The sequence below is a fragment of the Agrobacterium sp. lyk4-40-TYG-31 genome, from assembly GCF_030209855.1.
Taxonomy (GTDB): domain Bacteria; phylum Pseudomonadota; class Alphaproteobacteria; order Rhizobiales; family Rhizobiaceae; genus Agrobacterium; species Agrobacterium vaccinii.
Genome location: NZ_JARVRE010000003.1, coordinates 345,625 through 460,967, shown reverse-complemented (window position 1 = coordinate 460,967; position 115,343 = coordinate 345,625). Strand labels below are relative to the sequence as shown.

Here is a 115,343-nt window from a genome sequence, read left to right as displayed (position 1 = left end):
AGCCCGACGGAACCCGTGTTCATTATACGTATGACAAGTCCGGCCTAGTCCGGCGGATCGAGGGAGTTGATCGTGAAGACACCTCCTGTGATCTCACCCGATTCTGGTATGATGCTCGTGGCCTGCTTGTTCGAGCCGAGAATGCAGCTGCGCTCGTGGAATTGCAGCGTGACCGCAACGGGCGTGTCATTGGTGAAACGCTGAACGGAAAGCGGATCAAGTCTACTCGCGACGTCATGGGTAATCGTGTGATGCGCGAGATTTTAGGAATCGGCGGCAGTCTCGTAACCTATATACGCGATCCACTCGGTGCCGTAAGAAAAATCCTTGTCGACGATACGGAGATTACCTTCCACCGCGATGCACTCGGACGTGAAACGCGCCGTGAGATTGGTGGATTCCGGCTCGCTCAGGGATATGACGATGCGGACCAGATGGTCAGCCAATCGGCCGGCCCCCAACAATCCGTTGACGTTGGCGTTTCTCGCCTTGGTTGGAATGTGCCATCGACGGACGGTCTGCGAGCCGGTCGCGCGACCATGGCGCGCATCTACGAATATGACAGGGCCTTCTCACCAACGCGTATCGATGACGGAAACTGGGGTGAAGTTCGTTACACATATGACGACAATGGCCAGCTTGTTTCTGCCGAAGGGAAAAGAGGAGCAGAACGGTTTGATTACGACGAAGCGCGTAATCTCTCCGGTGCATCATCGTCGGCCCCTTTTTCCAGCGGCAGCGCTGGCTACGGATCTGCTTTCGATGAGGCTTTCGGCTCCATCACGCCTGCAGGTCGACCATCTGGATGGCAGCGGAGCGCCGGCGGGATTGTTCAGATCGCACGCGGGCCTAAAGGTGAGGTTATCCGGCTTCTCCACGACGATTGTGGCCGGTTGATTGAGCGGCGAGTAGAGCGCGACGGTTTTCGGCCACAGTTCTGGCGCTACCGCTGGGACGTTCATGATCGCTTAGCCGCGGTCATCCAGCAAGATGGCGAGGAAACCTTTTTTCGCTATGATCCGTTTGGCCGTCGCGTTTCCAAGGTGAATCGTTTTTCGCAAGCTGAACGGGCACGAAACGCACGGCGATGGCCGACGCTTATCAGCGATGATGGCACCCCAAAGGTGTCCCGATCAACTCCGGTCGAACGGGCGGATGCAGAAAACGATCTTTCCTTGCCCGTGGTTGGCACGGCCTATCTCTGGGACGGCGTTCATATGATCGAGGAGGCACCTCTCAGACTTGATGGCCATGTCGCTTGGGATCAGGCGGTTCGTTGGCATTTCGAGGACGCCGATAGCGACGACGAAAACGCCTCCATGCGGCTCATGGCAAAACAACTGCCAGTTGGAACGGAACTGCCGGATGGAACGGTGCTCAAGGAAACCACCTTGTTTCCGATGGTCTGTGATACCGTCGGCACTCCGAAAGAGATGTTTGACGGCAAGGGAAACCTCGTTTGGGCGGCGGACCATTACGTCTGGGGTGAGGTCCGCGCAGTTAGGACGCGGGGCGTGCTCGTGGCTAAGCTCGCCTATGACCGACAACCGGACGCATTCTTCTGCCCCTGGCGTTTTCCTGGCCAATACGAGGATTCCGAAACGGGGTTGTTCTACAATCGACACCGCTATTATGACCCGTTGATCGGTTACTATGCTTGCCCTGATCCTATCGGGCTTATGGGCGGGGATCGGCCGATGGGCTATGTCGAGAACCCCCTAATATGGAGCGATCCGTTCGGCCTTAGCGCGCGCGCCAACTACCAGCGGCCACCGCCCACGGCGTCGGCAAACTGGGATACCGGCCGTAAGCAGTATTGGCGAACAAGCTACCGAAACGAAATCGCCAATCCAAGCGGCAAATATTCCAACGATAACCTTGCCCGCATGAGAACCGGTGGAGCGCCGATGATGACAATTGTCGTCAAGAACAGAAAGACCGGTGCCATCGAGCAAATGGACGTTCCCGTGGAATTGCATCACCGCCAGTTGCCTCAACGCCAAGGTTCGAAACGAGCCAATGAAGCATGGAACTTGACACCGGCAGCACCTTGGGCACACGAAGGTATGGACCCTTACAGGCACACGGGTTACGATCTAGTCCGGATCCAAAAAGGTCCTAATTCATGGACGAAGGCGCCCTAGAGGAGATTTGCAATATGAGTCGTGGTGACGAGTTGAGGAAAAAGTTTGCAGCGAAGGCGGCGGCGAATCCGTTTGACGAAGTAAAGGCGGATTTTAACGACAGGCTTGACAAAATTTTGCTTGCAGAAAAGAACGCAAGCTCTGCGTCGACCCTGTTCGTCGATAGGCTATATGAGGCTTTTAACAACGAAAAACCTACGGATCTCGATACATGGATTCGTCAGAAGCTGGCAGCTTTGTTCTTGAGCGTCGACAAGAAGCCGGAATGGGCATTCGAACCAAGCTGGTGTTTCGAAGACGGGGTTCCGCTCGAATTTCTGCATCAGTTCGAAGATGATAACGAAGCAACCTTCTATGTGTTCCGTGGCTACAGGGAAGGGATGATTGGAGGAGTGAAGGGCAAGGTGCGGTTTATCAAGCTCTTGGCTCAGACGCGCAGGGGGATTATCCGGCTCGACGGAGAAATCGTCGGTTAGCTATGTAGCCTGTGTTCAGGGCTACCAACATCCCTCTCTTAGGGTAATTGCGATTATGTGACGCGCTTGCCATTGGAGGTGGGTTCAAGCTTGAAGTGCAACTTACGAATGATATTAATGGGTTATCACTCACAAGGGAGGGGTCGGTTCCGGCTGGGGGCGGAATGACACTCTAAGAAATCAAGCGACTATATCCGCATGTCGGATAGCATGAAGGCTCGCCCCTCAGGTGCGAAGAAGCCGCGAACCATGTATCCATTGTCGACAGGGTTTTGTTCCTCAGGTGCCCAAGAAAGACATGAACGCTAGGTAGAGGGCATCGCGTTGATTTCCCGCCAAACAACGCTACCTCGTTGGTGATGCAACGGCCTGTCAAATTGCGGCAGGTGCGAATCTTACGGATGGGGGATCAGAGGCTCGCCACCACAATCATCCGCCTGCTCGCCTGCGCCTGATTTGAAGAACGGTTGCGAATGCGCACGCGTTTCGATCATCAGGTATGACACGACGGGACAGTTTTTGGGGTTATGGCCAGCCAAACGAATACCGAGGTTGGTAGAGAATATTGGATCGGGATCCCAGCTTTTGTGGTGACCTGTATTGAAGAGACTTGTGGGTTCGGCCATAAATGCCGCTCTCAACGCTTCTTCTTCAGCCGGAGAGATTGGTCGGGCTTGTCGGTCCAGTTCCACATCGCATAAACGCCTTACTTTGCCTCCATTCGGTGGAAATTCGGCCTCCGTGACGATGAAACGCGTTTCATGTTTCTTCCAGCGTCGTTCTGTCATCTGGTATTCAGGGATGAGCGGATTGGGCAGCCCTGGTACGGTCACCGGTTGCGTGGCTCTGACATTGCGCCCCAGGTCTCGTAATCCCGTGGCATCGAAAACTTTGCCAGTCTCGATAGTAACTCGACACCGTGTAAACAGGTCACGCCAAACGCTGGAAATGTCTTCGCTGGCGCTGGCATAGCTTACAAGCAGTAGATCCAAAACAACTGACAAAACGATACGGCGCAAACGGAATTCCTTTTTGAGAGAAGGCGAGAACCACTCACCGGGCACGACTGCGTCAAGCGGGGCGACTGATGCCTAACCGACGCATTTCACGATAGATCGTGGAACGGCCGAGGCCTAACTGCGTCGCGGCTTCTGTCGGTGAAACATTTGCTGTGACAAGCTTGATCGCAGCATCGACTTTTTTCATGTCGAGCGGCTGGCGACCGGGTTTCTTTCCCTTCGCTCGGGCCGCGGCGATACCAACCTTTGTCCGCTCCGAGATCAGCCGGCGCTCGAAATGAGCGATGGCGCCGAACACATGAAAGATCAACTCGCCGGCGGCTGAAGAGGTGTCGATCTTTTCCTCCAGGCTCAACAGGTCGATCTGCCGTTCGCGAAGCATCTTCACGGTTTCGAGCAATTCCGCCAGCGAGCGGCCGAGCCGATCCAGGCGGACGATCGCAAGTGTGTCGCCTGCACGAGCATAGGCGAGCAGTTCCGCCAGCCCTGGCCGATCCATGGTTTTACCCGACTTGGTGTTGGTGAACACCCTGATAGCACCGGCCGCCTTCAGGCGCATCGTTTGGCCGGCGACATCCTGATCGCCGGTCGAAACACGCGCATAGCCTAGAATGCCAGCCATCTTCTGTCCCCGAAACGGTCGTTCTGTGGACGGTGACAACCGGCCTCATTCCGCCACTGAAAAATCGTCCATAGAATACGTCTCTTTATTCCCCACTGTCCATAGATTATCAGGCTCTTTTGTGGACGAGTTGGCGGGGGTAGAAATGCGCAAACATGAACTTCTGAACGAACATGAACGGCGACAGCTCTTATCTCTTCCTGACAACCGGGATGACTTGGCCCGCCTCTACACCTTCGAGCCAAATGACCTCGACTTGATCCGGAACCGGCGCGAGGATCATAACAAGCTCGGCGTGGCGCTGCAGCTTTGCACCCTTCGTCATCCGGGTGTCCCTCTGGCTCGAATCCTGGATACGCTCCCGGCTTCGATGATTTCATTCGTGGCAGAGCAGATTGACGTTCGACCTGATGATCTTGCCAGTTATGGTCTTCGAAGCCAGACGATGACGGACCATGCGCGTGAAATAGCCCAGATGATGGGCATGCGGGCGGCCGAACGTGGCGATATCCCTATGATGATCGAAGCAGGAGGGGTTGCCGCAGCCTCGACTGATAAGGGAATGCCGATCGCAACTCACATTGTCACGACATTGCGGCAGGCGGGGATAGTGCTTCCCACGATTTCGACAATCGAGAGAGCGGGAATTGCTGGAAGGGCACGAGCTCGCAAACACGCGAGCCAGGCGCTTACTGGCGGTCTAACCACCCGCCAATTCGGCGTTCTCGATTCTATTGTTCAGATTGATCCGAAGACCGGCTTGTCGTCTCTGGCATGGCTGAAGGCTATGCCCGTCGCAGCGAAAGCCGACAACGTTCGCGATATTTTGGAACGTTTGGCCTTTGTCCGCGTGATCGGCATTCCGGTTGCCAACCGTACCGCACTGCATCCCGACCGTTATCGCCAGTTTGTCCGTGAAGGGCGTATGTCGCCATCCTACATGATCGAGCGCTATACCCCTTCACGGCGGCGCGCGACATTGGTCGCATTCCTTATCGACGCCGAAGAGCGCCTGACAGATGCCGCAATCGAGATGGCGGACAAGCTAATCGGTTCGATGTTCACCCGCGCCAAGAACGCCAAGTCCCGGAAATATGAGGCGACCGCCAAGGATGTGTCGCGGTTGATGCGCTTGTTTCGAGGCACAATCGATGCGTTGGCAAACGCCATCCAGACCGACAGCGATCCGATCGACACCATCAATGCTTCGGTCGGCTGGGCAAATCTGCTGCGAGTGCGCAAAGAAGTAGCAGAGATAGCGGACACCGCGGACCAGGATCCCCTGATTGTCGCCGCCGACCGATACGCAACACTGCGAAAGTTTTCGCGGGCGCTGATCGAGGCGCTTGAGTTTAAGTCCAGTAGAGGCAGCGCACGTACGGTTTCGGCTGTCAGGGTGCTTAGAGAGGCTCATCGAACCGGAAAGCGCGAATTACCTGCCGACGCGCCTATGCCGTTCAAAAAGGTTTGGCAGAAGATCGTGGTCGGTGCCGACGGCAAGATTAATCGCAGGCTCTACGAGGTCGCGACACTCGCGCATCTACGCGATAAGCTGCGGTCGGGTAGAGCGCTCATCGTCATATCGCCGCTTCGACAGCTATCTCCTGTCTCCGAAAATGGCGGCGCCAGTCGTCAAAGATTTAGCGCTGCCCGCATCTGGTGACGATTGGCTGGAGCAGCGGGGTCGGGAACTGGACTGGCGGCTGAAGCGGTTCTCAAAACGTCTCCAGAAAAACCAGGTCGAAGGCGTCAACTTCGATGGAAACCGTCTGAGCCTCACACCCTTGAAATCCGTGGTTTCCGCCGGCGCGGAAACTCTCGTCAGCCGGATTGAGGGATTGATGCCGCGCATACGGATCACCGATTTGCTCCACGAGGTCGCCGACCAGACCGGCTTCCTTGGAGCGTTCACGAACCTGAGGACGGGTCAGACATGCCCGAACGACAGTGCAATGCTGGCCGCAATCCTCGCCGACGCCACCAATCTCGGCCTCTCCCGCATGGCCCGCGCCAGCGAAGGCATCACCCGAGATCAATTGATATGGACCAAGGACGCCTACATTCGGGATGATACCTATGCCGCCGCCCTTGCAACGATCATCGATGCGCACCACCGTCTGCCAATCGCGTCGGTCTGGGGTGACGGCACGACGTCAAGCTCAGACGGTCAATTCTTCCGAGGCGGAAAGCGGGCAAAGACCGGCGGTGATGTGAATGCTCGCTACGGCGTCGATCCGGGGTTCGGGTTCTATACACACGTGTCCGACCAACATGGCCCCTACCATGTGAAGGTCATCTCGGCTGCTACCCATGAAGCGCCCTATGTTCTCGACGGCTTGCTGCATCATGGCACGGGTCTCAATATCTCGGAGCACTATACCGACACTGGTGGGGCAACCGATCACGTCTTCGCGCTCTGCGCCGCTCTTGGATTCCGGTTTTGCCCGCGGTTGCGCGACTTCCCGGATAGGCGCCTGATCCCGATCGAACCGCCCGGCAGCTATCCAGACCTAATACACCTTCTCGGAAAAAGGGTCCGCACGGATATCATCCGTGAGCATTGGGATGATGTGCTGCGGCTCATTGCCTCCTTGAAATTGGCCCATGTCGCTCCCTCAACCATGCTGCGGAAGCTGGCCGCTTACGAGCGTCAGAACCAACTCAATGTGGCCCTTCAGGAAATCGGTAAAGTCGAGCGAACCCTGTTCATGCTGGACTGGCTGGAGAATCCGGCACTGCGCCAGCGTTGCCAGGCTGGACTGAACAAAAGTGAGCAGCGTCACGCCCTGACGCAGGCAATCTGCACGTTTCGGCAAGGCCGTATCATCGATCGCAGCCATGAGGCCCAACAGTACCGCGCGTCCGGCCTTAACCTCGTCATCGCCGCGATCGTGTACTGGAATTCGACCTATATGGCCGACGCCCTTGCGCATTTACGTTCGACCGGCGTGGATGACGCGATGATGCCGCAGACCTCACCTGTTGGATGGGAGCATATCGCATTCTCGGGCGATTTCCTCTGGGAGCAAGCCGCCAAAAATAGTTCGCGGAAAACACTTGTCATCTCCGACGAAGCGCGGGCAGCCTGAGTGTACCCATGTTCACGCCAACCGTTGTTCAGCGGGAAACCAACGCGATGGCCTCAGCTACTGACCGACCAGGACATCGAAACGCTACGGCACCTCGTCAATGCCGGTATGGGTGCCAACACGCTGCGAGCGCTGACATCGGATCTGGCCTATCTCGAAGCCTGGGGCCTGGCAGCAACCGGCAAATCTTTGCCGTGGCCGGCGCCTGAAGCGCTGCTGCTGAAATTCGTTGCACATCACCTCTGGGACCCCGAGAAAAAGGAGACCGATCCAGATCACGGCATGCCAGCCGGCGTCACCAACAATTTGCGAGCCCAAAAGTTTCTGAAATCCACCGGCCCACATGCACCCGACACAGTGCGTCGCCGACTAGCCAGTTGGTCGACCCTCACAAAATGGCGCGGTCTTGACGGCGCTTTTGCTTCCCCTGCCCTAAAATCCGCTATTCGCCTCGCTGTGCGGGCCGTCCCGAGACAGCGTCGTCACAAGAGCGCGAAAGCAGTGACCGGTGATGTCCTGGCGAAACTGCTGGCAACCTGCGCCAACGACAGCCTGCGAGATGTCCGAGACAGGGCCATCCTGATGGTCGCCTTTGCCTCCGGCGGCCGCCGGCGTAGCGAGATCGCGGGCCTTCGCCTGGAGCAGCTAACCGTGGAAGCTCCGATCGAGATGCCGGACGGCCCTCCCCTCCCCTCTCTTGCCATTCATCTCGGTCGGACCAAAATCACGACCGGCGAAGAGGACGACGTCGTTTATCTGACCGGCCGACCGGTCGATGCCCTGAACGCATGGATGACAGCCGCAAAGATCGACAAGGGCTGCGTGTTTCGCCCGATCGGACGATGGGGGACAGTTGCGCGGCGCGCGCTGGACCCTCAGTCGGTTAACGTGATCATCAAACAGCGGGTCGCGGCGGCGGGCCTCGAACCTGAGGCTTTTTCAGCACACGGTCTTCGGTCGGGATACCTGACCGAGGCGGCCAATCTTGGTATTCCTCTTCTCGAAGCGATGGAGCAATCGCGACATCGCTCGATCCAGCAGGCTTCCGGCTACTACAACAGTGCATCGCGACAAAGTGGACGAGCTGCAAGGATCATTTGATGCGTTTATCCATCATTTGCGATATGCCCAGATTGCCTTGCAGCTTGATCTCAGGGCAACTACCGAAGCCCGTCGAACTCAACGAAATGCAAGTCATCAGGTGGGACATCGGCTGAAGCCAATCTTCCAAAGGACCACTGATCGCCAGGTGAATTGTACGAACTATCGGAAACTAGAGTCACCGATATCCGCTCTACCAAGAGCGCTGGTCCATTGAACGCTCGGAACTCCCCATTGAGCCAATGGGGTTTGTTTTTCGGAAAATCTTTGAATTGAATGTTGTACTTCGGCTGAAAATAACCAATCAACGACGCCTCTATCGCCTCGTAGATGCTTTTCATTTTTCCGGACATCAATCTTTCCAGCATCGCAGGCATGGTCACGATATCTTGCCCAACAACACGGTATGCGGGGTCGTAGGCCATTATAAAGAGATCGCGATTGCGATGGCGCTGTTGCAGATCGCCTTGAAGTTCGACAATGCGTTCGTGCGCTTTCGCCCGGTCAAAAACGCTGACGTCACCGTTCTCTCCGCAAGCAATGCCGACATACTCGACGCGAAAATCTGTCAGCGGCTGATCAGCCTTTCTGAACTTCAGATAATGAAAGAGATCCGGTGACAGCCAGAAGCCGATTTGGCTGCCATCCTTATGGACGAAAACAAGTCCAGTGAGATCCCCGCCTTCGGCACCCGGAGCCGAGTAAACTGCGCTGATGTTCTCGACGTCCAATCCCCTCGGTATCGGATAAGGCGAGCTTCCATCAAGCGCCACAATCGCCGGAACTATAGCACTCGTCGGCCGCGTCTCGAACTTGACGAACAGGGATACAACACGCTTTTCGGCGTCCCAAGTCACGGCGCCGTCCAAAACCGCAGCCCATCGCGATACCAGAATATAGAGGTGATAGTCTCTCGTCAGGTTGTGAACTTGAACCCGATTGCCTCGGCGATCGAGGTAGACATCGATCGGACGGCCGTCGAGCTGCGCGTTGCGCAGGCGTTCTGGGCCATTCGGAGCCAAAATCAGGGGATATCCAGAAAAATACTCAAGAGTCTGATTAAACATATTCCATCTCCAAAAAACCAAGCATAAATCTGCGGTTGTTGAGACGAGATTAATCGTGGCCCCGATTGGAGATTGCGTTTGCCTCGCCCACCCCAGATTTCAGACGATAACAGCGATTGGCAGGTGTAATTGTGCCGGACGAAAAGACTTTTAAGATCCATGTCGACGGCCAGGTGGATGACCTCTACGCGCTGAGCCTCCTGTTTCCGGAAGGGGCGTTCCCCGACTTTTATGTGGTAACGTCGATCATCGGTCAGAAGGATAAATTGTTCGACAAGGTCACCGACGCGGAGCGCCGAGAAACGTATGTCTCTGGACCTGGCTGCGCACCGCTCTTCGAATTCTTTGGTCAGACGACCCAATATGAGCAGGATTTAGTCGCGAGAGAAATCATCGCACCCCTCAACGGATATGCCTCACTCACCGACAGCAACTTCAGGCCCGTGGTCCCGATCAGCGCATCGTACCAATCGCAGGGCGGTTCAGGTCAAATGAGTTTGGGAATCGGAAGCTCCAATCGCCCCACGCGATTTATCACGACGAACAGGCATCCCTCCCTGCAGGCGCTTATGCCTGTGCGCGTCCGTCTCATGATCGACGAGCCGCTCGCCGCGCGAGCGACTGCCGTGATGGCCGGCCCGCCATCTTGGGCCGACTATTATCGAATTCTTGAGGACATTGCGGGCCACCGCAAGACGTCTCTTGAGCGATTGTCGGAGAAGGGTCTCGCGGCGCGCCTACCGCTGGTCGAGTTCAAGAAAGCCGCCAACAATCACATCGCTGGGCGCCATGGCGCGTCAAAGCGCGATCCGAAGCTTGTGGCCGACGACATGATGAATCTTCTCGAAGCGCGAGAGTTTGTGAGATCGGTCATCACCAAATGGATCGACGAACAATGCGGCGACACGCTCCCTACGGACCGCGTCGATGGCGGCGCTCTGCGTTTCGGCCTAGATGACGACGAATAGGAGCTTCCCGCAAATGCCATTCAATGCTTATGGGTTCGGAGATGTGGACTTCGAATCTTATCACAGGCAATTCGCCGCCCCATTTCTGATCAAGGGGAACGAGCAGAACAACGACTACTTTCTAAAGGAAGCGCAGCAGAATCATATCTACGGTGTCAACACCGCGCTGGACGAGCTGATCATGGATGCAGCGCTCCTGGCATCGACAGAGCTAAAACATGACGCCGAGAACCATCTCCGTTACGGAGTATTGCGCCGACTGCGAATGATTTCGACAGCGTTCCGCCGCTTCCAGGCACTGGTCCCACCGGACCGGACCGTGCCTTTGACGTTACCACAGTCCGATGATGTGGCTCGATACTTGAACTCGATCTATATCGATATTCTAGGCCTCATGGATAACTACGCATGGACTCTCGCGCATCAACTCGGCAACTCTGATACGCTGATGGCAGCCAAGATGCAGATCGGCCTTTTCAAGAGGATCTTGGCACGGGACCCAGCTATCGGCGCTGTAATCAAGGAGATCAGATCCTTCAGGGATTGGGAAAAAGAGATGAAGGAGAGACGGAATCCCGCCGCCCACCGTATGCCCCTATATGTGCCGTCCGCGGCATTCACTCCGGAAGATGCTACGACGTACAGCCGTTTAGGGGGCGAGGCTTCCGCCGCTCTCCACGAGCAAAATTACGAGCGGTACAAAGTTCTTCAAGAGGCTCAGCAACGCGTTGGAACTTTTATCGCCAGATTCCTTCATGACCCGTCAGGTCCGGTACATGATATTTACCCTACCGTTTCGAGCGACATTGGAAATGCCGTCCTCATCGGCCGACTTGTCCAAATGTTCTTGCGACAACCCGCGAACACGGGGTCGGAACAAGATCTGTTCCTGACGACACGCTAAGACCGAACGGACCGTGAACCTTCGTCGCGAAATCGCATAACCAGTCTGTCGACTGGTCGTAAATTGTCGCGCAATAGCCGAAAAGCTCATTCCCTTTGATGAGATCATCGCGTACATTCTTCTTCTGCTCATCACTGAGCGTGGATGGTCGACCGAGCGCCTTGCCTTACGACTTTGCACGCTTCAGGCCGGATTCTGTTCGTCCGATCATCAATCTCCCTGCCCTCAGAGCGGCGACCCTCTGCAGACAAGTGGATCGGGCGCCCCGGTGCAGGCCGATCCTGCCGCTGGCGCCTTTTCTTCACTGCTGCGATTTCAAACAGGCGCACTTCGTCGAAAGTGAAGAAAGCGATCTTCCCACTTACCCGCTTATCCGAAGGTTCGGGTCCGGTGGTTTCGCTTTCGTCTGCCAAGTCAGTCTCTCTTTATAGGGGGTTGAGTAGCAGCGGAGCAGAAAACCTACACAAGCCGCCCGCGGCAAGACGGGCGGGGCCGCCGAGACGGGCGACAGCATTGGGGTGATGGAAAGCGGAATGGCGGCTTTCATGGCGCATGCGAGCTAAACAGACGTCCGGTTTCAGCTGACGGCCATTCGAAAACAAGAGTCGGCGTGCTGATCGAGGCACGCCGACCACTGCATTTACTCTGTTAAGGGCGTAGTCGCTTGGGTGTGCGGCTCAACAGCGTAACCTCCCTGATACTCGCAGCGTTGAGCAGGCGCATCAGGATGCGGCCAAGTCCTACGCCCATGCCACCATGCGGGGGGCAGCCGAAGCGGAAGAAATCGAGGTAGTCGGACAGGCTGTCTAGCCGCATTCCGCGTTCCTGCGCCTGAGCCATTAGACGATTATGGCGGTGCTCGCGTTGCGCCCCAGTCGTGATCTCCAGCCCGCGCCAGAGCAGGTCGAAACCTTTGGTAAGGTCGGGACGATCCTCGTGGCGCATATGGTAGAAGGCGCGACCACTGGCGGGATAGTCAGTAATGAAGACGAACTCATGGTCTGTTTCGGCAGCTATGTGTTCGCATAGCAGGCGCTCGCCTTCGGCATCGAGATCATCGTGGCGGGCTGGGACATGGCCGAGCCGAGCAAGAATGGCGAGTGCTTCGGAAAAGGTAACCTTGGGAAACGGCAACGACGGCGGAGCGATGCTGACGCCGTAAAGTGCCTCGATCTGGGGGCCATGAACCTCGACCACGGTGCCGATGGCATGGGCAAGCCAGCGTTCTTCAAACGCCATCAATTCGTGATGGTCTTCGATCCAGCCCATCTCCATGTCGATCGAGGTGAACTCGGTTTCGTGCCGCGAGGTGAACGACGGCTCAGCGCGAAACACCGGGCCGATCTCGAACACCCTTTCCATGCCGCCGGCGATTGCCATCTGCTTGTAAAATTGTGGCGACTGAGCCAGGAAAGCTTTGGTGTCAAAATATTTGACAGCAAACACTTCAGCGCCGGATTCGCTGGCTGTTCCCATAAGTTTGGGCGAATGAATTTCGCAAAAGCCGTTCTGCTGCCAAAAGGCCCGCATTGCCGCTTCCAAGGTCGTCTGCACGGCAAAGACCAATTGTTGTCCAGGATAGCGCAGGCTGACCTGGCGGTGGTCCATCCATTTGTCCGGGCCGGAATCATACGCGATGGGTAGTTGGGGATCGGCCAATCCGCAGATCTCGACGCTTTCGATCAAGATTTCGAGACCGCCTAGCTTGACGGAGGGAGCAGCCACGACAGTGCCGATGACGATCACCGCGCTTTCAGGCGTCAGTGCGTCGAGATCGCCGGTGAGGGCTGTATTGTCTTTGCTTTGAGTGAGCTGAACCTTGCCGGTCGGGTCACGCAGGACGATGAAGCGCATACGCTTCTGATCGCGAATGGCTTCGACAAAGCCCTGCAGCTTTACGCGATGCCCGACGCACTGGGACAGCTCCGCAACAAGAGATCGGCTCAAGGATGAAAAAGGTGACATGACTTTCTCCGGGGATGAAAGCCGGATCGGAGAAGCCAACACCTTCAGCCCCTCCGAAACCGGCAGGGCTGTGGTGATCAACAAGCTACGCTATAACGCGCGCACGCCATCCACGACCCCGAAGGGGCCATTATTATTGACGGCGATGTTACGTTGCATGCTCATGGCTGAAGTTTATACACAAGGATGGAGCAGTGTAAACAGTCAACGCTGTTGAGGTCTGCTTTCGAGCGCATCCTCGGGGGCCCGAACGGCCGAAATGGGGGTCGGTTCCTGTCGTCCCGGCCTCTCCAACAAACCCCGGTTTGATGTGACGCAGCACGACCGCTCGCAAAATCCCGAAGCTGCTGCCAATTCCCGTAAATACCCGTGCAGAAACCTATAGCCTATAAACTCCCTCCCGTCTAAGTTAATAAGGAATCTGCGAGCGACCATGCTGATTGGTTATATGCGCGTTTCAACCGGCGAGCAGAATCTCGATCTTCAGCGCGACGGCCTGGAGAAAGCTGGGTGCGAGAAGATCTATGATGACGTATGCTCAGGTCGGGCTACCGACCGTCCCGGCCTTGCAAAGGCACTAGAGATTGCGCGGGCGGGCGATGCGCTCGTCGTATGGAAACTCGATCGCATCGGAAGTTCGCTTCCCCATGTCGTCGGCCTGATGAACGACCTGCAACAGCATGGGGTCGGCCTCAAAGTACTGACCGGAGACATGGATACGACCACGACGACCGGCCGTCTTGTCTTCGGCATCTTCGCGACATTGGCCGAATTCGAGCGCGATCTCATTCACGAGCGCACCATGGCAGGTCTAGCGGCCGCCCGCGCCCGTGGCAGGGCCGGCGGCCGGCCGCGTGTGATGACCCGGAAGAAACTGAAGGTCGCCATGGCGATGATGGCCGACAGGGACAATGCCGCCCGCGATGTCGCCGCCGAACACGGCATCTCCTTGTCGACCCTCTATGCCTATGTCGATGCGAGGGGAAAGCCGCGTGCACGGGCCAACGAATTGCTCGCCCGTCGCTCTACGAAGCGCGATACCGCTTGCTACTCAGACCCCAATATCCCTGAGTGTCCTTCGGCACGCAGGAGCCGTTTTCGGTCCTTCATATAAAATCACTCAGACCGAAAGGCAGGCAGACCATTGTGAGTGACATTCCGGGCGACTTGAGGTTTCAGCTTTTACCAAGATGATCGAGATGGACAAGGCAACAGAAACTTTGCCAATCAAAGATGGCGATCGTTATTTGCGGTGCGCTACGGAAGGGTCAGTGCGCGGCGTGTGAACATAGTCCAGGCGGCGAAGCGCAGCATGGCTCTCAGTGCTGCGACAACCAACTGATGGAGGCTTCAAACGAAAAGACCGTCCGGTCACCCAAAAAATCTACAACGACAGCTGCCGGTGCGACAAAAAGGGCGGTCTGATTGTGCCTTCCAGCTAGTAAACGAATTTGGAGTCCTCAATGCCTGATTTCATTCTCTATGAAGGCGATCCGATTGCCGTGCCAGCTTTTCGCATCATCGCAATCATCGATGGTGATATACACGGCGAGCGTAATCGACAGATCTTGACTTCGATCTATGCCAAGTTCGAGGCGCTTTTTGGTGAAAGCGCCAATGTCACTTCCTACAATTTCCCGGGATATACAGGCAAGATTCGCTGGATAAACCCTAAGATCATTGAAGACGGACGTTCGTTTTTCCAAAATGAAAGCACGAAATACGGTCAGGGCATCAGACGCTACGGCTACGCTCTCGATAGTTTCAAGGAGCCAGCACTTCCTTTTTTTGGCATCGAGCAGCGCAGCTACTTCAACTTTCTTGAGATCGCTATCCCTGAAGACAATAGCTCGGCGATGGATTTTGCAAATTTCGTGACAGAGCAACTTATAAAGGCGCCGGTGATCAGCGGCGTCATGGGAATGGGCTTTTTCCTGCCTCCTTATAAAAGCACCTTACAGTTCATGATGGGCGGCACGACAGTCCGGTATAGGGCTGTGATCGACGTCAAGCCAGATATGCTCATGGAAGGCATTCGTAAGGAAGGCTCGGCCTATCGCTGGCAGCCAGGCGAGCAACCGGGCATTGGCGATATCGGCTGGCGGACGTTTGTGGGTGCCGAGTTCTGGGAGCGTCTCCCCGATCAAACGGAATTAAATGAAACGCTGAATGTAGAAATAGAAAAATCCGACAGCGTTCTTTGCATAACCGCCGGCGAGCGCCCGATCTGGGGTGACGTCAACGAGGGTGAAGATATCCGCGCCTACAAGGCAGTTGCACATTATCTTGCTCCTGTTCGCATGCCCCATGGCGCTTTGGAAGCCTTCGGCTTCGGTGGCAACGGCACGCCGGAACACAAGGATAAGATCGAAGCCTATCTGACACGTTTTGATTGATGTGGGGTCAGTTCCGGTTGGGGGCGAAATGACACATTAAGCGAGGATTGCGGCTTGGTCGACCTTCGAGCGGCTTGTGGATGAGCATGGTACCGATAAGCATATCCGGCGATTGTCCACCAAGAGCCAGTTGATCGCCCTGCTGTATGGGCAACTCGCCGGTGCTGTCAGCTTGCGCGAGATCGAAGGCGGTCTGGAAAGCCATTCGACACGCCTTTATCATCTCGGCGCACGCCCGGCCTCACGTTCGACGCTGGCTGATGCCAATGCCAAACGCTCAAGTGCGGTCTTTGCCGGTCTGTTTGCCGAGCTGGTCGCACGAGCCGGGCGCGGGTTGCGACGGTCCGTCGGCGAGGCGACCTATCTGATCGATGCCACCAGCCTTCGCCTTTCCGGTGCAGGATCGCAATGGGCGCGGTTCTCCCATCAGGCTTGCGGAGCCAAGGTCCACATCGTCTATGATGCGGGCGCAGAGCGACCGATCTATGCCGCCGTTACACCCGCCAATGTCAATGACATCACCGCCGCCAAGGCCATGCCGATCGAACCGGGCGCGACCTACGTCTTTGATCTGGGCTATTATGATTTCTCATGGTGGGCCAGAATGGATCAGGCCGGATGCCGCATCGTCACCCGCTTCAAGTCCCATACACCCTGACGGTGTTGCATGAGCAGCCGCTGGAGGACGCGGATGCAAACGGTGGTCGCATCCTGTCGGATCGCATTGGTCTGCTGCCTGCCCGTCAGGCCGGCAACCGCAAGAACCCGTTCAGCGACCCGGTTCGCGAGATCACGGTGCAAAACGATAACAGCAAGGTGCTGCGGATCCTGTCGAACGATCTCGATGCCACTGCGCAAGAGATCGCCGATCTCTACAAGCGCCGCTGGGCTATCGAACTGTTCTTCAAATGGGTCAAGCAGACCTTGAAGATCAAGCACTTCCCGGGTGTCTCAGAAAACGCCGTGCGCATTCAGATCACTGTGGCCCTCATCGCTTTCCTGCTTCTGCGCATGGCGCAGGCAGACCAGAAGACCATCGAAAGCCCCTGGGCCTTCGCCCGCCTCCTGCGCGCCAACCTCATGCATCGAAAAAGAACAGACAGTCTTCTAAAACCACCCAACAGCAGCAGATGCCACAATGACCAGCTGATGCTCCAATGGACGGAGGTTTAAACCGGACAGCAGTGGGTTGGAGCCGGGGGATTTTTCCGCCCATGAGCTGAGATCTGGTTATCTGACGAAAGCCGCGAACCAGGGCATTCCCCTGCTGGACAGAGCAATGGAGCAATCACGTCATCGCTTTGTTCAGCAGGCATAGAGCTATTACAGCAATGCCAAGCGGCGCAGCGGTCGAGCGGCTAGAATGCTTTGACATAGAACTGAAGCCGTCGGATCGATCGCTCAAGCAGTGCTATCAGTTAGACGGCAGTTGTTTTGCTGCTTGGACCATCACGAGTACGTTGAATCCTTCTCGAACATGAAACGCGTCTTCAGCTAGCAGGGCGTTGCCATGCGCGTCCATGAACCACTTCGCGGTGTCGTGATCGTAGAACTCCGCAATCGCGGCTTCGATTTTTGCTTTTGCCTCGGTCAGAACCTCGGTGAGATTTCCTAGCAACCCGGAAGGGGCGATCCAAGCTAGAAACCTTCATGCAGTTTCTGCATGCGGGCGATGAGCTGGTGATGCTGCAGCTTGATCGGCTTGGCCGCTCCACCCGCGACGTTTCTCAATCTTGTTCATGAGCTTGACGAAAAGGGCACGTCCCTGCGCGTCCTCGAACTCGAAGTAACGACGGCGGGCAGCATGGTCCGGGTGGTCATCACCATCGTCGGTATGGTCGCGGACATGGAACTCAAGTTCATCAAAGACAGACAACGCGCGGGTGTCGAAGATAAGCTTCGCATTCAAGGTTTTCTCCGGTCATCTGGTCGCCATGCGCCAGATACCGCGCGCCGACGACTGGCCACTTGGTCGACGCTGACGAAATGGCGCGGGCTGCAGGGTTAATTCACCTCCCCTGCCCTAAAGTCGGCCATCCGGCTGGCGGTGCGCGCAACGCCGCGACCGAAGAAGCGGAAAAGCGATTGAAAACAAAGGTTCGGCACCAAGCTGGACGATTTGGGTAAATGACCGTACCGCGGGCCGTAGGGGAAGTGGGGGAGCCGATTTTGTCGCACAGCGTTAAAATTGGGGGGACCGCTTATCATTGAGGCAAGTCGGCCAGTTGTGTATTCTCGATAAACGTTGAGAGAGACAATACCTCGCCGTATCGCACTGACTGCTTGCAAGAATCCCGATCCTGATCGGGATGCGAGCTGTTCAACCGGACATTCGTCGGAACTCTTTGTGGCTGGGTGCCAAAGATGCTTGATGAAGCGGATCAGATCAGAAGCGTGTTTGAGGCTCGGCTAAACCAGTATTGGCGGAAGTGGTGACAGGAGCTTTGCCGTCAGCACTTCGGTGTTTGCGGTTCGGATGATATGAACTACGAACGCGGTACAACAATGCATGAAAGAACGTGACGACCTCGTAGACAAATTCAGGGTCGTTTTCATTCATAAACTCCGCATGCTTCTCAGCAATGCGCAAAGGCATAATATCGAAGACTACAACCGTCGCATAATAAATTGCTATTAGCATTATCGCGACGAACATTAAGCGTATGACGAAGCCATCGGCTGTAACAAAAACTGAACCATCCCAATTAGAAGCCACAATGGCACACAATATTGCAATGCATGCTTAATAGCTGGATTCCATATTTGATGCATTCTTGAAGTTCTTCCAATCATCAATAATCTTAGGTAGTCCCCGTAAGTGTGAGGGAGATTATAATATCTTAGGACAGCTGGCACGTCCTCGCCAACACTGAAAGCCGGTGCAAAAGATGTAAGGAAACCGGTCGCAACGTGGAGATCGTCACGACCGGAGACGGCTGCGTTAAGCAGCTGTCGTTATACATTTAATCGTGAGATTCCAGTGCTAACAGTTTCAATAAGATAGCCCGGCACTTAATTTGACACTTGGCATTTAATTTGAGATTATAGATTTGACTTTTTGCGCTTAATGTAATATGCGCGCTAGGAAAAGATAGCTTTTTACCGCCACGCCTTCACTAGAAAATGACCTATATTACAGATGGTTATCGCCGCACAGGAAGGTGTTTGTACGGAAAATCACACCGACTAATCTCAAAGTAGGTGCCATCACCAGTCTGAATGAGCGCAATCTTACAGTTAAATGCCAAACGACAGCGCGCCTTTCGATCATGGAAGAGCCTGAGAGCCCTGTTGATTCCAAACGCGGATTGATGGGGCGCGCCTTCGCGAGCTGTTATGGAACCCTCCTCGAAGGCGGCTTTCTCCGGACCGCTTTATTGTTGATTTGAATGGTGATCGTGTCCGCGCCGTGGAATTCGGATACGCGATCACAACCAATGCTGCGAAAATGGCCAACCTGTCTTACAGAGCGGAAATCCCGACGCTTCAGCTGGGTGACCTTGTATCCGCAAGCGGGCTTGTAATGACCGCGCTTGCGCTTGGGTCCGCGCCAAGATTGCCCGTAGAAAAGGCAGAGCTGGGCGGCAAGGAATTTCTCTACACCCTTCTGTCCGCCAGTTCCTGTAACAGGTTGAGAGCGGCGACAATCGTGGAAAGCGTCCAGCACGACATTGAAATCGGCAGGATATACGCATGAAGGAAACAATCCGCATCAACGGGATTACACTCTGCCACAAAAACTCGAATGGCTATGTTCGCTCGACTCTGCCGGATGTATGCCTCACCCCGCCCAAGCCTGTGCCTGTGCCGTATACGAATACCGCATTCGCCCGCGACCTCGCCGACAGTACCACCACGGTGTTTTCGCACGATGGGGTGATGAATGGCGTGCGCGGCTCTCGGTTCGCCAAATCGATAGGTGACGGACCCGGTTCGTCCGGAGGGGTTAAATCCGGTACGCATCTGCACGAGGCCACCTTCCTGTCCTGGTCTCCCAACGTGTTCATGCAAGGCCGCGCAGTGACGCTGCCTTACTGACAAAATGCTCCTCAACAAGGGAAACACCGTATCGGTCGGTGGCTACAAGACCGTCCTGCCCGAAGGCCATCCCGACGTTACCTCTGCGAGGTGGGCTGCTGCTGTTATGCGCTGCATCGTCCGAGAAACAGCGTTACCGAGGGGCTTGAATGGATGGATCAGGTTCTGCCGCGCGACGACGAGGCGAGCCCCGGTCGCTACCAGCGCTGCGTCGACGCGACGATCCAGGCACAATATCCGAACACGGTCCTTGGCGGCAGCATGCCGGTCGGCGATCCGCGCACCAATTATGGCTATATCTCCGAGCTTGGATTCTGGGACCCGAACAATCCAAGCAACACATTCCTCGACAAACCACCCGGAAATGTCATCCTGCAAGGAGAGGAATACGACATTCCCAAGGTTCCCCGCAGGGCGCCCTGGGGCGGTACGCGATGGTTCAATGTGCGTGGCTCCCGCTGGCTCGATGTGGTGAAAGTCGAGAACGGCCAGATGACCCATATGTACGACATGAAGTTTCCGGGTGACAAGTTTCCAAATGATGCGGCGAAGGCCAGGGCATATGAAGATATCGCTGACCGGCACGGCGCTGAATATAGTGAGTTCGTGGTGCTGGACGAGTGTGGCAACTGTGAGGAATCTGTAAGGCAGCGCGAACAGGAACGGCAATGGGAAGCTGAGAGCCGGTGGCGCGAACTCCAGAAAGGTCTCGAGAATCCGATCTGGTTGCCCTTGCCCCGGCGTCGGTTCCCCGGCCGCCCGATACCGATCAAGTAGGATAATATCATGAATTTAAACGAACTCATCACCACGATGGCGATCCTTGAGGAGCGGGGTGAACTCGAAAAACTGGATGAAATCGGTTTGCCCCCTGGCAATACCATCCAATGGCTGTTTGGGCTGACCTCCGGATTCTATTTTGCGGATGGGGAAACGCGTCAAATACGCCAATCCATGCTAGGTTTGGCATTGCGTTATTACGATCAGGTAGAGGGTAACACCAATTTATTGTCATTCAATGACCGGACACGTCGCATTTCAGCAGGAAAACAGATCGAGGAATATCTATTGCAGGGCGGCTATTATGACGAGAAGGAGACGACGAGTTTCTATGTAAGGCATATGCCAAAACAGGCGTTGCGTTCGACGGATCCGGTCCACGACTACTTCACTGCCCTTCTTCCCGGCGTCGGCTATCGCGGTGGCAATGGACACCTTATGTGCCAGACGAGGCTATCGGCGCTGTCGCGCGATCGGGATGGCTTGGTCCGTTTTTTCGTTGACGCCTGCCGCGATCTGCGGGTTTTCTACGCCGTATCGGGTTTGTCGCTCTTTTTTTATTCCTACGCGTCGGGTGCAACGGCAAAAGCCTACCCTCTTTTTCGCAGGTTTCCCGGGCTGCTTTACGAGGATGGCGCGCGTTTTGGATTGGCGATACGAGACAGGACGGACATAATCCGCGATGTGAACTGGCTGACGGCCGTCAACGATGAGCTGCTCGCGCGGGTTGGCGGCATTGATAAGGCACAAACCGTACTTGGCGAGGAAGTCGTCTTTCACCCTTACGAGGGCGGTGTCGTTATCCAGGCTGGAGAGCAGCCTGTGCTCGGTGACTTGAACAAGGGGTGGGTGCCCGCAGCCTACCGCGCAATCAACGATTTTCTCAAGCCCCTGCGTTATGAGAATTGGGAGAGCGCCTATCTTAGAGCGCCACATGATGTCGATAAGATGGAGTACACCGAATGGTGGACACGCCGGTTTGATGGTGGTGAGTGCTAGGGTGGTTGGGGGCAGAACAAGAGCAGTTCAAAATCGTACGCTAAGATAGGCGTCAGTTCCGACTAAGGGCAGAATGACACGTTTAGCTATCCAATTGAACCTATTTGGGTTTCCACCCGTAAGCCATTGAATTTACTTTGACCTGTCACTGAAGTTTCATCCGGATGCGATTAGAGCCTCGGCGGTTTTTGATAAGCCAAATGGCGTGGTGGGAGCAACCGGCGGAAACGCGTAGCTCACACATCGCTGGCCCGCGAAGGTGCGACGATCGACACCTCGACGGCCAACGGTCGGCTGGTGTTCGACATATTCGCCGCACTTGCCGAGTTCGAGCGCGCATTGATCGTCGAGCGGACCAAAGCAGGCCTCGCCGCCGCTCGCGCCCGTGGCCGGAATGGCGGGGCGCCGTTCAAGATGACGCCGGCGAAACTGCGCCTCGCTCAAGCAGCAATGGGAAAGCCGGAAACCAAGGTGGCCGACCTTTGTGCCGAACTCGGTATCACTCGCCAGACCCTCTATCGTTTTGTCAGTCCTGCGGGGGATGTGCGCGCTGATGGATTGAGGCTGTTGGACCGGCGGAAGCGCGGAAAGTGAGTCAATCACTCCGAAAAAAAGAATAGACGCCTGAAAACCGGCGGCACGCCGCCTCCAGCGAGGCTAAGAATACCGCATGCTATTTGACCTTCCAGACCCTGATACCCTCTATGCAGCTCCACTTGCCCGAGATGAATGTTTCGACGGACAAGCCTTTGTATGTGTCTCATCAACCGGCGTTTTTTGCCGTCTGACGTGTCCCGCACGTAAGCCCAAGCGAGAGAACTGCACGTTTTATGCTACGATTGGCGAATGCGTTGAGGCTGGATTTCGCCCTTGCAAGCGTTGTCACCCTCTTCAGGCCGCCGCACTTGCCGATCCAGCAATTGCAGCCCTCTTACACGCTCTGGACACGCGGCCGGACCTCCGTTGGTCTGAAGACCACGTAATCAGACTTGGTTATGATCCCTCAACCATTCGGCGAAGCTTCAGACGTCAATTTGGAATGACTTTCCTTGAAATGGCGCGTCAACGGCGACTGCGCGAAGGGTTTGAGACGCTGGCTATCGGTGGAAAAGTCGTGACGGCTCAGCATGAGGCCAGCTTTGCATCTGCCAGCGCGTTTCGCGACGCCTTTGCTCGCCTGCTTGGACAACCTCCATCGGAATTGCGATCAGATAAGCTGCTGCGGGCGACATGGATACCAACTCCCCTCGGAGACATGATTGCTGTCAGTAGCCGTAGTCATCTTCATCTTTTGGAATTCGTGGATCGAAAGGGCCTACCTGGTGAGCTTAAGAAGCTTCAGCAGGCGTCCAAAGCGGGTATTGGTATCGGCAGCATGCCTCCTTCAGAGCAAGCCGCGGCAGAACTCATTGATTACTTTGCGGCTCGATCCGACAGGTTTTCAACGCCGGTCGCGGTGCCTGCCAGCCCCTTTACCCAACGAGTATGGGACGCATTGCGCGAGATACCGGCTGGTGAAACCCGAAGTTATTCTGAAATTGCCCGCCAGATCGGTCGCCCGACAGCAATTCGGGCGGTGGCACGTGCCAATGGCGCCAACCAAATCGCGCTGATGATCCCTTGCCATAGAGTGATCGGAGCAGATGGGTCTCTGACCGGATATGGCGGCGGCCTTTGGCGCAAACAGCGGCTGATCGAAATCGAACGGCAGCTCAGATCAGTAAATAAGGAACGCATTGCGTGACATCTCAAATCGAAAATGCCCAGTTTTTCCGAAGCCTACATACGCCTCAAGCCCCGCTATTCCTGTACAATATCTGGGATGCTGGCAGTGCAAAGGCCGTGGAGCGGGCTGGTGTGAAAGCTGTTGCGACCAGTAGCTGGTCCTTGGCTGCGGCCCAAGGTTATGACGATGGCGAACAGCTATGCTTCGAGGATCTGCTAGCAACCGTCGCAAGGATCTCAAAGTCGGTCAACCTACCTGTTACCGTCGATTTTGAGGGTGGGTATGCTGCCGATCCTGAAACTGTCGGGCAGAACGTCTGCAGATTATTAAAACTCGGCATTGTCGGCTTCAATTTCGAAGACCAGATCGTGGATGGCCTCGGTCTCTATAGCATTGAAGATCAGGTGCTCGAATACGCGCGGCTCGCCATGCGGCCGATTCTATGGGTGTTCCAGCATTCATCAATGGCCGGACGGACGTCTTTTTGAAGGCCGATCAGGGAACTGCACACGCCGATCTCATGGAGGAGGCGCTAGTTCGCGAAAGGGCATATGCATCAGCAGGGGCTGATGGCTTTTTCGTACCTGGATTGACAAATGATACGTTGATCCGCCAAGTCTGTGACGCGGCCACGTTGCCGGTCAACATCATGACAACGAGCACCCAGGAGATCCGTAAAATAAGTAAGTTTGGTGTTGCCCGCATCAGCTTAGGACCGGCACCATACATCGCTCTCATGTCCGCCGTTGAAAAAGAAGCGAACGCGCTATTGTAATTTGAAAGGCCGCGCCCGGAATGGTTGATCAAGCATTTACGTTATCACCGATTTACTTTCGGGTCGTCGACCTACGACACTTGAGAACAGTGCCAACGTCGCGACGTGAAAGAACAGTACACCCCCGGGCGGCATATCCAAACTTTGCGAGCATCTCGAAACGAAGTTCTTGTAGCAGTTACTTCTCCCCAACTTTATATCTGACGAGCGGAACGCAGAAGGTGCCAAAAGGTTGTCTGACGATAACAATGTCGTTCTATAAGATGACCCTCCGGGGATGGTGTTTACAACATTCTTAGCGTCCGACGTATGCTACCTGTGCACCGTTCGACTTGATCTGCGATTTATTCGAACATGGCCATAACCTCATAGAAAAAAAACTGGATTACTGCGTCTTCCGGTAAAAGAGCTTATGGCTCGAGGTTGAAAAACGGCAATATCGAAGCAGCAGACAGTAGGTTATCTTCGTGGTCAGATGACCACGTAGATAAGTAGCTGTTTTAACTGCATTTTTAGAAATGATCTGCAGAGTGAGCTCTTAACTTGGCTGGATACAACGTTGCGCTCTACATCATTCAATCAATGTCTATCCGTGGGATCAACTCATGGCCGCTTGGCAGCAGGCTAAAAATAGCCTCCGCAGGGCAGGCAGCAGAAACGCTCAGTCAAAGTTTCTGCGCGAAGGGAGGAGAAAAGTTATGACAAGTCTATCCTAAAGAAAGCGACCTAAGTGAGCGGAATGATGTCGTCATTTGGTCCAGGATTAACTCGGTTCGGTGGAATCAGTTCACGGACCAATGATGCAGGCCCGCTGGTCGACTTGCTGGTTCTACTTGGAACGACTAAACGCCAATTCTGGATGTATCGATAGGGCTATCAGTTTCGATGACTTCGGCACCTAATGTCGACCTATGCTCCGCGCTGAGTCCAGACGCAATCTCAGGAGTAAGCAACCGAAGACACGCAACGCGCGCTGCCAGCATGCTCGCTGATCTTGGTGAAACTCTTAGCGACGTCAGCAAGTGTCATTTCCGCAAACCTCTTCCGCAGAAGATTATCGGCCTCGCAGAAGACATCCTTCAACGTCCCATAGTAGACCCTGTCGCCGAGGGAGGCATACATCAGCGACAGGCACGACCCTGCCATGCCGGGCAAGTTCCCTTTATATCGAAAATGATTTTCGACGCAGAAGAGATATTGCGCCTCGACCGTGCTGGTATTTGTTTCCTCTTCGAACCGCGCTCGAAGGAGTGTCTCAAAGGAGTGTCTCAAAGGCGCCTCCGACCTTATATTCACCGCCGATGAATGCGTAGCACGAATGGGGATCACCTGCGGGTTGCTGGACGAGGACAGCATCGTCAGCGATGGCGATACCGGCGATCCTAACCCGTGGAATTTTACGGGATGCAACCGCTTGAAAGAACTGGTCTTGCTTGAACTCCATTTGGCCCTTTCAACGCGTTGCGAAAGGTTAACCGGACATGATCGTGATCATCGTTGTGTTCGGATCGCAATGCTGATTTTTATGAGCTAATTTCCGACCTTGGACAGGGCAGAACAATCAATGATGTTGCCAACCGATGTCCGTATGGACAAAATCCTCGCCCTTAAAGGCAACCTTCGTCCTGTAGGCCTTTGCACAGGCATAGGCGAAGCAATCGCCCATGTTGAGCTTTGCCGGATGGTTCATGATCTTCCCAAATCGTAGGGCCGCATCGAGCGCTTTATTGCCAACTTCTGCGGAAATCATCGCATCCTTGCAGTCCAGATCGGCGGCGAACTGATCGACAGTGCGACGGGCGGCGTCCATCATTTCCGGCGTGGCCGGCTTGTCCTTGCCGGTGGTTTCGGTCAGTCGGCGGGTCAATGACAGTGTTGCTTCGACGCGCACGACCGGCGAGACATAGAACGGGCCGCCGTCCTTTTCCAGACGGTCGATAAGAAACGCCGCGTCGTCTTCCTCTGAAAGAATGGCGACGATGACTGAGGCATCGATAAGAAGCATTATTCTTCGCCCCACATTTCATCAGTTTCGCGTTTGTGATCGCCGGGGGCAAACGGGCCAGCCTCTCGCGCCATCGCAAGAGATTTGGACAAGCGGTCGCGGATCGGCAGCTTTGCCTTGCGGTTAGCAATCTCGCGCATAAGCGCGGTCTTCACTGCATCAACCTTGCTTGTTCTGGTGAGGCCGATCAGTTCATCAGTGAGGCGATCCACTTCGGGGTCTTTGATGTATAGAGGCATAACATATCCTTTCGAGGATATTATAATATCCCGATTTTCATATCCTCGCTATATAAATTCGGGTGGGAACGAGTTTCGAGGGGAGGGGCGTGGGCTCCCCTTGGTTCAGTGTCAGGCGCTCGATGCGCCTGAACAGTGAAACCGCTGTGCCTAAAAGACAATTCCCGCACGTTCGTCCAGCGCTTGGCGGATGAAGTTTGCTCGCCTTTTTGAGCATTGCAACGATGTGATCCTGCTTCAATCCGACGAACTCAAACCCTTCTGCCCGAACAGCGTCGACGAGGGCTTCAAGGCTTGGGAATTCTCCGATACGGGTTCCAAGCTATAGATAAGGGTCAGTTCCTGCTGATGGCGAAATGACCCGTCAAGCTCGCCTTGCAGCTTCCAATCGCTATATTCTCAACTTAACGCCCGATTTTCACCGAGTTCTCTACCATTGCTCGGTTCACGATTCGGTGACAAAGCGCCCCTTGCCTCCCGTGTAGTGGTCCCAATCGTTGACCGCCTCGTCCGCCAGCCTTTATTTCAAGGTAGCATAGGTTGCTGCCTCCTCTGGATGGCGGCATGGTAGTCGCGAAAGAGGATTCGGTGCAGATGGTCGGGATGCTCAGGCGCAGATAGATAAAGCCTCTGACCGGGAGAGACTTGGCTCGTGGTAGACACCCACCTGTATCCTGATACAGTTCGCCATGGAACGTGTGTAGTCACCCGTTGCCTGCATTCGTGCAATGCCCTCTCGGATCTCGGCGGCCTGACGGAAGATGATGTCGATGTCTATTTTCGGTTTGGCACAAAGACCGGGTACGGACGTGCTGCCAATATGGTGGATCTCAGTAACTAGTCCCAACAGCAGCAGTTCTATCCGCGCGCGAATTTCCTCGAATAGCTTTGACCACACTGGATCGTAATCTACGACTTCAGTGGACCGGCGTCGGATAAAGCTCATGCCGTTTTTCCATCGCTCGGACGATGCCGTTTTATGATATCGACCACAGTCTTCTTACTGATGGCGAGATCATGCGCGATCCAGCGGTAGCTGCGCCCCTCTGCAATCATCGCCATCACTTTCGGCGTGAGGCGGTCCGACTTTGGCGCACCCTGGTCTATCGGCCGAGCTTTCTGCCCCGTGCCTTCGCCGCTGCCAGACCGGATTTGACCCGTTCGCTGATGAAATCCCGCTCGAATTCGGCAATGCCAGAGAGAAAGGTGGCCAGCATCCGGCCGTGCGGAGACGACAGGTCGAACGCCATGCCGTTCATCGCGATAACGGACACCTTCCAGCTTTCCAACTCGCTCAGCGTGTTGAGGAGGTCGATCGTCGAGCGCCCCATCGAAAAAGCTCGGTCACGAGAATGATATCGATCTGCCCGGCCTGGGCAAGCGCCATGATCTTGCGGCATTCGGCTCGATCTAGCTTCGCGCCGGAACCTGTTGCTTTGAAGATTCCAGTGACGTCGTAACCGGCGCGTCCTGCAAACGCCGTTAGGTAACGCTCCTGCCGTTCGCATGACTGATCGGCAGTGGAAACACGGCAATAAATTGCGGAGCGCTGTCCCAATTGAACCCCCATAGATTTGGCTGCCGGAAAGCCTTGATTTGTATGGGGCGATTGTTGTCCAAAACAGACTTTTGTTTAATTGAGCCAAGCCGCTCGCCAGCTTGCACCAACACCGGACTTTGCGGCTGTCGCAAAATTCCCTATTCTGCGACGTCGCAGAAGCAATAAACAAGTGCCGCTTTAATTGGGAATTACGCGATAGCGCGGCGACCATCTGCGACAGCTTGCTCGAGACGTGGCAAGTTGCTGGTCAATTTCTATCAGAAAGGAGTCTACGGAAATGACGAAACCTACATCCTCTTCGCCCACTTCAGAGGAAGCTGAGACAGAGCGGCTTTTCCTTAGCATGCTGGACGAGCGCAAGAGCGATCGCGAATCGGCCGTGAATTGGCGCCCCGTAAATCCCGATATGCGCCGTGAGAAAAAGCAACTGAAACAGCCGGTTACGCGTGTCGATGTGGACAACATATTTACTTGGCACCTGAACCAGCACACGGTGATCGAGAACGAGACCGATCCCGAATTGATAAAGAACCGTATCTGGCAAAGGCGGGTTGGCGTAAAAGAGAGCGGAAGACTGACCGAGGCACAGATTGCTGCGCACGAAGAGCGGCTGGGAATTCGTCTGCCACTGCCGTGGCGCGACGTCTACAAACATTTCAACGGCGGTTGGGTGGGTACCCTTTTTTGGGGAGACAGGAACAACCCACAGAACGATGATATTGTGCCCATTCCCCAATCAGCCCATCAATATCTGGCGTTGGAGGATGTCGCGCCTCTACGCGATCTTCTACCTGTGGAATGGGAGGAGCTCGATCTCGGCAGGTTGGATTGCAGCAACCTTGATCCACGGTTGATTGCTATTGCCTGTGCCGGTAGCCAAGCTGTTTTGCTGGACTATCGCCAAGGTACGTCGCCACGCGTCTGCAAAGCTTTTTTCAGCAAATACAATGACGATCCTTTGGCCGGGTGGGAAACAGATGAGTTTACTTTCTGGTGGCCAAACATGGCTGTGTTTTTTCGAGGCCTCTACCTGCAGAACCGGGCCGCGTGAGCTTGGTTTGAACCGAACTCATTGACCGGGGCGGGCCAAACCCCGACTCTCACCTTCGTCGCAAAAAATCCTGAGTTTGCGAAAACTCGGGCGACTGAAATGGGTGGAAAAACGAGCGTCCGCATCAAGGACCCAGTGCAGAAGGTGGAGGTTGCCGGCAGCTATTGTTCCGGTGAGAGCATAGTGCTGAGTTTCGAAACAGCTGCCGTGATTGCGGCCTTGTCGGCCCTGTAAAACACCCAGTTTTTGATGGGCTTTGAGTGAACCAGCTCGGCCTCTACCAAAATCTTCAGGTGCCCTGTGACAGTCGGCTGCCTTAGCTCGATTTTCCGAACAATCGCCCCTAGACACACCCCGTCCTCGACCAGATCACCGTCCCTTTGTGGCGGGAAATGCGCCGCCGGGTTCAAAAGCCACTGCACGATCAAAAGCCGCTTATCGTTCGATATGGCGCGCAGGAAGGCCAGGCTTGACGGGTTAGGCTCCTCCATATAGGTATTCTCCTATATAGTTATTATCCTATCTTTATACCTCGTCGCAGGGGAAAGGGCAATGCTCCATGACCGCTCGATCCCAGATGCTGCGGGACTTCGCACCCATCGGCATTCTCAACGGCCTCATCTTCCTGTCGTTCGGCATTCTCTCCCTCGCAGAGGGGCTGAGCTTGGCGCAGGCGTTGGTCGCTTCGTTCCTGATCTACTCGAGCCCGCTACAAATCCTGTTGGTCCAGAACCTTCAGGACGGTGTTGCCCTGGTTCCCGTTATCCTCGCTCTCAACGCCAGGTTTGCGTTGATGACAGCCAGCCTCATGCCTTACATCGCACCCAGCCGTCGAATGGGGTCGGCGGCATGGATGCATTTGATAGTGCCTTCCATCCTTTCGGTATGCCTTTCGACCTTTCGTCGAGGACACGACGAACCGGTTCGCTACTTCCGCAGCATGGGAGTATGGCTGTTTGCCGTCGCCGTGATCGCAACCGCCGTTGGATACCTGGCAACACCCCATGTGCCCGAGGATGCGGTCAAGCCGCTCATCACCTTCGCGCTCGCCATACTGTTCGTTGCGCTGAACGCGCGCCTTTGGCCCAAACGTGCCGACGTATCGTCCTTCTGGATCGGCTTGGGGGCGATGCCAGTGTTCCTGTGGCTCCTCGACGGTCTGGCGATCCTCCTCGGCCCCTTTCTGATCGGCGCCTTGGTTGTCCTGCATGAACAGCGGGAGAATTCGCGAGCATGAGTGTCTGGACATTGATTCTGTTTTCGGGCGGAACCGCGCTCCTGTTCCGCGTCCTGCCCATCGCGTTCGGGCATATTGCGTCGTTGCAGGATACCCGTAGCGTTCTCTACCGGTTCCTGAATTACAGCAGCCAAGCCATGCTGGGCGCGATGTGTTTTACCATGGCCTTCGGTAGGAACGACATTACAATGCTCGTCCACGCGGCCCCTTCCGAGACACTCCTGATCTGCACCCTACTCGTCATTGCCGGCCTCGTCGTCGTCCGTACCGGATACGTCTTGGCCACGGTTCTTTTCGCGACCGGCGCATACGCGCTTTTGCTGCTGCCTTAGGGCAAGGATCGATAGTATGGAAAAGTCAGGCAATGGGTCTGTCGGGCTAATCCGTCCGGCAAGGCGTAGAATGGGTTTTTGCATGATATCGCCCAACGAAACGGGCTTGGCGCTACAACTCCCATGAACGATGGAATTCTGGAAAGGTATTCCTAGTCTAAAGGTGAGAAGTGATGCGCGGCGAATTTTTCCACACTATCGGTCGCTTTCGGTCATTCAAACCCTTCGTAGAAATCAGTCGCGAAAGTTAGCTTTTTGCGATCGACTTTTGCGACAGAAATTTCCTTGATCTTTTAACGCCAGCGATTTTGAGGCAAAAGTCAGGATTTTTGCGAGATTGGGCGTTCCATCAGGTTCATCATCTTCCTGTCATGAAGATTGTTCCGACAGATATGAAGCCATTCCGCTCATACCAAGCAATTAGCCGCGCACCGGAGAGGGAGCAATCGAGCCTGATTTTTTCTCGCCTGCGCTCCGTGCCCATATTGACGACTTTTGCAGTGATCGCCTCACCAATGCCAGTTCCTGCCTTGTTCTGGCGAACGGCAAAAGCGTGCAGTTAGATGCTGTCCCCGACCTCTCGTATCCCCCAATAGGGCCGATCCTCCCAGAGAATGCGGAAGGCGGCGACAGGTTTGTGTCCTACAAGTCCGAGAAAGAGCTCGCTGCGCTCGATCCGTGGAAAAGCCACTCGTCATCGAACGAATAGTTCAAACCCTCGGAACCGTTTGATCTCTATCAAGTTCGCGCTTCCTCCAGTATTTCCGTAAAATGGCCTCGGTTCGCGAGGTCTAAGGCTGAGATTTGGATATCCATATCTACCTCGCAAACCGTCGCGCACCGAAGACGCACAAGATCACCGTGACCGTGACCAGCAACATGAGCCACGTGACCGTCTCGTGAAGGATGGTTGCAGCTAGCGCCAGGCCGAAAAACGGTTGGAGGAGTTGCAACTGGCCGACGGCGGCGATGCCGCCTTGCGCCAGTCCTTTATACCAGAACACAAATCCGATCACCATGCTGAACAGGGAAACATAGGCGAGACTGATCCATGCCGGCATTTCTATCTGGGCAAAGGACGCGGGCATGACGAGGAATGACAGGGCGAGCATAATGGGAAGCGACACCACAAGCGCCCATGAGATGACCTGCCATCCTCCAAGAACCCGCGACAGCTTCGCCCCTTCGGCATAGCCAAGTCCGCACACGATAATTGCCGCCAGCATCAGGAGGTCGCCAATTGGTGAGGCCGCAAGTCCCTGCGCCACGGCAAAGCCGACGACCAGCGCGCTTCCCACGCCCGAGAATAGCCAGAACGCTGGCCTCGGGCGTTCTCCACCTCTCAACACGCCGAAGATGGCCGTCGATAGTGGAAGAAGGCCGATGAACACGATCGAATGGGCGGATGTCACTTGCTGCAAGGCAAGCGCCGTCAGCAATGGAAATCCGACCACTACACCCAGGGCGATGACGATAAGCGACGCGAGATCGCGCCGGGTTGGACGTTTCTCTCGAAACAGAAGCAGCAGACCTAGGCCAAGTACGCCGGCGATCGCGGCGCGCGCGACAGTCAGGAATACCGGATCGAATTGTTGTACCGCCACCCGTGTTGCCGGCAGGGACCCGCTGAAAATGACGACGCCGATGAATCCGTTGACCCACCCGCTAACATGCATCGTTGGATCAGTTCTCGTCGCTGGCATGGTCATGCGGCCCGGCCCGCTCGCGCTAGCCCGTGTTCGACGAGGCGGTCTATAATTTCTGCATAGCTCACGCCGCTCGCGGCCATTGCCTTTGCATACATGCTGATATTGGTGAAGCCCGGAATGGTGTTCACCTCATTGATGACGAACCTCATATCCGACGTCAGGAAGAAATCGACGCGCGCCATGCTATCGCAGCCGAGAGCCCTGAATGCCCTGGCAGCCATATCCTGCATTTGTGCTTCCACCTCGTCCGGCAGCTCGACCGGAACTTTGAGCGCCGCCCCGTCCTCATCGATGTATTTTGCGTCGTAGCTGTAGAAACCATGACTTTCGGCGGGAGTGATCTCACCGGAGCGGGACACGAATAATTCGCCCGAAGCATATTCGAGAACGCTGAACTCGATTTCGCGACCCTGTATGAATTCTTCAGCCAACAGGTCGCGGTCATGACGGAAGCCCTCGGCCAGCGCTGGCATGAACTCCTGACTTCCCGAAACTTTTCTGACACCGACTGACGATCCCTGCCGGGCCGGCTTGATAAACAGAGGGAGCCCAAGCTCGCTTTCGAGCGCTGCGAATTCAGGTGCTCGCCCCGCGCTAATCGTTACGGATCTTGCAATGGGCAGACCGGCAGCTTTGAATAAGCGCTTGGCGATAATCTTGTCCAGCGCCGTCGCAGAGCCAAGAATCCCGCATCCGACAAGCGGCACTCGCGCCACTTCCGCGACGCCCTGAACAGAGCCATCTTCACCATAGAGCCCGTGCAGAACCGGGAAAAGGATATCGATCCTTCCAGCTTCGCTGATGTGGCCATCCGTCCCAATCGCGATCATTTGCCCCCGTCCTCCAGGGACAAGAGAGAGCTGTGTGCCGATTTCAGGCTGGAATAGCGCATCGCTCTCGAATTTGCTCAAAAGCCAGCGCCCTTCGCGCGTCACGAAGATTGGAACTGCATCGTATTTCTCGGGGGCCAGAGTATTGATGACATTGGTCGCTGAAAGGACAGAGACGTCATGTTCGGCAGAGCGACCGCCGAAAAGGACTGCAATGCGCAATCTGGTGGGACGAACAGGCATAGAAACTCCAGGGATTGGCTTTGAAAGCAGTGTTACAAACTTACGGCGATCCCCCGACCGGCAAAGAACCGATCAAAGACATCGAGCGGCAGTATGGCGTCTGTCTGGCTCGCTCGATTATGGCCGGATGGATTATGAAAACAGATAGCTTGCGAAGAGGCCGACGTGATCGGCACCAGATGGCCGCCCTTTGAGGGCGGACCCTGATCGGGCCAACGGATCGAATGATGCACCGATGCGATGAAAAACTGCCAGCGCGACAGAAGCTTCGAGATGGCCGCCGCCTCGAAACCTGTCATGATTTCGGCTTTCAGTTTGAAACGGCTGGAAACCATCTCGACAAACGGCGCGTAGATCAGCCCTTTCATGGAAGCTCCGTCTTCATTGACGACATAGCCGCCGTGCTGGGCGCAGGCGCGGGGAAGCTCAAACGTGGGGTAAGTCTCGCCTCGCGTTGCGAGGATCATCTTCAGGCAGGCCATGCCGCAAAGATTGGTAGCCCACTGCGCGTATTCCTCGACCGTCTGAGCTCCGGATTGCTGCCAAAGCGGATCATCCAGCAAGGCGCCGGTCCCTTTGCAACAACAGGCGACGTCATTTCGGGCGTTTTCCACTGACTGAAGTAAGGCACGTTGTTCGTTGGCATTCCCGACCCTAATTTCTCTGGTTCGCGTATTGACTTGGAAAAGTGGATCAATAGGAGTACAAAAATAGATCAAAATAAAGGGCCACTTTAGATGATGACATCGAGCTACTTGAGAGCAGGAAGATGAAGCTGAAAAGGCGTAGAGAGAGCCCATCTGCCGGCTTCCAGCCCAATGTCGACCCGTCTGCATCTGCATCCCTGGCCCGGCAGCTCTATCTTGCGCTACGTGAGGCGATTGCCGATGGACAATTGAAGGCAGGGCAGCGGCTACCTTCCACCCGCCTTGCCTCTCAAGAATGGAGGCTGTCTCGGGGGACGGTTGCGGAAGCATATGAAATCCTGATTGCCGAAGGCTATGCCGCCGCACGGCATGGCTCCGGCACGTTTATCATTCGGAGCGCTTCCGACCCGGTTCTAGAAACTGGTGAGCGTGGTCACAAAGATGGGTTGGCAGAAGCGACCAGCCGCAGCCTTTCGAAGGCAGCTACTATGGTTCTAAACTGGGGACCAAGCCTCGAACCGCAAAAAATGTTGCCATTCGTGACGGGCCGTATCGCGCATGATGCCCGCACGGCGGGCCTCTTGAACCGCATTGCCGGCAGACACATGAATTACGCCTTCGAAGGCTATGGCGACATCCAAGGGGAACCAGACTTGCGGGCCGCGATCGTTGCGCATCTGGCTGTATCGCGTGGTGTACGGTGCACGGCCGAGCAGTTGTTCATTACCGCTGGAACGCAACAGGCGCTCGATCTTGCCTTTCGCGTCCTGGCTTCGCACGGTGATGCCGTCATTGTCGAAGACCCTTGCTACCCACCCGCCCGACAATGTCTGGCGCTCAATGGCGCAAAGATCATCGGGTTGCCGGTAGATCACGATGGCATCATAACCGAAAGCCTATCGGACAACCAACTGGAGCCGCCGGCGTTGTTTTATCTCACGCCCTCAAACCAGTATCCGGTCGGCTCCGTTCTTTCCCTGCCGCGCCGGCTGGAGCTTCTTGCCTATGCGCGGGAGAAAGGCTGCTGGATCGTCGAAGACGATTACGATAGCGAGTTTCGTTACGAGGGGCATCCGATCGCATCGCTACAAGGGCTCGATCAGGCCAATCGTGTCCTATACACGGGCACGTTCAGCAAGGCGCTACTGCCGAGCCTGCGTCTCGGCTACCTCGTCGTTCCGGTCGACCTTGTGCCGGTGTTCAGGGCAATACGGCCAGCACTTGATCGCTGCCCGCCGACATTCCAGCAACGTGTCGTCGCCGATTTTCTGAACGAGGGATATTTTCCTGCGCATCTGCGGCGGCTTAGAGAGAGGCTCCGCGCTTCTCGCGATCTGCTTGCCGAGCTACTGAAGGATCGCGTCAACGAGTATCTTGACGTCGGAATACCAGACCAGGGAATTAACATGACTGCTCGCAGCACAGGTGCGTGGACGAGCGATACCGCTATCTCACAGGCCGCTCTGAGCAAAGGCGTCGTCGTTATGCCGCTTTCCCGGATGAACGTCACGTCGTCTGATACGTCGCGATTGATGTTCGGTTTTTCAGGGCTTTCAGTACAGGAAGCCGACAGAGGAACGCGGCTTCTGGCTGAGGCTTTCAAGTTGTAAGGATTCGCAAAAGTCCCGATTATAGCGACACTTGTTTTCCTGACTTTAGCGACGTCGCAGAATACGGAGTTTTGCGGCAGTCGCAATGTCCGGTATCGGCGCGAAGCTGCCAAGGCAGCAGTTGGCACATTGCGGCCGTAGCGAAGCCAAGCAGGCTAGTGTCGAACTCCTTCCACAGGAAGCCATCGACATCCTTGGCCGCTTGCGCCGTCGCAGAGGCGCTTTATTGCAGCTGATGACCAAAGTAGACAGTGCCAGACTTTGCCGTAGGGACATCGAAGTCATGGAAGGCACCTGGATACACTACAAGCCGTATCTCAGGGCTTCTGCCACTCAAGTGGGTCAACCTCTCCTGACATTTAGCAGGAGGTCCCCAATCGTCTAGTTCGCCCACCATTATGAGCGTCCAGATTTTGGACGGACTCTGGTGAACGAGAAAGTGGTCGAGCGTGATGTTGCTTGCGGGTTCCGAGCGAGACAGTCCGTAGCTGGATGGTCGACGACTGCCGTTGGCACTTTCGTCAGCCACACGCCCAATCCAACTTCATGTCACGGAAATCGAGTTGGGCGTTACCGCCGCCAAAGTTGTACCCACCGAAATACTCATCAAATTCAACGTAGTATGGGCTGAACGCCGGGATGTTCTGCACCGGCCGCATCGTGCCACCTATATGCGCATCCTTATGGTCCTTCGCCCAATCGTGTATCCGAAACGCATCCTGAATGCGCTGACGTCCTTCCTCGGTGTCAGTTGAGATCGCCGTCGGATCTTCGGCCCAATAGAAGTAAGACTGATAGCCTTCGCTGTCGCACGCCCAACTCTCGCGCGGCGGCACGCCGGCATTGGGATCGCTATTACGGGGTGTCCAGCGAACAGCCCGATTGTACGTCACATCGGGCGGCGGTTTCCCACCGAAGGTCAGCTTAAGCTGGCTCTCTTGCTCATATTGATTCAAGCCAGTCATTTTCCAATATGATGCTGCCGCTCCCATCGTCATCCAATCCGGCTTTCGATTGGTCTCGACAAGCGGTTCTGGCGGCTGACAGAGTCTGCCGTAAAATTCGAGTTGCGTCAGCAGGATCAGCGCATATTCGCACCCTAGAATATCCTGCATACGATGAAGCCGGGAATGATCCTGCATCGCCTCGACCTCGGAGCGCACACCTTCGACTTCGAAAAACGCCCCGTCGCAATGATCAGGTGCTGTCGCAAAGAAGCTCAATGCGACATTCTCTGATCCATGGACGCGATAATCTTCCGGCAGCAACAAGGTGAAGCCGTGCATCAGCGGGTAGCCATTGTTCGGATCGAGCGGCCACTGTTCCCGTGTGATACCGGGCGGCAAGCCGAACACCCATCCATGGCAATCAGGCCCCGGCTCCGCCTGACGTGGGAGCATCTCAAGGTCGTACGCTTTCAAAAGTAGGCTCCCTTGTCCGAGTCTCCGTAAAAATTTTTGCTATTCTCGAAGTTGCAGAATAGGTAAATTTGCAATAGCCGCAATGGCTGATCATCGGTCAATGAGATACCGAACGATTTCATGCTGATTGTTTTCAGACTTCCGTCTTTCTTGAGTGCGTCGAGCGCATGATTATATCGTTGACGAGTTTTTCATCCAGTTTGCGCAAGCCAATCCCGACACCCGGACCGAAGATGCCGCCAGAAATGCGGGCCCCGAACTCGCAGAGGCGTGCCGACACCCGATATGCGCAAGAAACTCGCCGTTGACTACGATAGAATGTCAGCGATGATCTTTACAAACCCACTTGGCTTCGAAGCTGTTATGAAGAGTATTGAAGCGCTTGAGGAGGCTGTCAACGCGGCCAAATAGTCGATCAGCAGTCCGCAAAAAAATTCGATGCAACTATCTTGGTGTTGGAGGTTGCCGGTTAGGCAAACGAGCGATAAAAAGCCTACTGCGGGTCAAGTGGCTGCAGGACATTAAAAGGAATTCTCATGGCTACCGGTACAGTTAAATTTTTCAATGACGACAAGGGATTTGGCTTCATTACGCCTGAGAATGGTGGAACGGACGTGTTCGTTCACGTATCTGCCTTGCAGCAGGGTGGGTCCCTGAGAGAAGGTGACAAGGTCACTTTCGAAGTTGGCCAGGACCGCAAGACCGGAAAATCGAAGGCTGAGAACGTTAGCGTGCTCTGACCTGCGGGCCGCGAGGCCAGCCTGACCGCTGAACAGCGCCAAGCTGGCCTCGCTCTCTACGGGCTTGATGAAAGTTCCGGCTTTTCACCTTCAGCGTGTCTATGTGCAAATCCGGCACGAGAAAATCCCGCGCCTCGGGCAATGGTTTTGTCTATCGCTGAGAATCCCCGCCATCTGCCGAGCCGTGAGCAAACCTGTCTCCGCGCCCGGATAGGGCTCTAAACACGACATCCATGTCAGCCAGACCGGAGAAGTCCACAGACAGGCGAATAGCTGCTGGGCGACCAGGTGCACGACCTCCCTTTCCCGCCGGATTCGTCCGTTGATAGCCATCATGTTTGATCCGAGTACAACGCGGCGCCGCTTCTCGAAGAGACTCGGCCAAACAACGACATTCGCTGCACCTGTCTCGTGCTTGCTCGTGATGGACGTGACCCTCTTCGCGCTTCTCGGCTTCTGCCAAACCCGAACGAGACCTGCGGTGCAAGTCCTCTACAACGTTATGGCCTTAGGTCATCTGCCGGAGCTCGACTTCAGGCTCTGCCTGCTCGGCGATCGACTTCTGCTAGCGGTCTGTAGCGGCAATGGCTCGTCGCGCAACGCCTTATGACCACATCGAGCGCTCGTCGCTTGTTGTCGTCGCCGGTGACCAGCAAGTCCAGCACACACTGAGGCGATATCAGCCATCACGCCCCAGTTTTTTGTAGCGGCCCTCGAACCTATTCTCTGGTCTCATAGTCAATCTTTTGCCCCGAAATATGCGAATGTTTCGGAACGTCGAAACGTTATACATCGCGCCCGGGCCTATTTAATGTAAGCGAGCGACCTGAAATCTTGTCGAATAGATGCATGTGGTTCATGTTTATCGACAACGAAGCAGTCCGGCCTGCACGAGGGTCGCACTCCGGGTCGACCGTGGCGCACAGAACCATTTCGCCGATGTTAAAATATACCATGGTGGCAGCACCTAGCGGCTCGACAAGATCGACGCGCGCATCAAAATCCGCAAACCCTGGACGATCCTGGCGGCTCGATATCGATTCCGGCCGAATGCCGAAGACCACCGGATTTCCCGCAAACCGCGCATAGTCCACGGCCCTCGCTGCGGGCACTGCGAGTTCCGTACCATCGACCAGCTTCAAGGCCATCCCCGTGGTTTTCGCGACAAGCGTTGCATCGACAAAATTCATTGATGGAGATCCGATGAAGCCAGCGACGAACTGGCTGGCTGGGTGGTGGTATAGCTCCTGTGGTGGACCGGCCTGTTCGATCAAGCCACCATTCATAACCACAACGCGATCAGCCATTGTCATAGCTTCGATTTGGTCGTGTGTCACGTACACGGTCGTGGTCGGCAGCAACTGGTGCAGGCGCTTGATCTCCGTGCGCATTTGCACACGCAACTTGGCATCTAAGTTCGACAACGGCTCGTCGAACAGGAAGACTTTGGGGTTGCGAACGATTGCCCGGCCCATCGCCACACGCTGGCGCTGGCCACCGGAGAGCTGGCCCGGCCTGCGGTCAAGAAGGTCTTTGATATGCAATGTGTCGGCGGCGCGATCGATACGCGCTGTTATATCGGATTTGGGAAGCTTCTGCTGCTCAAGGCAGAACGAGATGTTCTCGCGCACTGACATATGCGGATAAAGCGCATAGTTCTGGAACACCATCGCAATGTCACGCTTGCCCGGCCCAAGCCGGTTGACAACCCGATCGCCAATCGTGATCTCGCCATCAGTGATATGCTCCAGCCCGGCGATCATTCGCAGCGTCGTTGATTTTCCGCAGCCGGAAGGGCCAACGAAAACAACGAACTCGTTATCTTCGATATCCAAATTGATACCGCGCACCGCCTCGTAGATGCCGTAGGATTTGACGAGGTTCTTCAATTGTAACCGTGCCATGATCCGCTCCTACTTTTCCTGCAACCAGACCAGCATCGCGCCAGCGGTGCGATTGGCCCAGAGATGATACGGAATTGCCTTGATGTGTCTTGGTGTCATGCGCGGCGGCGCAGTGCGGTAGAGGTTGTTCCCTTCCCAATCATCTGCGTTCGCCTCAATGGCTTGCGTCTCAAGAACGACGGCGCCACCGAGAAGGTTTTCATCAAATCGCGCGTCGATCTGCGCATCTGATGGCAGGCGCAGGCGCTGCGGTTCCCCACCGATATCGGCAGCTTCAACGCAATAGACCACCGGCCCGCGTTTCAGTGCCACCCGCCCACCATCTTCGCTGACGGCGGGATGAGCATAGAGACGATCAACCGGCATCGCGAAGGACAGACGGATCTCGTCACCGTTTTGCCAATCCCGCACAATCGAGACATAGCCTTTGGTCGTGGTAGCCTTCACGTCAACGGCTTTGCCATTCACCATCACACTGGCATCACGGCACCATCCAGGAATGCGCAGTTTGAGCGTGAAGTGGCTCGCCTTTTCGAGTGACAATGTCAGCGCGATATCACCTTCCCAAGGATAACGCGTTTCCTGTTTGAGCCGTACAAAACTGTCGCCAACTGTCAATTCCGCGATGTTTGCACCATAGAGATGAACAGCCAGAGCATTATCGCTGGCGGAATAGAAATACTGACCGAGCGAGGTGATGAGGCGTGCGATGTTGGTGGGGCAGCAAGGGCAATAATGCCATTTCCAGCGCCGATTTTGCCCGTGACTTTCCAGCACGTTCTCATAGAAATAATGCTCGCCATCACGCGATATGCCGGACAGCGCGCCATTGAAAAGCACCGTTTCCAGCATGTCGGTGAACTTGCTGTCGAGATCGGTCTGCGCCATGCGGTGGCTCCAGAAACCAAGCGCGATTGCGGCGCAGGTTTCAGCGTAAGCCGTTTCATTTGGCAGATCGTATTCCTGTGTGAAACCCTCATTTGACGCGGAGGGCCCAAGGCCACCAGTTATATAAAGCTGCCGTCCGGTGAGGTTGTCGAACAGTCGATCGCAGACATCCTTCAGGCCCGGATCATCATTTTCATAGGCAAGATCGGCCATGGCCGAAAACAGATACATGGCACGCACGGCATGGCCGACAACTTCCGTCTGCTCTCGAACCGGCATATGCGCCTGACTATAGGCATAGGTCTGGTAGACATAGTCTTCAGGGTTTTCGCCACGTTGGCGCGCTTCTTCATCGTAGTAGGAGGGCATCTGCCCGCGCTCATCGACAAAATAGGTGGCAAGTTTCAGGTGGCGAAGATCGCCCGTGACGCGGTAGAGTTTGACCAATGCCAACTCGATTTCCTCATGGGCGTCATAGCCGCGCAGCTTGCCGGGTTCGGTGCCGAACGTATCGATGATGTGGTCGACGGCGCGGATCATAACATCCAGAAAACGGCGTTTGCCGGTTGCTTCGAAATAGGCGACGGCTCCTTCCAGCAGATGGCCCATCGAATACATTTCATGAAGGTCGCGCAGGTTGGTCCAGCGCTTTTCCGGCTCGCGGCGGATGAACCAGCTATTCAGATAACCATCCGCCATCTGCCCCTTTTCCAGTTTCGTGACGATATCATCGATCTTAGCCTCAATCACCGCATCGGGATGGGCTTTCAGCGTATAACTGGCGGCCTCGATCCATTTGCCAAAATCGGAATCGAAGAAATGCTGCATGGACAGCCCACTGGGCTGGACAGGCCGGGCCAGTGGGCCGGCTGGTTTATCGAAATCGAGAACTTCGAGGAAACCCTCCTCATCCAGCCTTTGGTGCTGACTGGGAATGGTGACGCGGCGCACGGTCTCCGTCCAGCTCTGCCAGAAGCCATCGTTAAAGACCACGCGGGAATGGTCAGCGGGGACATAACGCTGCGTCTTTGCAGGTTTTGTCTTTTGAGCATGAGGGAAACTGGACATAACAACTCCTTGGTCGGAAAGACCACTGTTACTTGACGGCGCCGGAGGTCAGGCCGCGCACGTAATATCGTTGCAAAAGAAGGAAAAGCAGGATGCACGGCAGCATGGTGACGGCGATGCCCGCCTGAAGTGCACCCCAATCGATAATGCCGTAAATGCCAGACGCAACATTCACCAGCATGATCGGCAAAGTGAACTTGTTCTGGTCCGACAGGAAAATCAGCGCCGCCAGAAACTCGTTCCATGAGTTGAGGAAAGCGAACATGGCCACGGTGGCAACACCAGGCAGGGCAATAGGCAACATGATGCGCCGCAGGATCGTCGCCTGCGAAGCCCCATCGATACGGGCCGCCTCAATAAGCGCTTTTGGCACGGCATCGAAGGCATTGCGCATCATAAAGATCGAGAATGGAAGCTGGAAGGTCACGTAGATTAGCACAAGACCGAAAAGACTGTTCTGCAGTTTCAAGACTTTGAGGATCAGGAAAAGCGGCGTCAGGATCGACTGGAACGGGATCATCATCGTCGCCATGATCAGAATGAACAGCAGCGACTGCCCGGGGAAACGGAATTTTGAAAAACCATACCCCGCAGGCACCGAGATGAGAACCGTCAGCATAACGGTTCCGACAGCAATCATCACGGAGTTTCCGGCATAGACATACCAGCCCGCACCGACATGCTCCAGACGGCGATAGTTTTCCAGCGAGAACGTCTTTGAAAACAGTGCCGCAGGGTTTGCGAGCGCTTCTGCCGCCGGCTTGAAGGAGTTGGCGAACGACCAGACGATCGGCATGATGAAGAAGATCGCGAAGAGCAGCGCGACGAGCAGGAAGCCGAGAAACGATAGGTGTTCACTGGCAGGTTTCCGCGCGGGTTTGTGGAGCATTCGATCCATTCAGCCCTCCTCCGGCCGTTGGCGCAGAAAGACGAACTGGATCGCACTTATCGCAACCAGCACGACGAGCAAAGCAAACGAGATCGCCGAGCCATAACCGAGGCGGTAAGACGAGAAGGATGCGAGGTAGATTGAGAAAACCGCTGATATGGTGCCGTTGGCGGGTCCGCCCTGCGTGATGATGAAGAACTGGTCGAACGCCAGCATGGATGACGTCACATTCAGGACGAGCGCCAACACCACGGAATTGCGCATCAAGGGCAGCGTGATGCGCCGGAAACGGCTCCACGCATTTGCACCATCGATCTTGGCGGCCTCGATCACATCATTCGATATGCCCTGAAGGCCGGTCAGCAGAATGACCATGGTGAATCCAGCGGTTTTCCAGACGACCATCAGGATGACGACGGCAAGTGCAGACCAGAAACTTTCCAGCGGTCGTGGCGCGCTGTCGATCAATCCTATGCCGCGCAGTAATTGGGCAAACACTCCGCTATCCGGGTTTAGCAGCCACATCCATAATGTCGATGCCGCGCCAAAACCAATGACCACAGGCATAAAATAGATGGTGCGGAAAAAGCCGATAATGCGAAGCGGACGATCCACCAAAAGCGCCAGCGGGAAAGCCACAAGCATGATGGCCGCCGTAACAAGGACGGTGTAAAGCAAGGTGAAGCCGAACGAATGCCAAAGCTGAACGTCATCCATCAGTTCGGCATAATTGGCCAGCCCGATAAATTTGCTGCGTCCAAGAAGCGGCCAATTGTAAAAGCTCATCCAAACCGTCATCACCAGCGGCACGAGAAATAGGCCTAAGATAAACACGAAGCTGGGCGCGATGAATGCGATCCCAAGCCAACCCTTCGGCTCAGGCTCTCCTCCACCAACCGCGCGCGGTTTACTGCGTAGCGCCGACAACGTCACTGCACCCTCCGTTCTGTTTAAATATATTTTTACGGCGGTGGATCACAGGGCGCCGTTACATGCTTTGCGATCCACAAAACTGCCGTTAGTTCGGATTTGTACGTTCCAGGATTTTTGTAAAATCAGCCTGTGCCTTGACAATCGCTCCATCCACATCATCACCAAAGATCGTGCCCTGGATGAGGTTGAGGAAAGGACCGGTCTTGCTCACGAAAAGCTCGTCAGACGAGAAGGTGTAGGGCGTGCGCGCCTTGGCCAGAATGTCGTAGGCAACAAGGTTGCGCTTGTCGAACTTGGCATAGGCCTCTTTGGCGAGGTCTGTGCGCGACGGCATGCCGGATTCCTGCGTGATATAGACTTGCTGTTCCGGCTGCATGTAGAAGTTGACGAAGTCGAGAGCGACCTTCTTCTTCTCTTCACTGATGCCCTTGATCAATGAAAGCGTATCGCCGCCAGCAAAGCTCGATTCACCGCCTTTGGGTCCGGGGATCGGCGCAACGTTGAACTTCACGTCAGGATATTTGCTCGACAGTAAGTTGACGATGTAGGAACCGGTCATGAGGATACCGACTTTGCCGGATGCGAATGCCTCGACCGCATTGTTGCCGTTGCCGGAACGCGAGGTCGGATGGATTGCGCCGGCCTTCCACATGTCGCGGTAAGCGGCAATCGTATCGCGCATAACAGGCGTATCGATAGTTGCCTTGAGGCCATCGTCGCTCAGCACGTCGGCTTTGCCAGCCCACAGGTGCGGTAGGAAGTCATAGATCAGCCAGCTTCCGGAATTGGCGACGAAGTAAAATCCGTAGGTCTCATTGCCAAGCGCGGTGATTTTCTTGGCATCCTGCGCGATTTCTTCAAGTGAAGCCGGAGCCTTGTTCGGATCAAGGCCGGCTTTGGTAAAGAGATCGGTGTTGTAGGCGATGATAGAAGCGTCAGGCAGAGCGGGCACGCCGTAAATCTTATCCTCGTAAGTCGCGAGGCGAATATGTGATGGGCTCAACGCAGTGCCGTAAGGCAGACCCTTCACGAAATCGGTGATGTCCTCAAGGCCATCAGCGGCAGCAAAGGTCGGCAGATAGATCAGATCGAGCACGGCAGCATCGGGTGCCGCACCGCCAGCAATGGCAGCGCCAAGTTTCGGCACCATCTGTTCTGCGGTGATCTGTGTCACGTTGACTTTGTCGGAGTGGGACGCATTGTACTTTTCAGCCAACCCCTGCAGGACCGCACCGGACGATGTACGGACCCACAAAGTCACCTCTGCGGCGCTGGCGAGAGAAGAACTTGCCAGCAACATAAGAACGGTGATCGTTGTTTTAAATCGAAGCATGCTAGTTCCCCTTTTTTCGCTTTTTTGGCCATGAAATCATGGAGACAAACCAAAGGGTAATGCGGATTTTCTCAACTGTCGACAGTCAGTGCACAACGAACCACTAAGAATCTGATAAAACCTTTTAACAGCTCATTTATTTCTGATAAAACGTTTTATCACACGAGGTAACAGGACCAAAAATGAACGATAAAGTCGGCAAAAGACGTACGATACACGATGTGGCGGAGGCTGCGGGCGTTAGCATTTCTACAGCGTCAAATGCCTTGAATGGCACCGGCAGAACGAATCCTGAAACGCGTGACCGGGTCCGTAAAATTGCTGAAGAGATCGGTTTTCGGCCCAACGCACTCGCGCGTGGATTGCTGCAAAAACGTAGCCATGCAATCGGCATGTTGACTAACGACACTTATGGAAGATTGACGTTGCCTGTCGCAGCCGGTGTGTCTGAAGTCTTAGTTGATCAGGGTGTTTCTGTCTTCCTCTGCGCAACCAACAATGATCCTCGTCTGGCCAAACTGCATCTTGAGGCGCTTCTTGACCGGCAGGTGGATGGCATCATCTTCACGGCCACCCGCCTCGACATGAAGGCCCCCGTCGAACTCACCCGCCTGCATATACCGATCGTCTACGTCTTTGCAGAAGGACCAGAGACAAGCGTGGCCTTCGTTCCTGATGACGCGCAGGGGGCAAGACTGGCTGTCCAGCAACTGATGAAATCGGGCCGGTCGCGTATTCTCCACATCACCGGTCCAGAGGATTACAAGTCCGCCCGCACGCGCGCAGACGCCTACCGTGAATGTGTTGGAGACCACGCCGAGGTGATGTTTGGTGAATGGTCGGAAGATTGGGGCCGCGAGGCGGTCAACACGGTGTTTTCTAACGAGAAATCAAATCCGGACGCAATCTTTTGCGGGAGCGACGAAATCGCGCGCGGTGTCATTGATGCGCTCAGGGATCTCAATATCTCGGTGCCCGGCGACGTGGCTGTAGTCGGCTTCGATAATTGGGAGGTCGTGTCGAAGCAAACCCGACCGCCACTTACAACGGTTGATATGGAACTCAAAGAACTTGGCCATAAGGCCGGATTGGCTATCCTTGCGCTTTCAAAGGGCGAAACAACAGGGCTGGGCGTAACTAAGCTGCCGTGTAGTTTAGTCGTTAGGAAATCCTGCGGCTCTCATTAGCAATTCACCAACGAGCTTGTCGGCTGGAAGCCCCGACCGACTTGAATGGATCATCGGCCAAATACAGACGGCCGTCCAATTGGTACCGACTTCACTCCTGAACAGGCGTCCGACAGCCAGATGGCGGAGCGGACGTTGCAAAGAAAAAGCGAGCCTGGGCCAATATCCCGTCAACAAAAACCGCAAGGAAAACTTTTCGTTCAGCTCATGGATCTATCGCCAACGTAACCCTGTCGAGCGGCTCTTCAACAAGCTCAAGCAATTTGGAGGCATCGCTACCCAGCATGACAAGGACCCGCAAAAACTTCCTTGCAGCCGTAAAACATCTCGCCACCCGGATATGGATCAGGTCCTCAAGAGACCACGCCCTAGCTCTATCCAGCATGGTATTCGGATTCGAGAAGAGTTCCTTCTTCAAGCTAGATGCCATCAGTACTTTGTATTGCGAGTTGGTAGCAGGAGTTAGTAAAGGCCAGACAATGACCGTCTCTCAGAGGCATTTGATCGCGGATAACGAGATCATCCTAGCCGCTTTTAGCGCCTCTCATCGCACTCCAAACATGCGAACTTGTCAGCGGCATATCGATGTTACGAACACCTGCTCCCCAGAGCGCATCCAAGGCGGCATTTACGACCGCTGGTGGCGCGGCTATCGCGCCTGCTTCCCCCATTCCTTTTGTGCCGAGCGGGTTGTTCAGACAGGGTATTTCGATTGTCCGTGCCGCGATGGTGGGCAGATGACTGGCAAGCAGCATCGCATATCCATCGAAGTCGTATGAAGCGAGGTGTCCGCTTTCGCCATATACCACCTGCTCGCACAGCGCTTGGCCGATGCCCTGAGCGACGCCGCCGTGGACTTGACCGGCGACGAGCATAGGATTGATGATCTTGCCGAAATCATCGACAGCGGTGTAAGCGACAACTTCGATCGAACCGGTTTGTGGATCGATTTCCACCTCGCAGATATGACAGCCATTCGTAAAGGTGCCAACAGACGGGACGAATTCTCCATAGCCTTGGAGAGCCTCGCCCTTGGTTGCCAACAGCGCGACGACTTCGAAGATGCCGATGGTGTGGTTGGTGCCGCTGACCCTGAACACGCCATTTTCAAAAGTGATTGCGTCCTGGGAGACATTGAAAAACTCGGCAGCCGTGCTTGCTCCCGTGTCTATGGCTTTTTGCGCCGCATATTCTGCCGCAACACCACCCAGCGGAATCGACCGGGAACCGGCGGTCACGCTGCCTGCCCGCATCCAGGCGGTGTCGCCTTGCCGGATGGTGACGGATTCGAAAGGGACGCCCAATTTATCCGCGACGATCTGCGAATAGGCGGTGATGTGGCCTTGCCCGCTGGACTGCGTTCCGAGCGTGACCGTCACTGTCTGATCTGTTTCAAAAACGAGTTGCGCCTGCACGATGGGTTCACCGGCGCAGACACCGATATAGCTGGATATTCCCAAGCCTCGATAGCGACCTATGCTTTCGGAATGCCGGCGCCGCTCGGCAAAGCCATTCCAGTCTGCGTCGCATAATGCCTCTTCCAGCAACAATGGGAAGTTACCGTCGTCATAGACATGGCCAAGTCTGCTCTCGTAGGGCATGGCGTCGGACTGAACGAAATTTCTGCGACGGATTTCGATGGGGCCAATCCCGCTTTGGCGTCCGGCCAGGTCGACAAGACGTTCGATCATGTAGGTCGCTTCCGGGCGGCCTGCACCGCGGTAGGATTCGACAGGCCCGGTATTGGTAAAGACGCCTCGTACTTCCACGTGGGCGGCTGGAAAAACATAGGCCCCCTCATGCATGCGGTCGCCGGTCGGGATCGTCGGTGCATATTCGGAGAGGTAGGCACCCATATTGGCGATGGTCGAAACTCGAAGGCCGAGAAACTTGCACTGGTCGTCCATTGCCAGTTCGGCGCGGGTCACATTGTCCCGCCCGTGCGTGTCGGAATAGAAACTCTCCGTACGGTCCGCGATCCAGCGCACGGTCCGTCCCGTCCGGCGCGAAGCCCATAGAACCAGCACATATTCCGGCGTCAGGAAAAGCTTCGTGCCGAAACCGCCGCCAACATCATGCACGACGACGCGGACTTTATCCTCCGGCACGTCGTTGAGGACGAATTTGCACAGAGTATCCTTGATCCAGTGCGCACCCTGGCAGGACAGATGCAAGGTGTAACCACCGTCATCGTCCCACAGTCCAACGGCACCGCGTGGCTCCAAAGGCGAAGGTGCTACGCGATTGTTGACGATATCGAGGGACACAATCTGTGCGGCGTTGGCGAAAGCCTGTGATGTCGCCTCTTCATCACCAACCTCCCAGGTGAAGTTGATATTGCCGGGAACGTCCGTATGAACAGAGGGCGCGTTTTCATCGAGTGCTCTCGCGGGGTCCGTTACAAACGGCAGCTCTCGAAAGGTGATGGAGAGGTGCTCGCTTGCATCGCGTGCCTGTTCCAACGTTTCCGCAACGATCATGACAATGGGTTCGCCGACATAGCGGACAGTACCAATGGCCAGAATGGGGTGGTCGGGAAATGTCTGCGTGGTGCCGGGTTTAAGCGGAATGCGAATGCAGCAGGGCAAAGGCGGAACGCCATCCCTTTTGACATCCTCGCCGGTGAGAATGGCAACAACGCCCGGCATGTCTGCTGCTGCCGTGGTATCGATATTCATGATCTCAGCGTGTGGATGTGGCGATCTGACGATGTGGACCTGACAGGCGCCATCGAAGCTGACATCAGCGAGATACTGGCCGGAGCCGGTCAGAAACCTGCGATCTTCCTTGCGACGAATGGGTTTACCAACAGTCTTTTCCATTCGAACACCTCTGCACAACAGGAACTAAATGCGCGGCCAGCGCCCAGACAGCCGCGCATTGCGTCAGTAAATCATCAAAGACCGTATTCCGCTTTCCATTTGGCTCGGAAATAGCTTTCGTAATCCGAGCTGATCACAGGGATCGGACCGGAGGCGCCGATATTGGCCTTTGTGAGGATATAGGGCTCCATGAATTTGAGGCCGTAACCCTTTTCGAACACATCGTAGGATGTGTTGATCGGCGTTTCCTTGGACCAGAAGCTGAGAAGCTGGTCGAAACCGACCCAGACGGAGGCCTCGAGCGGCAAGTCCATCACGCCATCCACCTTGCCTTTGCGGATCAGATCCACGGTCTGGGCTGTGGTATAGTCGCCAACGATGATCGGGCGTTTGTCACCCGTCACACCTTCGCCATCGAGAGCCTGGGAAATCAGGGGGATGCAAAGGTCGCACACGGTCCAGATGCCAGCGAGATCAGGGTGCTGCTGCACCGCCTGCTTCGACATCGCAATCGTGTCCTGCACGATATTGCCGAGATCAAGATCGTGCTTGATGACGATTTCGACATTCGGATTAGCAGCGGCCGCTTTGATGACTTCCTGCTCTTCGATGAGATTGGCCAAGCCAACAGTCGGCGCGGTCAAAAGCATGAATTTCAGCTTGGCGTCCGGGCCTTTGCGCTGCTTGGCGTTATCGAAAAGCCATTTTGCCGAAAGCTGTGCCGAGGCCACACCCGGGCTGCCATACTGGATAATCAGTGGTGTCGGCTGAACGCTGCTGACCATACCGATAACCGGTATTCCAGCGTCTTTCGCATCACGCAGCGCAGATCCCATCGGGCCGGGGCTGGTGGAAATGGTAAAGATCGCGCTGGCGCTCTGCGCGACCATGGATGTCGCACATTGCGCGACCTTCTGTGCGTCGAAGTTGGGGTCGCAGGTAATGACTTCGAACTTAAGCAATTCGGCCAGTGCCTTGACGGGTTCCAGAATGCGGTTGCTGGACGCCGATTGGCCGGAGAGCAGGACGACGCCGATCTTTTTATCCGTCGGCAGGGTGGCGGTTCCCTTGGATTTGCCGTCGGCAGCACCGGATTCGGCAGCCTGTTTCTGTTGCGCGTCGGTGGATTGAAGCTTCCAGACCTGAGCGTCCTGCGCCATGACCTGGCCGGCCAGCAACGCCATCGCGGCGGTTGCGGTGATCTGGAGCTTGAAAGCCCGAAGGCGACTGGCGAGCGTTCCCATGTTTTTCATTCGTTCACCTCTTGATTGTTTTTGTTTTCAACAACGCATCCGTTCAGGGCCGAGAAGATTGTCAGTCGGATGTGATCAGGCAATGAGCTGGCAAGCCAGATACTGGCGTACCCTTGGCGGGGCAGCATGAAGCCGCCTGCATAACTCTACCGAACGCCGACTATGCTGCTGGTCATCCGGTTTTGTGCGTTGCTGAATTGACTTATCATTCATTAAGGAAGAAAGTCAATCGACAACACGGTCGCAGACAATGCGGATCGGTTACCGCTTTTGATTTTTGAAGGAGAGAACAATGGCGCTTATGGGAAATGATGCAATGGAGCGGGCCCTGTTTTGCTTCGGTGTACTACCGGCATTTTACGAGGCATCGGATGCCACCCGCAAGCTCGTCTTCAACACCTTGATCGAGGCCTATAAAGACCTTGAAACCCGCTTCGGCGTCAAGGTTCTGGGCACGCTTGACGACGACAGAACCGTTGTCGGCCCGGCCACCGGCTATCCCTGGACGTGTTATATTCTGGCTGACGTCCCCAACCTCGATGCGGTGACGAATGTCTGCAATATTCTTCGCGAGTTTCGTATAGGCGAGGATCGATTGTGGAAGTATATGAAAGTTGAGGCCCGATTTGGACGAGAACTCTTTTTCGGCCGGACCTGATAATGGCAAGCAGACTGCGAGGCAATGTGGCGGCTTCTCCCAAAAAGATATCGGTAGATCCAAGCGCGGCGGAAGCGCCTGAACAGACACGTCAGAAAATACTGAATGCCGCGCTGCCGATCTTCTATGACAAGGGATATCGCGGCACCAGCCTCAACGCCATCGCGAAAGAGGTAGGCATTTCCGCGCCCGCTCTTTACTGGCACTTCAAGGCCAAGCGTGACATCTGCTTTGCCGCCGTTCATGACGAGCTTCGCCGGTTCTCCTATGCATTGCTGCCAAGCGGACAGGAAAACACGCCGGAGGTACGGCTGGGCCAGTTCGTTCGCACCTATGTTTTTCTGAAGCTGCAACAGAATGAACGCCTCAAAGAGCCTGGTGCGCTAGGGGCCTACCGGCAGCTTTATGATGCCTTGACGAAGAAGCAGCAGGGCCAGCTGGATGCCATCCAGCGTCAAATCTACGAATTGCTCAACAAAATTCTGTCGTCCGGCCTTGAGGCCGGGCTGTTCCGCTTCGGGGACCAGACCGCAACATCCTTCGCGATTATCACCATGTGCGAATACGTGTTTTCCTGGGCTCATCCACAGGGACGGTTGAGCGCGTCCGACGTGGCAGACCTGTACAAGAATCTCGTTCTCTCCATGGTCGGTTACGACCCAAAGTAAAAATCGACATTAAGAATCGTCAAATTCCATATTGACGGTTTTTCCTTAATGAACGATAAGTAAGGAAATCGCCGGCAAAGATCGGCAGGGAACTCAAAGACCAGCGCACTCCTCGCAAAGAGGCATCCATCATGGATAGGCGTTGATGAAAAAGGGAGACTTTACCTGATGTCGCAATCGGCAATCGGTCATGATCTGCGTTTCGGTGTCGATACCGGAGGCACCTTCACGGACCTGGTAATAGAGGGCCTGCCCGAAGGTCTTCGGTTCTTCAAGCAACCCACAACACCTGATGATCCCATCCGCGGACTTCTCGATGTCGTCGGCTTCGCAGCGACACAGTTGAAGACGGATGCTCAAAGTCTGCTCGCTCGCTGCGGCAGTTTCGTTCACGGAACGACCCGTGCAACGAATGCGATTGTTGAGGGTGCGACGGCAAAGACCGCCTTCATTACCACCAGGGGTCACCGCGATATTCTGTTGATCCGTGAAGGTGGCGGCAGAGCAGCGCCTCTGGATTACACCTTTTCCTACCCGGACCCCTATATTCCAAGAGCTTTGTCCCACGAGGTGCCGGAGCGCGTTCGCGCCGATGGTCAGGTTTCCGAGCCTTTGGACGAAGCTGCGGTCATCGAGGTCATCAAGACGCTGGCCACTCAGGACATCGAGGCTGTTGCAGTCTGCCTGCTGTGGTCCATCGTCAATCCCGCCCATGAACAACGCATTGGCGCTTTGCTGGAAGAACACCTTCCGGGCGTGCCCTATACGCTGTCGCATCAGCTCAACCCGACAATCCGCGAATATCGCCGCGCCTCATCGGCGGCTATCGATGCCTCGCTAAAGCCGTTGATGAGCCGCTACATCCAGAATCTGGATGGCCGCCTTCGTGAAGCCGGATTTTCCGGTCGTTTGTTGATCCTGACATCCGCCGGCGGCGTTCTAGATGCGTCCGACGTGTGGGATACGCCGATCCACACGATTGGTTCAGGACCAGCCGCCGCACCCGTCGCGGGCCGTCACTATGCACAAATTGATGCCGGTAGTGGCAATGCCATCGTGACCGATGCGGGTGGCACGACCTATGACGTCGGCCTCATCAAGAACGGTGTCATTCCCTGGACGCGTGAAACGATGGTGGATCGCGCTGGACAATTGCACATGACCGGCTTTCCTTCCGTCGATGTTCGCAGCATCGGCGCCGGTGGCGGTTCCATCGGCTGGGTGGACAGAGGCGGGCTGTTGCATGTCGGTCCGCAAAGTGCGGGCTCATCTCCTGGCCCGGTCTGCTGGGGTCGCGGCGGCACACGCCCCACGGTCACGGATGCCTGCGTCGTGCTGGGTTATGTCGATCCCGACTACTTCCTCGGTGGCGCCATGAAGATCCATGCGCAGCCTGCGGCAGATGCCATCGCCAAGGATGTCGGCGGGCCACTTGGTCTGGGGCTGGATGAGGCAGCGGACGCCATTTTCCGTCTCGCTTGCGAACGCATGGTCACGGCCATCGAAGATTTGACGCTCAATCAGGGCATCGATCCGCAACAGGCGGTGATGATCGGCGGTGGCGGCGGGGCTGGATTGTATTCTGCTCTCATCGCACAGCGTCTGGGCATCGACCGGGTCATCATCCCTGAAGTTTCCGCGGCGCTGAGTGCGGCTGGTGCTCTTTTGTCCGACCTGACACAGGATTTCTCGACCACCGCACTGGCCACCACACGCAACTTCAATTTCGAACTGGCCGCGCAGACCATCGAACAACTGACGAAGAAGTGCGAGGCATTCGTCGCCGGTGCGGGTGCCGGTACCGTCGGCCATGAAATCACCTATTCCGTCGAAGCACGCTATCCCAACCAGGCATGGGAAATCGACGTTCCCCTGCGATCTGCCAGGTTCACGAGTGCGGAAGATGTTGCGGCCTTCCGTGAGGATTTCCACAAGGCACATGAAGCTCTGTTTGCGGTGTCCGATCCTGCTTCCGAAGTCGAAATCATCGCCTGGCACGCGCAAATCCGTTGCATGCTGCCACGTCGGCCATTCCAGAGCGGGCCGCCCAGCGATGCACCCCGACAGGAACGGCAGCGTTCTGCCTATTTCACCGGCCATGGCCGCGTTTCGGCACGGGTGCGCAGCTACGAGTCGCTTGCCATAGGCGAAACGGTCACTGGTCCCGTCATCGTTGAATCCCTGGTGACGACGGTTGTCGTTCCACCGGATGCGTCGATCACACGGCTTGAGTCAGGGTCGCTGGTGCTTGACCTGCTTCGCCAAAACCGCGTCAAAGCGAATTGAAGGGACTGATGACATGACAGCTATCGAGAACCCCTCCCGTTTCGACGGACTGCGACTGGCACTGATCAACAACCGCATGGAAGCGGTCGTCAATGCCATGACGAACACCTTGCAGCGCACCGCGCGCTCCGCGATCATGAACATGGCGCGTGACTTTTCCTGCGGCATTCTGACTGCGGATGACGATCTGCTGACCGTTGCCGAAAGCCTGCCCTGCCACACCTTCCGAGGCCCTGACCTTCAGGCGCGCTACATGAAGGAATGGCATCCCGATATGGCCAAGGGCGATGCCTTCCTCGCCAATTCGCCCTATCATGGCAACTCGCATGCCGCCGACTGGTGCGTGCTGATGCCCGTCATCGACGACGCGGGCGTGCATCACTTCACGGTTTTCGCCAAGGCCCATGTCGCAGACTGCGGCAACTCCATCCCGACGACATTCTATGCCACGGCAAAGGATGTCTATCAGGAAGGCGCGCTGATCTTCCCGTGCAGCAAGGTCCAGTCCCGCTACGTTATCAATCAGGATTTTGTGCGCGAGTGCAAAGTCAGACTGCGCGTTCCCGACATGTGGCACGGCGATTTCCTCGCCATCCTCGGAGCGGCACGCATTGGCGAACGGCGTTTGCTGGAACTGGTCGGCGAAATGGGCAGTGACACACTGCGCTCGTTCTCATCCGCATGGTTCGATTACAGCGAACAGCAGATGGCGGAAGCCATCAGTGACTTGCCTGCCGGTTCCGTTCGTGTTTCGCTGATGCACGATCCCGTGCCCGGTGCGCCTGATGGCCTGCCCGTCAATGCCGATATCGAAGTTGACCCGGCGCAGGGACGCATCATTGTAGACCTGACGGACAATCTCGATTGCCAGCCGATTGGTCTCAACCTGACGGAATCGACTGCGACCAGCAACACGATGGCCGGTATCTTCTCCAGTCTGGCGCGGCCGGTGCCGCCAAATGCCGGCAGTTTCCGCAGGCTTGATATCCGGCTGCGGGAAAATTGCATGGTCGGCATTCCCCGCCATCCCTTCAGTTGCTCGACGGCAACGACCAACCTTGCAGAGACCGTTGGCAAAGCAGTTGCCATGGGGCTGGCAGAGTTGGGTGACGGCTTTGGTATGGCCGAAATCGGGAAATGCCTGCCGCCTGCCATGGCCGTTATCTCTGGCGTCGATCCTCGCGAAGGTCGCGGGCCCTTCGTCAACTTCCTCTCCCTGCTCGTGACCAATGGCGCAGGTGCGCCGAAGGCCGATGGCTGGTTGACGGTCATCGGTGTGGGTGTTGCGGGTTTGCAGATGCACGACAGCGTCGAAGTTGACGAGATGAAATATCCCATCGAGATCAAGGCCCAGCAGATCATTACCGATAGCGAGGGGGCAGGTCGTTTCCGCGGTGCGCCGGGCGCCTATGTGGAATACGGCCCGGTCGATACCAAGCTGGAGATCATCTACACCAGCGATGGTACGCACAATGCCCCGCGCGGTGTTCGAGGTGGGCATGATGGCGCCTGCGCCCAACAGTATAAACGGTTGCGTGACGGCTCTCTTGAAGAGCTTCCAAACTTCACCCAACTCGTTCTGGAACCTGGTGAGACCGTCGTTTCCATGTGTACCGGCGGTGGCGGATATGGTCGCCCCGATGCGCGCGACCCGGCGCTGGTTCTGAAAGATGTGCGCGAAGGCTGGATTTCCGAACAGCGTGCAAAAGACGTCTATCGCGTCGCCTTCACACAGGGCGGAGCCTTGGACGAAGGTGCCACGGCGTAGTTGAGAGCGGCAGCGCAATAGCGCGACGGCAGACGGAGATGGGCGGGGCTGACGGAAGCTCGGCTTTGCCCATCCCAGAAATTCTTGGTCGGCGTTTTTGCCGAACAAGCCATACGGATAGCCTTGAGAGCGAATGCTCTCATCATCGAACGATGAACAGCTCAGTTGAGGTAGTTATGGCCGTACTTCCTTCCCATTCCACATCTGCGGTGAAGCAACCGGATACTGCCCCAGCGCCTGGCACTTTGATGGTTGCTCGCAGGTTTCTCGCGCGCTACGGCGTCATCGTCGCGATGATCCTGACCTTCATCGTGTTTGCGAGCCTTCGCCCCAGTTCCTTCCTCACGCTATTCATGATGAAGTCCATTCTGCGTGATTGCGCGCCTTTGCTCATCGTGTCCTTGGGTATCACTTTCGTTCTGGCGATGAACGACTACGATCTATCGGTCGGTGGCCTTGTGGCCCTTTGTGCCACAACCGCCGTCGTGTTCGTATCGACCAGTTATATGGGATTGGGCACCTTGCCCGGCGTTTTGCTGGCCCTCCTGGTGGGACTGGGGCTGGGCAGCATCACCGGTGCGCTGATTGCCTATGCCGCGCTGCCGTCCTTTATTCTGACGATTGCGATGGGTACGGTCTTTACCGGATTGGGCCTGCATCTCACGGGCTCTGCGAGCATCTTCGAGGGCATTCCTGAATCCTATAGCGCAATAGCCGGGGATGTCAGCTTTGGGCTGTCCAACCAGATATACATCGCCCTTGCCGTGCTGTTCGTCGCCCATGTCTTCCTGCGACATACAGAACCGGGCCGTTACATGTACGCCATCGGCGGCAATGCAGAGGCCGCACGATTGTCAGGCGTGCCAGTCCGGTTTCTGAAAGCTCTGGGTTACGGCATCGTCGGTCTTCTCGCAGCGCTGACGGGTGTACTCCTCACATCGCAAGCAGGTGCCGCCAATCCGAATACCGGCCTCGGACTTTTGCTACCAGCCTATGCCGCCGCCTTCCTGGGATCATCCATGCTTCGTCCCGGCAGTTTCACGCCGGTGGGCACGGCGCTTGGCGCGCTGTTTCTGCAAGTCATCGGCAGCGGACTGACCGTTCTCAACCTCAGCGGCCCGCTGGTGCAGATCATTCAGGGCGGAATTCTCGCCATCGCGATCCTGCTCGCCCGGCTTAGCCGAAAGGGAGAGTGACCATGAACGCGCCACTGGTCTCCACCCGCAATCTGCAACGCCGTTACCCCGGCGTCCGTGCCCTAGACAATGTCAGCATCGACATCGGTCGCGGTGAAGTGATCGGTCTGGTTGGAAAGAACGGCGCGGGCAAGTCGACCCTCATTCGCATTCTCGCTGGTATCGAGAAGCCCGATGCAGGCCAGTTGCTGATCAATGGCGAGTTGATGCCGCCAAGCTACGGGACATCGATGGCGCATCGCTGCGGTCTCGCTTTCATGCATCAGGAACTCGCCAATGCGCCGGAAATGACGGTGGCTGAAAATGTCGCCTTCGGGACGCCGTTTCCAAAACGCTTCGGCGTGCTGATCGACTGGACAGAACTTGCAAGACGGGTCAGCACCGTTCTCGCGCGGCTGGACCCTGCCATTCTCCCGCACCACCGCGTCGGCGATCTGACGATGGTGCAGCAGCGCATGGTGATGATCGGGCGCGCGCTCTATCAGGATGCCCGCCTGCTGGTGCTGGATGAGCCCAGCACATCGCTGACCGAAACCGAAATTGCCCAACTGCACCGCATCGTTCGCCAGATGAGAGAAGAAGGCCGCACGGTCATCTACGTGTCGCACAGGCTGCGGGAGATCGTCGATATCACCGATCGGGTCATCGTCATGCAGGATGGGCGGGTGACGCTGGAAACATCGACCGCCGACACCGACGAAAAATCCATCGTTGCGGCCATTGCGGGCAGAACGGCAAAGGATGCTCCCGCAAACCCGTCTGCACGCAGACAGAGAAATTCCGCGCTCCATGGTGAGACCATCATGACGGTGAAAGGTTTGTCGCGCAGTTCCGTCGTCCAAGACATCTCGTTCGAACTGAGGGCCGGAGAGATACTGGGGATCGCGGGACTGGTCGGCTCTGGCAGGACTGAACTCGTCAGGTTGATCGCTGGTGCCGACCGAGCGACATCCGGCTCTATAGAGCTGATGGGCAAGGCAATGCGATTGGGTTCGCCACGCGATGCGGTGAAGGCCGGCGTGGTGCTGCTGCCGGAGGATCGCCGACATCAAGGCCTGGTTCTCAGCATGTCTGTTCGCGAGAACATGACCATCGCGTCCCTGAAGCATCACCGTGCCAGCGGCTCGCCGTTCATCAGCCGCAAACGTGAGCGCGAGACGGCCAACGGGCTGATCGACAAGCTTTCCGTCAAAACACCCGGCCCCGAACAAACCGTCCGTCTTCTCTCCGGCGGCAACCAGCAGAAAGTGGTTCTGGCCAAGTGGATGACGCAGGACAATCGCGTTTTCATTTTCGATGAGCCGACCCAGGGCGTCGATGTGCATGGCAAACAGGAAATGTTCGACCTTATCCGCTCGGTCGTCACGGGCAACCGTTCGGCCATCGTCATCTCGTCGGATTTCAGCGAACTCGTCTCGCTCAGCGATCGTGTGGTCGTGCTGAGAGAGGGCCGCCTCGTGGGTGAACTCGGCGGCGAGGATGTCAGCGAACAGACCATTGTCGAACTGGTCTATGCCAGCGACGAGACGGCGCATGAACTTGAAAAGACGATGTGAAGACTGCCTCAGGGCGTCATGCAAGTGAACCGGCCAGCATCACAAAGGACCGGTCGAAGAATAAACCAGATGTCCGGCGGAATGCCGCAGGGAGAAGACATATGAATGATTTCACGGCCGTTATTACCGGAGGCAGCAAGGGCATAGGTGCCGAATTGGCCAGACGCATGCTGGCGGAAGGCTATAAAGTCATCTCCATCTCACGCCACGCCCCGGATTTTCACCACGCAAATCTGACCTCCGTCGAGGCCGATCTTTTCGATGAGAAGGCGGTCAAAGATGTGTCGACGAAAATCGCGGCCTCCCATCAGGTCACGCATCTCATCCACAATGCAGGCGTCATCTGGCCAAACCTTATCGAAGAGGCCCGTGCCGAAGATATCACCGGGCTGGCCCAACTTCATCTGGGTTCGGCGCTGACATTGGCTCAGGCATTCCTGCCGACAATGAAGGAACGCCGTTTTGGGCGCATCATGTTCAACGCCTCCAGAGCTGCCTTGGGCGCCCCGACACGCACGGCCTATAGCGCCACCAAAGCAGGCATGATCGGCATGGCGCGCACCTGGGCACTGGAACTGGCCAAACACCAGATCACCGTCAACATCGTTGCACCGGGACCGATTCAGACCGATAACTTCTGGGATATCGTGCCAAAAGGAAGCGAGAGAGAGGCTGAGCTTGCCACCCGCATTCCGGTCGGAAGACTGGGAACGGTGGATGATGTCGCGAACGCCTTCATGTTCTTCGCGGATCAGAAGAGCAGCTTCGTCACCGGCCAGACATTGTTCGTCTGCGGCGGTGCAAGTGTCGGTGCCATGTCGATCTGACGAATGGCGCCTGGTCAAAAGCGGCCGGACGAGCGGAGTGTTGAAATGACAGATGTCGCATGTGTCGTAAACGGCCAACCGGTTGAGCGAATTGTTGATGACAACAGGCTGCTGGTGGATTTCATCCGTGAAGACCTCTGTCTGACCGGCACGCATGTTGGTTGCGACACCGGTCAGTGCGGCGCTTGCGTGGTGAAGGTGGATGGACGAACGGTCAAATCCTGTTTCATGCTCGCAGCACAGGTCAATGGCTCTGAGATAACGACGATTGAGGGCGTGGCTGTTGGCGATCAGTTGCACCCCATGCAGCAAGCCTTTCATCACCACCACGCCCTGCAATGTGGCTTCTGCACGCCTGGCCTCATCATGACTGCTATAGATATCGTCGAGAAAGCAAATGGGGCGCTGGATGAGGCACGCGTGCGCCAAGAACTCAGCGGCAATATCTGTCGCTGTACGGGATATCATAACATCGTCGCTGCCATCCTCGATGTCGCGCAGCAAGGCGGAGAGTTTACGCAATCTGCAAACGAGATCGGATAGCGCGATGCGTCCATTCCAGTTTCACAAAATCACGTCCCATGCCGCCAAATCACGCGTCTTGAACGATGCGGTTGCGCCGACATTCATGGCCGGGGGTCTTACTTTGGTGCCCCGCATGCGAGCGCGAGAAGAAGCGCCAACAGATGTGCTGGATGTGACTGACATGCCCGGCATGCGCGACATCGAGATAACAGAAATGAGGTTTCGGCTCGGTGCTGCCGTGACGCACACCGATGTTGTGGAAAGTGTCGATCTGTCGAAGGTGTGCCCTGCGATGATCACCCTGGCCGCCACCATCGGTGATCGCCACATCCAAAATCGCGGCACCATCGGCGGTTCGATCGCCAGAAACGATCCGGCATCGGACTATCCCGCCGCCCTGATCGCCTTGAATGCAATTGTGGAGACGGATGCCCGGTCGATTGCAGCGGCCGACTTCTTCGAAGGGCCGTTCAAGACGGCGCTTGAGGATGGAGAACTGATCACCGCCGTGTCCTTCGATATTCCGACCGCATCTGCCTATGTCAAATTTCCTTACCCGGCGAATGGATATGCAATGGTCGGCATCTTCCTTGCTCGGCATCAGCACTCCGTGGCGGTGGCCGTCAATGGAGCCGGTCGCCACGGCGTCTTCCGCCTCAACCAACTCGAACAGAGATTGAACGAAAACTTCACGCTGGATGTCGTTTCCGATCTAGACCTCTCCAGCTTCGATATTCTGGAAGATCGTCATGGGCCAAGAGCCTATCGTGAAAACTTGATCAGGGTCATGGCGCAGCGCGCGATTGCTCAGTGCGCTACAGACCTCTGAAAGCTCGCTGCTAATCATTGTCCGCCACAAGCGCCAGCACTCTGAGCGGGCTGCCCGAACCGTGTTTGATTTTCAGCGGAGCGGCGATCACGATAGCGCCCTTTGCAGGAAGCACATCGAGATTGGCAAGGCATTGCAGACCGTAGCGGCCAGCACCATGCAGAAAATGATGTGCTGGATAGGGCGGACTGAAATGTCCAGCCTGACCGGCATCCGTGCCAATTGTTTCGGTCCCAAAGCCGATGATATCACGCTTCTCGACCAGCCAGCGCATGACATCCGCATCGGGTCCGGGAGTGTGCGCGCCATCCTCCCGAAGATTGGCATAGGCGCGTCCAGTTTTCCTGGACCAATCCGTGCGCATGAAAACCCATGTGCGCGGTGCGATCTGCCCGTGCTCGGCTTCCCACACCAGAACATCATCGATGCTCAGCTGGAAATCCGCATCATCGGCAGATTGTTTCGAGCAATCGATGACATTGACCGGTGCCATCATGTCGGATGTCGGCAGCGTATCCACCGTGTTGAGCGGTAGATCCTTGCCCGTGTACCAGTGAATCGGCGCGTCGAAATGCGTGCCCGTATGCTCTCCGAACGACAGATTGTTCCAGTACCAGGCCGGGCCATCGCCGTCATAGCGAGAGATTTGTTCCATGCGGAAAGGCGCTGACTGGCCAAGCTCAGGCGGCATGACGATTGTCGGAAAATCAGGCGATAGCGTGTGGGTCAGATCAACGAGCCTGACGCTGCCATCGGCAATTTGCATCGCAAGCGATGACAAGGTCTCGGCAGATGATGGGATAGTCGAAGTCATTGGCCAATCTCCCGTTCCAGTGCTTTTGGATTGGCGGCCAGACGCTCGCGAATATCCTTGGCGACATCGCCGACATAAATTTCTTCCAGGCCACGTTGCAGCCCATCGACAATCGCATCGGCGAGCTGGGAAGGCGCGACTTTTGGCGGCGGCATGGTTTGATACCACTCGGTATCGATTGGACCAGCAAAAGCATTGAGAAGACGAACGCCGCCAGGCCTCAGCTCCGCACGAAGCCAGTGCGACAAGGACAGGCACGCCGCATGCGCCACGGAGAGCGCGCCATAGGCTGGCGCATTCGCGAGCGCATAGGCCGAGAGCACATTGACCCAAGCGCTGGCGGAGTGGGTGCCGTCGGCCCCTCTGCTCACCATGACCGGACCGAAGGCCTGTGCAAGTCGCATCGATCCCAGCAGCATCGTATCCACGGCATCGGAAAGCTTGCCCGCACTGCTGCGGTCAAACAGAGGAGACTGCCGCGTATGATCGAGCGTATTGATGAGGATATCCACCTTGGCGCCGATATCGGATGCCAGATCGAACATCGACAGCTCATCGGTCGCATCGAGCGCGACGCATTCCACCACCTCTATCTCGTTGAAATATGCTTCGCTTGGCAGCGGCTTCCACGGATCAGCGATGCCGACGAAAATCTTGGCCACACCCGCCTTCACGAGGCTTTTGACGAGCGCCTGCCCGACAGGACTGCGACCATCCGTGATGAGGACACGGCGATGTCTTGGGTCGGCTGTCATTTCTCGCAACTGTGGATCATCGCGCATATCGGGTGTCTCCTGAGCGGGCAGTGCAAACATGACGGCTTGGCCGCTCTTATCCAGTTGGAGCGATAATCGCACGGCCTGCCCTTCGACGCAGCCGCCATGGATGTGGGCGATGATCTGCGGCCCGCAGTCGGATTTCACGATGCCCTGCCGCCACGGCAAATGTTCGCGAAAGTAGCTGTCGCTGGAAACACGAATGATCGTTTCGCAGATCATAGTGCCACCCGTTGGCGCATCCACAAAGGGCAGGAGATGCGACAGGCAATGCGGGCAGGCATCTCTGGGTGGATAGGTATATTTGCTGCATTCTTCGCAACGCTGAAGGACGAACCGCCCCTCGGCAGCGGCTATCGTTAGACCATGAGCGGTGCGGCTGCGGGCCGATGGCGGCGACAGCGGCTGGCGGGTTTTCGCAAGCGGGTTCTTGCGTTTGGGTGGGGATATCGGCGTGGTCATGGGCGTTCTCCCGCCAGAACAACCGCACCGGAGGAAAGGCCTCGGTCATAATTGATCATGCCGAACCCGGATGCGAGGCCGATGCCAGCATCTTTCACCTGCGTTGGCCCGGCGATACCCATCACCTGTCGCATACACTCGACGATCCCAAGATGACCACCTGCGGCTCCGGCCTGCCCGACCGACAATTGCCCTCCCGATGTGTTGTGCGGGAAACTGCCCTCGATCGTGAAGCTGTGGCTACGGACAAAGTCGGGCCCTTCACCTTTCTTGCAAAAACCGAGGTCTTCGAATTGCATCATCGAGATGACCGGATAGTCGTCATAGGTCTGGACCAAATCGATTGCTTCGGGAGAAATACCAGCCATGGAATAGAGCTCATCGATATCGCGCACCCAGCCGCCACGATCCTGTATGTCGTCTTCTGCAAAGGCATGATGACGCTCGATCGTCGAGAGCACTCTGGCAAAGGGAAGTCCGAGTGACTTCGCCGTTTCCTCACGCATCACCAGAAAGGCTTCGGCACCGGCGCAGGGCATGACGCAATCGAAGAGGTGGATGGGATCGGCAATTGCGCGACCGGCCATATATTGGTCCAGCGTCAATGGCCTCTTCATCAGAGCATGCGGATTGCGCAACGCATTGTCGCGTTGTGCTACGCACAGCTTGCCGAAGTCCTCGCGCGTTGCGCCGTATCGTGCCATGTAATTTCTGGCGATCAAGGCAAAGCTGGCATTGGCCCCACCGGCCCCGTAGGGATAAACGGCGTCCTGTGCAAAGCGGGAAAAGTTCGACAGGGTCTTTCTGAAGGTATCGACCTGATTGGTGTCGCCAGCCACACAAGCAACGATATCCGCATCACCCGCCTGGACTGCGCGTGCAGCACGGCGAAGCGAAATGATGCCGGAGACGCCGCCCATCGGCACGTGATCGAGCCAACGTGGCGAAAGGCCGAAATGCTGTGTCAGGCCGATGGCCGTGTCTGGTGCGGTGGAAAAGCTCGCTACCGCGAAGCCATCGAATTCGCGGTGGCTGATGCCAGAACCAATAGACAACGCCCGCAGCGCCCGACCTATCCACCAGTGCGCGCTTTCGATGGAAAAACGCTCATACGGCACAGTCACGGGCATGGCCAGAACGACGCCGTCATAGGACTTGCGTTTTACCGCTCCCGCCATCAACCATACCTCGATTGCGTGCGAATACCAGCCTTGAACTGTCTCAGATCGATCGCCTTGCCCTGCGAGACGAAATCTGCCGCCATGGTCTTGATCTCACCACGCTGAAGCTTCTGCGTCGAGCTGAGAGGAAGGGCATCGATAAACGCCGCATAGCCCGGCAGCTTGTGATAGGCGAGGCGCTCGGCAGCATCGCGAACGATATCTTCGGCAAGTGCGTCTGGAGTATCTCCAGCGACGCCATCTGCCTTTACGAAAAAGGCAAAGACTTCCTCACCACGCAGGTCGTCCGGAACCGGCGTTACGGCCACAGCCTTGATGGCGCCGTGGCTGGAAAGTGCCGCTTCCACCTCCAGCACGGCGATGTTCTCCCCACTGCGGCGCACGATGCTTTTCTTGCGGTCGAAGAAATAGAGCAGACCGTTCTCGTCCTCATAGACCAGATCGCCTGTGTGAAACCAGCCGCCGACCCATGCGTCTTCTGTCGCCGCTTCATCCTTCAGATAACCGCTGAAGAAACCATTGCGTGGGTCAGGGCCCTGCGCCCGCACAATCAACTCACCGGGCTTGCCAAGCTCCACAGCCGTGTTCGTATCGTCAACGATGCGATATTCCATTCCAGCACGCGGGCGACCAACACACCGTTTGCCCGGCTCGTACTTATCACGCGCTGTCGTGGTGGCAGCACGACCGCCGGTTTCCGTCATCGCCCACGCTTCGACAATGGGAATACCGAAGCGTTCTTCGAAATCGATCTTGTGTTGCGCGTCCACACCCGGTCCAAGCGAAAATTTGACGTTATGCTTGCGGTCATATTGGCTCTCCGGCAAACGCAGCAGGATCGCGGGTATGACGCCCAGACAGTGAACGATCGTCGCACCTGAATCGCTGACGGATTGCCACCAACGACTGGCATGAAAACGATCCAGCGGCACGATGGCTCCGCCCTTCACGATCATGCCAAGCGCCGTGCAGCCAAGCGCATTCATATGGAACATCGGTAATGGCGTGAGCGCCACTTCACAGCCCTCGTCGATCTCGGCCACACCGCCCTGGGTCACGTACCACTCGGCAAGTGTCATGAAATAGGTATTGGAGAGCATGCAACCTTTGGGCTTGCCCGTACTGCCAGAGGTGAACAGCAAAGCGCATTCATCCTCTGGAAGACCTGATGTACGGGTGGCAGACACGCGCGCTTTTGGCACGTCCTCAGTCAAATCCACGATGCGGACATCGGGTACGGAAAACCCCTGCAATGCCGAGGCGCTCTTTGCATAGGTAACGATCAAATCCGCGTCAGCGATGCTGAGTTGATATTCAAGCTCGGCAGGGCGCAAATCGGGATTGATCGGGACGATGGAGATCCCCAGACCGTTGAGTGCCAACCAGTAACTGAAGAACTCCGGCCGGTTCTCCAACAACAAAGCGACACGGTGACCCGCACCATAACCTGCTGCTTCAAACTGCGCCTTTATTGTGTGAACCTCGCCCAGAACGTCGCCATAGGTTTTGCGAAAACCATCGGGAGCATAGCTCAGGCCTGCACTCGCCGGTGCAATGAGAAGCGGAGCGCCGGATCTCGCGGTTGCTCTGGCTTCGAAAACGGAGAATGGGGAGTGCATTTAAAATCCCTTCGATGGTCGCGGTCTCAACACTGACAGCATCATCATGCTGTCGCACCAGCTAACAACGGCGCGAAGCGCCAGTCTAATATTTTCAGTTGTCATAACTGATGCCGTTTTGCTATCAATTGCTATGGATCTGAGACAAATTCGATATTTCATTGCTGTCGCCGAGGATGAGCATTTTGGCCGCGCATCCGAGCGTATTCACATTGCGCAACCGGCACTCAGCCGTCAGATCCAGCTTCTGGAAGCCGAACTGGGCGTGGTGCTCTTTGATCGCCTTTCACGCGGTGTGAAGCTATCGGCAGCGGGAAGGGCATTTCGGGATCGCTGTACAAAAATTCTGGACGATCTTGGCCGCGCGGTCAGTGAAACCCAGGCGGTCGCGCGCGGAGAATCTGGCGTTCTCAAGCTCGGCTTCATCGAAGTGGCTGCATGGAGCGGCGCCATCCCGGATACCATCATGGCCTTCCAGAAAGACAACCCGGGTGTCGATCTGACGCTGAGTTCGATGACCACGCTGGACCAGATCGATGCCATCAATGATGGCCGCATCGATGCCGGGTTTCTTTACAACGCACCCGCTGATCCGTCACTGACGATCCTGCCCGTGAGCAAACACAACATTCTGCTGGCCGTTCCAGCAAAATCGGACTTAGCGCAAAGACCATCTGTCACAATGCCTGAACTCCAGGGTCAACGCTTCATATCGTTTCACCGTCGTGAAAGCCCGGCTTATTCGGACGAGCTGAACAGTGCGTTTTTCAATTCAGGCATTAACGTCGACGTCGTCCATGAGGCAGAAAACGAGGCCGAAATGCTCGCGCTGGTGACAGTCGGTGTCGGAATGGCGCTCGTCAATGAATGCCACAAATGGCGCATGCCGCATGGCGTAAAGCTACTGCCTGTCATCGACCTCAAGGTAGGCCTCGACCTTTCGTTTGTCTACCGGGCAAAGATCACAGTCCCTGCGCTGCGTCGTTTCCTGGATATATTAACCGTTTACAAAGAAACGTAGAAAACTGGGCTAAAAAACCAATTGTAAAGTCACTAAATTGGAGTTTTTAATTGTGACCTGAGACCCATCTTCCCTCCAGTTTTCAGGAGAGTCTGGGGTTTTCAATCTGGCCTTACGCGGCCAGTTTTTCCATAGCCATTTTCATTGCGAATTCAGTGGGTGTGATGTTGCCCAGTGAAAAGTGTGGTGTGTTTTGATTGTAGTCCTTCTTCCATGCTGTGATTTCCGTCCTTGCCTGTGTCAGTGACGAGAACAATGTTTCGTTGAGGCATTCGCCGCGGCAGCTGCCGTTGAAGCTTTCGACGAAGCCGTTCTGCATCGGCTTGCCCGGCGCGATTTAATCGCCATTCGACGTGAGTGCTTTGGCACCATTCGAGAATGGCCATGCTCGTCATCCCCATGCCATTGTCGGAGACAATCTTTTGTGGCTTCCCTCCTGGGGCGATGACGGCATCAAGTTCCCGCGCAAGCCGCCGACCTGAAAGCGACGTGTCGGCGACCAGAGCTAGGCATTCGCGGGTGAAGTCGTCAAGAACGCGAAAGCGACGGCCATCCGTGAAGGCGTCGCTAACGAAGTCCAGGCTCCAGCGCTCGTTGGGCCGCGACGGTAGCGCCAAAGGTCGCCGCGTTCCCAAAGCCCGCTTGCGCCCGCGTTTACGCACGGTCGGCTTTTCTTCCCGATAGAGCCGTCTGAGCTTCTTGAGGTTCATGGTAATGCCCTGTTGATCCAGCATGACGTGAATGCGTCGATACCCGAAACGGCGACGTTCGTATGCCACCAGCTTCATCACCTCACGGATATCCCGTTCTCAAGAAAGATCACGTCCCACCTGTCTACAATTCCTTGTATCCAAGGGGGTATGCGTGACGCAGTGATGCGCCATTCCTAAAAATCGTGAACTGTTTTGTCCCAATCGGGAAAGCCACTCGCTGTAGCAATTTTTGTTTTATTGTCTTCCGTTGTCTTGAGCATTGTCAAAGCAATCGATTGCTGCTCTTCCAGAAATTTCACGATGCTAAGATGTGATTCAGGGTGTTCGCTTGCGATCTGTGACGCAATCCGTTTGAGGCGCGATGTAGCAATTACGGGGATACCAAGCGCTTGCCGACCTCACCGGCGTTCAATCGGGATACCTCGGCGCGTTTGTCGCTTCGGCGCATCGCTTGATCGCTACCCATGCCGATTAGCGTAAGCAGCCACGACATAAAATCCATGCGCACCCTCTTGAATATCCGATTGCCAAGTTGCGCATATTGTAAGGGATTCGAGAGGGAAAGAATATCGCGTGCTGATCCGCAAGGATGACTCGGAAAAGTGTTCCGGTTACTCTTTTCAGATTTTGCCTAAATAATTGATTTTATTTAAAAAAGAGAGACTGGCTGGGGAACCTGGATTCGAACCAAGATTAACGGAGTCAGAGTCCGTCGTTCTACCGTTGAACTATTCCCCAACGCAACCGAAGTGGCTGTGCCGCTTCGTTAAGGGGGTCGTATAAATGATTTGTCTCGCTATGCAAGCTGAAAAATGCGTTTCGGTCAGGAAAAATGCTGCTGGAGGGATTTTCTACTGCACGTAACTCGTCTGGCCAGCTCAGGCGAGTGGCTGAATTTTCGTTGGTCGGTAATGGCGGATGTTGACGAAATGTGGTGAATGCCACGTGAAGTACAGCTTCTATGAAAAACATCCATTCAAAATCAAAACCTTATCAGAAAAACGCAAAAAATCGAGAAAAGCTTTCTCAATGGTCCCCGAAGCTGTGCCTACAATTGCCTCGCTTCCATCGTCAGGGTGTATCGCGAGACATCGTGGCGGCTGGAAGTGGTGTTTGGGTTTGGCCGGAACGTGCGGCTGAAACCGGGACATCGGTGCCACGACCCCAGCCGACGGCCCCGGACCCATCGAGAGCTCCGGCAAGCCAAGATGTCTGGTTGCGTGGCGAGACGGATGGAGGGTTTGTATGGGAGCCATAACGCCTCAGACAAACCCTCCCCTCGGCTTATGCTGAGGAAACAGACGAACGGAACAACCAGTGGCCACGCAAATGCGGACACATAGACCACCATACCAGAGACATCATCGCATTTGCGTGTGCTCTCCGGGCCTAAACCACCGCAAACCACGGACGCTCCGCGCCGCGTGCAAACTTCGGTTTTCCTACCTTAGTTCACCAATCCTTACGCGCAAAGCCTCGTTTTCCGCCTCCAGTTGAGATAACCTTTCGCGGAGAGGGGTGACGGCCTGTTCTACCTCGTGTTCAGTGTAACGCGGTGTGATGTGTTGCGGGCAGTTCCAGTCGAAGGCTTCGAGCCTCAGCTTGAAAATTCGCTCGGCGCGCGCACGGTAATTCAGGTCGGAGACAGCGGCTGTGAGGGCGGGGTCCTCTTCGAGCGTCAAGTGCTCGACATGGGCATAGATTTTGAGACGGGCGCGGCGTGCATAATCCATCAGGAACAGGCAGGTACGATCGTTGACGGCGAAATTGCCCGTGCTGATATACTGCCGGTTGCCGCTGTAATCCGCAAAGGCAAGCGTCTGTTCATCGATGACTTTGAGAAAGCCCGGCTGCCCGCCCCGGTGCTGCACATAGGGCCAGTCTGTTTCAGATACAGATGCCATATAGAAGCTGTCGCGCGAGGCGATGAATGCGATCTCGTTTTCGGTGAACCGGTCGGACGGGCGGTCGTGGCCGCCGAGCCAGATTTGATCAGCACCCATTTCCGCTTGAGCGGCCCTTACGCTTGGGGTCACTGCGACCTCCAGAAAGTGATATGGCATGGCGCTTTTCCTCACTGAAGAAGAGAATGAACTACCCTATCATACGAGACGTTGCCTTCACATCCAGTGATGGGTCGCTGATATCTGATTATCGAGCACCGCCGATCAACGGAGCGGGATCTTTGATGTCATCGAGGGGGCCTTCGAGCGCTGTCCTTGGCGGGATCAGTTTCGGCTCTATGATCGTGACCGTGGGGCGGACCGGGGGTTCTTCCAACAGGTCAAAACCTCGTTCCAGCATCTTGGAGATATCCGGCTTGATCATGTAGACCGGAAACGGAAGGAACGAGGCGAAGGGATCGTAGTCGAAACAGCCGACGACGATGTCGCCGAACGTCTCGCCGTCGTGCCGTCCCATGAAGCGAAGCAGGCCTTCGAAATTGATGGAAGAGTTGACAAAGAAGCAGCGCGGCAGGCGACCTTTGCGGTCAAAGAAACGCTCGAAGGCGAGTTCCGTCATACGCGGCGAGTAACCCGTGATCTCGATATCGTCGCTGCTTTCAATGCCGAAATAGCTGTTTTTCACCGCGTGGAAACCGGCGATGCGGTCGCGGCTGGCATGGTCGTCATGGCCGCCGAATAGAATGACGTCTTCAGGGCTGAGCGCTCCGTTGCGGGCGGCATGGGCGAGGATTGCCGATGTCAGAACTTCCGCACCGTGCCTGTTATCCGAGATGACCGAAGATGCCAGCTTGCCGGGCAGGTCGATGTTGACGTGGGGTAAGGCGGCGCGGGCACAGACCTGATGAACGCCATCCGGGTCGGTCACGCCAGCGATAAACAGGGCATCGATGGAATAGGCGATCAGCGTTTCGACGGTCCGACGTTCCTCTTCGGGATCGCGCCGACCGGACACGACCATGGGGGAAAGCCCACGCAGACGCGCCTGCGCCTCGAAGGTCTGGGCCATGGACGAAAAGAACCTGTTGTCATAGACCGGCACCAGCAACCCGACGAGGCCGGATTTCGAGCTCCTCAAGCCACGCGCCTGAAGGTTGGTGGTGTAGCGCTGCGCCTTGGCCAGCGACAGGATTTTGTCTGCCGTTTCTTCCGAAATTCGCCGCTTGCGCCATGAACCGTTCAAGACGGCACTGACGGTCGATGCCGATGCGCCTGACAGAACGGACAGGTCATAAATGGTGGCTTTCTTGCCGTTCGGCTCCGTCATTTTGGTCCCCCTACTGATTCCCACTATAGAAGCAGTTGTCCTCTTGACGAAAGAGTGCGTCGTGTTATGTTCATTGCACCATCGATTGTGCAAACACGCAATATCGATTGTGCGGAGATGGTTGCTATGGGAGTGGCACGGGAACGTCTCGAATGGGCGAGATGAAAGATTTTGCGCGCGGAAGTATCAAGAAACCGCTGCGAAAAGCCGATTGCCGAGTGTTTGGAGGAGGAACATCCATGAAGAAAATAATCGCAGCCCTTGGTCTGTCGCTCGCACTGCTGTCATCCACGGCCTTTGCCGAGGGTCCGAAGGTGGGCGTCGTTGTCAAGATCGGCGGCATTCCATGGTTCAACGCTATGGAAGCTGGAATCAAGGAGCAGAGCACCAAGCTCGGCGTCAACGGCTTCATGGTCGGACCGACCAGCGCCGATCCAGCCTTGCAGGTGCGCGCTATCGAAGATCTGATCGCGCAGAAAGTCGACTTCATCGGCGTCGTGCCGAATGACGCGAAGGTGCTGGAGCCGGTTCTGAAAAAGGCGCAGGCTGCTGGCATCAAGGTTATCACGCATGAATCGCCCAAGCAGCTTGGTGCAGATTGGGATTTCGAGCTAGCCTCCGCAAAGGGTTTCGGTGAAGCTCATGGCAAGTTGCTAGGCGAAAAGATGGGCGGCAAAGGCTCTTACGCCGTATTCGTCGGTTCTCTGACCGTTCCGCTTCACAATGCCTGGGCCGATGCGGCCATTGCCTATATCAAGGCGAATTACCCGGATATGAAACTCGTCGGCGACCGCTACGGCGTTGCCGAAGACCTAGACAAGAGCCGCTCTACGGCGCTTGATCTCATGTCGGCAAACCCTGATCTGCATGGATTTCTGGCCTTCGGCTCGCAGGGACCGATCGGCGCTGGGCGCGCGGTCGAAGAGCGCCGTAAAGACGGCAAAGTCTTCGTTATCGGCCCATTCTCGCCGGGACAGGGCGCCAAGCTGATCAAATCCGGCGCGCTGACAGGTGGGTTCATGTGGAACCCGAAGCTGGCGGGTGAGGTCTTCATCACGCTTGCAGACCACATCGCCAAGGGTCAGGTTCCCAAAGCCGGTGATAATATCGAAGGTCTCGGCACAATCACGCCCGAAGGCAATACGATCATCGTCGACCAGCTGCTGAAGATCGACAAGGACAGCATCGACAACCTCGTCTCCATGGGCCTCTGATCCTCCCCAAGGCCACGGCGTCGCGTGGACGCAAATGTCACGCGACGCCGGTTCACAGTAGAAATGCAGATTTTATGGCGTCCGCCAATATAAGTGCGGCGACCGGAGAGATACGCGATTATGAGCGAAAAACCGCTCCTGTCCCTCAAGAACATCAAAGTCACTTTCGGCGGTGTGTGCGCCCTGAAAGGCGTGTCCTTCGAGGTCAATCCCGGAGAGGTGCATTGCCTTGCCGGGGAAAACGGATGTGGCAAGAGCACGCTGATCAAGGTGATCACCGGTGTCTACAAGCCTGAAGCCGGGGCCGAACTCTCCTTTGCCGGCGAACCGATTGCTGCGATGACACCGGCGCTTGCCCAATCGCTTGGCATTCAGGTCATCTGGCAGGATCTCGCACTGTTCGACGAAATGAGTGTCGCCGAAAACATCGGTTTTCAGCACGCCGTGAAAGGCAAGTACGGACTGGTCGACAAGCGCGCTATCGAGAAATCCGCCGAGGCCGCACTGGCGCGGCTCGGTGTCGAGATCGACATTCACAGACCCCTCAAGGAATTGCCCATCGCGCAGCGCCAGATCGTCGCCATTGCCCGCGCTCTGGTCGGCGACGCCCGCATCGTGTTCATGGACGAGCCCACCGCTTCGTTGACACAATCGGAAGCGGATTACCTGATCGACATCGTTCACAACCTTGCGGCCTCCGGCATCGCCGTGGTCTTCGTGTCGCATCGACTGGCGGAAGTGCTGGAAATTTCACACCGGATTACCGTACTGCGCGATGGTGCGCTGGTCGGTGTGTTTCCCGTTGAAGGCATGACGCAGTCGCGCGTGACCGAACTGATGACCGGACGCAATTTCGATAGTGCGGTGATTGCGGGAGATCATGACGATCAGCCTGTCGTGCTGTCCGTCCGTGGGTTGACCCGCGAAGGTGAGTTTCAGGATGTCTCGTTCGATCTGCGTCGCGGCGAGACGCTTGGCATAACCGGGCTGCTGGGTGCTGGCCGCACGGAGCTTGCCCTGACGCTGTTCGGGATGCTGCAGCCGCAGTCCGGTGAAATACACATAGAAGGCGAAAAGATGCATTTCCGGTCGAACCGGGATGCGATCCGTGCAGGTGTTGCCTATCTTTCCGAAGACCGCCTGTCGCTCGGTTTGAACCAGCCACAATCCATTGCCGATAATTTGGTCATGGCCTCGCTTGACAAGTTGCTGAACCACGGGCTGATCTCTCCGTCGAAAAAGAAGAGCGTCGTTTCGAACTGGATTTCTGCGCTCGGCGTCAAGATCGGCCTGCCGGAAGACCCGATCCGAACGCTATCAGGCGGAAATCAGCAGCGCATCGCCATCGCCAAATGGCTCGCGATCGGGCCGAAGATCCTCATCCTCGATGCTCCCACAGTGGGGGTCGATGTCGGTGCCCGCGCCGGTATCTTCGAGATCGTTCGAAAACTTGCAGCAGATGGCCTTTCCATCATCGTGATCTCCGATGAGCCGCCGGAAGTCTATTTCAACACCGACAGGGTCATCCACATGGTGGAAGGCCGGTTCCACGCGACCTACGATCCGCGTGAGGTGTCGCTGACCAAACTGGAGTCTGCCATCTATGCGTAGGATAATTCTTGGAAATACGACCGAGTTCACGCTTTTCTTGGTGATGATCCTCCTGTGCGCCGGGCTTTCGTTTGGCACGGACCGGTTCTTGACCGTATCGAACGCATTCGACGTGCTGAACGTCTCGGCCGTCAACATCATATTTGCCGTCGGGCTGCTGGTGGTGCTGATATCCGGCGGTATCGACATCTCCTTTGCCGTCGCAGCCTCTGTCGTGCAGTATGTCACGGTTCTAGCGCTCACGGCTCTGGGTGGCGGCAGCTGGGCGGAAGGGTTCATCATTGCCGGTGCCGTTGGCATCGGGTTGGGGCTGATCAACGCGCTGCTGGTCTGGCGTTTTCGCATCATCTCGATCGTTGCCACCATATCGACCTTCAACATCTTCTTCGGCCTGTTGATGTTTTTCACCAAGGGCGTGTCGATCTACAAATTGCCGGATTGGCTTTCCAACCGCGTCGTCTTCTACGAACGCGAAATGCCGGATGGCTCCTGGTTGGAACTAACCTTGCCGGTCGTGGTGATGATCCTCTGCTGCGTGGCCACGTGGTTCATGATTTCGCGCACGACCATCGGGCGGCAACTCTACGCCTTCGGCGACAACCCGGAGGGTGCGCGGCGCTTCGGCATCAATATTGGCGCCATGCATTACATTTCCTTCGGTTGGCTGGGGCTGATGGCCGGAATTGCCGGGCTGATGCAGGCGCATTATGCGCAGGAAGTGGTGCCCAACGCTCTTTACGGACGCGAACTCGATGTGCTCGCTGCGACCGTTCTAGGCGGCGCGCGGCTGGGTGGGGGCAAAGGCTCTGTTCTGGGCTGTGTTCTCGGTGTTCTGATGGTCTCGATCACCCAAAACGGCCTCAACCTGATGGGCGTCTCGCCCTTCGCCTTCAAGATGATCGTCGGCGCGATCATCCTCGTTGCAATCACGCTCTCTTCCACGCGGTTGGACAAGCTTTTGCCAGCCAGCCTGAAGGGTTCTTCCAGAAAAGGGAGCAAGCGTTGATGAAGCCCTTCGTTCAAAAATTCAACGCCACCTTCGGGGCCGATATGGCGGGGCCCTGCGTCGCCTTCGTCGCGGTCATGCTCATCTTCGGGTTGATGGCAGATAACTTCCTGTCGCTGGGTACGTTCGGCTCGGTTGCCTTCCAACTGCCAGAACTCGGCCTTCTCACACTGGCCATGCTGTTGCCGTTGTTGACCGGCGGCATCAACCTGTCCGTCACCTTTGCCGCCAATCTTTCCGGGCTTGCTGCCGCATGGGTGTTGCAGGCGTATGGCGGCGTCGATGCGCCGCCAGCCACGTTCTTTCTGGCGTGTGTGGCAGCGCTCGCCACCGGCGGTGCTGCGGGTGCGTTGACGGGTGCTGCCATTGCCTACACACGCGCCCATCCCATTCTGATCACGCTGTCGATGATGATCTTTCTGCGCGGTCTCGGCGAGTTTCTCACGCGCGGCGGCGATGTCTCGGGCTTTCCCGACTATGTCGCGCCGATCGGCCATGGCTCCGTTTTCGGTCTGCCGATACCGCTTCTGATTTTCATCGTCTGCGTTGCTCTGTGGCACGTGTTGCTGACGCGCACCAAGCTTGGTTTCGGCTTGCTGATGATCGGTTCCAACATGGAATCGGCCCGTTATTCCGGCCTCAACACCCGCAAGATCGTCGTTCTCGTCTACACGCTCTCAGGTCTCATGTGCGCGGTGGCCGGTATCATTATGCTGGCACGCTTCAACTCGGTACGTGTCGGGCATGGCGAATCCTATCTGTTGATCACGGTGCTGGCGGCGTTTCTGGGCGGCATCAACCCGTTCGGTGGTTTTGGCCGGGTCCTGCCAGTGTTCGTCGCGCTGATCGTGCTACAGCTTCTGTCTTCCGGGCTGAACCTGATGGGTGCCAACCAGCACCTCGCAACGGCGCTCTGGGGTGTGCTGATGATCGTCGTCATGGCGGCACGCACACTGGTTTCCAACTATTTCGCATCACGCAGAAAGAAGGCATGACGTGCAAGGTTTTGGTGTTCACGCAATGATGTGGTCCACGGTGTGGGACCACGCGGGTGCAGAGCGGGCAATTGCTGGCGCTGCACGCTACGGCCAGGATTTCATCGAAATACCACTGATCGACATTGCCTCGGTCGATACGAAACACAGCCGTGCCTTGCTGGAAAAGCACGACCTGCGTGCCACTTGCTCGCTGGTGCTACCGGAACCGGCGTGGGCATCCGTCCGTCCCGATGCTGCGATTGAGCATCTCAAATCGGCGCTCGACAAGGCGTCGGAAATGGGTGCCGAGGCGCTGACAGGTGTCACCTTCGGCGGCACGAACGAACGCACCGGCGTACTGCCGACGCAAGCCGAATACGACAACCTCACCCGCGCGCTGGGTGCTGCTGCAAAACACGCCAAAACGCTGGGCCTGAAATTCGGTATCGAAGCGGTGAACCGCTATGAAAGCCATCTGATCAATTCCGCAGAGCAGGCCGTCGCTTTGGTGGAGCGCATTGGAATGGACAACATCTTCGTTCATCTCGACACGTTTCACATGAACATGGAAGAAAAGGGGATGGGCAACGGCATCATCGCTGCCCGCGATCACCTGAAATATATGCACATGTCTGAAAGCGACCGGGGCACCCCGGGCTTTGGCAATGTGGCGTGGAATGAAGTCTTTGCAGCGCTGTCAGCCATCGATTTCAAAGGCCTGTTGGTGCTTGAAAGCTTCGCGGGCATGCCGGTCGAAATGGCAGGCGCAATCTCGACCTGGCGCCCCGTTGCCCGCAGCGCTGAAGAGGTGCTGGAAAAGGGACTGCCGTTCCTCCGCGACAAGGCAGACCAGTACAGACTGTTCTGAACCGCCTTTCCATTTGTCTAGACGTCCACATCTTCATTCATGCAACGAGATGCACCTTGAGTACAATCGATGACAACGCGCAACAGATCGCCGCACTGAGCCTTCAGCGTTTCCAGCAGGAAAACGGGCGGCGCCTGATGATTGCGATTGCCGGTGCGCCCGGTTCCGGCAAATCGACCATCGCCGAGCGTGTGGTTGAAGTTCTGAACGAAGAAGCCGGAGTGTGCGCGGCTCTTTTTCCCATGGATGGCTATCACTATGACGATGCCGTTTTGGAAGAGATGCGCCGCCGTGAGTTCAAAGGCGCCATCGATACCTTCGACGTGCATGGCCTGCGACACATGCTGGAGCGGCTGAAACGCAACGAGGACGATGTCGTTGCCGTGCCGGTCTTCGACCGCGCCATCGAAATTGCCCGCGCAGGCGGGCGGCTGGTCCCGCAATCCGTCAACATCATCGTATGCGAAGGAAATTATCTCCTCGCAAGCCAGTCGCCCTGGAGCCGTCTGAAGCCGATCTTCGATGTCACCGTTTTCGTCGATGTCGACGAGGATGATCTGCGCCGACGGCTTCGGGAGCGCTGGCAGAATTTCGATATGGATGACGCCGAAATTACCCGCAAGGTCGAGGAAAACGATCTTCCGAACGGGCTTCTGGTCGCTTCAACCAGCCTGAAACCCGATCTCAGGGTGAAAAATCCGGGCAGACCCACAACCATCATCAAGACACACGTCGATTGAGAGAGGCACAGATGAAACACGGTATCTATTATTCCTACTGGGAACATGAGTGGAGCGCAAAATTCGGCCCTTACATCGAGAAGGTCGCCAAGCTTGGCTTCGATGTCATCGAAGTCGCTGCCCATCACATCAACGACTATAGCGATGCGGACCTCGCCGCGATCAAGCAGAGCGCTGGGGATAATGGCATTATCCTGACGGCCGGCATTGGTCCGTCCAAGACGAAGAACCTGTCATCACCCGATGTCGCTGTACGGGAAGCGGGCAAGGCATTCTTTGAGAAGACGCTGACGAATGTCGCCAAGCTCGACATCAAGACCATCGGCGGCGCGCTTCATTCCTACTGGCCGGTCGATTACTCCCAGCCCGTGGACAAGGAAGGAGATCGCGCGCGTGGCGTGGAAGGCATTCACGGCATCGCCGATTTTGCCAACAATCTCGGCATCAATCTGTGCATCGAAGTTCTAAACCGCTTCGAAAACCACGTGCTCAACACGGCAGCCGAAGGTGTTGCCTTCGTGACCGAGGTTGGCAAGCCGAATGTGAAGGTGATGCTCGACACGTTCCACATGAACATCGAGGAAGACAGCTTCGGCGATGCGATCCGCACCGCAGGCCCGCTGCTCGGCCACTTCCACACCGGCGAAAGCAATCGCCGCGTACCGGGAAAAGGCAGAATGCCGTGGCACGAGATTGGCGCGGCACTGCGCGAAATCAACTACAACGGTGTCGTCGTCATGGAGCCTTTCGTCAAAACCGGCGGAACCATCGGCTCTGATATCAGGGTTTGGCGAGACCTGAGCGAAGGCGCAGATGTGGCGAAAATGGATGAGGATGCGCGAAATTCCCTCGCATTCTCCCGTTTCGTTCTGGGTGGTTGAAAGCCCACTATCTATGGTGCTCGCAGCGCATAAGGTTGCGGGCACGATCATGGCCAAAAAGTTTACTCGCTCGCTTTCGACATGTTTTGCGGCGAAACAATGTGTGGTATCGCTCCGGTTCAGAGAGTGAAGGATGAAGACCGTGAGCGAACAGACCGTGGCCGAGGTAACTGGCAAGATTTACGAATCGCTCGATGCCGATAATGCCGGGATCGATGAACATATTGCAGCCCTTAAGCTCGCATTGGCGCGCGAGGGCGTCAAAGAAGCCGTGTTCGATCCGGCCAGATTGCCGCATGGCAATCGACAGGGACGCAAGTTGATGCAGGCGTATTTTCGCCAGCGCGGCGTCAGCGTCAAGTTTTCGGCCTGACGCGAGCTGACCAGGCGACACAGTCGTCGCCTTATCATGATGAAACATCAGACGTGTACCCCGCAGTTTCGAGCTGCGGGATTTTTCATTGTATTCAGATATTTCGCAGACCGGCAAAAAGCGTTTCGTCCGTGCAGCCTGCTCGGTAGAACACGGCGGGTTTGCCTGTTGGCGCTGCCACTTCTACCTCTTGACCGCCTTGGAAAACCTCTTCCGTCCAGACGTGGACCCAGCGCTCACCCTTTGGAAGATAGACGGATCGTGTTTCCTGCGCGGCTTGCCATACCGGCGCTATGAGCATGTCGGCACCGTAAAGGTAGCTGTCCTGAATGGTGTAGGTCTGGCGGTCCTCCTGATAGTGCAGGAAGAGCGGTCGTTGCACCGGCAAGCCCCGTTCTACCGCCTCTGCCGAGAGAGACTTGAGGTAGGGCGCTAGATGTCTGTAAATGCGTGTCATCCGGGCAAAATGCGCAAGGACTTCCGGGTCCTGATCGATCTGGGCATTCTCACGCGGGCGATTTCCCTCGTGACTACGCATGACGGGCGTAAACGCCGCCATTTCCGCCCAGCGCATCAAAAGCTCTGGTGTGCGAACATTACCGAACAGGCTGGTGTAACCGCCGATATCGGAATGATGGTAGGCATTGCCCAGCAGGCCTGATGACAGTGCCCCGCAGATGACGGTGACGAGCCCGTCATGGCGTGAGAAATCGACCGATTGGTCACCGCCCCAGAGGAGCGGGCAATGTTTCTGAACACCCGTGAAGCCTGCCCGCATGAAGAACAAGGCGTCACCGGTCTTGTCGCGCGAGTCAACGGCCTTGGCGTTGACCTCAGCCCAGAGGGTCGGCCAGGCATTGTGCATTAGCTTGGCATCGATCCCGTTCGACAGGTGGACATCGATGGGCAAATACTCCCCGAAATCCGCCATCCAGCCGGAAAGACCGAAGTCGAGCATGTTCTTACCGATAATCTCTTCTGCGAACCATTCGGCTGCGGCCTCATTGGTGAAATCGACGACACCACAATCGAATTCGCCGAAATCCACCAGCGCTGTTTTTCCCGCACCATCGGTGGCGAAATAGCCAGCCTTGTCTGCGATCTCAAATAGCGGACCATCGACGCAAAGATAGGGGTTCACATAGCCCAGAAAGCGAATGCCGCTGTCGTGCAGTTCGCTGATTTTTTGGCGCAGTCCCGGGTAGCGTGTCTCGTTTGCCTGCCAGTCCCAGAACAATCTGGAACCGAAGGATGTTTGTCTCAGCCCGACCCAGTCCTCACACCAGAGCGCGGAGACTTGCACACCGGCGGCTCGCATCGTCTCAAGGCGAGTGAAGGAATTTGCGCCGTCTTTCAGACCAATGATAGCACCATTATAGACCCAATCGGGCAGGGGCGGTTGGCGACCGAAGCGTGAGGACAGCGTCTCGACCAAGTCCACGAAGGTGTTTGCGACAAAGAGTTCGATACGCTCGGGGATCGCCCATATCTCGATTTCGTGGAAGGCCTTCTGTCGGAAATCGAAGACGGAATAGGCCGTTGTGTCGACGTGCAGCGCATAGAGCGCCGACGAGACATAGGTCGGCTGGGGATAGTTTGTGTTGAAGTAATCGCCACCGGCCTTGTCTTTGACGTTGGCCTTGAAGGTGATTTCGCTCGTCGGGTCTCTGCCGACACCGGGCTCGGACGTCCAGAGCGGGAAACGGCGTCCACGCATGTCGAAATAGGACATCTGCTCGCCACCGCCCCAGACATGCTCGTCCTCGTCCGCTCCAATACGGACCCAGAGGCGGTTGAGCTTGGGATCAGTCGCTGCGAGCTCGATGGCATTATCAACGACGGTCAGGATGAGACGGGGCGATTGTCCCTCTGCGTCGGAGAGCAGGACGCGGTCGCCTTCGACCTTGGCATGGGCCAGCGGACGGCGTTCGACGACATAATCTTCGATTTCGAAGTTGCCACGGTACATATCCATGCGTTCTTCGCCATAGCCGACAAAGAGTGCAGGCGATGTATCGCTATGGTCAAGGATCGCGCGGCCATTCAAAGACAGCGTAAAGCCTGTCTCGGTCTGTTCGAATTTCATGTCACTGTCTTTCAACGTCTTTGATTTTCAGTTCGGTCGCAGCGCAAACCCGCTCATCCCTTAATGCCGCCTGCCGTCAGGCCGGAAACGACACGCTCCTGGAAAATGACGATGAGAATGGCGACCGGTACGATGCCGACGACAAGCGCCGCGGAAATGACCGGCCAGGGGAACGCGAACTCGCCCTGATAAAGCTGGATGCCGACGGGCAGCGTGCGCAAGGATGGATTGGAGTTGAACGATAACGCCAACAAGAACTCGTCCCAAGCATTGACGAAGGCAAGGATACCGGCAGTGAAGACACCGGGCGCGCAAAGCGGCACCACCACCTTGAACAGAGCGCCCATTCGTGTGCAGCCATCGATCATGGCGGCGTTTTCCAGATCGCGCGGAATACCCTCGAAGAAAGAGACGAGCATCAGCGTGCACACCGGCAGGCTGAGCACCGTGTAGGGCAGCACGAGCGCAATCCAAGTGTTGAGGAGATTAAGGGCGCGCATGATTTCGAACAGCGGCACCAGAAGCGTAACCAGCGGAAAGGTGGAGACAGCAATGATCAGCGACAGGATCAGCCCGCGATAGGCAAGATTGAGCCGCGCCAGCGCATAGGCCGCAAGGACCGAGACCAGCAACGTCAGCGCCGTCGAAAGCAGTGCCACCATGAAACTGTTGAACAGGAAGATATGCAGCGGCTGGTCCGAAAATGCCTGCATGTAGTTTTGCAGCGTCGGCGCATGCGGTATCCAGGTAATAGGCTTTGCGGTGAGTTCCGCTTCTGTTTTCAGCGATGTGAAGAGAATCCACAGTGCTGGAAACAGGCCGTTGATCAGCAGAATGCCGGCGGCGATGAAACGCAGCGGTTTGCCGGAGAGAAAGGACATGGAGCCGGAAGCGGTTTGCGTGGTCATGGCGATTATTCCTTCGTCCTGATCATGCGCAGATAGACGGCCGTGACGCACATGGACATCACGAACATCACGACGGCGAGCGCCGAGCCATAGCCGAGATCGAGGAACGACACGGTGTTCTGATGGATATACATGGCAAGCGTTGCAGTCGATGTGCCCGGCCCGCCGCCCGTCATCATGTAGGGAATGTCGAAAGTCTGGAGCGCTGTGATGGTGCGGAAAATCAGGGCCACGACAATCGAAGGCTTGAGCAGCGGCAGAGTGATCTCGAAGAACTGCCGAAGCCGCCCCGCACCGTCCACATCTGCAGCTTCATACAGCGAGCGCGGAATGGTTTGCAGACCGGCCAGAATGATCAGCGCCATGAAAGACGATGTCTTCCAGATGATGGTGAGGCAGATGGCGGCGAAGGCCCAGTTGGGAGAATTGAACCAGATGATGCCTTCAAAGCCGAAGCGGTTGAGGACATCGTTGACGACGCCGTATTCAGAATGGAAGAACCAGGCGAAGATCAAGCCTGCAAAGGATAGAGGCAGCGCCCAGGGGATCAGTAGCGACAGACGAACGGGCCACTGCATGCCGAAAGGCAGGTTCGCCATCAGGGCAAGGCCAAGGCCGACAAACAGCGCACCGGGCACCGTGATCAGGGTGATCAGAACCGTATTCCACGTCGTTTCCCAGAACACCGGGTCTTCGATCATCAGCTGGTAGTTTTCAAAGCCAACGAAGGCGGCAGGCAGCCCTGATGTCAGGGACAGGCTGAAGAAGCTCGTATAGATCAACCGGCACACCGGATAGACGATGATCAACGCCAGAAGCAGTGCTGCTGGTGCCAGAAGCAGGACCGCCAGCGAACGGTCGCTGAGGTCGAGCCACCGCGTCCAGCTTGGCGATGGTGCCGACTGATCATCACCGGTTTTGAATGGGGTCGTCATTGCCATGGCTTCGTTCCGAGACATTGAAAGTTCTGGCGGCGATGCAGAGTCGCCTCCAGAGGGCAGGCCATTTTGAGAGAAGGTCTCCCCTCCCCGAAAGCAGGAAGGAGAGACATGTCGCAGCTTAGCGCAAAATGCGCTTCAACCGGGCTTCGATCTGGTCGGCACCCTGCTCCGGCGTGGACACGCCTGCCAGAACCGAATTCACCGTGGTGCGGATGACTTCGCTGACTTCGTTATAGCGCGGGGTCACAGGACGAGGCTTGGCGGTTTCCACGACCTGAAGTGCGTCGGCAAACCATGGTGCGCTTTTGAGAACATCCGCGTCCTTATAGAGACCGGCATAGGTCGGCAGAAGCGAACCGTTGATGGCCATGAACTTGGAAACGTCCTGAGAGGACAGGTATTCCACGAGCTTCTTGGCTTCATCCTGATGCTGCGAATAGGCAGACACGCCCCATTCCCAGCCGCCAAGGCAGGTCGCCTGCTCGCCACCTGTCACGGCGGGAAGTCGCGCAACGCCGACCTTGTCGGCAACGGCGGATTCCTTGCCTTGAGCCTGCGCCCAGGCGTAGGACCAGTTGACTGCGAAGATGGCGTTACCAGCCTGGAATTCCTTGCGGGTATCATCCGTGCCGACTTCGGCGATGTTCTTCTTCGAAACGCCATCATCAACGAAGCTCTTCCAGAGGCTCAGCGATTTGATCGCGGCATCGCGGTCGAAGGTCAGTTTACCGTTTTCGGTTAGGTTCTTGCCCTGGCTCCAGTAAGGCAGCAGGAAGGTGCAGACCGCGCCTTCGATCGCTTTGCCTTGGAAGGATAGACCCTGAAGATTGGCATTGCCCTCACCTTCGGAAATCTTCTTGGCAGCAGCCTTCAACTCATCCCAAGTCTTCGGTGGCTGAATGCCGTATTTTTCAAGCAGGTCCTTGCGGTAATAGAGGAATTGCGAGTCCGCGAAGGCTGGCAGGGCGATGACTTTACCATCGACGGTATTGGCACCGGCATAGGCTGGCAGGTAAGCCGACATGTCCTTATCTGCGAAATCGCTTGTCCAGCCAGCCGCTGCAAATTGTGCAGGGCGGATGACGTCGAGAATGAGCACGTCCAGAGAGGTATCCTTCGCCGACATGACCGTATTGAGATACTGCGCCTGCGCTTCGGATGTATTGCCGCCGGTCTCGATCTTGACCTTCACGTCAGGATTGGCGGCTTCGTATTTGTCGAGTGCTTGACGCCAGACCTGTGGCTGGTGCTGGCTGGAAATGTAGATGCTCAATGTCGTCTCGGCAGCGGCTGGCATGGCGAAGGCCAGCATCGTGCCGCAGAAGAGTGCGCCGGTGAATTTCGTAAACGTCATTATTTCCTCCCGTTTGATGTTTGTTTCGCGCGGTCCTGTTCCCCCGCACGTATTGCCGCTTAAATTGCGCGTTCTGTTTCTGCGTCGAAGAGATGAATTTTTGCGGGGTCTACGCCGATTTTCAATGTCTCGCCCGCCTTGATCCGCGTTTCCGGTGGCATGCGCGCCGTCAACGTCTCACCACCGATGGCGAAATGAACGAGGGTATCGGAGCCAAGCGGTTCGACAACCTGAACCTGGCAGGTCAATGACACCTGCGATGCATCTGCACTGAAATGTTCCGGGCGAATGCCAACAATGACATTTCGTCCGTCGATGGCACCGGCCTGACCCGACGAGCGGATTGCCGAAACCGGCAGGCTATCGCCATTGGAAAAAACCAGATTGCCGCCCTCTACCTTGGCTTTCGCAAAGTTCATGGCTGGCGAACCAACGAAACCGCCAACGAACACGCTGGCTGGATGATTATAGACCTCGTCTGGCGTTCCGACCTGCTCGATCTCGCCGCCCTTCAGGATGACGATACGGTCCGCAAGGGTCATGGCTTCGACCTGGTCGTGGGTGACATAGATGATCGTCGTCCCCAAAGCTTGATGCAGCTTCTTGATTTCGGTGCGAACCTGCCCGCGCAATTTGGCATCGAGGTTCGACAGTGGCTCATCGAACAGAAACACTTGCGGGCGACGCACGATGGCGCGGCCCATGGCCACGCGCTGGCGCTGGCCACCCGACAATTGTCCGGGCCGTCGATCCAGCAGATGGGAAATGCCGAGCATATTGGCGGCGTCATCGACACGGGCCGCCGCTTCGCCTGCCGCGATACCCCGCACTTTGAGGCTGAAACCCATGTTTTCCCGCACGGTCTTGTGGGGATAAAGCGCGTAATCCTGAAAGACCATGGCGATATCACGCTCACGCGGGGCCAGCCGGTTGACAACGCGATCCCCGATCTTCACCTCACCGCCGGTGATGGTTTCAAGACCGGCGACCATGCGCAAGGTCGTGGATTTTCCGCAGCCGGAAGGACCGACGAAAACAACGAACTCCCCGTCGTTGATCTCCAGATCGATACCCTTGACGATGCGCAATGCGCCATAACTCTTCTCGAGCGTGGTAAGCTTAACTGATGCCATTTCTTAATCACCCAACCCTCGGCGACAATGCTCCGGGCTCCTCTGGAATTGAGCATACGCAAGGATTTAAGGAAATCAATGGTGTATCAATTTAATTTATTCCGTTTAAAATTGAAATCTAAGTTTTGATTTCTAAAGAGAATTTTGATTTCGTTTAAAATACAGGATAGGACAAATGATACTGACCACTTCCAGGCCTCGCGCAAAATCTATTTGAGGCGATTGACGTAACGGGCAACATTCGGATCGTACCACGTGTGTGAAACCTCGGCCATCGCGCCCTCATGGGAATAACTGACGCGCAATATGTGGGGAACCGGCTGCCCGAGTTTCGGACCGAACGCCTCCGGTGCCCAATCCGGCACATGGTCGAGGCCGATATGGTCTTCCGCTTTGGCGATCCATAGCCCTAGACGCGTGCGATAATAGAGATAGAGCGATTCCGACAAATCCTCGGCTGCGACCCTTTCGATGTAGGAACCGTCGAGCCATATTTCTTCAATCGCCGCAACCTGTCCGGCAATGCGCCTAATCCGACGAATGCGGTGGCCTTCCTGCGACGCGCCGAAGGCTGGCAATGCCGCAGGCTTGACCTCGCGGCTGACGCTCAGAATTTCCGCCGTCGGAAAGCCGCCGCCCGCCACCAGCTCCAAGCGAAACATGGCATAAACGCTTTTCGGATCGGTAACCGCGCGGATGTAATTGCCTGATCCCTGAATGCGCTCCAGCAGTCCGCGCGTGTGGAGTTCGGCTAGCGTCTTTCTAAGCGTTCCAACCGCAATTCCCAGCGTTGTCGCCATCTCACGCTCCGGCGGAAGCTTTTCTCCATCGATCAACCGACCGGCCGTAATGTCCCGCACCAGTGTCTCCGCAATCTGGAGATACACCGGCAAACTTCCTTTGGAACTCCGCATTTTCAACGCCTTCCTCTGCGCGGGAGAAATAATTGATACATTATTGATTTACTCAATACCTGATGTTAGTTAATTGAGCAACGTCCTGTGAGGAGGATTTCATGACGATTGTTCCCGTAACATCTGCTGATCTGGATGCCGCTGAGGTGTCCTGGTTTTCGGCGCTGTGCTCCGATGACTACGCCTATCTTGGCGTTCCCGATGGCTCTTTGCGCTCCAGTTGGGACCATTGTTCCGCAATCGTCAAAAAGGCCGAAGAGCTTGGATTTCGCAATATCCTGTGCCCGTCCTCCTATCAGGTCGGACAGGATACGCTGAGCTTCGTTGCAGGTTGCGCGCCGATTACCGACAAGATCAATATGCTGGCTGCGATCCGTTGTGGCGAAATGCAGCCCATCATGCTGGCCCGCACCGTGGCCACGCTTGACCATATGCTCAAGGGTCGCCTGACGCTGAACGTCATCAGCTCGGATTTCCCGGGCGAGGTCGCAGACAGTGCATATCGTTACAAGCGCAGCCACGAAGTGGTCGAAATCCTGCGTCAGGCATGGACCCGCGAGACCATCGATCACGATGGGGAAATCTACCAGTTCAAGGGCGTTTCGACCGAACCCGCCCGCCCCTATCAGCAGAACGGCGGGCCCCTTCTCTATTTCGGCGGCTATTCTCCCGATGCTTTGGAGCTTTGTGGTGCGCAGTGCGATGTCTATCTGATGTGGCCCGAAACCAAGGACCAGCTTGCCGAGCGCATGCGTGCCGTCCACGCCCGCGCCGAAGCGCATGGCAGAACGCTCGATTACGGCCTGCGCGTTCATATGATCGTCCGGGATACAGAAAAAGAAGCGCAGGAATACGCCGAACATCTTGTTTCGAAACTGGATGACGAATACGGCCAGCTGATCCGTAATCGTGCCCATGACAGCATCTCGCTCGGCGTTGCGCATCAGGCCAAAGCACGTGAACTCGCTGACAAGTTCGGCTATATCGAGCCGAACCTCTGGACCGGTATCGGACGCGCCCGCTCGGGCTGCGGCGCAGCACTTGTCGGCTCGACCGACCAGGTTTTGAGCAAGTTGGAAGAGTATCAGAAGATGGGTATTCGCGCCTTCATCCTATCCGGCTACCCACATCTGAATGAGGCCGAACATTTCGGCAGCAAAGTCCTGCCGCAATTGAAGACCTGTTCTCTGCCGCATGTCCACGGGCGTGTGCCCGCAGCGACACCCGCAACACCTCTTGGAAACGGAGACCGTCACTGATGGACCGCATCGAAATCACACCCGAACTGTCGCTGAGCCGCATCGTCTACGGAATGTGGCGTGTTGGCGATGACGTTGATACATCTGCGAAGCATGTTCACGCCAAGATCGAAGCCTGCCTTGCACAGGGCATCACCACGCTCGATCAGGCCGATATCTATGGCGGCTACACGGCAGAAGCCATTCTTGGTGAAGTTTTCAAAGCTACACCATCGCTGCGCGACAAGGTCGAAATCGTCACGAAATGCGGCATCGTCGCTCCAGCTGGTCGGCACTCCGCAGCTCGCGTCAAGCATTACGACACCTCCGCAGAGCACATCAATGCTTCCGTCGAGGCATCGCTGCGCGACATGGCGACCGATCACATCGACCTGTTACTAATCCATCGCCCTGATCCGATGATGGACCCGGATGAAACCGGTGCTGCGCTCGATGCGTTGGTTGCGTCTGGCAAAGTTCGCAGCGTCGGTGTTTCCAACTTCCGCCCGTGGGACTTTTCCCTGTTGCAGACGCACATGGAAAACGAGCTGGTGACCAACCAGATCGAGCTCAGCCTCGCTGAAACCTCGGCCTTCACGAACGGCGATCTCGCCTATCTTCAGGAGCGCAACCTTGCCGTCATGGCATGGTCGCCGCTGGGTGGCGGCGCGCTGATGACCGCAGGCGGTGCGGTAGCCGATGCCATGGCGAAAATCGCCGGGGATCAGGGTGTCGACACTGCCGCAGTCGCCATCGCATGGCTGCTTCGCCATCCGGCAAAAATCCTGCCCGTGCTCGGGACCAACAATCTTCAGCGCATCGCCGCCATTTCGCAGGCAAGCCAGGTCACTATGGACAGGCAGATGTGGTTCGAACTCTACACGCTCGCAAAAGGCCACGAGGTGCCCTGATGACATCGCTTAACAGCATGCAGTCCCATAACGAACACGTGTTCGTTCCAGACGCGACAAACACCCGCAGTTTTCGCACCGCGCTTGGCAATTTCCCTACCGGCATCACGGTCGTAACAGCGCAGACGCCTGACGGGCCGATCGGCATGACCGTCAACAGCTTCTCATCGGTGTCGCTTGATCCGCCGCTTATCCTGTGGTCTCCGGCCAAAACGTCGTCGCGGCATGATCTCTTCGCTGGCGCCACGCATTTCGCAATCCACGTGCTGGGCGCTGATCAGGGCGAGTTGAGCAGCCGGTTTACGCGCGGTGGCCTTGGCTTCGAAGAATTTGCCTGGGACATGAACCCGGAAGGCGTTCCGATCATACCCGGCACCTTGAGCCGTTTCGAATGCGAGCGCGCATCGGTCTATGATGGTGGAGATCATTCGATCCTGCTCGGCCGCGTACTTCGCGCTGCCCACCGCGACGGAGAACCGCTGTGCTTCGCACGCGGAGCAATGGGACGGTTCGCAGTCGCATCCTGAGATGCGACTACCCATTCTCGGCCTTTCAGCTACTTACGTCTGAAGCGCCGCGATGACCACGAAGTAGCTCAGCGCTATGAGCAGCAACAGCGAAATCGAAGACGCAAGGATAACGCGCCCGCCAGCACTTGCCACGGTGCGAATATCGACCGACAGTCCAAGCCCTGCCATCGCGATAACCGTCAGCCCACTGGAGATCGTCAGTAGGATGGTCACGAGATCGAGCGGAATAAGACCAAGCGATCGCACGACAACGACAAGCATGAAGCCGATGATGAACCATGGCACGAGTTTACCGGAACTGGTCGTGCGACCTTCACGTCGGGCGGCCTTTCCCTGAAGAATGCCCAGCGTAAAAATGACCGGTCCGAGCATGAGGACACGCAGGAGTTTGATGACCGTACCCGTCTGAACCGCAACCAGACCCGCCGGTGCGGCAGCGGCCAGAACCTGCGGAACGGCATAGACCGTCATGCCAGCGAGCGCGCCATATTGTGCAGCACCAAGACCCGCATAAACATAAAGAAGGGGAAGAAGGAGGACGGAGGCGACGCCGAGAACTGCGGTGAAGGCAAGCGCCGAGGCAACTTCATCGGAATGAGCCTCGATGACAGGTGCTACCGCGACGATAGCCGAATTGCCGCAGATCGAGTTTCCGCAGGCGATCAGCATGGCCAGCCGGGGCGAGAGGCCCAGCAGTCTGGCTACCGCGAAGCTGACATAGATCGACAGGGTGACGATGGCGGCGACCGAAATGATCAACGTCAGGCCCGCATCCCGGATCGTGGCAAAACTGATCGACGCGCCAAGGAGGACAATGGCGATTTCCAGCAATGTCTTGGAGCTGAAGCCAATGCCGGGCTTCCACGATGAGCGTTCAGAAAAAAGGGTGCGGATGGCGATGCCGATGATGATCGCAAACACCAGGGGCTCCAACAGACCCGCTCCGAGAAAGGCATGCTGTATGCGCGCAACAACGTAAGCCACACCTGCGACAGCGGTGCAGATGGCAAGGCCAGGTAGGACCCGGCAGGATTGGAGAAAACTCATGATGGAATGTCTCTGCTAATATGTCAGAACAGTTTTTTCATCTAATTTAATTTACTTCCATCGAATATAATTCTACGTTTTATTCGGAAAAACAGAACGATTTCCCATGACATTCGAACAACTTTCAGTTTTCGTCGCCGTCGCCGAACGTGAGCATCTCACGAAAGCCGCCGCTGCAATCCACTTGACGCCGTCAGCCGTCAGCGCATCCATCCGCAATCTCGAACAGCATTATGGCATCGAGCTGTTTCACCGGATCGGGCGGCGCATCGAGCTGACTGCGGCAGGGCGCATCTTCTTGGATGAGGCGCGAAAGCTTCTGGCACGGTCGCGCTCGGTGGACCTTATTCTCAGCGAGCTTGGCGGCATGCAGCGAGGGTCGCTCAATGTCTTCGCCAGCCAAACCATAGCCAGCTATTGGTTGCCGCCGCGCCTGATGGAATTTCACAACAGGTTTCCCGGCATAGAGTTGGGATTGACCATCGGCAACACACGCACGGTGGCGGACGCGGTCATCAGCGGCGAAGCCGATATCGGTCTCGTGGAGGGCGAACTCGATGAGCCCGCGCTCGCGTCCTCAATCGTCGCCCGCGACGAACTCGTCGTCGTCGTCGGCCCTTCGCACCCTTGGGCGGACAAAAAGGCACTTGCAGTCGATGACATAAGGGAAGGTCACTGGGTCATGCGTGAGGTGGGTTCCGGCACCCGCTCTGCCTTTGAGGAAGCCTTGAACGATATGGGTATCAAGGTCGGCACGCTCAACATCGTGCTGGTCCTGCCATCGAATGAATCCATCCTCTGCGCACTGCTGGCGGGCAGCGGTGCAGCCGCGGTTTCCCGTCTTGCCGCACAGCAATTCATCGAAAGCGGCAGGCTATGCGAAGTGGATTTCCCCGCACCAGCCCGCGAATTCCGCCTTTTGAGGCACAAGGAACGTCATGCCAGCAAGGCTGCACTGACGCTACTCGACATTTGCAACCAGGCGGATGATCGCGAGTTGAAGCCGGAGCTTTAATGCACGGCGACGTCGTCTTCATCCGTCAGGAAGCTGCGAATGCCATCCTTCTCGCATGTGGCGAGAAACTCTTCCCAGGCGTCCTTGTCGGTTGCGAAGGGCTCTTCCCAAGTGGTAACGTCTTCCTCTTCGCTGACGACTTCCATTATCCAGTCATTATTGGTGCCCGCAGGCCGGAAGATATCGACGAGGACGGTGATGCCATCATCTTCGAATTCACCGGAGAATTCGGAATGTTCCAGCTTTTGTTTTTTCGACATCGTCTTCTCCGGGCGTGACACGCGACTGTAAATTCGCCGCAGATGAATACTTACATGCTGCACAGTCGTAAATCTTGATGCCAGATTCATAACGAATGGGCCGCCAGTTTGGAAGGGATGCGAAACTTCAAAAGCTTATGCAACGGTAAGGCCCTGCAAGTCATTATAGCTTTCGGTGCCAAGATACCGCATTGCATTATCCCGGACCCTGATCGTCTGCGGAGAAACTGGAAGATGAACATTGGCGAATGATAACGTTGCGGATACCCGGTTGAGTGATGGCACCCTGCCCGTCGGTTTGGCAGACCGCCCTCGGCTCGAGGCACTGTACCAGACGCAGCTGATGGATAGCGGCGCCGAGGAACGGTTCGACCGATTGACACGGCTCGTGGCGAAGACGCTAAACGTCCCGGTGTGTCTCGTCTCTCTCGTCGATACCAACAGGCAGTTTTTCAAAAGCATTCACGGATTGCCCGAGCCCTGGAGAAGCGCGCGGGAAACGCCCCTCACCCACTCCTTCTGCCAGCACGTGGTGGAGCGCGCGTCACCGCTCGTGATCAATGAATCCGTGGTCGAGCCCCTGGTTTGCGACAATCTGGCGATCCCCGATCTGAGCGTTCACGCCTATTTGGGCATGCCCTTGCTGGATACTGACGGACATGTGCTGGGTTCGCTCTGCGCCATCGACACAAAGCCACGCGTCTGGACGGAGCATGAGCAGGATATTCTCAGCGACTTTGCAAGGCTAGTCGAAGAGCAAATTGGCCTTCGGGCGCAGGTGGAGCAACTGGCGCGCTATGACGAGCAGCGCGCACTCGTGCAGGGGGAACTTGCACACCGTATCAAGAATGTCTTCTCGGTCATCTCTAGCCTCTTGCTGATTTCCTCACGAACGGAGAGCGATCTCGATACATTCGTGCGCAATGTCACGGGCCGCATTCAGGCACTGAGCGCTGCCAATGACTTTATCATCGGTGATGAGGAAGCTGGGGTGGCAAGACCCGACGGCCTCGCGGATCTACTGAACGCATTGTTGTCTCCCTTCAAGCGGCACGACAATCAGATATTGCTGACCTGCACGCCTGTTGCCATCGGCAATCGATGCAGCTCGTCACTTGCACTCGTCATCCACGAACTGGCGACGAATGCAGCGAAATACGGCGCGCTATCGTTACCGGAAGGCTATATCGAAGTCAGCTGTGAGCAGGATGATGAACGGTTGCGCATCGTCTGGCGCGAAATCGGCGGTCCACCGATCACCGATATCCCCACGCGCAAAGGATTTGGCTCGCGCATGGTCGCCAGAACCATCGAATCGCAGTTGTTTGGTCGGATAGAGCGGGAGTTTGCGACAGAGGGACTGGTGGTTACCATCGATCTTCCATTGGACAGCGTCGGCTCGTAAACGACCGAACGGACACGGGAGAGTCGATAGGACGTGAAGACCCGACAGCCACTTATCCTTACCGCAAAGCTTGCCGACGACGATCTCGAGCACTTCGATCGCCTTCGGAAAACTCATTTTCCGCCTAATAGGAACGTCTTGCGGGCTCACCTGACGATGTTTCACCGCCTGCCCGGAGAGTATGTCGAGCGGATCGGCGAGCATCTGGCCGAGGTGGCAACCGGACATCAGGAGTTTTTGGCGCAGGTCGCTGGCATCCGTCACCTGGGTGCGGGCGTTGCTTTTACGATCTCAAGTCGGGAACTCTGGGATATCCGCGCCAGCCTCAGGCAGGCATTCGCATCGTGGCTTGGCGGGCAGGATATGCAGAAATGGCAGCCGCATATTACCATACAAAACAAGGTGCCCAAGGCGAAAGCAGACGAGCTTTATCACCAACTCCAAGCCGATTTTACGCCGAAAGACGTGCGAATCGTTGGGCTCGATCTCTGGCGATATATGGATGGTCCGTGGGAACACGCGGCTTTCACAGCATTTAATGGCGCTGCTTAAGAGACACATCTTCGGCAATTCGGCATCGAAATGCTTCGATCTGGCGGAAAACGCTTTAGATTGGTGCGTTTTCAGTGGCAAAGCTCACGCTCTGATACATTTGGTCACTTAATATGACTTCCTATTTCGTCCCCATAAGGGCATGTGATTATCAAAGCTCTGCGGAGCACACATAACAACTGATGTAACAAAGAGCTGAGACCATGGAAAATCCGCTTGCATTGAAGCAGCGTTCCGAAAACAGCCTTTTTCGCGAAGGCGATGTTTTCGTCCTCTTCGGCGAATTGTTTGGCCGCGGTTATGCGACAGGCCTTCTGGACGAAGCGCGCGCTGCTGGCATGGATATCGTCGGCATCACCGTTGGTCGCCGTGACGAGAACAACAATCTGCGCCCTTTGACTGCCGAAGAACTTTCTGAAGCCGAAGCACGGCTTGGTGGCAAGATCATCAATGTGCCGCTGATGGCCGGTTTCGATCTCGATGCTCCTGAAGGCGGCCCGACACCGACCGATCTCGTGGCGAAGATGTCGCTTGAGAGCTGGCAGAACGACAAGCTGGACTGGGACTACATCAAGCAATGTCGTGACCTGGCAACGGCGCGTTTCACTGGCGCACTGACCGAAGTCATGTCCATTCTGGACGGCATGATCCCCAAGGGTCGCAACGTGCTGTTCGCCCACACCATGGCTGGCGGCATTCCCAAGGCCAAGGTGTTTCTGGCCGTTGCAAACCGCATCTACAAGGGTCGCGGCGCGCGCCACATGTGCTCGCAGACGCTGCTCGACAGCGATATGGGCAAGCTCATCCTTCAGAACTTCGATGAAGTGTCTGCCATCACTTTCCGCCATCTGATCGACCACAGCGCTGCCATCCGCAGCCGTGTCGAAGCTGGTGGAAACCAGGTGCGTTACACCGCCTATGGCTACCACGGCACGGCGATCCTGATCGACGGCGAGTATCGTTGGCAGACCTACACAAACTACACGCAGGGCTACGCCAAGATGCGGTTGGAGAAGATAGCAGGCGAAGCTTGGGCGGAAGGCGTAAAGGCCACCGTCTACAATTGCCCTGAAATCCGCACGAATTCCTCCGATGTCTTCACCGGCATCGAGCTTCCACTGATCCCTCTGCTGTTGGCTCTCAAGAAAGAGAACGGCGGCGCTTGGGTGGACGAGCAGTGGCAGACCTGCCAGAACCTTCTTGCAGACGGCTTCACCATGGAAGACGTGTTGCAGAAGATCAAGGACATGCAGGCGAGCGACGTCATGCGCCCGTTCTACGATTTTACCGCATGGCCAATGCCTAACAGTCAGGATCAGGCCGATTTGACGATTGGCACCTCCAATGAAATCACCCAGATGCACCGCGACAACAAGGCGATGATCAGCGACGTGCTGAGCAGCCTCGTGGTCGAGGCAACCGGCCAGCTGATTTTTGGCAACTCCTCGAACCCTGCAGGTCCGGTGCAGTGGCTGAACCACGACATCGTTGCCCGTCAGTTGAACGCCAAACGCGGACAGGCGGCATCATCCGCAGCCGTGGCATCACCAACCGAGATGGCATAACGGCCAACGGATATCCTGAATTGAGTGGCGGTTTCGAAAGAAGCCGCCATTTTGCTTTTCTGAACCGTTGTCTCAACCGGGTCGCCGTGACCCGGCGGAACTTCGATACACAGCTCCGCGTTTGCACTGCAACTAACGCAGGGAGTGCCGACATGAGCAAGGACGATAAAGCCAGAGATTCAGTCGAAGGCAAAGACGACAAGACGGCACCTGTGGTGGACAATCCACCCGCAGGACCCCATGCCAAGAGCCATCTGACGGATAAGAGTAAGACGCCGGGTGCTGGATCGCTGCCGGAAGACGGCGCAGATGACGTGAACCCCGGCTCCGGCTGAGCCGCCGAACCAACTTCAAAATAAAAAGAAAGCCTGCCGAGGATAAAACCACGGCAGGCTTTTTATCGTTGGACTGCTGCGACGAGTTTCTTACCAGCAGCAAAAACCGCCATCCACCAAGAGATCGACGCCTGTCACGAAGCTTGCTGCATCGGACAGAAGAAAGATCGCAGGGCCGACCATTTCGTCGACATTGGCCATGCGCTGCATCGGCGTCTGTTCTTCGAAAAGCTTGGTCTGATGCACCATTTCCGGGCGGGTGTTCATCGGCGTTGCCGTGTAGCCGGGGGAGATGGTATTGACGCGCAAGCCTTTGCCGACCCATTCCATGGCCATGGATTTGGACATGTGGATGACGCCCGCCTTCGACGCGTTGTAATGGCACTGCATCAGCCCGCGATTGACGATGACACCGGACATGGAGGCGATGTTGACGATGGCGCCGCGACCGTGTTTCAACATCGCCTGTGCCTCGGCCTGGCAGGAGAGGAACACACCTTTCAGGTTGATGTCCATCATCGTCTGGAACTGGCTTTCCTCCATCTCCTCTGCCGGATTGGCATTGGCGATACCGGCAGCATTGACGGCGAGCGACAGAGCACCAAGCTCGGCTTCGGTCCGAGCGACGGCATCGCTCAGCGCCTGTTTGCTGGTCACGTCTGCTGCGATCTGGATAGACTTGCGGCCAGCCCTGGCAATGAAATCCGCCGTCTGTGCCAGACCATCATCCGTGCGACGATCAAGCAGCGCGACGTCTGCACCAGCCTGCGCAAGACCCATGGCGATGCGCTGACCGATGCCCGAACCGGCACCGGTAACGAGGGCAACCTGGCCCGAGAGATCGAAGAGTTTCGGCGCGTTGAGCGTGATGTTGGACATGGATATTTCCTTCTTCAGATAGTCGCCATTTCCATGACGGAAACATCGTTGGCTTCGTCACGGTTGAGAATACCGGCCTGATTTCCTTGGGCGAGAACGAGGATGCGGCTGGAAACGCCCAGCACTTCCTCAAGATCGGAGCTGACGACGATGACAGCTACGCCCTGCTTTGCCAGCCCGACGATGATGTCGTAGATGCCCGCACGCGCACCGACATCGATGCCGCGTGTCGGCTCATCCAGCACCACGACGCGCGGGTTACGCGCCAGCCACTTGGCGATCACCACCTTCTGCTGGTTGCCACCGGACAGGTCTGATGCGGGCTGATCGCTCTTGCCTTTGACGCCGAATTTGGCGATGGCAGCGTTGGCAAAGCGGCGCTTGACGCCGGGCGTTATCCAGCCCGTACCGAGCAGATCCAGATTGGCGTAGATGATGTTCTCGCCAATTTCATGCTCGACAACGATCCCCTGCATTTTGCGATCTTCCGGCACCATGGCGATGCCCTGATCGATTGCGTCGGCGGGTGACTTAAGGTTGAGCGGCTTGCCATCCAGCAATATCTGTCCTGCCGATATCTCATCTGCTCCGGCAATCGTTCGCACCAGTTCCGTGCGACCGGCACCGATAAGGCCTGCAATGCCGAGAATTTCACCGGCACGCACATGGAAGCTGACATTGCGGAACGCGTTGTTCGCCCCCGTCAGTCCCTTCACCTCCAGCACGACCTTGTCCTGCGCTTCCGGCAAGGTCGGGAAAAGACGTTCCAGCGAGCGACCCACCATGCTTTCCACGATGGTGCGGACCGGCGTGGCGCTGTCGGCAAATTCATTGACGCGTTCGCCATCGCGCAGAACAACGATACGATCGGTGATCTCTCTGATCTCTTCCATGCGGTGGGAAATGTAGATGATGCCGACACCCTCAGCGCGCAGCTTGCGCACCTGCTCGAATAGTGCCTGTGTTTCCGCTCCGCCAAGGGCCGCTGTCGGTTCATCCAGGATGAGCAGTTTTGCGTTGAGCGCCAATGCCTTGGCGATTTCGATCAACTGCTGGTTTGCGGTCGAAAGACCGGCGACTTTGCGGGTGGCGGGGAGGTGGAGATTGAGCCGCGCAAGCTGCTCCTGCGCCCGTCGCACCATTTCGGCGCGGTCGACCCTGCCGTTTTTCATCGGCCAGCGACCGATAAAGACGTTTTCGGCGATGGATAGTTCGGGGAGAAGCTTCAGCTCCTGATGGATCAGCACCACGCCCTTGTCGATGGCTTCGCGTGGCGAGGCCGGAGCATAGGGTTCGCCGAGCCACGCCATCGTGCCCTGCGACGGTTCGCGCGATCCGGCGATGATACCGGAGAGCGTCGATTTACCCGCCCCGTTTTCACCGAGCAGCGCGACGACCTCGCCCGCATACACATCGAGATCGACGTTCTTCAAAACCTCGAGCGGACCATAGCGTTTGGTGATGCCACGGAGCGAAAGAACCGGCTCACGCATGACGAAGAACCTCCCAGAGCGTCAAAAACCGAGCCACATCATGGCCCGAAGAAATCGGGTGCCGCCACGGTGGCGGCACCTAAGGAGTGATCAAGGATGGTTGGAGATGAAGCCTGCAACATTTTCCTTTGTGGTCAGGGTCGCATCCAGCAACTGAACCGGAGGAACCTTTTCGCCACCAACGATCTTCACGGCCATTTCCACAGCCGTGCGGCCCATCTTCTGGGTCTGCTGTGTCGCGGTGACGTCAAACACGCCGTTCTTCAGAGCTTCGAGTGCTGCCGTATCACCATCGAAACCGCCAACGACGATCTTCTGCGATGGGTTGCCGACCTTGATCGCCTGTGCCGCACCGAGTGCAAGGCCGTCAGCCTGCGCGAAGACGATGGAAACGTCAGGATTGGCCTGAAGCAGGTTCTGCATGATCTGGAAGCCTTCATCCTGGCTCCACATGTTGGACCACTGCTCGGCAACCACCTTTACATCAGGGTTGGCTTTGACGGATTCCATGCAGCCCTTTGTGCGGTCCACTTCCGGTGTGGTGCCCTTCTGGCCATGGATCATGACCATCTTGCCCTTACCGCCAGCCTGCTTGATGATGTAATCGCAAACGGATTTGGCGGATGCAACGGAATCGGTTGCAAGGAACGTGTCACCAGGTGCGCCATCGGCATTGCGGTCGATGTTGATGACGGGAACGCCAGCGGCCTTGGCCAGCTTGACCGGAACGGTCGCGGCTGCGGCACCGGCTGGAATGTAGATCAGGGCATCGATATTCTGGGTCAGAAGATCCTGAATCTGGTTGACCTGCGTCGGGCCGTCACCCTTGGCATCCACGGTCACAACCGAAATACCACGCGTCTTGGCTTCCGCCTCGACGGACTGCTTGATCTGGTTGAAGAAGTTTGCCTGAAGATTGGCGACAGCAAGGCCAATCTTCTTCACTTCAGCGGCGTTGGCCGTACCGAGAGAAAGGGCCAGTGCTGCGGATGCCATCAGAATGCGCGAAAATTTCATGTCTTTTCCTCCGGGTTTTGATTTTGGCCTTCGGGAGACAGTGCCTCCTCCCCTCCAGCCTGTTTTACCCTCCCTCTTCAAGGGAGATGGTTCTGTCTAGGCGCAGTGCGCTGCGCCTGAATTAAAATCATGACTTCTTGCGACGCAGTGTTTCCGCACCAACAGCCAATACGATGACGATGCCGATGATGACCTGCTGCAAGAAAGGCGAAACGTTGAGAAGATTGAGGCCATTACGAAGCACGCCGATGATGAGGACGCCGATCAGCGTGCCGCCAATGCCGCCAGCGCCACCCGAAAGGGATGTTCCGCCGATGACGACAGCCGCAATCGTATCAAGCTCATAGCCAAAGCCGCTGGATGGCTGCACCGAGTCCAGACGCGCCGCCAGAACGATACCGGCAAGACCTGCCAACACGGCGCAGATGACATAGACGCAGATGGTGACGAGCTGCACGTTGATACCGGCCAGACGTGCCACTTCCGCATTGCCGCCCACGGCATAAACCGTGCGGCCTTCGGAACGATAGCGCAGGAAGGCCCAGGAAATGGCAACGACGACCAGCATTAAAAGCACGGTCGCGGTCAGCACGCCGAAGTGGCGATCGATGGCCAGCATCATAAACCAGTCGGGAAAGCCGACGATCTGCTGGCCATCGGTAATCATGTTGGCAACGCCGCGCGCAACCGACATCATGGCAAGCGTTGCAATGAAGGCGGGCACCCGGAACGTCGTCACCAGAATGCCAACGACGAGACCGCAAACGCCGGACGCCAGCAGCGCCAGAACGATTGCCGCCCCCATGGGCATTCCCGCAACATTGGCCGTCCAGCCCATGATCATCATGGACAGCGCCAGCACGGAACCGACAGAAAGATCGATGCCACCGAGCAGAATGACGAAGGTCATGCCGATGGCCATAATGCCGAGAACAGTGATCTGATCGAGAATATTGAGACCGTTGCGCAGCGACAGGAAGTTTTCGCTGGCGAAAGACAGAAACACGCATAGCAGCAACAGCCCTACGAGTGGCCCCGTCGCGCCGCTCAGCCATGTGAGCGGATTTCTGGTCTGGACGTTTGCGTCCTTGCGCTCCAACACAGTCATGGCTCCTCCCGAAACGTCTACACGCTAGAACTTTTTAAACCGATTAGAATATTTATTCACTATCGGTGTAAAATGCATAAAGCAGATTTAATGTGCTTGTCAATAGAGCCTGAAGGCCACCAATAGATCTCGTGAAAAGAACCGGAAAGCACTTTTGCGGCTTGACAGACCCCCTTCATCTGCAATTATATAGCCTAATGTATAAATATTCACTCGTGCATCTTGATGAGGATTTCATGGAGCCCAAAGAATTAGAGCGCGTTGCCCGCCAGATCCGTCTGCGCGATGTGCAAGCCGTTTTCGAAGCTGGCGCTGGTCATGTGGGCGGTGAGATGTCTGCCATCGATGTCATGACGGCACTCTATTTTCGCGTTCTGCGGATCTGGCCGGATGATCCGAAGAACCCGGCCCGCGACCGCTTCGTGCTGTCGAAGGGCCACACGGCCTGCGCGCTTTACGTGACGCTTGCCAAGCGCGGTTTCATTCCTGAAGACGAGATTTCCACCTTCCTTCAGCCCAATTCGCGCCTCAACGGTCACCCAAACTGCAACAAGGTGCCGGGCGTTGAAACCAATACCGGTCCGCTCGGCCACGGCCTGCCGGTGGCGGTGGGCATGGCAAAGGCTGCGAAGCTTTCCGGTGCTGATTACCATACCTATGTCATGACCGGCGACGGCGAAATGCAGGAAGGCTCCAACTGGGAGGCCATCATGGCCGCAGCACAGTTCGGCCTTAACAATCTGACGCTGATCATCGACCACAATCGGTTCCAGCAAGGTGCGGCCCTCTCCGATACCAACGATATCGCGCCGCTTCGCCCGAAGCTTGAGGCATTTGGCTGGGACGTGAGCGAGATCAATGGCAACGACATGTCCGAGGTCGTTCCTGCGCTCGAACATCGCAGCGACCGTCCGCACTGTATCGTGGCACATACCAACAAGGGTCACGGCATTTCCTTCATGCAGGACCGGGTGGATTGGCACCACAAGGTTCCAAGCAAGGAACAGTATGAACTCGCAGTCAAAGAACTCTCGGAGGCCCTATAATGAATGCGCCCGTATCTGCCCCCAAACTCTACGACTGCCGTGACGCCTTTGCCGAAACCATCGAAGCACTGGCCGCCGCCGATCCACGAGTCGTCGCCGTTTGCAACGATTCCGTCGGCTCCTCCAAGCTCGGTGGCTTCAAGACGAAATTCCCGGAACGCCTGATCAATGTCGGCATCGCCGAACAGAACATGGTCGGCGTTGGCGCCGGTCTTGCCAATGGCGGGCAATTGCCGTTCGTGTGCGGCGCATCCTGCTTTCTGACCGGTCGTGCGCTGGAACAGATCAAGGCCGACCTTGCCTATTCCAATGCCAATGTGAAGCTGATCGGAATATCCTCCGGTATGGCATATGGCGAACTCGGCCCAACGCACCATTCCATCGAGGATTTCGCCTGGACCCGCGTGCTGCCCAACCTGCCGGTCATCGCACCCTGCGACCGCATCGAAACCGCAGCGGCCATCAAGTGGGCGGCAGACTATGCAGGGCCTTGCTTCCTGCGCCTCTCGCGCGTTGGCGTGCCGGATTTGCTGCCGGAAGGTCACGTCTTTGAAGTCGGCAAAGCCAATCTCCTGCGCGAAGGCACGGATCTTACGCTGATCGCCAACGGCACGCTGACCCACCGTATCGTCAGGGCCGCCGATATTCTGGCGTCACGCGGCATCAACGCGCGCGTTCTGAACATGGCGACGGTTCGCCCCATCGATGAGGCGGCAATCATTGCCGCCGCTAATGAAACGGGCGCGATCCTGACGGCTGAAGAACATTCCATCTTCGGCGGGCTGGGTTCAGCCGTTGCCGAAGTCGTCGTCGATCACGCACCTGTGCCGATGAAGCGTCTCGGCGTTCCCGGCGTCTTTGCCCATACCGGCTCGGCTGAATGGCTGCTGGATGAATTCGGCATGGCACCAGAGGCGATTGCAGATGCGGCGCAGGCCCTGATCAAGAGAAAATAAGCCCTCCTCCCAGCCGCTCATGTTTCCTTCGGGAGACGTGGGCGGCACCCTTTTCTAACCTTATCATTTGCGCGGCTCTTCGATTCGCCCAAATAACCCGGCAGGGTCACGCACAAATAATATCCGGGAAGAGAACACAGCGATGCGCGCCATCCTCTCCGTCGATCAGGGAACGACAAATTCCAAGGCCATTCTTGTTTCCGAAACAGGCTCCATTCTGGCCAGAGGCTCATCCCCCGTCGGCATTGCCTATCCGCAACCCGGCTGGGTAGAACAAGAACCGAAGCGCATCTGGGCATCCGTCTGCGAAGCCATCGACGCCTGCCTCAAGGCCGCACCCGCCGATGTCTCGGTTGAAGCCATTGCCATTTCCAACCAGCGCGAATCCGTTACCATCTGGGATGCCGAAACCGGGGAACCGCTCGGCCCTGTCCTGAGCTGGCAATGCCGCCGCACCGCCGGCGAATGTTCAGACCTCATCGAAAAAGGCCATTCGGAACGCGTAATGGCGCTGACCGGACTGCCCATCGACCCGATGTTTCCCGGTGCAAAAATGCGCTGGCTGCTGGATCGCGCACCAAAGGGGCGCAAGGTTCGGCTTGGCACGATCGATAGCTGGCTGATCCATTGCTTCACCGGTGGGAAGGTTCACGCCTGTGACGCATCCAACGCAGCGCGCAGTCAGGCGCTCGATCTCAACAAACAGGTCTGGAGCGAGGAGCTTTGCGCGCTGTTCGGCATCGACATGGATGCCTTGCCGCAGGTGCGGGACAGCAGCGGCGATTTCGGCGTGACGAAGAATGTACACGGCATCAAGGACGGTACGCCCATCCTTTCAGCCATCGGCGACAGTCATGCCGCCCTGTTCGGACACGGTGCGTTTAATCCCGGCGATGGCAAAGTGACGTTCGGCACCGGCTCGTCGGTGATGACGACGTTGCCGCATTTCATTGCACCGAAACAGGGTATCACCACCACCGTCGCATGGCGTCTGGGTGGGCAGCCGACCTTTGCCTTCGAAGGCAATATCCTCGTCTCTGCCGCCTCGCTTCCCTGGATGGTCGACATTCTCGGCCTGCCGGATGTCGCGGCACTGGTGGAACTGGCCTCGACAGCAGAGCCCGGCGGGCCGGGCTTCGTTCCCGCCTTTGTAGGCCTAGGCGCGCCCTATTGGGATTCCGACAGCCGTGCGCTGTTCTCTCAGATCAATTTCTCCACCACCCGCGCCCAGATGGCGCGCGCCGTTACCGATTCCATCGCATTCCAGGTGCACGATGTTTTCGCCGCCATGGGCGCCCAGTCACCGACGGGCTTTGGACGCCTGTTCGTGGATGGCGGCCCGAGCCAGAACCATTTTCTGATGCAATGCGTGGCAGACCTGCTGGAGCATCCCATCATTCAGCGCGATGCACCCGAAGCATCTGCATTGGGTGCCGCTTACCTCGCCGGTCTGGCGCTTGGCATGTGGTCCGATATTCAGGCCGTGGCAAAGCTCAATTCCAGCGGAAACCAGATCACGCCAGCGACATCGAGCCGAAATGAAAAGCTCGCAACATGGAGGGATGCAATTGCCCGCTCGACCTTGAGAATCCGGTCCGCTAATAGTGAATAAAAATTCACGCTGGAGGGACCATGGGTAGGATCAACGAGCTTCGCCTGATATCGCGTGTCGCGCAGATGTACTACAGCGAGCACAAGCGACAGGCTGAAATTGCCGAGCACCTTCATTTGTCGCAGGCAACCGTTTCGCGCATGCTGAAACGCGCCGAGGCCGAAGGCATTATCCGCACCACCATCATTCCACCCGTGGGCACGTTCAACGATCTGGAGACCAGATTGCGTGAGCGCTTCGACCTGCCGGAAGCCATCGTGGTGGATTGCAGCGAAGACCGTGACGGCGCGATAATGGCGCGCATCGGCGAGGCTGCCGCCCACTTTCTGGAAGTGACGCTCTCGCAGAACGAGATCATCGGTGTTTCCAGCTGGAGCCAGACGATCTTCAAGATGGTGGAGAACATCCATCCGCTGAAAGGTGCCAAGGCGAAATACATCGTTCAGACGCTGGGCGGCATGGGCGACCCTTCCGTGCAGACCCATGCAACCCAGATCACCACGCGGCTGGCGCGTCTGACCGAGGGTGAACCCAAGCTGCTACCTGTTCCGGGCGTGTCGACCTCGCGTGAGGCCAAGCTTCTGATGCTCGCAGATCCCTTCGTGCGCGAGACGATCGACTTGTTCGGCTCCATCACGCTTGCCATCGTAGGCGTTGGCGCAGTCGAGCCATCGGAACTGCTGGCGCGCTCGGGCAACATCTTCTCGACCAAGGAACTGGCCGATCTGGCGCAGGCCGGTGCCGTCGGCGATATTTCACTGCGCTTTTTCGACAAAGAAGGCAGGCCGGTCAAGACGCCGCTTGACGACCGGGTCATCGGCCTTCCGCTTGAAAATCTATCCAATGTCGACCGCGTGATTGCGCTGGCGGGTGGTGCCAAGAAAACCGAAGCCATTGCAGGCGCGCTCAGAACCGGTGTGATCGACGTGCTGGTGACCGATAAATTCACGGCCGAACGATTGGTCGGCCCATAGCAGAGACACAGTTTCCTGGAGGAGGAGAAATGAAACGCTTCGAAGGTCAGTCCGTATTCGTCAGCGGCGGCAACAAGGGTATCGGCTACGGCATCGCCCGTCGCTTTGCCGAGGAAGGCGCTAACGTTGCAATCGCTGCGGTCGAGAAGGACACAGCCGAGATCGCAGCACGGCTTGCCGAAGAAACCGGCGCACAGACATTCGGTGTGACACTGGATGTGCGTGATGCTACCGCCGTTCGCGACGCCTATGGCGCGGCGGAAGCCGCCATCGGCGCGCTGTCTGTGTCTGTCCAGAATGCGGGTGTCATTACCATCTCCAAGGTCGAGGAACTCAGCGAGGACCAGTGGGACCTTAACATGGAGGTCAATACCAAGGGCGCTTTCCTTTGCTGCCAGGAGGCTATCCGCCGTTTCCGCGCCAGCGGCATCAAGGGACGTCTGATCAACACCGCATCCGGTCAGGCCCGCCAGGGATTCATCTACACACCACATTATGCCGCCTCGAAATTCGGCGTCATCGGCCTCACGCAAAGCCTTGCCAAGGAACTCGCGCCTGAAGGCATCACCGCCAACGCCATCTGCCCCGGCATTATCCACACCGAAATGTGGGACTATAACGACCGTGTCTGGGGCAAGATGTTGGGCGATTACAAGCCAGGCGAACTGATGGCGGAATGGGTGCGAAATATCCCCATGCGTCGCGCCGGTACGCCTGCGGAAGTCGCAGCACTGGTCGCCTTCCTCGCCTCCGAAGACGCCGCCTACATCACCGGCCAGACCATCAACATCGATGGCGGGTTGATCATGTCCTGATGGTGGTGTTTTCGCGCTCGAATGTAAAAGTCCCGGTGCGACAAGACCTTCTCGTAGCGGGCAACAAATCTCGAGTGACCGGAACGACCCCTCCACCACTTAACCGTGTATGAGGCCGACTTTCGCCGGTTAAACATCTTTACGCTTTGTCGGAATTTCTTTCGAAAGCGGCGTCGCTCAACCGGATTATTCCTGATAAGCTTGCTGAAATCACGCATCAGCGAGCTCAATTGTTAAATAAATCCATAGCCGGTCCTCATTACAGGACCCAGAGACAGCATTTTCAACATCTTCAGTTCGTCTGTCGGGTAGCACTTCCCGTGGGCGTTTTCGTCAGCGGCGTATGGGTGCTGATCTTTGCGACCATGCAGAACTGGCCGCTGGTGGTCCTCGAGTTCGTGCTTTTTGCCACGATTTCGGCGGGGTGGATGGCGGCGTTGCGGGGATATATTTCGCAAGGAATGCTCGTTTCCCAGCTCGCCTGCGTCCTGTTCATCGTCATCTATTCCTTGATGTTCGACGTGCCGAGCGACGCAGCACCTCGTGTCGCGCATATCTATCTGCTGATCATCGCGCTTGCCGGTTTCGTCAATCACCAGCTGGATCCCAGCCGGTTTCAGCTCGGCATAATCCTGACATCCATCGCCTGCTTCGTTCTCTTTTCCGCCTGCGCGATGCACTATGATTTCGCGACGCCGCTGCCGGACTCCATAAGGTCCGTGACCGCATGGGTGCATGCCGGCATTTCGGTTTCTCTGCTCTGTGGTGGAATCTTGCTGATCCAACGCAAGCTGGGTCCCGATAGCCGCTATGCGAGAGAATTGCGGATGGCATTGCTCAAGGACCAGTTCGAGCTCTTCTTCCAGCCGCAGGTGGATGGGACGGGGCAGTTGGTGGGAGCGGAAGCCCTGCTGCGCTGGCGCCACCCCCGCCTCGGTTACGTACCGCCGGACGAATTCATTCCCGTTGCCGAACGCGCAGGCCTGATGCCACAACTGGGCGGCTGGGTTCTGGATCGTGGCATCGAAACCTTGGCAGCCTGGCGCAACCAGCCTGAAACCAGAGACCTCGTTCTTTCCGTCAATGTCAGTCCCGACCAGCTTTTTCGGGAAGATTTCGTCTCCCATGTCATTTCCTCACTGGCCGCGTCTTCGGTACCGCCGCATGCGCTGAAGCTGGAACTGACCGAAACGATGTTCGTTGCCGAGGTCGATGAACTCATCAGCAAGATCAAGGCGCTGGAAAAACACGGCATCGGCATCGCGCTCGATGACTTCGGAACCGGCTATTCTTCATTGAGCTACCTGCAAAGGTTACCGCTGAAACAATTGAAGATCGATCGCAGCTTCGTACGTGCCATCAGCACCCAGCGTGGTGCGAGACTGGCACGCAACATCTGCCAGATGGGCCACGATCTCGGCCTAGACATTCTGGCAGAAGGAATCGAGACCGAAGAGCAGTACCGATTCATGCTGGGTTGTGGTTGCAGCGCGTTTCAGGGCTTTTATTTCGGCAGACCGGTAGCACTCGACGTCTTCGAGGAACGCTTCTTCGGCTGAAGCAGACTTTAGAGGTGACGGTAAGCGCGCTTGAAATAGACCAGCGCTTCCTCGCCTTCACCGATGACCGTGTCCATGACATCGCAGATCAGAATATCGTGGGTGCCCCCATCATGGATGGTGCGGATGCGGCAATCGAACGAGCAGAGCGCGCCCTCGAGAAGGGGCGCTCCGGTTTCAAGCGTGCTCCACTCCCCGGCTGCAAAACGCTGATCGATCGGCGTCTTGCCGCCAAAAAGGCTGCTCAACTGCTCCTGATCGGCTGCCAGCGTGTTGATGCAGACGACACCGTTTCCAGCGACATATCTGTAAGCAGACGAGTTGCGGTTTAGACAAACCAGCAGGGTCGGTGGATTATCCGAGACGCTGCACACGGCAGTCGCGGCGAAACCGGCCCTGCCTTCCGGGCCATCGGTCGTGACGATGTTGACCGCGCCAGCCAGTTGGGCCATGGCGTTACGGTAGTCCAGGCTGCGCTGTTCGGCAGTCTTCGTCTCCATTTCGGTATCCTTATCGAGAGACAGCCTCTGCATCTAAACGACCTTTCCTAACAACTCATCAAACCAACTGGCAGGCATCTTCAAAGGGAAGACGGGGAAGGCGACCAAACAGTTTCGATGCATCGCCATATCCCAGATTGATCAGGAAGTTGGACTTCCATGTCGTGCCAGCAAAAAACGCCTCATCCACCTTCGCCTTGTCGAAGCCGGACATGGCGCCCGTATCAAGCCCCAGCGCCCGTGCTGCCAGAATAAAATATCCTGCCTGAAGCGTGGCATTGCGAAACGCCGTCTCCTCAGCCATGGCCGGGCTGGATGTGAACCACGATTTTGCATCGGCATGCGGGAACAGCGTCGGAAGCTTCTCGTAAAACTCCGCGTCGATGGCGGCAATCACCGTCACCGGGGCCGTCATGGTCTTTTCGAGATTGCCTGATGACAGCGCTGGTCTCAGCTTTTCCTTCGCATCGGCAGAGCGAATGAAAACAAACCGCCCCGGCGAGCAATTGGCCGATGTCGGTCCCATCTTGGTCAGGTCGTAAAGGTCGCGCAAAAGCGCATCCTCGACGGGCTTGTCGGTCCAGCCATTATGGGTGCGGGCTTCGGTGAAAAGCGTTGAAAGTGCCTGTTCATCAAGGGGCATGAAGCATCATCCTATTCAGTTCGGCTCTGAGGCGAGCAAAAATGTCTCGAGCCTGGTGTTAAAAAGAGTTGCATCGGTCACGTTGACCGCATGGGCGCCCTCGTCAAAAAGGACGAGTCGCGCATTCGGCAAACCCTCAGCAAGCCGGATTGACCGGGAGTATGGCACAAGAAGATCATCCTTGGCTGCGATGACCAGTGTTGCGTTTTCGATGTCTGCAAGTTTATCATCCACATCGAACGCTCTCAGTGCCGCGATCCGACGCAAAACATTGTCCTTGCCCTGAAAATGACTGACGCCGTGGGCATCATCCCTGGCAAGCCGTTCGGCATTGTCGGACATCCACTGAGCCGGGTAAAGAAACAGTGGTTGAGCCTTCACGAAAGCTTCGACACCTGAGTTTTCCAGGAGGGAAACTCGGGTGTCGAAACACCTGCCGGAATGGACGTCCGCCTTGCTCCAAGCATTGACGAGGACCAGTCTATCGATGAGGCCGGGTTTGCGAAGGGCAATATCCAGCCCGATCAATCCACCCAGCGCATGGCCCATGAAATGGAATGTTTCAAGGTTCAGCGTCTTCGCAATCTCGACGACATCATCCGCCATGGCGGCTATGCCGCCGGACTGCGGGACTTCTCCACCTGTCCTACCGGTACCATGATGATCATAGACCACTACGCGAAAATGCTGTTGCAGCATCTCCATCTGGGGTGCCCAATAGGAGCCGGAACCGCCCAGCCCTGATGACAGCAGGATGGTTTGCGCATCGGCTTCATCACGACCCTGAACCTCGAAATAGATCATTGCGCCATCCAGCCGTTATGTGCCGATATGGGCGACAGTTGCGATTTCGACCAGCGCGTCCGGCTTGACCAGACCGCACAGGATGCAATAGCGCGCTGGTTTGTCACCTGGAAAATACTCGGCGTAGACGGTGTTGATCGCCTGGTAATTTGCCCAATCGGTGATGAAGATGTGGTTCATGGTCACGTCATCCATGGTGCCGCCAGCGGTTTCGATGACGGATTTGATGGTTTCCAACACATGCCGGGTCTGGGCGGCAGCGTCCCCCACATGCACGACATCATTGTTCTTGTCGAACGGCAGAGTGCCCGACACGTATACGACGCCATCGGCCAGTGTTCCCGGTGAAAATGGCGCGATTGGTTTGGATGTGCCTTCAGGAACGATAATTTTCTTCGGCATTGTCGTGTTCTCCTGTTTGATCGGGTCGGGTTATTCGTGCAACGGTGCGGCCTGGGAAATCACAGCGCAGAAGTCATTGACCGTAGCGACCCAACCGAAGAATTTCTCGACGTTGTAGACGGTCGCCTGCTGAATGAAGTCAGGGCCGAGATGGTGCGTCGCGTCTTCCAGCATCACCCCGAAATATTCGAGATGGAAGGCATCCCGCAGCGAGCTCTCCACGCAGACATTGGTCGCAATGCCGACGAAAACGAGGTTGCGAATGCCCCTCGCCCGCAAGACGCTGTCCATATTCGTGTTGAAGAAACCGCTATAGCGGGTTTTCGGCACCAGAATGTCGCCGGGCTGCGGTTGCAGCTCATCGACGATGGCGTAATCCCATGTGCCCTTGGCCAGCAGTTTTCCCTGCAATTCGGGTCGTGCCCGCATGGTCTTCAAGGCATTGGACTTGTGCCAGTTGGGAGAGCCTGGACCACCCGCCTCGACATAATCCTTATCCCAGCCATTCTGGAAATAGATGACCTGCACACCGGCCGCACGGGCAGCCGACAGCGTCTTGCCGATATTGGCGATGGTCGATTTCGCACCCGAGATGTCGAACCCGGCCAGATCGACATAGCCGCCTTCGGTCGAATAGGCGTTTTGCATATCCACCACGACAACGGCGGTCTCGCTCGGTTTTAGGGAAATCGGTTCTGGCCGGGCGGGCAGAGTGACGCTTTCGGTGCGGCTCTTCGGCGGTGTGTAACCGGCAACCAAGGTATCGCTCATTCGGCTGCCTCCAGCGCCGCAGTTACATGGGCGCGGCTTTTCATCAAGGGCTGTACGAATTTGCCGAATTTTTCGATACCTTCGACAAAGTCATCGAAAGTCAGCATAACGCCACCGGTACCCGGCACTTCGCTCATTTCGTCCAGCATCGCGGCCACTTCCTCGTAGGAGCCGATCAGCGTTCCCATGTTGATGTTGACGGCGGAAACCGGGTTGGACATGTGCCTGACATTGGTATCCGATCCCGATTTCGTATCGACGGAGCTCTGGAGGCCCAGCCACTTGATGGCCTCCTGGTCAGCGCCAGCCTTGTAGTGTTCCCACTTTGCCCAGGCATCCTCGGATTTCTCTTCGGCCAGCACCATCGTCAACACGCAGGACCGCACATCGCGACCGGTCTTTTCGGTTGCAGCCAGCAACCGCTCATTGGTCGGTGCAAAAGCTTTAGGAGTGTTCACACCAACACCAAAGCAAAAGCCATAATCTGCAAATTTCGCCGAGAACGCCAGACCCTTATCCGACGAACCAGCGCAGATAAGTTTCACGTTACCCTCGGGCACCGGCTTCATCCGGCAATCATCCATGGTGAAATACTTGCCCTTCAAGTCCGATTGCCCCGTCGTCAAAAGCTCTTGTAGCACGGTCGTATATTCACTCAGATATTCGTATCGATCGCCGAAATAATCATCGCCCGGCCACAGGCCCATCTGGCTGTATTCCGGTCTCTGCCAGCCGGTAATGAGGTTGATCCCGAAACGACCGCCCGAAATGGAGTCGATGGTGGTTGCCATGCGCGCAACGATGGCTGGTGGCATGACGAGCGTGGCAGTGGTGCCGAAAAGCTTGATTTTCGATGTGACCGCCGCGAGCCCGGCCATCAGCGTGAAGGATTCGAGATTGTAATCCCAGAACTCCGTCTTGCCACCAAAGCCGCGAAGCTTGATCATCGAAAGGGCAAAATCGAAACCGTATTTCTCGGCTGCAAGCGTGATCTGTTTGTTAAGCTCGAAGGTGGGCTTGTATTGCGGCGCATTTTCAGAGAGCAGCCAACCGTTGTTCCCGATCGGTATGAAAACACCTACTTCCATTGCATTCTCCAGTTCTTGTTCCCGTGTGAACTTTTGAGAGATCAAATGCAGTTTCTGTGCCAGTCCGTGATGCCTATTGAAATCAATAGGTTAGTCTTTTTCTATATGTTTATTTTTATCAAATGATAAATTTTTTATCGGATGATAAATCTTTTGCCTGTTTTCTTAGCAGGTGGTCGTGGTCGATGTTAATTTTGAGGCAGAGTGTCGAGTCTGGACTGCGACGCAGACCAGACTACTTCATGTTTTGCCAGATGTCACATAGAGCACTGCCGGTATCTTCAGGCAGAGGTGACAGACGCGTCCTGATGCGTAGGTGGAAATTGCATTGCGATAGCTCTGACTTCATCGGCCCAAGCATGGCGGGCTTCCGCTGTGGTCAGATTGTGATCGGCGTTTTCGATGAAGGCGATACGCGGATTGCCATATCGGCAGGTCAGCAAGCGACCGCGCGGTCCGAAATTGGTTTCCAGCATCGCTGCACCAATGTCGCCTTCTGTAAAGACGATGGACATACGCGTATCATTGGCGGCTATCGCATTGAAATCTTGCGACAAGGCATGAAACCGTGGCGACAAGAACGGAAAACGCACCATAATGGGCGTTGTGAAGGAAATGGCCTTGCCCATCACCATGGCCCAGAGATTGACGATACCGTTCCTGACCCTGACTTCGCCGCGCAGCACCTTGCGCCAGAAGCTGCCGCGCAACAATTTGGCACCGTAGCTTGCCAAGGGCTGGCGCGATGAGATCAGCAGCGCTTCGACATCTGCATCAGGTGGAATGTAAAAGTCGAAAACATTGACCGGGACGACACCGCTGAAGCGCATGTCCCGCACGCCACTTTTAAAAGCGGCCCATCCGCCGCTGCACCGCCCGGTCACCACCACAGGAAACAGCTTCTTTTCCGTCAGAAACTCCATCGCGGCATCCACATCCGCAAGCTGACCGTCCCCATAGATGATCTGTTCCGGGCGACCGGGAACAGCAGGGCTGTCAGCAATATTGGCCATGTCGAAGCGCAGGCTTGCAACACCCGTGCGCGCTAGATCACGGCACAAGCGGACCGATATACGGCCCCAGCCGGATGCACGCTCATAGCCGGTCGGCAAAACCAGCACTGTCGCACCCTTGCGCGGTCCACGCGGCTCGCACAACACACCGTAGAGACGGTTGCCCTCACCAAACCGAACCGGAGTTTCCGTAAAACACTCGGCTTCGAGGGCCGAGGAGCCATGCTCTGGCAAATGGGTAGGAACGGTGACCGGAATGCGCTGCGTCAAACCGGCAGCCCACTTGGCGATGACATCGATAGAGGCCGTCGGCGGTACGGAAAAGAGAACATCGCGGATGAACCGTTCGTAGCCTTCAAAGGTCTGGGCCTGAACATTGACGCCAAGTGTGTGCAGATGTTCGGCAAATGTCGCATCCGCCGGACGGTTCTCCTGCTGCAGCATCAGAATGTTGGCGGCGGGTGCCCTCTGCGCATCGGTGATGTTCAGCAGTTTCAGTCCTGACGTCACCGCCTTCGGTATGACCTGCTCGCCCATGGTTGGCCCGGAGGCCGAATTTCCCGTCAGTATGGCGCCCTGATTGGCGATACGGCTCAACGCCACGAATTCTCGCAGCCAGTGACGCCCGGAAAGAGCCGGTGCCGCAAGCGCCACCCCCGCGACGTCATCCATCGTTTCCGCCACGCGCCACGCCATGGCACCACCGATCCCGTGGCCAATCAACAGCAATCTCTTGACACCAGCCAGTTCTCGCAGTGTCCGCGCCGCTGCCCTCACAGTATCAAGCCAGACTTCCAAACCATCAGCATAATCGGGATGGTCGAGCGCGTCGCCAGTACCGGGATAGTCGAAACGCAAGCTGGCCATGCCACGCCCGGAGAGTTCGGCAGCCAGTTGCTGCCAGAATTTTCGGGCGCAAAGTTCCTCGAACCCCCAGGAGCCCACAAACAGAACAGCCGTATCTGCGGCCAACGCCGTGCCTTCATTCCGAGATGGATCAGGAAGCGTCAATGCATCGGCAGGCCGGAAAAGACCGATCGTATCTGCAAAAACGACGGGATAGTCGGCGGCGATCTGCGCGCTTTTATCATCCGCTTTTGGCAGGTTGAAACCGGCATTCATGTCCCACCCTCCAATGGATGTCTCAAGCAACTGTCGTGCACCATGCCGTATTCACGTTAATCAATGCTTGATGTGTACTTCGAAATCCAAGCTAACGCTGCTTCCCCATAGGTCACGTTCAGCGAGACGTTGTCTCGCCCGCAGCCTTTGCTGCCATCAGGATATCATTGAGCTTGCGATAATATCCCGATGCTTCCGACGTTCCCTTGAAACCTTCAATACCAGGGAAATGCGTATCCCGTTCCCGCCACCAATTTTCATGGCCAATCGCAAGAGCCCTTTCCAGAGTTTCCAGCAGGCCAGTCTCCCGGTCTGGATCGTAGCACCAGCCCGTTCCAAGGTCGCGCAGAATTTCCGGTGTTCCGCCCCGCTCCGTCCCGATAACGGGTACGCCGTAGGTTGCTGCTTCCATCAGGATCAGACTTTGCGGCTCATGCCAGCGTGAGGGAACGACGACGACATCGGCGACCTTGTAGACCTCTTCCGGCGGCACGAAGCCCAGAAAGCGGATTGCGGCGTCGCCAGCAAGCGTCTTTAGATGCCGCTCGTAATCGTCCCTGCCACGACCTGCGATCAGAAGCGTGGCGGCCTCCGTCTGCGGCAATTTGAGGAAGGCCGTGATCAGATCCTCGACACCTTTTTCTTCAGCAAGAGCACCGAGATACCCGAAGGTGAAGGCTTCGCTGGTACCACTCTTGCGGCCCACGAGAGGCGCATGAAACAGCGCTTCACTGCGATTGGCGTTCAAAAGCACGTGCCAGTCGGCTTTCTTCAGAACGCCGTTGCGCAAGAACCGTTGGCGCAGGGCATCGCTGACCGAAATCGCGGTCACGCCATCACCCTTGCTGGATTTGATGCGCGCGGTCAAAACCCGGCATTCGAGGCAAGGCTTTTCACAATTACCGGAGCTGCGAAACATGCTCGATTTCGGGCATAGCAGCGCGTAATCATGCAAATGCAGACAGAGCGGTATGTTGAGCGCACTGGTCGCTTCGAAAATGGCGGGCTGCATTTTTGCGGAATTATGGGCATAGACGAGATCGACCTTTTCCCGCAGCAAAAGTTCCTTGACCTCATCGGCAGAGGTCGCGCCCAGCGCGTTGCGAATGTGCCAGGCCAGCTTGGTCAACTTGCCCACTGCTGGTTTGCGCGGTCCCGGCAGATAGCTATTGTGCCAATTGACGCGCAGAACCCTTATGCCATCGCCGTTGATGCTTTCGCCAGGAGGCGCGACGCTGTCACCCTCAAGACCGAGGGACAGAATGATGACGTCATGGTAACGCGAAAGCTCAGCCGCGCACATGCGTGCGACGATCTCTGCACCACCCTCCTCCTGGGGTGCGAATGTCTGTGCGACGATACAGATTTTCATCGGTTTCGCATTGTCTCCGTTACGCACGCCGCCCTTGAGAAGCATCTGGCGATCCATAGTATTTCAGCAGGAGTAAAGATAGCATCAAAGGCCTGATACGGCATCGAGGAGAGCAAGGGCGCTTCGGTCCCATGAAAACGCCGCCGCGCGCGCATGACCGCGCGCAATCATCTCGGCTCGCAGGCCCGGGTTCCCGGTCAAATGGGTGATCGCCCGAACGATGTCCTTCGCATCGTTAGGGTCGAAATAAAGCGCTGCATCGCCGCAAACCTCCAGCGCAGGCTCAATGTTCGATGACAGAACTGGGCAACCCAGCAGCATGGCCTCCAGGGGCGGAATGCCGAAGCCTTCATAAAGGCTTGGAAACACCAGCGCTGCGGCATGGCTGTAAAGTGCGGCGATTTCTTCGTCGGACAGGCGACCCGTGAATTTCACATGGTCTCGCTGAGTCTGGTTCCGGTCGCTATCCGGCACGTCGGCCTTGAAGACACTGGATGCGGCGGCACCGACCACAGCAAAGTCAGGGGCGGTATCGCCCATGATGCCGATGGCTTCGATGGCGCGCTGGATGTTCTTGTTGGGTGTCGGCGACCCCACGAAAAGCAGATAGCTGCCCGGAACTAGCTTGAGCCGCTGGAGCACTGTTTCATCCGGCGCGATGGACGCCAGATGCTCGCAGCTATTGGGGATGACGGAGACGTTTTTTGCGCCGATCATCTGCGTCAACTCACGCTTGGAAAACTCCGAAACGGTCGCGATGCGTCCACGGCGGGAGAGAAGATGACCCAAGGTTCCGTGCACGGCGCGATAGGCGGGTGAGAAGTTCTCGGGCGTGCGAAAAATCATCGCGTCGTGAATGACGGTGAGACTTTTGCCGTGCAAAACCGGGCCGCTATTGCACAGATTGATCAGTTTGCCGCTTCGTGCAGCCATAAAAAGCTGCGTCTGCTCCCACAGATGGCCGGAAAGACCTCCCGTCTGGCGCTGTTTGATGGCGGAAAGCGGCATATCCAGCGACGCGCTTTCGGGCGCAAGCAGCACCCATTCATCCTCGCTACCAGTCGATGCCAGATGCCGGTCGAGCGCCTTGACGATCTCCCTTGCAAATCGCTGCACACCACTGGTTTTTTGGGTCAGGAACCGTCCGTTGATGAAATTCGTCATGCGATCTTGCGTCTTTCCGCAGGCGGTTCATTCAATATGGTGCGGTAAAGCTGCATCAGTTCTTCATTGGTTCGCTCGCTTCTGTAGCGATCCATAAAGCGCTCATAGCCTGCCGCCCCCATCTGCGCCCACGCTTTGCTGTCGCGTAAAGCAATGGCTGCGGCAAGAGCGCGGTCATCGCCGGCGGGGAAGAGAACGCCGGTTACCCCATCAACGACGACCGATTGCAGGCCGCCGACTGCAGATGCGATGACGGGTTTTCGTGCGCGCATGGCTTCCAGTGCTACCAGCCCGAAACCTTCCCAGCGCGAAGGCATGGCGACGACATCGCAGACGGCCAGATGCCCGGCGATATCTTCCGGCGATTTCCAACCCAGCAGTTCAACATTGCCGGGTATCGTCTCCGTCCGCTCGTTCCGCGTCGTGACATGCGCACCGATAACCCGAAATGTGGCAACATCGCGCAATCTATCTGCTGCGCGAAGCAGAATATCGACACCCTTCTGCCGGTCCAGACGTCCAACGAACAGGACTTTGGTACGCGTATCGGTCCATTGCGCTGGCATTGCCGCTGGCAGTTGCGATGATATGCCGTTTTCGATCACCACCATCCGCCGCGCAGAAATGCCAGCCTTCAGACCCTGATCGTACTCATAACCTGAGATAGCAACGATGCTGCGTGCAAGGGGCGACAAAAGGCGCTCGACCCAACGCGCCGGGTGGCGCAACACTCCGAGTGTCTCCATGTCGAAGACCCAGCCATGCGGGCAATAGACAACAGGCGGAAACCGTCCCGGTAGCAGGCTGATCAACCGGCACACGCCACCTGCAAGGGTCGAATGTGCGTGAACGATATCCGGTCGGAAGGTTTTCACCTCCCGTATGACGGCCCGCGAAAGCGCCGGAAGCGCCGTCGAGCGTTTGCGCCTGACGAAGGTGGAGATGCAGGAAACGGGCGTGTTCTTGAGAAAGCTGACATGGGATTGCGGCACGATGACCCGGACGTTTTCCTCACCCAGCGCCCTGATCTGGCTCGGCAC

The 115,343-nt window shown here is 56.6% G+C and carries 101 protein-coding genes, 1 tRNA gene and 12 pseudogenes (2 of these 114 only partly in view); 59 read left to right on the top strand and 55 right to left on the bottom strand.

The annotated features are described in order from the left end of the window. Both QRN55_RS05310 and QRN55_RS05305 read left to right on the top strand, forming a co-directional pair. Positions 1–2,144, top strand: partial view of an RHS repeat-associated core domain-containing protein gene (locus QRN55_RS05310; RefSeq protein ID WP_284775427.1) — the 3' end only. 2,506 nt of this gene lie to the left of the window's left edge; only the last 2,144 of its 4,650 coding nucleotides appear in the window; its start codon lies off the left edge, out of view; it ends in the stop codon at positions 2,142–2,144. 14 nt (positions 2,145–2,158) lie between these two features. Then, positions 2,159–2,620, top strand: coding sequence for a hypothetical protein (locus QRN55_RS05305; protein WP_284775425.1), 462 nt, complete (start codon positions 2,159–2,161; stop codon positions 2,618–2,620). A 395-nt stretch (positions 2,621–3,015) separates the two neighbouring features. Here the strand turns inward: QRN55_RS05305 and QRN55_RS05300 are convergent, their stop codons facing one another. Beyond that, entirely contained in the window at positions 3,016–3,639 is a 624-nt protein-coding gene (locus QRN55_RS05300) for a hypothetical protein (RefSeq protein WP_284775423.1), read from the bottom strand. A gap of 52 nt (positions 3,640–3,691) precedes the next feature. Further along, a complete protein-coding gene (locus tag QRN55_RS05295; protein ID WP_284775421.1) occupies positions 3,692–4,261 on the bottom strand; it encodes a recombinase family protein in 570 nt (189 codons plus the stop codon). A 145-nt stretch (positions 4,262–4,406) separates the two neighbouring features. On the opposite strand from QRN55_RS05295, the pseudogene QRN55_RS05290 reads away from it, so the two are divergent. After that, positions 4,407–7,350 (top strand): annotated as a pseudogene (locus QRN55_RS05290) (Tn3 family transposase). Beyond that, on the top strand, positions 7,351–8,451 hold the full coding sequence (locus QRN55_RS05285) for a site-specific integrase (protein WP_502871288.1): 1,101 nt from the start codon (positions 7,351–7,353) through the stop codon (positions 8,449–8,451). Between the two features lie 59 nt (positions 8,452–8,510). Here the strand turns inward: QRN55_RS05285 and QRN55_RS05280 are convergent, their stop codons facing one another. Beyond that, on the bottom strand, positions 8,511–9,518 hold the full coding sequence (locus tag QRN55_RS05280) for a hypothetical protein (RefSeq protein ID WP_284775420.1): 1,008 nt from the start codon (positions 9,516–9,518) through the stop codon (positions 8,511–8,513). A gap of 116 nt (positions 9,519–9,634) precedes the next feature. Here QRN55_RS05280 and QRN55_RS05275 point away from each other — a divergent pair, with 116 nt between their 5' ends. After that, complete coding sequence (locus QRN55_RS05275; RefSeq protein WP_284775418.1) at positions 9,635–10,486, top strand: hypothetical protein; 852 nt, start codon at positions 9,635–9,637, stop codon at positions 10,484–10,486. Positions 10,487–10,499: 13 nt separating this feature from the next. Then, positions 10,500–11,390 (top strand): hypothetical protein, encoded by an 891-nt coding sequence (locus QRN55_RS05270; RefSeq protein ID WP_284775417.1) that lies wholly within the window; start codon positions 10,500–10,502, stop codon positions 11,388–11,390. A 648-nt stretch (positions 11,391–12,038) separates the two neighbouring features. Here QRN55_RS05270 and aspS read toward each other — a convergent pair. Then, complete coding sequence (gene aspS, locus QRN55_RS05265) at positions 12,039–13,355, bottom strand: aspartate--tRNA(Asn) ligase (protein WP_284775416.1); 1,317 nt, start codon at positions 13,353–13,355, stop codon at positions 12,039–12,041. 433 nt (positions 13,356–13,788) lie between these two features. Between aspS and QRN55_RS05260 the strand changes: the two genes are divergently transcribed. From QRN55_RS05260 to QRN55_RS05245, 4 genes and pseudogenes are all read left to right on the top strand, one after another. Further along, positions 13,789–14,469, top strand: coding sequence for a recombinase family protein (locus QRN55_RS05260; RefSeq protein WP_284775414.1), 681 nt, complete (start codon positions 13,789–13,791; stop codon positions 14,467–14,469). Positions 14,470–14,818: 349 nt separating this feature from the next. After that, positions 14,819–15,751: a type VI immunity family protein gene (locus QRN55_RS05255; RefSeq protein ID WP_284775413.1), complete on the top strand. Its 933-nt coding sequence runs from the start codon at positions 14,819–14,821 to the stop codon at positions 15,749–15,751. Between the two features lie 46 nt (positions 15,752–15,797). Beyond that, a pseudogene (locus QRN55_RS05250) lies at positions 15,798–16,924 on the top strand (IS4 family transposase). A 10-nt stretch (positions 16,925–16,934) separates the two neighbouring features. Next, positions 16,935–17,069, top strand: a pseudogene (locus tag QRN55_RS05245) (integrase); the annotation flags it as partial. A 96-nt stretch (positions 17,070–17,165) separates the two neighbouring features. On the opposite strand, the gene QRN55_RS05240 reads toward QRN55_RS05245, so the two are convergent. Next, on the bottom strand, positions 17,166–17,369 hold the full coding sequence (locus QRN55_RS05240; RefSeq protein ID WP_284775411.1) for a hypothetical protein: 204 nt from the start codon (positions 17,367–17,369) through the stop codon (positions 17,166–17,168). A 32-nt stretch (positions 17,370–17,401) separates the two neighbouring features. Here QRN55_RS05240 and QRN55_RS24515 point away from each other — a divergent pair, with 32 nt between their 5' ends. The 3 genes and pseudogenes from QRN55_RS24515 to QRN55_RS24505 all read left to right on the top strand — a co-directional run. Further along, positions 17,402–17,494, top strand: a complete 93-nt coding sequence (locus tag QRN55_RS24515) for a recombinase family protein (protein ID WP_284775409.1) — start codon at positions 17,402–17,404, stop codon at positions 17,492–17,494. Then, positions 17,454–17,588, top strand: a pseudogene (locus tag QRN55_RS24510) (hypothetical protein); the annotation flags it as partial. The gene QRN55_RS24515 and the pseudogene QRN55_RS24510, both read left to right, overlap by 41 nt. A gap of 42 nt (positions 17,589–17,630) precedes the next feature. Next, positions 17,631–17,834 (top strand): annotated as a pseudogene (locus tag QRN55_RS24505) (integrase); the annotation flags it as partial. Between the two features lie 303 nt (positions 17,835–18,137). On the opposite strand, the gene QRN55_RS05225 reads toward QRN55_RS24505, so the two are convergent. Then, positions 18,138–18,467: a hypothetical protein gene (locus QRN55_RS05225; protein ID WP_284775407.1), complete on the bottom strand. Its 330-nt coding sequence runs from the start codon at positions 18,465–18,467 to the stop codon at positions 18,138–18,140. Positions 18,468–19,136: 669 nt separating this feature from the next. Between QRN55_RS05225 and QRN55_RS05220 the strand changes: the two genes are divergently transcribed. The 7 genes and pseudogenes from QRN55_RS05220 to QRN55_RS05190 all read left to right on the top strand — a co-directional run bounded on the left by QRN55_RS05220 (position 19,137) and on the right by QRN55_RS05190 (position 24,069). Next, a complete protein-coding gene (locus QRN55_RS05220; protein ID WP_284775406.1) occupies positions 19,137–19,448 on the top strand; it encodes a hypothetical protein in 312 nt (103 codons plus the stop codon). Next, positions 19,445–19,789: a DUF4150 domain-containing protein gene (locus QRN55_RS05215; RefSeq protein WP_284775404.1), complete on the top strand. Its 345-nt coding sequence runs from the start codon at positions 19,445–19,447 to the stop codon at positions 19,787–19,789. The genes QRN55_RS05220 and QRN55_RS05215 overlap by 4 nt, the downstream gene beginning before the upstream one ends. A gap of 153 nt (positions 19,790–19,942) precedes the next feature. Beyond that, on the top strand, positions 19,943–20,566 hold the full coding sequence (locus tag QRN55_RS05210; protein WP_284775402.1) for a hypothetical protein: 624 nt from the start codon (positions 19,943–19,945) through the stop codon (positions 20,564–20,566). Positions 20,567–20,575: 9 nt separating this feature from the next. Further along, on the top strand, positions 20,576–21,568 hold the full coding sequence (locus QRN55_RS05205) for a type VI immunity family protein (protein WP_284775398.1): 993 nt from the start codon (positions 20,576–20,578) through the stop codon (positions 21,566–21,568). Positions 21,569–21,814: 246 nt separating this feature from the next. Continuing rightward, positions 21,815–22,162 (top strand): annotated as a pseudogene (locus tag QRN55_RS05200) (recombinase family protein); the annotation flags it as partial. A 76-nt stretch (positions 22,163–22,238) separates the two neighbouring features. Then, on the top strand, positions 22,239–23,312 hold the full coding sequence (locus tag QRN55_RS05195; protein ID WP_284775397.1) for a bifunctional transcriptional activator/DNA repair enzyme AdaA: 1,074 nt from the start codon (positions 22,239–22,241) through the stop codon (positions 23,310–23,312). Next, positions 23,309–24,069: pseudogene (locus QRN55_RS05190) on the top strand (isocitrate lyase/PEP mutase family protein). Before QRN55_RS05195 ends, QRN55_RS05190 begins: the two are co-directional and overlap by 4 nt. Positions 24,070–25,008: 939 nt before the next feature. On the opposite strand, the gene QRN55_RS05185 reads toward QRN55_RS05190, so the two are convergent. The 5 genes and pseudogenes from QRN55_RS05185 to QRN55_RS05165 all read right to left on the bottom strand — a co-directional run bounded on the left by QRN55_RS05185 (position 25,009) and on the right by QRN55_RS05165 (position 27,883). Next, a complete protein-coding gene (locus QRN55_RS05185; protein WP_284775395.1) occupies positions 25,009–25,215 on the bottom strand; it encodes a hypothetical protein in 207 nt (68 codons plus the stop codon). 415 nt (positions 25,216–25,630) lie between these two features. Next, complete coding sequence (locus tag QRN55_RS05180; protein WP_284775393.1) at positions 25,631–26,074, bottom strand: type II toxin-antitoxin system VapC family toxin; 444 nt, start codon at positions 26,072–26,074, stop codon at positions 25,631–25,633. Then, the gene (locus QRN55_RS05175) at positions 26,074–26,313 is read right to left on the bottom strand and encodes a type II toxin-antitoxin system VapB family antitoxin (RefSeq protein WP_112500304.1); all 240 of its coding nucleotides are present in this window, start codon (positions 26,311–26,313) and stop codon (positions 26,074–26,076) included. Before QRN55_RS05175 ends, QRN55_RS05180 begins: the two co-directional genes overlap by 1 nt. A 607-nt stretch (positions 26,314–26,920) precedes the next feature. Beyond that, on the bottom strand, positions 26,921–27,259 hold the full coding sequence (locus tag QRN55_RS05170) for a GrpB family protein (protein WP_284775390.1): 339 nt from the start codon (positions 27,257–27,259) through the stop codon (positions 26,921–26,923). A 157-nt stretch (positions 27,260–27,416) separates the two neighbouring features. After that, positions 27,417–27,883, bottom strand: a pseudogene (locus QRN55_RS05165) (recombinase family protein). Between the two features lie 268 nt (positions 27,884–28,151). On the opposite strand from QRN55_RS05165, the gene QRN55_RS05160 reads away from it, so the two are divergent. After that, positions 28,152–28,925 carry an SMI1/KNR4 family protein gene (locus QRN55_RS05160; protein WP_284775389.1) on the top strand — a complete coding sequence of 258 codons (774 nt, stop codon included), beginning with the start codon at positions 28,152–28,154 and terminating at the stop codon, positions 28,923–28,925. Positions 28,926–29,086: 161 nt separating this feature from the next. On the opposite strand, the gene QRN55_RS05155 is transcribed toward QRN55_RS05160, so the two are convergent. After that, positions 29,087–29,416 (bottom strand): ArsR/SmtB family transcription factor, encoded by a 330-nt coding sequence (locus tag QRN55_RS05155; RefSeq protein WP_111838640.1) that lies wholly within the window; start codon positions 29,414–29,416, stop codon positions 29,087–29,089. Between the two features lie 68 nt (positions 29,417–29,484). Between QRN55_RS05155 and QRN55_RS05150 the strand changes: the two genes are divergently transcribed. After that, on the top strand, positions 29,485–30,162 hold the full coding sequence (locus QRN55_RS05150) for an AzlC family ABC transporter permease (RefSeq protein ID WP_284775386.1): 678 nt from the start codon (positions 29,485–29,487) through the stop codon (positions 30,160–30,162). Then, positions 30,159–30,494, top strand: a complete 336-nt coding sequence (locus QRN55_RS05145) for an AzlD domain-containing protein (protein WP_111838642.1) — start codon at positions 30,159–30,161, stop codon at positions 30,492–30,494. The genes QRN55_RS05150 and QRN55_RS05145 overlap by 4 nt, the downstream gene beginning before the upstream one ends. A 358-nt stretch (positions 30,495–30,852) precedes the next feature. On the opposite strand, the gene QRN55_RS24415 is transcribed toward QRN55_RS05145, so the two are convergent. The 4 genes and pseudogenes from QRN55_RS24415 to QRN55_RS05130 form a co-directional block, all read right to left on the bottom strand. Next, positions 30,853–31,053, bottom strand: a complete 201-nt coding sequence (locus QRN55_RS24415; protein ID WP_350225180.1) for a GNAT family N-acetyltransferase — start codon at positions 31,051–31,053, stop codon at positions 30,853–30,855. Positions 31,054–31,312: 259 nt separating this feature from the next. After that, a complete protein-coding gene (locus QRN55_RS05140) occupies positions 31,313–32,197 on the bottom strand; it encodes a DMT family transporter (RefSeq protein WP_284775471.1) in 885 nt (294 codons plus the stop codon). A gap of 2 nt (positions 32,198–32,199) precedes the next feature. Next, positions 32,200–33,276: a D-alanine--D-alanine ligase family protein gene (locus tag QRN55_RS05135; RefSeq protein WP_284775384.1), complete on the bottom strand. Its 1,077-nt coding sequence runs from the start codon at positions 33,274–33,276 to the stop codon at positions 32,200–32,202. Positions 33,277–33,308: 32 nt separating this feature from the next. Further along, positions 33,309–33,922, bottom strand: a pseudogene (locus tag QRN55_RS05130) (cysteine peptidase family C39 domain-containing protein). A 123-nt stretch (positions 33,923–34,045) separates the two neighbouring features. Here QRN55_RS05130 and pdxR point away from each other — a divergent pair. Next, positions 34,046–35,533, top strand: coding sequence for a MocR-like pyridoxine biosynthesis transcription factor PdxR (gene pdxR, locus QRN55_RS05125; protein ID WP_284775382.1), 1,488 nt, complete (start codon positions 34,046–34,048; stop codon positions 35,531–35,533). Positions 35,534–36,054: 521 nt separating this feature from the next. On the opposite strand, the gene QRN55_RS05120 is transcribed toward pdxR, so the two are convergent. Continuing rightward, on the bottom strand, positions 36,055–36,954 hold the full coding sequence (locus tag QRN55_RS05120) for a hypothetical protein (RefSeq protein ID WP_284775381.1): 900 nt from the start codon (positions 36,952–36,954) through the stop codon (positions 36,055–36,057). 536 nt (positions 36,955–37,490) lie between these two features. On the opposite strand from QRN55_RS05120, the gene QRN55_RS05115 reads away from it, so the two are divergent. Beyond that, positions 37,491–37,694: a cold-shock protein gene (locus QRN55_RS05115; RefSeq protein ID WP_111838649.1), complete on the top strand. Its 204-nt coding sequence runs from the start codon at positions 37,491–37,493 to the stop codon at positions 37,692–37,694. Here the strand turns inward: QRN55_RS05115 and QRN55_RS05110 are convergent. The 6 genes and pseudogenes from QRN55_RS05110 to QRN55_RS05085 form a co-directional block, all read right to left on the bottom strand. Next, positions 37,681–38,300: pseudogene (locus QRN55_RS05110) on the bottom strand (hypothetical protein); the annotation flags it as partial. The gene QRN55_RS05115 and the pseudogene QRN55_RS05110 overlap by 14 nt on opposite strands. Positions 38,301–38,479: 179 nt before the next feature. Continuing rightward, a complete protein-coding gene (locus tag QRN55_RS05105) occupies positions 38,480–39,598 on the bottom strand; it encodes an ABC transporter ATP-binding protein (protein WP_284775378.1) in 1,119 nt (372 codons plus the stop codon). A 9-nt stretch (positions 39,599–39,607) separates the two neighbouring features. Then, complete coding sequence (locus QRN55_RS05100; protein ID WP_284775377.1) at positions 39,608–41,554, bottom strand: glycoside hydrolase family 127 protein; 1,947 nt, start codon at positions 41,552–41,554, stop codon at positions 39,608–39,610. 28 nt (positions 41,555–41,582) lie between these two features. Further along, positions 41,583–42,452, bottom strand: a complete 870-nt coding sequence (locus tag QRN55_RS05095) for a carbohydrate ABC transporter permease (RefSeq protein WP_284775375.1) — start codon at positions 42,450–42,452, stop codon at positions 41,583–41,585. Beyond that, entirely contained in the window at positions 42,453–43,376 is a 924-nt protein-coding gene (locus QRN55_RS05090; protein WP_284775373.1) for a carbohydrate ABC transporter permease, read from the bottom strand. Positions 43,377–43,461: 85 nt separating this feature from the next. Beyond that, positions 43,462–44,709: an ABC transporter substrate-binding protein gene (locus QRN55_RS05085; protein WP_284775371.1), complete on the bottom strand. Its 1,248-nt coding sequence runs from the start codon at positions 44,707–44,709 to the stop codon at positions 43,462–43,464. A 182-nt stretch (positions 44,710–44,891) separates the two neighbouring features. Here QRN55_RS05085 and QRN55_RS05080 point away from each other — a divergent pair, with 182 nt between their 5' ends. Together QRN55_RS05080 and QRN55_RS05075 are read left to right on the top strand one after the other, a co-directional pair. Continuing rightward, a complete protein-coding gene (locus QRN55_RS05080) occupies positions 44,892–45,896 on the top strand; it encodes a LacI family DNA-binding transcriptional regulator (RefSeq protein WP_284775370.1) in 1,005 nt (334 codons plus the stop codon). 60 nt (positions 45,897–45,956) lie between these two features. Beyond that, positions 45,957–46,249: pseudogene (locus tag QRN55_RS05075) on the top strand (transposase family protein); the annotation flags it as partial. Between the two features lie 171 nt (positions 46,250–46,420). On the opposite strand, the gene QRN55_RS05070 reads toward QRN55_RS05075, so the two are convergent. Then, positions 46,421–48,718 carry a xanthine dehydrogenase family protein molybdopterin-binding subunit gene (locus QRN55_RS05070; RefSeq protein WP_284775368.1) on the bottom strand — a complete coding sequence of 766 codons (2,298 nt, stop codon included), beginning with the start codon at positions 48,716–48,718 and terminating at the stop codon, positions 46,421–46,423. A 74-nt stretch (positions 48,719–48,792) separates the two neighbouring features. Further along, positions 48,793–49,971, bottom strand: a complete 1,179-nt coding sequence (locus QRN55_RS05065) for a sugar ABC transporter substrate-binding protein (protein WP_284775366.1) — start codon at positions 49,969–49,971, stop codon at positions 48,793–48,795. Between the two features lie 292 nt (positions 49,972–50,263). On the opposite strand from QRN55_RS05065, the gene QRN55_RS05060 reads away from it, so the two are divergent. The 9 genes from QRN55_RS05060 (at position 50,264) to QRN55_RS05020 (ending at position 60,284) form a co-directional block, all read left to right on the top strand. Beyond that, a complete protein-coding gene (locus QRN55_RS05060) occupies positions 50,264–50,629 on the top strand; it encodes a hypothetical protein (RefSeq protein WP_202032945.1) in 366 nt (121 codons plus the stop codon). Between the two features lie 2 nt (positions 50,630–50,631). Beyond that, positions 50,632–51,297: a TetR/AcrR family transcriptional regulator gene (locus tag QRN55_RS05055; RefSeq protein ID WP_111838659.1), complete on the top strand. Its 666-nt coding sequence runs from the start codon at positions 50,632–50,634 to the stop codon at positions 51,295–51,297. A gap of 168 nt (positions 51,298–51,465) precedes the next feature. Further along, positions 51,466–53,583, top strand: a complete 2,118-nt coding sequence (locus QRN55_RS05050; protein WP_284775361.1) for a hydantoinase/oxoprolinase family protein — start codon at positions 51,466–51,468, stop codon at positions 53,581–53,583. A 13-nt stretch (positions 53,584–53,596) separates the two neighbouring features. After that, entirely contained in the window at positions 53,597–55,351 is a 1,755-nt protein-coding gene (locus QRN55_RS05045; protein ID WP_284775360.1) for a hydantoinase B/oxoprolinase family protein, read from the top strand. Between the two features lie 176 nt (positions 55,352–55,527). Then, the gene (locus tag QRN55_RS05040) at positions 55,528–56,547 is read left to right on the top strand and encodes an ABC transporter permease (RefSeq protein ID WP_284775358.1); all 1,020 of its coding nucleotides are present in this window, start codon (positions 55,528–55,530) and stop codon (positions 56,545–56,547) included. Between the two features lie 2 nt (positions 56,548–56,549). Then, the gene (locus QRN55_RS05035) at positions 56,550–58,103 is read left to right on the top strand and encodes a sugar ABC transporter ATP-binding protein (protein ID WP_284775356.1); all 1,554 of its coding nucleotides are present in this window, start codon (positions 56,550–56,552) and stop codon (positions 58,101–58,103) included. Between the two features lie 101 nt (positions 58,104–58,204). After that, on the top strand, positions 58,205–58,930 hold the full coding sequence (locus QRN55_RS05030; protein WP_284775355.1) for an SDR family NAD(P)-dependent oxidoreductase: 726 nt from the start codon (positions 58,205–58,207) through the stop codon (positions 58,928–58,930). A 45-nt stretch (positions 58,931–58,975) separates the two neighbouring features. Further along, complete coding sequence (locus QRN55_RS05025) at positions 58,976–59,473, top strand: (2Fe-2S)-binding protein (protein ID WP_284775353.1); 498 nt, start codon at positions 58,976–58,978, stop codon at positions 59,471–59,473. Continuing rightward, on the top strand, positions 59,421–60,284 hold the full coding sequence (locus tag QRN55_RS05020) for an FAD binding domain-containing protein (RefSeq protein WP_350225179.1): 864 nt from the start codon (positions 59,421–59,423) through the stop codon (positions 60,282–60,284). Before QRN55_RS05025 ends, QRN55_RS05020 begins: the two co-directional genes overlap by 53 nt. Positions 60,285–60,294: 10 nt before the next feature. Here the strand turns inward: QRN55_RS05020 and QRN55_RS05015 are convergent, their stop codons facing one another. From QRN55_RS05015 to QRN55_RS05000, 4 genes are read right to left on the bottom strand one after another with little or no spacing between them, the layout of a single operon-like run. Continuing rightward, the gene (locus QRN55_RS05015; protein ID WP_284775349.1) at positions 60,295–61,098 is read right to left on the bottom strand and encodes a cyclase family protein; all 804 of its coding nucleotides are present in this window, start codon (positions 61,096–61,098) and stop codon (positions 60,295–60,297) included. Further along, the gene (locus tag QRN55_RS05010; RefSeq protein ID WP_284775347.1) at positions 61,095–62,336 is read right to left on the bottom strand and encodes an SDR family NAD(P)-dependent oxidoreductase; all 1,242 of its coding nucleotides are present in this window, start codon (positions 62,334–62,336) and stop codon (positions 61,095–61,097) included. Before QRN55_RS05010 ends, QRN55_RS05015 begins: the two co-directional genes overlap by 4 nt. Beyond that, positions 62,333–63,514: a thiolase family protein gene (locus QRN55_RS05005; protein WP_284775346.1), complete on the bottom strand. Its 1,182-nt coding sequence runs from the start codon at positions 63,512–63,514 to the stop codon at positions 62,333–62,335. Before QRN55_RS05005 ends, QRN55_RS05010 begins: the two co-directional genes overlap by 4 nt. Beyond that, entirely contained in the window at positions 63,514–65,136 is a 1,623-nt protein-coding gene (locus QRN55_RS05000) for an AMP-binding protein (RefSeq protein WP_284775344.1), read from the bottom strand. Before QRN55_RS05000 ends, QRN55_RS05005 begins: the two co-directional genes overlap by 1 nt. Before the next feature lie 133 nt (positions 65,137–65,269). Between QRN55_RS05000 and QRN55_RS04995 the strand changes: the two genes are divergently transcribed. Then, positions 65,270–66,157, top strand: coding sequence for a LysR substrate-binding domain-containing protein (locus QRN55_RS04995; RefSeq protein ID WP_284775342.1), 888 nt, complete (start codon positions 65,270–65,272; stop codon positions 66,155–66,157). Positions 66,158–66,269: 112 nt separating this feature from the next. Here QRN55_RS04995 and QRN55_RS04990 read toward each other — a convergent pair. From QRN55_RS04990 to QRN55_RS04975, 4 genes and pseudogenes are all read right to left on the bottom strand, one after another. Further along, positions 66,270–66,957 (bottom strand): annotated as a pseudogene (locus tag QRN55_RS04990) (IS3 family transposase); the annotation flags it as partial. Positions 66,958–67,534: 577 nt separating this feature from the next. Further along, a tRNA-Gln gene (locus QRN55_RS04985) sits at positions 67,535–67,608 on the bottom strand. A gap of 704 nt (positions 67,609–68,312) precedes the next feature. Beyond that, positions 68,313–68,933 carry a pyridoxamine 5'-phosphate oxidase family protein gene (locus tag QRN55_RS04980; protein ID WP_284775340.1) on the bottom strand — a complete coding sequence of 207 codons (621 nt, stop codon included), beginning with the start codon at positions 68,931–68,933 and terminating at the stop codon, positions 68,313–68,315. Positions 68,934–69,021: 88 nt separating this feature from the next. Further along, on the bottom strand, positions 69,022–70,101 hold the full coding sequence (locus tag QRN55_RS04975) for a LacI family DNA-binding transcriptional regulator (RefSeq protein ID WP_284775338.1): 1,080 nt from the start codon (positions 70,099–70,101) through the stop codon (positions 69,022–69,024). Positions 70,102–70,340: 239 nt separating this feature from the next. On the opposite strand from QRN55_RS04975, the gene QRN55_RS04970 reads away from it, so the two are divergent. From QRN55_RS04970 to QRN55_RS04935, 8 genes are all read left to right on the top strand, one after another. Beyond that, positions 70,341–71,315, top strand: a complete 975-nt coding sequence (locus tag QRN55_RS04970; RefSeq protein WP_284775336.1) for a substrate-binding domain-containing protein — start codon at positions 70,341–70,343, stop codon at positions 71,313–71,315. A 120-nt stretch (positions 71,316–71,435) separates the two neighbouring features. Continuing rightward, complete coding sequence (locus QRN55_RS04965; RefSeq protein WP_284775335.1) at positions 71,436–72,926, top strand: sugar ABC transporter ATP-binding protein; 1,491 nt, start codon at positions 71,436–71,438, stop codon at positions 72,924–72,926. Continuing rightward, positions 72,919–73,932, top strand: a complete 1,014-nt coding sequence (locus QRN55_RS04960; protein ID WP_284775333.1) for an ABC transporter permease — start codon at positions 72,919–72,921, stop codon at positions 73,930–73,932. The genes QRN55_RS04965 and QRN55_RS04960 overlap by 8 nt, the downstream gene beginning before the upstream one ends. Then, entirely contained in the window at positions 73,932–74,927 is a 996-nt protein-coding gene (locus QRN55_RS04955) for an ABC transporter permease (RefSeq protein WP_284775331.1), read from the top strand. Before QRN55_RS04960 ends, QRN55_RS04955 begins: the two co-directional genes overlap by 1 nt. Before the next feature lies 1 nt (position 74,928). Then, a complete protein-coding gene (locus QRN55_RS04950; protein WP_284775329.1) occupies positions 74,929–75,777 on the top strand; it encodes a sugar phosphate isomerase/epimerase family protein in 849 nt (282 codons plus the stop codon). A 56-nt stretch (positions 75,778–75,833) separates the two neighbouring features. Continuing rightward, the gene (locus tag QRN55_RS04945) at positions 75,834–76,517 is read left to right on the top strand and encodes a nucleoside/nucleotide kinase family protein (RefSeq protein WP_284775328.1); all 684 of its coding nucleotides are present in this window, start codon (positions 75,834–75,836) and stop codon (positions 76,515–76,517) included. Between the two features lie 11 nt (positions 76,518–76,528). After that, entirely contained in the window at positions 76,529–77,398 is an 870-nt protein-coding gene (locus tag QRN55_RS04940; RefSeq protein WP_284775326.1) for a D-psicose 3-epimerase, read from the top strand. Between the two features lie 133 nt (positions 77,399–77,531). Further along, entirely contained in the window at positions 77,532–77,771 is a 240-nt protein-coding gene (locus QRN55_RS04935; RefSeq protein WP_111838681.1) for a hypothetical protein, read from the top strand. 94 nt (positions 77,772–77,865) lie between these two features. Here QRN55_RS04935 and QRN55_RS04930 read toward each other — a convergent pair whose 3' ends face one another. The 6 genes from QRN55_RS04930 to QRN55_RS04905 form a co-directional block, all read right to left on the bottom strand. Then, entirely contained in the window at positions 77,866–79,857 is a 1,992-nt protein-coding gene (locus QRN55_RS04930) for an alpha-glucosidase (RefSeq protein WP_284775324.1), read from the bottom strand. A 53-nt stretch (positions 79,858–79,910) separates the two neighbouring features. Continuing rightward, positions 79,911–80,765 (bottom strand): carbohydrate ABC transporter permease, encoded by an 855-nt coding sequence (locus QRN55_RS04925; protein WP_111838683.1) that lies wholly within the window; start codon positions 80,763–80,765, stop codon positions 79,911–79,913. 5 nt (positions 80,766–80,770) lie between these two features. Continuing rightward, complete coding sequence (locus tag QRN55_RS04920) at positions 80,771–81,706, bottom strand: carbohydrate ABC transporter permease (RefSeq protein WP_502871287.1); 936 nt, start codon at positions 81,704–81,706, stop codon at positions 80,771–80,773. Between the two features lie 118 nt (positions 81,707–81,824). Further along, a complete protein-coding gene (locus QRN55_RS04915) occupies positions 81,825–83,060 on the bottom strand; it encodes an ABC transporter substrate-binding protein (RefSeq protein WP_065701330.1) in 1,236 nt (411 codons plus the stop codon). Between the two features lie 59 nt (positions 83,061–83,119). Then, positions 83,120–84,193 (bottom strand): ABC transporter ATP-binding protein, encoded by a 1,074-nt coding sequence (locus QRN55_RS04910; protein ID WP_284775318.1) that lies wholly within the window; start codon positions 84,191–84,193, stop codon positions 83,120–83,122. Between the two features lie 209 nt (positions 84,194–84,402). Beyond that, positions 84,403–85,107, bottom strand: a complete 705-nt coding sequence (locus tag QRN55_RS04905; RefSeq protein WP_284775316.1) for a GntR family transcriptional regulator — start codon at positions 85,105–85,107, stop codon at positions 84,403–84,405. A gap of 101 nt (positions 85,108–85,208) precedes the next feature. On the opposite strand from QRN55_RS04905, the gene QRN55_RS04900 reads away from it, so the two are divergent. The 3 genes from QRN55_RS04900 to QRN55_RS04890 are packed head-to-tail and all read left to right on the top strand — an operon-like array spanning position 85,209 to position 87,783. Further along, entirely contained in the window at positions 85,209–86,366 is a 1,158-nt protein-coding gene (locus QRN55_RS04900) for an LLM class flavin-dependent oxidoreductase (protein WP_284775314.1), read from the top strand. Then, positions 86,366–87,256, top strand: coding sequence for an aldo/keto reductase (locus QRN55_RS04895; RefSeq protein ID WP_284775311.1), 891 nt, complete (start codon positions 86,366–86,368; stop codon positions 87,254–87,256). The genes QRN55_RS04900 and QRN55_RS04895 overlap by 1 nt, the downstream gene beginning before the upstream one ends. Further along, positions 87,256–87,783, top strand: a complete 528-nt coding sequence (locus tag QRN55_RS04890; RefSeq protein WP_284775310.1) for a flavin reductase family protein — start codon at positions 87,256–87,258, stop codon at positions 87,781–87,783. Before QRN55_RS04895 ends, QRN55_RS04890 begins: the two co-directional genes overlap by 1 nt. 33 nt (positions 87,784–87,816) lie before the next feature. Here QRN55_RS04890 and QRN55_RS04885 read toward each other — a convergent pair whose 3' ends face one another. Further along, positions 87,817–88,833, bottom strand: coding sequence for a YeiH family protein (locus QRN55_RS04885; protein WP_284775308.1), 1,017 nt, complete (start codon positions 88,831–88,833; stop codon positions 87,817–87,819). 106 nt (positions 88,834–88,939) lie between these two features. Between QRN55_RS04885 and QRN55_RS04880 the strand changes: the two genes are divergently transcribed. Next, positions 88,940–89,848 (top strand): LysR substrate-binding domain-containing protein, encoded by a 909-nt coding sequence (locus tag QRN55_RS04880; RefSeq protein ID WP_284775306.1) that lies wholly within the window; start codon positions 88,940–88,942, stop codon positions 89,846–89,848. On the opposite strand, the gene QRN55_RS04875 is transcribed toward QRN55_RS04880, so the two are convergent. Then, positions 89,845–90,108 (bottom strand): hypothetical protein, encoded by a 264-nt coding sequence (locus tag QRN55_RS04875; RefSeq protein ID WP_233137290.1) that lies wholly within the window; start codon positions 90,106–90,108, stop codon positions 89,845–89,847. The two genes, QRN55_RS04880 and QRN55_RS04875, sit on opposite strands and share 4 nt — an antisense overlap. Before the next feature lie 241 nt (positions 90,109–90,349). Here QRN55_RS04875 and QRN55_RS04870 point away from each other — a divergent pair, with 241 nt between their 5' ends. The 4 genes from QRN55_RS04870 to QRN55_RS04855 all read left to right on the top strand — a co-directional run bounded on the left by QRN55_RS04870 (position 90,350) and on the right by QRN55_RS04855 (position 93,965). Then, complete coding sequence (locus QRN55_RS04870; protein ID WP_284775303.1) at positions 90,350–91,513, top strand: GAF domain-containing protein; 1,164 nt, start codon at positions 90,350–90,352, stop codon at positions 91,511–91,513. A gap of 33 nt (positions 91,514–91,546) precedes the next feature. Continuing rightward, the gene (locus tag QRN55_RS04865; protein WP_284775301.1) at positions 91,547–92,065 is read left to right on the top strand and encodes a 2'-5' RNA ligase family protein; all 519 of its coding nucleotides are present in this window, start codon (positions 91,547–91,549) and stop codon (positions 92,063–92,065) included. Positions 92,066–92,268: 203 nt separating this feature from the next. Next, positions 92,269–93,630 carry an enoyl ACP reductase FabMG family protein gene (locus QRN55_RS04860; protein WP_284775299.1) on the top strand — a complete coding sequence of 454 codons (1,362 nt, stop codon included), beginning with the start codon at positions 92,269–92,271 and terminating at the stop codon, positions 93,628–93,630. A gap of 152 nt (positions 93,631–93,782) precedes the next feature. Beyond that, the gene (locus QRN55_RS04855) at positions 93,783–93,965 is read left to right on the top strand and encodes a hypothetical protein (protein WP_112497991.1); all 183 of its coding nucleotides are present in this window, start codon (positions 93,783–93,785) and stop codon (positions 93,963–93,965) included. 90 nt (positions 93,966–94,055) lie between these two features. On the opposite strand, the gene QRN55_RS04850 is transcribed toward QRN55_RS04855, so the two are convergent. The 4 genes from QRN55_RS04850 to QRN55_RS04835 form a co-directional block, all read right to left on the bottom strand. Continuing rightward, positions 94,056–94,844 carry an SDR family oxidoreductase gene (locus QRN55_RS04850; RefSeq protein WP_284775296.1) on the bottom strand — a complete coding sequence of 263 codons (789 nt, stop codon included), beginning with the start codon at positions 94,842–94,844 and terminating at the stop codon, positions 94,056–94,058. A 14-nt stretch (positions 94,845–94,858) separates the two neighbouring features. Beyond that, entirely contained in the window at positions 94,859–96,337 is a 1,479-nt protein-coding gene (locus QRN55_RS04845; protein WP_284775294.1) for a sugar ABC transporter ATP-binding protein, read from the bottom strand. 90 nt (positions 96,338–96,427) lie between these two features. Further along, positions 96,428–97,354 (bottom strand): sugar ABC transporter substrate-binding protein, encoded by a 927-nt coding sequence (locus QRN55_RS04840; RefSeq protein ID WP_112497994.1) that lies wholly within the window; start codon positions 97,352–97,354, stop codon positions 96,428–96,430. Positions 97,355–97,481: 127 nt separating this feature from the next. After that, the gene (locus tag QRN55_RS04835; RefSeq protein ID WP_284775291.1) at positions 97,482–98,462 is read right to left on the bottom strand and encodes an ABC transporter permease; all 981 of its coding nucleotides are present in this window, start codon (positions 98,460–98,462) and stop codon (positions 97,482–97,484) included. 236 nt (positions 98,463–98,698) lie between these two features. On the opposite strand from QRN55_RS04835, the gene QRN55_RS04830 reads away from it, so the two are divergent. The 6 genes from QRN55_RS04830 (at position 98,699) to QRN55_RS04805 (ending at position 105,424) form a co-directional block, all read left to right on the top strand. Next, entirely contained in the window at positions 98,699–99,508 is an 810-nt protein-coding gene (locus tag QRN55_RS04830; RefSeq protein WP_112498212.1) for a transketolase, read from the top strand. After that, the gene (locus tag QRN55_RS04825; RefSeq protein ID WP_284775289.1) at positions 99,508–100,464 is read left to right on the top strand and encodes a transketolase family protein; all 957 of its coding nucleotides are present in this window, start codon (positions 99,508–99,510) and stop codon (positions 100,462–100,464) included. Before QRN55_RS04830 ends, QRN55_RS04825 begins: the two co-directional genes overlap by 1 nt. A gap of 142 nt (positions 100,465–100,606) precedes the next feature. Continuing rightward, entirely contained in the window at positions 100,607–102,076 is a 1,470-nt protein-coding gene (locus tag QRN55_RS04820) for an FGGY family carbohydrate kinase (RefSeq protein WP_284775287.1), read from the top strand. 20 nt (positions 102,077–102,096) lie between these two features. Next, positions 102,097–103,050, top strand: a complete 954-nt coding sequence (locus tag QRN55_RS04815; protein WP_162694442.1) for a sugar-binding transcriptional regulator — start codon at positions 102,097–102,099, stop codon at positions 103,048–103,050. Positions 103,051–103,079: 29 nt separating this feature from the next. Next, positions 103,080–103,865, top strand: coding sequence for an SDR family oxidoreductase (locus QRN55_RS04810; RefSeq protein ID WP_284775284.1), 786 nt, complete (start codon positions 103,080–103,082; stop codon positions 103,863–103,865). Between the two features lie 320 nt (positions 103,866–104,185). After that, complete coding sequence (locus QRN55_RS04805) at positions 104,186–105,424, top strand: putative bifunctional diguanylate cyclase/phosphodiesterase (protein ID WP_284775282.1); 1,239 nt, start codon at positions 104,186–104,188, stop codon at positions 105,422–105,424. An 8-nt stretch (positions 105,425–105,432) separates the two neighbouring features. Here QRN55_RS04805 and QRN55_RS04800 read toward each other — a convergent pair whose 3' ends face one another. From QRN55_RS04800 to QRN55_RS04755, 10 genes are all read right to left on the bottom strand, one after another. Next, on the bottom strand, positions 105,433–105,957 hold the full coding sequence (locus tag QRN55_RS04800) for a flavin reductase (protein WP_111838705.1): 525 nt from the start codon (positions 105,955–105,957) through the stop codon (positions 105,433–105,435). 25 nt (positions 105,958–105,982) lie between these two features. Beyond that, the gene (locus QRN55_RS04795) at positions 105,983–106,567 is read right to left on the bottom strand and encodes a malonic semialdehyde reductase (RefSeq protein ID WP_111838706.1); all 585 of its coding nucleotides are present in this window, start codon (positions 106,565–106,567) and stop codon (positions 105,983–105,985) included. Positions 106,568–106,582: 15 nt separating this feature from the next. After that, positions 106,583–107,371 carry a pyrimidine utilization protein D gene (gene rutD, locus QRN55_RS04790; RefSeq protein ID WP_284775278.1) on the bottom strand — a complete coding sequence of 263 codons (789 nt, stop codon included), beginning with the start codon at positions 107,369–107,371 and terminating at the stop codon, positions 106,583–106,585. 15 nt (positions 107,372–107,386) lie between these two features. Continuing rightward, positions 107,387–107,773 carry a pyrimidine utilization protein C gene (rutC, locus tag QRN55_RS04785; RefSeq protein WP_111838708.1) on the bottom strand — a complete coding sequence of 129 codons (387 nt, stop codon included), beginning with the start codon at positions 107,771–107,773 and terminating at the stop codon, positions 107,387–107,389. Positions 107,774–107,803: 30 nt separating this feature from the next. Continuing rightward, entirely contained in the window at positions 107,804–108,544 is a 741-nt protein-coding gene (rutB, locus tag QRN55_RS04780; protein ID WP_233124477.1) for a pyrimidine utilization protein B, read from the bottom strand. Then, positions 108,541–109,632 (bottom strand): pyrimidine utilization protein A, encoded by a 1,092-nt coding sequence (gene rutA, locus QRN55_RS04775; RefSeq protein WP_233124476.1) that lies wholly within the window; start codon positions 109,630–109,632, stop codon positions 108,541–108,543. The genes rutB and rutA overlap by 4 nt, the downstream gene beginning before the upstream one ends. Positions 109,633–109,913: 281 nt before the next feature. Then, complete coding sequence (locus QRN55_RS04770) at positions 109,914–111,767, bottom strand: alpha/beta fold hydrolase (RefSeq protein WP_284775274.1); 1,854 nt, start codon at positions 111,765–111,767, stop codon at positions 109,914–109,916. A gap of 118 nt (positions 111,768–111,885) precedes the next feature. Then, a complete protein-coding gene (locus QRN55_RS04765) occupies positions 111,886–113,184 on the bottom strand; it encodes a glycosyltransferase (RefSeq protein WP_284775272.1) in 1,299 nt (432 codons plus the stop codon). 39 nt (positions 113,185–113,223) lie between these two features. Continuing rightward, positions 113,224–114,303, bottom strand: a complete 1,080-nt coding sequence (locus QRN55_RS04760) for a glycosyltransferase family 4 protein (protein ID WP_284775270.1) — start codon at positions 114,301–114,303, stop codon at positions 113,224–113,226. Next, positions 114,300–115,343: the 3' portion of a glycosyltransferase gene (locus tag QRN55_RS04755; RefSeq protein WP_284775268.1), read on the bottom strand. It continues 63 nt past the right edge of the window; 1,044 of the gene's 1,107 nt are visible here — the last part of the coding sequence; the start codon falls outside the window, past its right edge; the stop codon is at positions 114,300–114,302. The genes QRN55_RS04760 and QRN55_RS04755 overlap by 4 nt, the downstream gene beginning before the upstream one ends.

What these genes read in the sequence shown, in the direction of transcription:
- QRN55_RS05175 (WP_112500304.1), bottom strand. Translation starts at nt 26,313, where the DNA reads ATGCCTCTATACATCAAAGACCCCGAAGTGGATCGCCTCACTGATGAA.
- QRN55_RS05280 (WP_284775420.1), bottom strand. Translation starts at nt 9,518, where the DNA reads ATGTTTAATCAGACTCTTGAGTATTTTTCTGGATATCCCCTGATTTTG.
- QRN55_RS04815 (WP_162694442.1), top strand. Translation starts at nt 102,097, where the DNA reads ATGGGTAGGATCAACGAGCTTCGCCTGATATCGCGTGTCGCGCAGATG.
- QRN55_RS04930 (WP_284775324.1), bottom strand. Translation starts at nt 79,857, where the DNA reads ATGAAATTCGAACAGACCGAGACAGGCTTTACGCTGTCTTTGAATGGC.
- QRN55_RS04890 (WP_284775310.1), top strand. Translation starts at nt 87,256, where the DNA reads ATGACATCGCTTAACAGCATGCAGTCCCATAACGAACACGTGTTCGTT.
- QRN55_RS04935 (WP_111838681.1), top strand. Translation starts at nt 77,532, where the DNA reads ATGAAGACCGTGAGCGAACAGACCGTGGCCGAGGTAACTGGCAAGATT.
- rutB (WP_233124477.1), bottom strand. Translation starts at nt 108,544, where the DNA reads ATGAGCGATACCTTGGTTGCCGGTTACACACCGCCGAAGAGCCGCACC.
- QRN55_RS04855 (WP_112497991.1), top strand. Translation starts at nt 93,783, where the DNA reads ATGAGCAAGGACGATAAAGCCAGAGATTCAGTCGAAGGCAAAGACGAC.
- QRN55_RS05195 (WP_284775397.1), top strand. Translation starts at nt 22,239, where the DNA reads ATGCTATTTGACCTTCCAGACCCTGATACCCTCTATGCAGCTCCACTT.
- QRN55_RS04760 (WP_284775270.1), bottom strand. Translation starts at nt 114,303, where the DNA reads ATGACGAATTTCATCAACGGACGGTTCCTGACCCAAAAAACCAGTGGT.
- QRN55_RS05210 (WP_284775402.1), top strand. Translation starts at nt 19,943, where the DNA reads ATGGATCAGGTTCTGCCGCGCGACGACGAGGCGAGCCCCGGTCGCTAC.
- QRN55_RS04955 (WP_284775331.1), top strand. Translation starts at nt 73,932, where the DNA reads ATGAAGCCCTTCGTTCAAAAATTCAACGCCACCTTCGGGGCCGATATG.
- QRN55_RS05045 (WP_284775360.1), top strand. Translation starts at nt 53,597, where the DNA reads ATGACAGCTATCGAGAACCCCTCCCGTTTCGACGGACTGCGACTGGCA.
- QRN55_RS04895 (WP_284775311.1), top strand. Translation starts at nt 86,366, where the DNA reads ATGGACCGCATCGAAATCACACCCGAACTGTCGCTGAGCCGCATCGTC.
- QRN55_RS05005 (WP_284775346.1), bottom strand. Translation starts at nt 63,514, where the DNA reads ATGGCGGGAGCGGTAAAACGCAAGTCCTATGACGGCGTCGTTCTGGCC.
- QRN55_RS05035 (WP_284775356.1), top strand. Translation starts at nt 56,550, where the DNA reads ATGAACGCGCCACTGGTCTCCACCCGCAATCTGCAACGCCGTTACCCC.
- QRN55_RS05115 (WP_111838649.1), top strand. Translation starts at nt 37,491, where the DNA reads ATGGCTACCGGTACAGTTAAATTTTTCAATGACGACAAGGGATTTGGC.
- QRN55_RS05155 (WP_111838640.1), bottom strand. Translation starts at nt 29,416, where the DNA reads ATGGAGGAGCCTAACCCGTCAAGCCTGGCCTTCCTGCGCGCCATATCG.
- QRN55_RS04860 (WP_284775299.1), top strand. Translation starts at nt 92,269, where the DNA reads ATGGAAAATCCGCTTGCATTGAAGCAGCGTTCCGAAAACAGCCTTTTT.
- QRN55_RS05070 (WP_284775368.1), bottom strand. Translation starts at nt 48,718, where the DNA reads ATGGAAAAGACTGTTGGTAAACCCATTCGTCGCAAGGAAGATCGCAGG.
- QRN55_RS04810 (WP_284775284.1), top strand. Translation starts at nt 103,080, where the DNA reads ATGAAACGCTTCGAAGGTCAGTCCGTATTCGTCAGCGGCGGCAACAAG.
- QRN55_RS05150 (WP_284775386.1), top strand. Translation starts at nt 29,485, where the DNA reads ATGACCGCTCGATCCCAGATGCTGCGGGACTTCGCACCCATCGGCATT.
- QRN55_RS05040 (WP_284775358.1), top strand. Translation starts at nt 55,528, where the DNA reads ATGGCCGTACTTCCTTCCCATTCCACATCTGCGGTGAAGCAACCGGAT.
- QRN55_RS05205 (WP_284775398.1), top strand. Translation starts at nt 20,576, where the DNA reads ATGAATTTAAACGAACTCATCACCACGATGGCGATCCTTGAGGAGCGG.
- QRN55_RS04910 (WP_284775318.1), bottom strand. Translation starts at nt 84,193, where the DNA reads ATGGCATCAGTTAAGCTTACCACGCTCGAGAAGAGTTATGGCGCATTG.
- rutA (WP_233124476.1), bottom strand. Translation starts at nt 109,632, where the DNA reads ATGGAAGTAGGTGTTTTCATACCGATCGGGAACAACGGTTGGCTGCTC.
- QRN55_RS05270 (WP_284775417.1), top strand. Translation starts at nt 10,500, where the DNA reads ATGCCATTCAATGCTTATGGGTTCGGAGATGTGGACTTCGAATCTTAT.
- QRN55_RS04900 (WP_284775314.1), top strand. Translation starts at nt 85,209, where the DNA reads ATGACGATTGTTCCCGTAACATCTGCTGATCTGGATGCCGCTGAGGTG.
- QRN55_RS05000 (WP_284775344.1), bottom strand. Translation starts at nt 65,136, where the DNA reads ATGCACTCCCCATTCTCCGTTTTCGAAGCCAGAGCAACCGCGAGATCC.
- QRN55_RS05105 (WP_284775378.1), bottom strand. Translation starts at nt 39,598, where the DNA reads ATGGCACGGTTACAATTGAAGAACCTCGTCAAATCCTACGGCATCTAC.
- QRN55_RS05135 (WP_284775384.1), bottom strand. Translation starts at nt 33,276, where the DNA reads ATGCCTGTTCGTCCCACCAGATTGCGCATTGCAGTCCTTTTCGGCGGT.
- QRN55_RS04915 (WP_065701330.1), bottom strand. Translation starts at nt 83,060, where the DNA reads ATGACGTTTACGAAATTCACCGGCGCACTCTTCTGCGGCACGATGCTG.
- QRN55_RS04825 (WP_284775289.1), top strand. Translation starts at nt 99,508, where the DNA reads ATGAATGCGCCCGTATCTGCCCCCAAACTCTACGACTGCCGTGACGCC.
- QRN55_RS04820 (WP_284775287.1), top strand. Translation starts at nt 100,607, where the DNA reads ATGCGCGCCATCCTCTCCGTCGATCAGGGAACGACAAATTCCAAGGCC.
- QRN55_RS05185 (WP_284775395.1), bottom strand. Translation starts at nt 25,215, where the DNA reads ATGGCAGGGTCGTGCCTGTCGCTGATGTATGCCTCCCTCGGCGACAGG.
- QRN55_RS04960 (WP_284775333.1), top strand. Translation starts at nt 72,919, where the DNA reads ATGCGTAGGATAATTCTTGGAAATACGACCGAGTTCACGCTTTTCTTG.
- QRN55_RS05060 (WP_202032945.1), top strand. Translation starts at nt 50,264, where the DNA reads ATGGCGCTTATGGGAAATGATGCAATGGAGCGGGCCCTGTTTTGCTTC.
- QRN55_RS04795 (WP_111838706.1), bottom strand. Translation starts at nt 106,567, where the DNA reads ATGCCCCTTGATGAACAGGCACTTTCAACGCTTTTCACCGAAGCCCGC.
- QRN55_RS04830 (WP_112498212.1), top strand. Translation starts at nt 98,699, where the DNA reads ATGGAGCCCAAAGAATTAGAGCGCGTTGCCCGCCAGATCCGTCTGCGC.
- QRN55_RS05305 (WP_284775425.1), top strand. Translation starts at nt 2,159, where the DNA reads ATGAGTCGTGGTGACGAGTTGAGGAAAAAGTTTGCAGCGAAGGCGGCG.
- QRN55_RS05065 (WP_284775366.1), bottom strand. Translation starts at nt 49,971, where the DNA reads ATGAAAAACATGGGAACGCTCGCCAGTCGCCTTCGGGCTTTCAAGCTC.
- QRN55_RS04840 (WP_112497994.1), bottom strand. Translation starts at nt 97,354, where the DNA reads ATGAAATTTTCGCGCATTCTGATGGCATCCGCAGCACTGGCCCTTTCT.
- QRN55_RS04980 (WP_284775340.1), bottom strand. Translation starts at nt 68,933, where the DNA reads ATGCCATATCACTTTCTGGAGGTCGCAGTGACCCCAAGCGTAAGGGCC.
- QRN55_RS05295 (WP_284775421.1), bottom strand. Translation starts at nt 4,261, where the DNA reads ATGGCTGGCATTCTAGGCTATGCGCGTGTTTCGACCGGCGATCAGGAT.
- QRN55_RS05030 (WP_284775355.1), top strand. Translation starts at nt 58,205, where the DNA reads ATGAATGATTTCACGGCCGTTATTACCGGAGGCAGCAAGGGCATAGGT.
- QRN55_RS04975 (WP_284775338.1), bottom strand. Translation starts at nt 70,101, where the DNA reads ATGACGGAGCCGAACGGCAAGAAAGCCACCATTTATGACCTGTCCGTT.
- QRN55_RS04880 (WP_284775306.1), top strand. Translation starts at nt 88,940, where the DNA reads ATGACATTCGAACAACTTTCAGTTTTCGTCGCCGTCGCCGAACGTGAG.
- QRN55_RS04770 (WP_284775274.1), bottom strand. Translation starts at nt 111,767, where the DNA reads ATGAATGCCGGTTTCAACCTGCCAAAAGCGGATGATAAAAGCGCGCAG.
- QRN55_RS05100 (WP_284775377.1), bottom strand. Translation starts at nt 41,554, where the DNA reads ATGTCCAGTTTCCCTCATGCTCAAAAGACAAAACCTGCAAAGACGCAG.
- QRN55_RS04925 (WP_111838683.1), bottom strand. Translation starts at nt 80,765, where the DNA reads ATGACCACGCAAACCGCTTCCGGCTCCATGTCCTTTCTCTCCGGCAAA.
- QRN55_RS04835 (WP_284775291.1), bottom strand. Translation starts at nt 98,462, where the DNA reads ATGACTGTGTTGGAGCGCAAGGACGCAAACGTCCAGACCAGAAATCCG.
- QRN55_RS24515 (WP_284775409.1), top strand. Translation starts at nt 17,402, where the DNA reads ATGCAGTTTCTGCATGCGGGCGATGAGCTGGTGATGCTGCAGCTTGAT.
- QRN55_RS05015 (WP_284775349.1), bottom strand. Translation starts at nt 61,098, where the DNA reads ATGACTTCGACTATCCCATCATCTGCCGAGACCTTGTCATCGCTTGCG.
- QRN55_RS05095 (WP_284775375.1), bottom strand. Translation starts at nt 42,452, where the DNA reads ATGGATCGAATGCTCCACAAACCCGCGCGGAAACCTGCCAGTGAACAC.
- QRN55_RS04875 (WP_233137290.1), bottom strand. Translation starts at nt 90,108, where the DNA reads ATGTCGAAAAAACAAAAGCTGGAACATTCCGAATTCTCCGGTGAATTC.
- QRN55_RS05255 (WP_284775413.1), top strand. Translation starts at nt 14,819, where the DNA reads ATGCCTGATTTCATTCTCTATGAAGGCGATCCGATTGCCGTGCCAGCT.
- QRN55_RS05050 (WP_284775361.1), top strand. Translation starts at nt 51,466, where the DNA reads ATGTCGCAATCGGCAATCGGTCATGATCTGCGTTTCGGTGTCGATACC.
- QRN55_RS04800 (WP_111838705.1), bottom strand. Translation starts at nt 105,957, where the DNA reads ATGCAGAGGCTGTCTCTCGATAAGGATACCGAAATGGAGACGAAGACT.
- QRN55_RS05260 (WP_284775414.1), top strand. Translation starts at nt 13,789, where the DNA reads ATGCTGATTGGTTATATGCGCGTTTCAACCGGCGAGCAGAATCTCGAT.
- QRN55_RS05160 (WP_284775389.1), top strand. Translation starts at nt 28,152, where the DNA reads ATGACGAAACCTACATCCTCTTCGCCCACTTCAGAGGAAGCTGAGACA.
- QRN55_RS05020 (WP_350225179.1), top strand. Translation starts at nt 59,421, where the DNA reads ATGTCGCGCAGCAAGGCGGAGAGTTTACGCAATCTGCAAACGAGATCG.
- QRN55_RS04970 (WP_284775336.1), top strand. Translation starts at nt 70,341, where the DNA reads ATGAAGAAAATAATCGCAGCCCTTGGTCTGTCGCTCGCACTGCTGTCA.
- QRN55_RS04885 (WP_284775308.1), bottom strand. Translation starts at nt 88,833, where the DNA reads ATGAGTTTTCTCCAATCCTGCCGGGTCCTACCTGGCCTTGCCATCTGC.
- QRN55_RS05215 (WP_284775404.1), top strand. Translation starts at nt 19,445, where the DNA reads ATGAAGGAAACAATCCGCATCAACGGGATTACACTCTGCCACAAAAAC.
- QRN55_RS04845 (WP_284775294.1), bottom strand. Translation starts at nt 96,337, where the DNA reads ATGCGTGAGCCGGTTCTTTCGCTCCGTGGCATCACCAAACGCTATGGT.
- QRN55_RS05170 (WP_284775390.1), bottom strand. Translation starts at nt 27,259, where the DNA reads ATGAGCTTTATCCGACGCCGGTCCACTGAAGTCGTAGATTACGATCCA.
- QRN55_RS05140 (WP_284775471.1), bottom strand. Translation starts at nt 32,197, where the DNA reads ATGCCAGCGACGAGAACTGATCCAACGATGCATGTTAGCGGGTGGGTC.
- rutD (WP_284775278.1), bottom strand. Translation starts at nt 107,371, where the DNA reads ATGATCTATTTCGAGGTTCAGGGTCGTGATGAAGCCGATGCGCAAACC.
- QRN55_RS04995 (WP_284775342.1), top strand. Translation starts at nt 65,270, where the DNA reads ATGGATCTGAGACAAATTCGATATTTCATTGCTGTCGCCGAGGATGAG.
- pdxR (WP_284775382.1), top strand. Translation starts at nt 34,046, where the DNA reads ATGAAGCTGAAAAGGCGTAGAGAGAGCCCATCTGCCGGCTTCCAGCCC.
- QRN55_RS04765 (WP_284775272.1), bottom strand. Translation starts at nt 113,184, where the DNA reads ATGCTTCTCAAGGGCGGCGTGCGTAACGGAGACAATGCGAAACCGATG.
- QRN55_RS05180 (WP_284775393.1), bottom strand. Translation starts at nt 26,074, where the DNA reads ATGCTTCTTATCGATGCCTCAGTCATCGTCGCCATTCTTTCAGAGGAA.
- QRN55_RS04920 (WP_502871287.1), bottom strand. Translation starts at nt 81,706, where the DNA reads ATGGCAATGACGACCCCATTCAAAACCGGTGATGATCAGTCGGCACCA.
- QRN55_RS05080 (WP_284775370.1), top strand. Translation starts at nt 44,892, where the DNA reads ATGAACGATAAAGTCGGCAAAAGACGTACGATACACGATGTGGCGGAG.
- QRN55_RS05055 (WP_111838659.1), top strand. Translation starts at nt 50,632, where the DNA reads ATGGCAAGCAGACTGCGAGGCAATGTGGCGGCTTCTCCCAAAAAGATA.
- QRN55_RS05025 (WP_284775353.1), top strand. Translation starts at nt 58,976, where the DNA reads ATGACAGATGTCGCATGTGTCGTAAACGGCCAACCGGTTGAGCGAATT.
- QRN55_RS04850 (WP_284775296.1), bottom strand. Translation starts at nt 94,844, where the DNA reads ATGTCCAACATCACGCTCAACGCGCCGAAACTCTTCGATCTCTCGGGC.
- QRN55_RS04905 (WP_284775316.1), bottom strand. Translation starts at nt 85,107, where the DNA reads ATGCGGAGTTCCAAAGGAAGTTTGCCGGTGTATCTCCAGATTGCGGAG.
- QRN55_RS05085 (WP_284775371.1), bottom strand. Translation starts at nt 44,709, where the DNA reads ATGCTTCGATTTAAAACAACGATCACCGTTCTTATGTTGCTGGCAAGT.
- QRN55_RS04940 (WP_284775326.1), top strand. Translation starts at nt 76,529, where the DNA reads ATGAAACACGGTATCTATTATTCCTACTGGGAACATGAGTGGAGCGCA.
- aspS (WP_284775416.1), bottom strand. Translation starts at nt 13,355, where the DNA reads ATGTCACCTTTTTCATCCTTGAGCCGATCTCTTGTTGCGGAGCTGTCC.
- QRN55_RS05145 (WP_111838642.1), top strand. Translation starts at nt 30,159, where the DNA reads ATGAGTGTCTGGACATTGATTCTGTTTTCGGGCGGAACCGCGCTCCTG.
- QRN55_RS04965 (WP_284775335.1), top strand. Translation starts at nt 71,436, where the DNA reads ATGAGCGAAAAACCGCTCCTGTCCCTCAAGAACATCAAAGTCACTTTC.
- rutC (WP_111838708.1), bottom strand. Translation starts at nt 107,773, where the DNA reads ATGCCGAAGAAAATTATCGTTCCTGAAGGCACATCCAAACCAATCGCG.
- QRN55_RS05010 (WP_284775347.1), bottom strand. Translation starts at nt 62,336, where the DNA reads ATGACCACGCCGATATCCCCACCCAAACGCAAGAACCCGCTTGCGAAA.